Source organism: Flavobacterium sp. 11, from assembly GCF_002754315.1.
In the GTDB taxonomy this organism is placed as follows: domain Bacteria; phylum Bacteroidota; class Bacteroidia; order Flavobacteriales; family Flavobacteriaceae; genus Flavobacterium; species Flavobacterium algoritolerans.
This window is the reverse complement of sequence record NZ_PEFE01000001.1, coordinates 2364530-2479872: the sequence shown is the minus strand read 5'-3', so window position 1 is coordinate 2479872 and position 115343 is coordinate 2364530. Positions and strand designations below refer to the sequence as shown.

93 protein-coding genes and 1 tRNA gene (2 of these 94 running past the window's edge) are annotated in these 115343 nt (G+C 34.2%); 64 read left to right on the top strand and 30 right to left on the bottom strand.

Features of this window, described 5'->3' with window-relative positions; genetic code table 11:
* The 7 genes from CLV00_RS10700 to CLV00_RS10670 all read right to left on the bottom strand — a co-directional run.
* A protein-coding gene (locus CLV00_RS10700) for a carbohydrate kinase family protein (protein WP_099715194.1) crosses the window boundary here: on the bottom strand, positions 1-569 show its 5' portion. Its footprint begins 349 nt before the window's first position; only the first 569 of its 918 coding nucleotides appear in the window; the start codon lies at positions 567-569; its stop codon lies beyond the left edge, outside the window.
* A gap of 129 nt (positions 570-698) precedes the next feature.
* Positions 699-2438 carry a RagB/SusD family nutrient uptake outer membrane protein gene (locus CLV00_RS10695; protein WP_099715193.1) on the bottom strand — a complete coding sequence of 580 codons (1740 nt, stop codon included), beginning with the start codon at positions 2436-2438 and terminating at the stop codon, positions 699-701.
* Between the two features lie 9 nt (positions 2439-2447).
* Positions 2448-5597: a TonB-dependent receptor gene (locus tag CLV00_RS10690; RefSeq protein WP_099715192.1), complete on the bottom strand. Its 3150-nt coding sequence runs from the start codon at positions 5595-5597 to the stop codon at positions 2448-2450.
* 12 nt (positions 5598-5609) lie between these two features.
* Complete coding sequence (locus CLV00_RS10685) at positions 5610-7208, bottom strand: glycoside hydrolase family 32 protein (RefSeq protein WP_099715191.1); 1599 nt, start codon at positions 7206-7208, stop codon at positions 5610-5612.
* A 5-nt stretch (positions 7209-7213) separates the two neighbouring features.
* Positions 7214-8530 (bottom strand): sugar porter family MFS transporter, encoded by a 1317-nt coding sequence (locus CLV00_RS10680; protein WP_099715190.1) that lies wholly within the window; start codon positions 8528-8530, stop codon positions 7214-7216.
* Between the two features lie 747 nt (positions 8531-9277).
* Entirely contained in the window at positions 9278-10816 is a 1539-nt protein-coding gene (locus CLV00_RS10675; RefSeq protein WP_099715189.1) for a glycoside hydrolase family 32 protein, read from the bottom strand.
* 395 nt (positions 10817-11211) lie between these two features.
* Positions 11212-13926: a substrate-binding domain-containing protein gene (locus CLV00_RS10670; RefSeq protein ID WP_099715188.1), complete on the bottom strand. Its 2715-nt coding sequence runs from the start codon at positions 13924-13926 to the stop codon at positions 11212-11214.
* Between the two features lie 721 nt (positions 13927-14647).
* Between CLV00_RS10670 and CLV00_RS10665 the strand changes: the two genes are divergently transcribed.
* Positions 14648-15499 (top strand): EamA family transporter, encoded by an 852-nt coding sequence (locus CLV00_RS10665; RefSeq protein WP_099715187.1) that lies wholly within the window; start codon positions 14648-14650, stop codon positions 15497-15499.
* A gap of 125 nt (positions 15500-15624) precedes the next feature.
* Here CLV00_RS10665 and CLV00_RS10660 read toward each other — a convergent pair whose 3' ends face one another.
* A complete protein-coding gene (locus CLV00_RS10660) occupies positions 15625-17556 on the bottom strand; it encodes an amino acid permease (RefSeq protein WP_099715186.1) in 1932 nt (643 codons plus the stop codon).
* 273 nt (positions 17557-17829) lie between these two features.
* On the bottom strand, positions 17830-20745 hold the full coding sequence (locus CLV00_RS10655) for an FAD-binding and (Fe-S)-binding domain-containing protein (protein ID WP_099715185.1): 2916 nt from the start codon (positions 20743-20745) through the stop codon (positions 17830-17832).
* A gap of 246 nt (positions 20746-20991) precedes the next feature.
* Between CLV00_RS10655 and CLV00_RS10650 the strand changes: the two genes are divergently transcribed.
* The 13 genes from CLV00_RS10650 (at position 20992) to CLV00_RS10590 (ending at position 34093) form a co-directional block, all read left to right on the top strand.
* Entirely contained in the window at positions 20992-22524 is a 1533-nt protein-coding gene (locus tag CLV00_RS10650) for a glycoside hydrolase family 10 protein (protein WP_099715184.1), read from the top strand.
* A 27-nt stretch (positions 22525-22551) separates the two neighbouring features.
* Positions 22552-23823 (top strand): MFS transporter, encoded by a 1272-nt coding sequence (locus CLV00_RS10645; protein ID WP_099715183.1) that lies wholly within the window; start codon positions 22552-22554, stop codon positions 23821-23823.
* Positions 23824-23848: 25 nt separating this feature from the next.
* Complete coding sequence (locus tag CLV00_RS10640) at positions 23849-25459, top strand: glycoside hydrolase family 3 protein (RefSeq protein WP_099715182.1); 1611 nt, start codon at positions 23849-23851, stop codon at positions 25457-25459.
* A 141-nt stretch (positions 25460-25600) separates the two neighbouring features.
* Positions 25601-26239: a peroxiredoxin gene (locus CLV00_RS10635; protein ID WP_099715181.1), complete on the top strand. Its 639-nt coding sequence runs from the start codon at positions 25601-25603 to the stop codon at positions 26237-26239.
* A gap of 86 nt (positions 26240-26325) precedes the next feature.
* Positions 26326-26634 carry a co-chaperone YbbN gene (locus tag CLV00_RS10630; RefSeq protein ID WP_099715180.1) on the top strand — a complete coding sequence of 103 codons (309 nt, stop codon included), beginning with the start codon at positions 26326-26328 and terminating at the stop codon, positions 26632-26634.
* A gap of 142 nt (positions 26635-26776) precedes the next feature.
* The gene (locus tag CLV00_RS10625) at positions 26777-27034 is read left to right on the top strand and encodes a hypothetical protein (protein ID WP_091172168.1); all 258 of its coding nucleotides are present in this window, start codon (positions 26777-26779) and stop codon (positions 27032-27034) included.
* 177 nt (positions 27035-27211) lie between these two features.
* Entirely contained in the window at positions 27212-27709 is a 498-nt protein-coding gene (gene tpx, locus CLV00_RS10620; RefSeq protein ID WP_099715179.1) for a thiol peroxidase, read from the top strand.
* Between the two features lie 10 nt (positions 27710-27719).
* A complete protein-coding gene (locus tag CLV00_RS10615; protein WP_099715178.1) occupies positions 27720-28094 on the top strand; it encodes a diacylglycerol kinase family protein in 375 nt (124 codons plus the stop codon).
* Between the two features lie 18 nt (positions 28095-28112).
* A complete protein-coding gene (locus CLV00_RS10610) occupies positions 28113-30560 on the top strand; it encodes a DNA translocase FtsK (protein ID WP_099715177.1) in 2448 nt (815 codons plus the stop codon).
* A 4-nt stretch (positions 30561-30564) separates the two neighbouring features.
* Positions 30565-31254 (top strand): outer membrane lipoprotein carrier protein LolA, encoded by a 690-nt coding sequence (locus CLV00_RS10605; RefSeq protein WP_099716312.1) that lies wholly within the window; start codon positions 30565-30567, stop codon positions 31252-31254.
* Between the two features lie 8 nt (positions 31255-31262).
* Positions 31263-32696 carry an LptF/LptG family permease gene (locus CLV00_RS10600; RefSeq protein WP_099715176.1) on the top strand — a complete coding sequence of 478 codons (1434 nt, stop codon included), beginning with the start codon at positions 31263-31265 and terminating at the stop codon, positions 32694-32696.
* A gap of 8 nt (positions 32697-32704) precedes the next feature.
* Positions 32705-33838 carry a 3,4-dihydroxy-2-butanone-4-phosphate synthase gene (gene ribB / locus CLV00_RS10595; RefSeq protein WP_099715175.1) on the top strand — a complete coding sequence of 378 codons (1134 nt, stop codon included), beginning with the start codon at positions 32705-32707 and terminating at the stop codon, positions 33836-33838.
* Between the two features lie 167 nt (positions 33839-34005).
* Positions 34006-34093: transfer RNA gene (locus CLV00_RS10590), tRNA-Ser, on the top strand.
* Between the two features lie 321 nt (positions 34094-34414).
* On the opposite strand, the gene CLV00_RS10585 is transcribed toward CLV00_RS10590, so the two are convergent.
* Complete coding sequence (locus CLV00_RS10585) at positions 34415-35326, bottom strand: AraC family transcriptional regulator (protein ID WP_099715174.1); 912 nt, start codon at positions 35324-35326, stop codon at positions 34415-34417.
* Between the two features lie 196 nt (positions 35327-35522).
* Between CLV00_RS10585 and CLV00_RS10580 the strand changes: the two genes are divergently transcribed.
* From CLV00_RS10580 to CLV00_RS10510, 15 genes are all read left to right on the top strand, one after another.
* The gene (locus CLV00_RS10580; RefSeq protein WP_099715173.1) at positions 35523-36374 is read left to right on the top strand and encodes an aldo/keto reductase; all 852 of its coding nucleotides are present in this window, start codon (positions 35523-35525) and stop codon (positions 36372-36374) included.
* A gap of 10 nt (positions 36375-36384) precedes the next feature.
* On the top strand, positions 36385-37536 hold the full coding sequence (locus CLV00_RS10575; protein WP_099715172.1) for an aldo/keto reductase: 1152 nt from the start codon (positions 36385-36387) through the stop codon (positions 37534-37536).
* A 40-nt stretch (positions 37537-37576) separates the two neighbouring features.
* Positions 37577-38056 carry a nuclear transport factor 2 family protein gene (locus tag CLV00_RS10570; RefSeq protein WP_099715171.1) on the top strand — a complete coding sequence of 160 codons (480 nt, stop codon included), beginning with the start codon at positions 37577-37579 and terminating at the stop codon, positions 38054-38056.
* Positions 38057-38096: 40 nt separating this feature from the next.
* A complete protein-coding gene (locus tag CLV00_RS10565) occupies positions 38097-38543 on the top strand; it encodes a nuclear transport factor 2 family protein (protein ID WP_099715170.1) in 447 nt (148 codons plus the stop codon).
* 10 nt (positions 38544-38553) lie between these two features.
* Complete coding sequence (locus tag CLV00_RS10560; RefSeq protein ID WP_099715169.1) at positions 38554-40161, top strand: carboxylesterase/lipase family protein; 1608 nt, start codon at positions 38554-38556, stop codon at positions 40159-40161.
* A 34-nt stretch (positions 40162-40195) separates the two neighbouring features.
* Entirely contained in the window at positions 40196-41278 is a 1083-nt protein-coding gene (locus CLV00_RS10555; RefSeq protein WP_233206884.1) for an alpha/beta fold hydrolase, read from the top strand.
* Between the two features lie 69 nt (positions 41279-41347).
* A complete protein-coding gene (locus tag CLV00_RS10550; protein ID WP_099715168.1) occupies positions 41348-41950 on the top strand; it encodes a flavodoxin in 603 nt (200 codons plus the stop codon).
* Between the two features lie 31 nt (positions 41951-41981).
* On the top strand, positions 41982-42728 hold the full coding sequence (locus CLV00_RS10545) for a carboxymuconolactone decarboxylase family protein (RefSeq protein WP_099715167.1): 747 nt from the start codon (positions 41982-41984) through the stop codon (positions 42726-42728).
* Between the two features lie 12 nt (positions 42729-42740).
* On the top strand, positions 42741-43802 hold the full coding sequence (locus CLV00_RS10540) for an alpha/beta hydrolase (protein ID WP_099715166.1): 1062 nt from the start codon (positions 42741-42743) through the stop codon (positions 43800-43802).
* Positions 43803-43813: 11 nt separating this feature from the next.
* The gene (locus CLV00_RS10535) at positions 43814-44296 is read left to right on the top strand and encodes a cupin domain-containing protein (protein WP_099715165.1); all 483 of its coding nucleotides are present in this window, start codon (positions 43814-43816) and stop codon (positions 44294-44296) included.
* 232 nt (positions 44297-44528) lie between these two features.
* Positions 44529-45107, top strand: a complete 579-nt coding sequence (locus CLV00_RS10530; protein WP_099715164.1) for a TetR/AcrR family transcriptional regulator — start codon at positions 44529-44531, stop codon at positions 45105-45107.
* 216 nt (positions 45108-45323) lie between these two features.
* Positions 45324-46463, top strand: coding sequence for an efflux RND transporter periplasmic adaptor subunit (locus tag CLV00_RS10525; RefSeq protein ID WP_099716310.1), 1140 nt, complete (start codon positions 45324-45326; stop codon positions 46461-46463).
* Between the two features lie 12 nt (positions 46464-46475).
* On the top strand, positions 46476-49640 hold the full coding sequence (locus CLV00_RS10520; RefSeq protein ID WP_099715163.1) for an efflux RND transporter permease subunit: 3165 nt from the start codon (positions 46476-46478) through the stop codon (positions 49638-49640).
* 130 nt (positions 49641-49770) lie between these two features.
* Positions 49771-51189, top strand: a complete 1419-nt coding sequence (locus tag CLV00_RS10515; RefSeq protein ID WP_099715162.1) for a TolC family protein — start codon at positions 49771-49773, stop codon at positions 51187-51189.
* Positions 51190-51543: 354 nt separating this feature from the next.
* Positions 51544-53463, top strand: a complete 1920-nt coding sequence (locus tag CLV00_RS10510) for a metallophosphoesterase (protein ID WP_099715161.1) — start codon at positions 51544-51546, stop codon at positions 53461-53463.
* 92 nt (positions 53464-53555) lie between these two features.
* On the opposite strand, the gene CLV00_RS10505 is transcribed toward CLV00_RS10510, so the two are convergent.
* The 3 genes from CLV00_RS10505 to CLV00_RS10495 all read right to left on the bottom strand — a co-directional run bounded on the left by CLV00_RS10505 (position 53556) and on the right by CLV00_RS10495 (position 60195).
* Positions 53556-55355 (bottom strand): alkaline phosphatase, encoded by a 1800-nt coding sequence (locus CLV00_RS10505; RefSeq protein ID WP_099715160.1) that lies wholly within the window; start codon positions 55353-55355, stop codon positions 53556-53558.
* A 178-nt stretch (positions 55356-55533) separates the two neighbouring features.
* Positions 55534-57228, bottom strand: coding sequence for a RagB/SusD family nutrient uptake outer membrane protein (locus CLV00_RS10500; RefSeq protein ID WP_099715159.1), 1695 nt, complete (start codon positions 57226-57228; stop codon positions 55534-55536).
* A 15-nt stretch (positions 57229-57243) separates the two neighbouring features.
* Complete coding sequence (locus tag CLV00_RS10495; protein ID WP_099715158.1) at positions 57244-60195, bottom strand: TonB-dependent receptor; 2952 nt, start codon at positions 60193-60195, stop codon at positions 57244-57246.
* Positions 60196-60856: 661 nt separating this feature from the next.
* On the opposite strand from CLV00_RS10495, the gene CLV00_RS10490 reads away from it, so the two are divergent.
* The 4 genes from CLV00_RS10490 to CLV00_RS10475 all read left to right on the top strand — a co-directional run bounded on the left by CLV00_RS10490 (position 60857) and on the right by CLV00_RS10475 (position 66293).
* Entirely contained in the window at positions 60857-62641 is a 1785-nt protein-coding gene (locus CLV00_RS10490; protein WP_099715157.1) for a DUF885 family protein, read from the top strand.
* 166 nt (positions 62642-62807) lie between these two features.
* Entirely contained in the window at positions 62808-64967 is a 2160-nt protein-coding gene (locus tag CLV00_RS10485; protein ID WP_099715156.1) for a S9 family peptidase, read from the top strand.
* Between the two features lie 222 nt (positions 64968-65189).
* A complete protein-coding gene (locus CLV00_RS10480; RefSeq protein WP_099715155.1) occupies positions 65190-65624 on the top strand; it encodes a DUF6526 family protein in 435 nt (144 codons plus the stop codon).
* Positions 65625-65723: 99 nt separating this feature from the next.
* Entirely contained in the window at positions 65724-66293 is a 570-nt protein-coding gene (locus CLV00_RS10475; protein WP_099715154.1) for a pentapeptide repeat-containing protein, read from the top strand.
* A 2-nt stretch (positions 66294-66295) separates the two neighbouring features.
* On the opposite strand, the gene CLV00_RS10470 is transcribed toward CLV00_RS10475, so the two are convergent.
* From CLV00_RS10470 to glyA, 9 genes are all read right to left on the bottom strand, one after another.
* Positions 66296-66976, bottom strand: coding sequence for an ABC transporter ATP-binding protein (locus CLV00_RS10470; RefSeq protein ID WP_099715153.1), 681 nt, complete (start codon positions 66974-66976; stop codon positions 66296-66298).
* Positions 66977-66978: 2 nt separating this feature from the next.
* On the bottom strand, positions 66979-68235 hold the full coding sequence (locus tag CLV00_RS10465) for an FtsX-like permease family protein (protein ID WP_099715152.1): 1257 nt from the start codon (positions 68233-68235) through the stop codon (positions 66979-66981).
* On the bottom strand, positions 68235-69329 hold the full coding sequence (locus CLV00_RS10460; RefSeq protein WP_099715151.1) for an efflux RND transporter periplasmic adaptor subunit: 1095 nt from the start codon (positions 69327-69329) through the stop codon (positions 68235-68237). The genes CLV00_RS10465 and CLV00_RS10460 overlap by 1 nt, the downstream gene beginning before the upstream one ends.
* A gap of 135 nt (positions 69330-69464) precedes the next feature.
* Positions 69465-69962 carry a GNAT family N-acetyltransferase gene (locus tag CLV00_RS10455; RefSeq protein WP_099715150.1) on the bottom strand — a complete coding sequence of 166 codons (498 nt, stop codon included), beginning with the start codon at positions 69960-69962 and terminating at the stop codon, positions 69465-69467.
* Between the two features lie 18 nt (positions 69963-69980).
* Entirely contained in the window at positions 69981-71777 is a 1797-nt protein-coding gene (locus tag CLV00_RS10450; protein WP_099715149.1) for an ATP-binding protein, read from the bottom strand.
* A 10-nt stretch (positions 71778-71787) separates the two neighbouring features.
* Positions 71788-72240 carry a response regulator gene (locus tag CLV00_RS10445; protein WP_233206883.1) on the bottom strand — a complete coding sequence of 151 codons (453 nt, stop codon included), beginning with the start codon at positions 72238-72240 and terminating at the stop codon, positions 71788-71790.
* Between the two features lie 29 nt (positions 72241-72269).
* Entirely contained in the window at positions 72270-72830 is a 561-nt protein-coding gene (locus CLV00_RS10440; RefSeq protein WP_099715147.1) for an AraC family transcriptional regulator, read from the bottom strand.
* A gap of 198 nt (positions 72831-73028) precedes the next feature.
* On the bottom strand, positions 73029-73622 hold the full coding sequence (locus CLV00_RS10435; protein ID WP_099715146.1) for a tRNA-(ms[2]io[6]A)-hydroxylase: 594 nt from the start codon (positions 73620-73622) through the stop codon (positions 73029-73031).
* A gap of 124 nt (positions 73623-73746) precedes the next feature.
* Positions 73747-75021 carry a serine hydroxymethyltransferase gene (gene glyA, locus CLV00_RS10430; protein WP_099715145.1) on the bottom strand — a complete coding sequence of 425 codons (1275 nt, stop codon included), beginning with the start codon at positions 75019-75021 and terminating at the stop codon, positions 73747-73749.
* A gap of 108 nt (positions 75022-75129) precedes the next feature.
* Here glyA and fahA point away from each other — a divergent pair, with 108 nt between their 5' ends.
* From fahA to argH, 12 genes are all read left to right on the top strand, one after another.
* Positions 75130-76413, top strand: a complete 1284-nt coding sequence (fahA, locus tag CLV00_RS10425; protein ID WP_099715144.1) for a fumarylacetoacetase — start codon at positions 75130-75132, stop codon at positions 76411-76413.
* A 155-nt stretch (positions 76414-76568) separates the two neighbouring features.
* Entirely contained in the window at positions 76569-77753 is a 1185-nt protein-coding gene (locus tag CLV00_RS10420; RefSeq protein WP_099715143.1) for a hypothetical protein, read from the top strand.
* A 470-nt stretch (positions 77754-78223) separates the two neighbouring features.
* A complete protein-coding gene (locus CLV00_RS10415) occupies positions 78224-78841 on the top strand; it encodes a GNAT family N-acetyltransferase (RefSeq protein WP_099715142.1) in 618 nt (205 codons plus the stop codon).
* 4 nt (positions 78842-78845) lie between these two features.
* Positions 78846-80039, top strand: coding sequence for an argininosuccinate synthase (locus CLV00_RS10410; RefSeq protein WP_039110645.1), 1194 nt, complete (start codon positions 78846-78848; stop codon positions 80037-80039).
* Positions 80032-81009, top strand: coding sequence for an N-acetyl-gamma-glutamyl-phosphate reductase (argC, locus tag CLV00_RS10405; RefSeq protein ID WP_099715141.1), 978 nt, complete (start codon positions 80032-80034; stop codon positions 81007-81009). The genes CLV00_RS10410 and argC overlap by 8 nt, the downstream gene beginning before the upstream one ends.
* 82 nt (positions 81010-81091) lie before the next feature.
* Entirely contained in the window at positions 81092-82228 is a 1137-nt protein-coding gene (locus CLV00_RS10400) for an aspartate aminotransferase family protein (RefSeq protein WP_099715140.1), read from the top strand.
* Positions 82229-82316: 88 nt separating this feature from the next.
* Complete coding sequence (locus CLV00_RS10395) at positions 82317-83513, top strand: glutamate-5-semialdehyde dehydrogenase (RefSeq protein ID WP_099715139.1); 1197 nt, start codon at positions 82317-82319, stop codon at positions 83511-83513.
* A gap of 143 nt (positions 83514-83656) precedes the next feature.
* A complete protein-coding gene (gene proB / locus CLV00_RS10390; protein WP_099715138.1) occupies positions 83657-84418 on the top strand; it encodes a glutamate 5-kinase in 762 nt (253 codons plus the stop codon).
* 69 nt (positions 84419-84487) lie between these two features.
* Positions 84488-85435, top strand: coding sequence for an N-acetylornithine carbamoyltransferase (locus CLV00_RS10385; protein ID WP_099715137.1), 948 nt, complete (start codon positions 84488-84490; stop codon positions 85433-85435).
* Positions 85425-86210 (top strand): acetylglutamate kinase, encoded by a 786-nt coding sequence (gene argB, locus CLV00_RS10380; RefSeq protein ID WP_099715136.1) that lies wholly within the window; start codon positions 85425-85427, stop codon positions 86208-86210. Before CLV00_RS10385 ends, argB begins: the two co-directional genes overlap by 11 nt.
* The gene (locus CLV00_RS10375) at positions 86207-87277 is read left to right on the top strand and encodes a M20 family metallo-hydrolase (RefSeq protein WP_099715135.1); all 1071 of its coding nucleotides are present in this window, start codon (positions 86207-86209) and stop codon (positions 87275-87277) included. The genes argB and CLV00_RS10375 overlap by 4 nt, the downstream gene beginning before the upstream one ends.
* 51 nt (positions 87278-87328) lie before the next feature.
* Complete coding sequence (gene argH, locus CLV00_RS10370) at positions 87329-88609, top strand: argininosuccinate lyase (protein ID WP_099715134.1); 1281 nt, start codon at positions 87329-87331, stop codon at positions 88607-88609.
* A gap of 86 nt (positions 88610-88695) precedes the next feature.
* On the opposite strand, the gene ytxJ is transcribed toward argH, so the two are convergent.
* The gene (ytxJ, locus tag CLV00_RS10365; RefSeq protein WP_099715133.1) at positions 88696-89085 is read right to left on the bottom strand and encodes a bacillithiol system redox-active protein YtxJ; all 390 of its coding nucleotides are present in this window, start codon (positions 89083-89085) and stop codon (positions 88696-88698) included.
* A 144-nt stretch (positions 89086-89229) separates the two neighbouring features.
* On the opposite strand from ytxJ, the gene clpB reads away from it, so the two are divergent.
* Positions 89230-91833 (top strand): ATP-dependent chaperone ClpB, encoded by a 2604-nt coding sequence (gene clpB, locus CLV00_RS10360; RefSeq protein ID WP_099715132.1) that lies wholly within the window; start codon positions 89230-89232, stop codon positions 91831-91833.
* Between the two features lie 149 nt (positions 91834-91982).
* On the opposite strand, the gene CLV00_RS10355 is transcribed toward clpB, so the two are convergent.
* The gene (locus CLV00_RS10355) at positions 91983-92450 is read right to left on the bottom strand and encodes an OsmC family protein (RefSeq protein WP_099715131.1); all 468 of its coding nucleotides are present in this window, start codon (positions 92448-92450) and stop codon (positions 91983-91985) included.
* A 203-nt stretch (positions 92451-92653) separates the two neighbouring features.
* Here CLV00_RS10355 and CLV00_RS10350 point away from each other — a divergent pair, with 203 nt between their 5' ends.
* From CLV00_RS10350 to CLV00_RS10340, 3 genes are all read left to right on the top strand, one after another.
* Entirely contained in the window at positions 92654-93523 is an 870-nt protein-coding gene (locus tag CLV00_RS10350) for a DUF808 domain-containing protein (protein ID WP_099715130.1), read from the top strand.
* A 434-nt stretch (positions 93524-93957) separates the two neighbouring features.
* A complete protein-coding gene (locus CLV00_RS10345; RefSeq protein WP_099715129.1) occupies positions 93958-94878 on the top strand; it encodes a DUF6438 domain-containing protein in 921 nt (306 codons plus the stop codon).
* Between the two features lie 169 nt (positions 94879-95047).
* Positions 95048-95908 carry a hypothetical protein gene (locus CLV00_RS10340; RefSeq protein ID WP_099715128.1) on the top strand — a complete coding sequence of 287 codons (861 nt, stop codon included), beginning with the start codon at positions 95048-95050 and terminating at the stop codon, positions 95906-95908.
* A 95-nt stretch (positions 95909-96003) separates the two neighbouring features.
* Here CLV00_RS10340 and CLV00_RS10335 read toward each other — a convergent pair whose 3' ends face one another.
* Positions 96004-97005 carry a transposase gene (locus CLV00_RS10335; RefSeq protein ID WP_099714043.1) on the bottom strand — a complete coding sequence of 334 codons (1002 nt, stop codon included), beginning with the start codon at positions 97003-97005 and terminating at the stop codon, positions 96004-96006.
* A 296-nt stretch (positions 97006-97301) separates the two neighbouring features.
* On the opposite strand from CLV00_RS10335, the gene CLV00_RS10330 reads away from it, so the two are divergent.
* Positions 97302-97826: a hypothetical protein gene (locus CLV00_RS10330; RefSeq protein WP_099715127.1), complete on the top strand. Its 525-nt coding sequence runs from the start codon at positions 97302-97304 to the stop codon at positions 97824-97826.
* Positions 97827-97954: 128 nt separating this feature from the next.
* Complete coding sequence (locus CLV00_RS10325; protein WP_099715126.1) at positions 97955-98359, top strand: putative quinol monooxygenase; 405 nt, start codon at positions 97955-97957, stop codon at positions 98357-98359.
* A 72-nt stretch (positions 98360-98431) separates the two neighbouring features.
* Here the strand turns inward: CLV00_RS10325 and CLV00_RS10320 are convergent, their stop codons facing one another.
* A complete protein-coding gene (locus CLV00_RS10320) occupies positions 98432-98713 on the bottom strand; it encodes a hypothetical protein (protein WP_099715125.1) in 282 nt (93 codons plus the stop codon).
* Positions 98714-98973: 260 nt separating this feature from the next.
* On the opposite strand from CLV00_RS10320, the gene CLV00_RS10315 reads away from it, so the two are divergent.
* Positions 98974-99861: a carbon-nitrogen hydrolase gene (locus tag CLV00_RS10315; RefSeq protein ID WP_091170395.1), complete on the top strand. Its 888-nt coding sequence runs from the start codon at positions 98974-98976 to the stop codon at positions 99859-99861.
* A gap of 74 nt (positions 99862-99935) precedes the next feature.
* On the opposite strand, the gene CLV00_RS10310 is transcribed toward CLV00_RS10315, so the two are convergent.
* Positions 99936-101462, bottom strand: coding sequence for a choice-of-anchor I family protein (locus tag CLV00_RS10310; protein ID WP_099715124.1), 1527 nt, complete (start codon positions 101460-101462; stop codon positions 99936-99938).
* Positions 101463-101648: 186 nt separating this feature from the next.
* Between CLV00_RS10310 and CLV00_RS10305 the strand changes: the two genes are divergently transcribed.
* Positions 101649-102689, top strand: coding sequence for an agmatine/peptidylarginine deiminase (locus CLV00_RS10305; RefSeq protein ID WP_099715123.1), 1041 nt, complete (start codon positions 101649-101651; stop codon positions 102687-102689).
* An 85-nt stretch (positions 102690-102774) separates the two neighbouring features.
* Here CLV00_RS10305 and CLV00_RS10300 read toward each other — a convergent pair whose 3' ends face one another.
* Positions 102775-105042, bottom strand: coding sequence for a M1 family metallopeptidase (locus CLV00_RS10300; protein WP_099715122.1), 2268 nt, complete (start codon positions 105040-105042; stop codon positions 102775-102777).
* Positions 105043-105214: 172 nt separating this feature from the next.
* On the opposite strand from CLV00_RS10300, the gene CLV00_RS10295 reads away from it, so the two are divergent.
* The 3 genes from CLV00_RS10295 (at position 105215) to CLV00_RS10285 (ending at position 107329) form a co-directional block, all read left to right on the top strand.
* Entirely contained in the window at positions 105215-106066 is an 852-nt protein-coding gene (locus CLV00_RS10295; protein WP_099715121.1) for an aldose 1-epimerase family protein, read from the top strand.
* 15 nt (positions 106067-106081) lie between these two features.
* The gene (locus CLV00_RS10290; RefSeq protein ID WP_099715120.1) at positions 106082-106630 is read left to right on the top strand and encodes a GNAT family N-acetyltransferase; all 549 of its coding nucleotides are present in this window, start codon (positions 106082-106084) and stop codon (positions 106628-106630) included.
* Between the two features lie 147 nt (positions 106631-106777).
* Positions 106778-107329 (top strand): DUF3575 domain-containing protein, encoded by a 552-nt coding sequence (locus CLV00_RS10285; protein ID WP_099715119.1) that lies wholly within the window; start codon positions 106778-106780, stop codon positions 107327-107329.
* Between the two features lie 2 nt (positions 107330-107331).
* Here CLV00_RS10285 and CLV00_RS10280 read toward each other — a convergent pair whose 3' ends face one another.
* Entirely contained in the window at positions 107332-107562 is a 231-nt protein-coding gene (locus CLV00_RS10280; protein ID WP_099715118.1) for a VF530 family DNA-binding protein, read from the bottom strand.
* Between the two features lie 47 nt (positions 107563-107609).
* Between CLV00_RS10280 and CLV00_RS10275 the strand changes: the two genes are divergently transcribed.
* The 3 genes from CLV00_RS10275 to CLV00_RS10265 all read left to right on the top strand — a co-directional run bounded on the left by CLV00_RS10275 (position 107610) and on the right by CLV00_RS10265 (position 109717).
* Complete coding sequence (locus CLV00_RS10275; RefSeq protein ID WP_099715117.1) at positions 107610-108095, top strand: phosphoglycerate mutase family protein; 486 nt, start codon at positions 107610-107612, stop codon at positions 108093-108095.
* Positions 108096-108133: 38 nt separating this feature from the next.
* Positions 108134-108586 (top strand): SsrA-binding protein SmpB, encoded by a 453-nt coding sequence (smpB, locus tag CLV00_RS10270; protein ID WP_099715116.1) that lies wholly within the window; start codon positions 108134-108136, stop codon positions 108584-108586.
* Positions 108587-108667: 81 nt separating this feature from the next.
* Positions 108668-109717 (top strand): Fic family protein, encoded by a 1050-nt coding sequence (locus CLV00_RS10265; protein WP_099715115.1) that lies wholly within the window; start codon positions 108668-108670, stop codon positions 109715-109717.
* A gap of 39 nt (positions 109718-109756) precedes the next feature.
* On the opposite strand, the gene CLV00_RS10260 is transcribed toward CLV00_RS10265, so the two are convergent.
* The gene (locus CLV00_RS10260; RefSeq protein ID WP_099715114.1) at positions 109757-110398 is read right to left on the bottom strand and encodes a protein-L-isoaspartate(D-aspartate) O-methyltransferase; all 642 of its coding nucleotides are present in this window, start codon (positions 110396-110398) and stop codon (positions 109757-109759) included.
* Positions 110399-110542: 144 nt separating this feature from the next.
* On the opposite strand from CLV00_RS10260, the gene CLV00_RS10255 reads away from it, so the two are divergent.
* The 5 genes from CLV00_RS10255 to CLV00_RS10235 form a co-directional block, all read left to right on the top strand.
* Positions 110543-111508 carry a Gfo/Idh/MocA family protein gene (locus CLV00_RS10255; RefSeq protein WP_099715113.1) on the top strand — a complete coding sequence of 322 codons (966 nt, stop codon included), beginning with the start codon at positions 110543-110545 and terminating at the stop codon, positions 111506-111508.
* An 82-nt stretch (positions 111509-111590) separates the two neighbouring features.
* Positions 111591-112478, top strand: coding sequence for a 3-hydroxyacyl-CoA dehydrogenase family protein (locus CLV00_RS10250; RefSeq protein WP_099715112.1), 888 nt, complete (start codon positions 111591-111593; stop codon positions 112476-112478).
* A 79-nt stretch (positions 112479-112557) separates the two neighbouring features.
* Positions 112558-113778 carry a DUF1015 domain-containing protein gene (locus tag CLV00_RS10245; RefSeq protein WP_099715111.1) on the top strand — a complete coding sequence of 407 codons (1221 nt, stop codon included), beginning with the start codon at positions 112558-112560 and terminating at the stop codon, positions 113776-113778.
* A gap of 33 nt (positions 113779-113811) precedes the next feature.
* Complete coding sequence (locus CLV00_RS10240; protein ID WP_099715110.1) at positions 113812-114462, top strand: YggS family pyridoxal phosphate-dependent enzyme; 651 nt, start codon at positions 113812-113814, stop codon at positions 114460-114462.
* Positions 114463-114541: 79 nt separating this feature from the next.
* On the top strand, positions 114542-115343 hold the 5' portion of the coding sequence (locus CLV00_RS10235) for an exonuclease domain-containing protein (protein ID WP_099715109.1). It continues 560 nt past the right edge of the window; only the first 802 of its 1362 coding nucleotides appear in the window; its start codon is at positions 114542-114544; its stop codon lies beyond the right edge, outside the window.

Sequence of the window (115343 nt, the reverse complement as noted above, 5' to 3'; positions counted from 1 at the left end):
TCCAATTGCTGACTTATCTCATATAATTCTTCATCATTAAGCTTAATAAAATCGGCTTTTAACATCAACTCATTAAGTACGTCTTTGGTGTAATAAGGAGCTCTTAGATTTGCATCCAAAACTTTATATTTAGCTTTTTCCAAAAGGTCATACAAAGTAGATCTGGAAACTTCATCACGACATATTAAACTCCCGAAAACAAAAACATCTGCTTCAGAAATCACTTTATCCATTATTTCAGTTTCTACAATTTTATCCCAAGCAGAAGGATATAATATATCATAGGAAGCATTTCCCTTTTCGTTTATCATTACATGTACCGCACCCGTTTTGTATTCCTTAGTTACTTGAATTAAATCAGTAGTGATTTCTTGACTGCTTAAAAAAGATAAAATATCTTCTCCATTTTCATCCGCACCAACACGACTTATCATAGTTGTTTCTACTCCAAAAGAATTCATTCGTAAAGCCACATTTAATGGAGCTCCTCCAATTTTTTTATGTGTTGGAAAAATATCCCATAAAACTTCCCCAAAACATACAGCACTTAAAGTGTATTTTGCATTCATAATAAAACTTATTAAAAAATTAAGAATAAGTACAAAACCGACCTATTCAATAAAACATTTAAAAGTTAAAGGCAAGAACATATCTTGCCTTTAACACAATTTAAACAAACACCAAAACAAATTTAATCCTTAATATCCAGGATTTTGTTTGTATAACCCTCCTGTAAAATCAATTTCTCTTTGAGGTATCGGATAATACTCATCTCTACCTGCCGTAAACTTTGCATTAGAAAGAAAATCTCTTTTAGTTTTCTCAACATTTAGGTAGGCATTCAAAACGGGCTCAGCAATACCCCATCTTACTAAATCAAAGAATCTTGGTCCTTCCATACCAAACTCCAATCTCCTTTCAAACATTAACGCCTTCATTGCGTAGTCTTTTGATGGGAAAGCAACATAAGGTTGAACTTTATAAACATTTGAAGCTCCAGCCGCCAAAGTCATTGCAGTACTAGCTGCAGCTCTAGCTCTAATTTGATTAATCAAAGGTAACGCTTCTGCATATCTATTCAATTGAATTAATGCTTCTGCTTTGAATAATAAAACATCTGAATATCTAATAAAATCAACGTTTTTAGAAGTACCTATGAATGGTCCGTTTTTCACATAGCAAGAACAGTCTGGAGATTGTTGCTCTTTCATATTTCCAAAGTATCCATAAACCCCTGGATCTCTAGCCCAACTCAATTTATAGACCATATCTCCTGAATTTTTTAGCGTGTTTTTATATTTAAATGGTCTTCCCGGAACACCAACAGTATGGTCAATTCTTGGGTCTAAAGTAACTCCAACTGCTAGTGGAGCATCACCATTGGTTATTGTATTAAAAATATCTGAATTATTGAAAGTGTCTAATAATGGTAAGCCATTAGCATCGGTTCTAAATGCATTCACCATATTTTGGCTTGCCACATGAAAGCCACAACATCCATACAAAGGTGTTCCATGAGGAGAGTTTAATCCTGTAACAAAACTTACTCTTCCTGTATTGGTTCCGTCATTTATAGAGAATTGTACAGCCCAAATAGATTCTGAACCATTATCATGGCCATCTAAAAAATTATTCCCAAAGTCAGGCTCTAAACTTCCTGTCACTTTATCAGCATAATCTATTACTTTTTGTAATTTTGTTGCATCTATACTAGTTACTTGATGCGCATCATTTTGCTTATATGCCTGATATAAACTTAATTTTGCAAGATAAGCAGCTGCAGCATTTTTATCAGCTCTACCAACCTGATCCTGACTTTGTTGTAAATTATCAAATGCAAATTGTAAATCAGCTGCAATTTTGTCCCATAAAGCATCACTTGACAAATCATTTGACGTTTTTAATATGTCTTCTTGAGTAAGCTCTTCTGTGATATAAGGAACTTTATTAAACAACAACTTTAGCATAAAATGAGAATGCGCTCTTAAAAAACGTAATTCTGCTTGTCTTACTTTTTTCAATGGATAATCTGCATCTGGAATTGCATTGATAACTGACAAGGCAAAATTAGCTCTAGAAATCGCTTTATAGTGATTTGTCCAAGTTCTAGGTAACATCCAGTCACCATAATCTGCAATAGTTGTATTGTATTGTTCATAACGGTCAATTGCATCAACATCCCCACGACCTCCACCTCCTTTATAGGCATCATCAGATCGTACACTTCCGTAAACCCATTGGTTTGTTATTGGACCAACCATTTCGTCATTTCCAATTGCAGCATAGGCCGCGTTTACAAGTGCTTCTGCATTTGCAGCTGTTGCCACATTTCCAGAAGACAATACTCCTGTTGGTTCATAATCTAAAAAATCGGAGCTACATGATGTCAAAAATAAAATTGACAAGCAAATGGTAACTATACTATTATATTTCTTCATGATAATTAATTAAAAATTAAAGTTTACACCTAATGAGAATGTAGTTGGTACTGGTATTCTATTAACATCTGTTCGTTCTGGATCGGAACCAATATATCCTTTTGGAGTAAACCAAAATAAATTTTCTCCTTGAGCATAGATTCTACAACTTGTGATGAATCCCGATTTTTGAACTAACTCATCTGAGAATGAATACCCAATTTGTATGTTTCTAACTTTGAAATAAGAATTATTTCTTAAGATATAATCTGACATCTGTGTGTCATTGTTTGCTAATGAAAGAGATGGCACCTCAGTATTTGTATTTGTTGGTGTCCAAGCATTCAATGTTCCAGGGCCAGCATTATCTCTTCCTTGAACAAAATTATTCCAAAAAATATACGGATCAACCCCAACTCTGCCGGCTACACCAGAACCAAAAATGGAGAAATCAATATTTTTATAAGCCAAACTAATATTAATACCGTATTCTAATTTTGGAAGAGTTGTACCAATAAAAGTTCTATCATCTGAATTAATCACATTATCCCCATTGATATCAACAAATTTAATACCTCCCAATCGAGAACCTACTTGAGTAGCATGTGCATCTATTTCAGCTTGATTTTGGAATAAACCCTCTGTTTTATATCCAAAAACTTCGAATTGTGAATGCCCAATTATTGAATTAGCTGCAGTTCCTGGATAAGCTGCTCTTACCTCTGCTGGCAAATCAGTAATTTCATTCTTGGTAGCACCAAAATTTGTGGTAATATTAAAAGACAATCCATTATCTAATTTATCTGCATATCCTACTGTAAGTTCCCAACCTTTATTTGCAGTTGAAGCACCATTTACAAAACGTTGCTGTCCTTCTCCAACAGCAGATGCAACTGGTGGTCTAATCAAAATTCCCTCTGTCTTTCTTGAGAAATAATCAAAGGATCCTGATAATTTATCTCCGAAAAAACCAAAATCCAAACCTACATTAACCTCTTTAGTAGTTTCCCATTTTAACCCTGAATTCGCAGCTTGTATGGATACAAAACCAGAAGGTAAATTTCCTGTGTTAGTTCCATTCAAATCATAAGCAGTTCCAACATTATAATAAATATTGAAAAAATCTGGATTATAAACATTTTGATTTGGTCCGTATCTCGATTCATATAAACCAAAACGAGCATTATCCCCAATAGATTGATTTCCTACTTCGCCATAACCAGCGCGTAACTTCAAGTTAGAAACTACAGTTACATTATTAAAGAACTCCTCATTATTGATTCTCCATCCTGCAGTAACGGCTGGAAAAATACCATATCTATTATCTTCACCAAATCTAGATGATCCATCTCGACGAATAGTGAATGAAGCTAAATATCGGTCAGAGAAAGCGTAGTTAAATTTTCCAAACTGAGAAAGTAGTCTACTTCCAGTTGAAATTCCATTGTTTGTTCTAGCTCCAGTAGCCGCAGATAGTGTAAAATAAGATTCTGATTCAACCGCAAATCCCTCAGCACGAGCATACAAAGTATTCAAATCCGTTTTGGTTGATTCAGTTCCAATAAGGATCCCTAATTTATGTTCAGAAATAGTAAGATTATAATTTAAAGTATTTGAAATTGTTAAACTAGAATACTTATTGGTATCAAAAGTTAAACTATTGTTATTTCGATTGACAAATCCATTTTTCACGATCGGTTCAATGTCTTTTCTGCTGAAATCATTAAAATCCATCCCAATACTATTTCTAAAGGTTAACCCTTTTAAAATGTCAATTTCAGTAAAAACATTACCGTACAAAGCCATTTTTTTGCTATTATCCCATCTGTTCAAATATTGCATTAGTAAAGGGTTGTTTCTATCTGAATAACCAGAACCCAATGGCCCAGCATAATCACCAGATGCCGTGTAAACTGGAATCGTTGGCGCAAGGGTTATTGCTAAACCTGGTGTTGGTGCGTTTCCAACATCATTGGCAGCAGCTCTTTCGCTTGATTGTGTAAATTGAGAATTCACACCAAATCTTACCTTATCGTTAAATAACTTGAAATTGGCATTAAGTCTTGCAGAATATCTCTCATAATTAGTATATTTTAGCATACCAGAATTATCTAAATACCCCATGTTCAATACTGCATTTGCTTTATCAGATCCACCAGATACAGATAAATCATTATTAATAAGAAGCCCTGTTTGGTATACAGTATCTTGCCAATCAGTATCCCCTGCAGGTACATTAGTATCTCCTCCTACATACGGCTTTACACTCACGCTGTTTAATACTGGATTACTGAAGTCATTATTCCAATCAAAATTATAGATTTCACCATATCCACCAGACGGACTTGCTCCATCGTTAACAGATGCTTGCCATAAAACTTTTCCTCTATCTAAAGCATTCAGCATTTTGTATCGTTGTTTTTTCTCTGAAAGAACAGAAACGTTAGTACTGTAAGATACTTTTGTTAATCCACCTTTTGCTGCATTTTTAGTGGTAACAATGATTACCCCATTGGCAGCTCTAGAACCATAAATAGAGGAAGCCGATGCATCTTTTAAGACTTGAATAGATGCAATAGCACTTGGACTCAAACTAGCAAATACCTCTGGTCTTGTTGTAGGAACCCCATCGATAACATACAATGGATCTGTATTACCAAGTGTACTTACCCCTCTGATTAATATTCTACTATTTGCCCCACTTGGATCTCCTGATTTCTCTATATTCAAACCAGCAACCCTTCCTTGCAGAGCTTGCATAGCATTTCCAGAACTCATGGTTTGCCCAGTAATAGGTTTCAGTTCTACTACCGTAACTGCACCGGTTAAATCGGCTTTTTTCTCTTTAGAATAACCAGTAACAACAACCTCTTGCAGTTTCAAAGACTCTGCTTTTAATGCAATTTTTAAAGTGGTTTGTCCATTAAGTTTAACAGACTGAGATTCATATCCAGTAAAACTAAATATTAAAGTTGCATTTTTGTCTACATTGTTTATCGAAAACTGACCGTCGAGATCCGTAGTTGTTCCGACTTTAGTTCCAGAAACCAGTACTGATGCACCAGGAAGAGACATTCCGTCTTCGGAAGAAGTTACCACTCCTTTGATTCCTATATTTTGGGCCGATACAGAAAAAAACGACCCCATCAGGATTAAGTAAAGAATAATTTTGTGTTTCATAATTTAGTTGGTTTAGTTAAAATTTAGTTGGTTAATAATTAAGTTTTCAATGGTATACTCCTTATTAGCTTTAGAAACTGAAAAATATTCCATTGGTTTATCTGGAAAAAATATTTCAGTCATAACTGTTTTTCCATTGTTATAAAAAATTTCTATTGATGTTTTATCAACAATTATTCTTACATCCATTTTATCAAAGTCACCCTTAAAAGGAGCCTTTGAAATATTTTTTGCAAAAAGATCAGAGAAAGTTATTTTTCCAGATTTTGATCTATCGATAAAAAAGTAATTCTCCTTTTTATTGATTCCAAATTGAATTGTATTCTTAGCATCATTTGATAACGAAAAAGTGTAAACATCCTTTTTAAGATTCTTTAAAGAAAAGTGAATATCTAATTTTGATAAATCGACTAATGACTTATCTACCAAAACGGTTTCCTTATCTATTTTAAGAGATTCTTTTTTAATAGTTTTAGCAATATAATTTTGTAATTCTTTTACTGGTTTAGAAGAAACTATATAATGACCGCTATCTTTAACAAGTACTAATTCTCTAGGTATAGTCATACTGCTTCTCCATGTTTCTGTTGGTACTTTTTGTGCATAATCCCAATTTGACATCCACCCAATAAATAATTTTCTACCATCAACCTCAGAAATATTAGACCAAGTAACACCTGCATAATTATCTCTTCCGTAGTCAATCCAAAGCCCTTTTTGTTGCTTTACATCTTTTAAAAAAGTTTCATCGATAATGAATTTTTTCCCGTCAAAATCACCTACAAAGTATTGTGTAGCTGAACCACCATTAGGTCCTCCTGGATTAATACTTGATAACATAACCCATTTGTAATCATCTGTCCCATCAACTAGCATAGGAAAAAAATCTGGGCATTCCCAAACGCCTCCATGAGCTCCTGTCTCTTTCCCAAAATCTGAAAGCAGTGACCAATCTTTCAAATTTTTAGAACCATAAAACATCGTTTTATCTCCTGCTGCCAGTATCATTAACCATTGTTGATGAATCGCGTCCCAAGTCATTTTAGGGTCTCTAAAATCTTTAATGTTTAGATTTTTAATAATTGGATTAGCCTCATATTTTGTCCAAGTCAACCCTTCATTTAAGGAATAGGCAATCCCTTGTGACTGATAATTGATCTCTCCTGCTTTTTCCATTTTCATGTCATGATACGTAAACATCGCAACCATAGGTGGATTTTTTAGACTTCCGAATCCTGAAGTATTTTTCACATCGACAACCGCACTTCCCGAAAAAATATACCCTTTTTCATCTGGGTAAAGGGCAATAGGTTTTTCAGTCCAGGTTATAAGATCAGTACTTATCGCATGTCCCCAATGCATAGGTCCCCATACATTTGAATCTGGATAATATTGATAAAAAAGGTGGTAATATCCATTGTAATAAAACATCCCATTAGGATCATTCATCCAACCTTTTTTGGGAGTAAAATGAAAATTCGGTCTATACAATTCTGATTCTGTATAATTCTTCTTTTCATTAAACAAAGATTGCTTACACCCAAATAAGAGAAACATTCCCATAATACAGCACAAAAATCTGAGAGATTCTTTTTTAATTATTGTCTTCATAACTATTATTTAATTAATTTTTTACTTAATTCTTCCAAAGAAATTCCTTTGGTTTCCGGCATCATAAACGCAACAAACAAGAGCTGAAAAACCATCATCACTGCAAAAAACATAAAAACTACTCCAGGCCCTACTGTAGAAAATAGATACGGAATTAATGATGGAATAATAGCTGCCAGAACCCAATGCGTAGTACTCCCAAAGGATTGCCCTGATGCTCTTAGATGATTTGGGAAAATTTCTGATATGAAAACCCAAATTACAGCACCTTGACCTATCGCATGTGCAGCAATAAATAGAAATAAGAAAACGGGAACAGCTATTCCTTCCCAGTGAAAAAAGAAAGCCATTGCAACAAGTGAAAGTGATATAATATACCCCACAGAACCAATGTACATTAATATTTTACGCCCTAATTTGTCGATTAAGAAAACGCCCAATAGTGTAAAAAGTAAATTCACCACCCCTATTCCAATACTACTTAGTAAAGCGGTACTTTCACCAAGACCCGCCTCTTGAAATATTCTGCTGGAATAATATAAAAAAGCATTAATTCCTGATAATTGATTGAAAAAAGCCATTAAAAAGGCCAATACCAAAGGTGTTCTGTATTTCTTTAAAAATATAGTATCATTAACCTTAGAAGCATCTTTGTTATCTTTATCTATCTCTTCTTTTATTTTTTCATAATCCGCCTCTTGCCCCATTAATTCCAACACTTTTCTAGCTTCGTCATTCTTGAGTTTAGACAATAACCATCTTGGGCTTTCAGGAATCGAAATAATTAATAAAATATAAATTACAGATGGAATTGCTTGTACTCCCATCATCCATCTCCATGAATTTTCGCCCACATCGTTTAAAAGATAATTAGACAAAAAAGCCATCAGAATCCCAAAAACAATATTGAATTGATAAAAAGCAACCAGCTTACCTCTATCTTTTGCAGGAGCAATTTCTGATATATATGCTGGCGCTGCAATTGTTGATGCCCCAACACCCAAACCTCCAATAAATCTAAATGCGGCAAATACAAATGGATTATTTGCAAAAGCAGATCCAATTGCAGAGAACAAGAATAAAATACCTATCCATAATAAAGTATTTTTTCTTCCTACCTTATTAGTCGGAATCCCGCCAAATATTGCCCCAAGTACAGTTCCCCATAATGCCATTCCCATAACAACTGTGCCATGAAATGCATCCGAAGAATTCCAAAGAACTTGAAGTTTTTTATCTGCTCCAGAAATAACAACTGTATCAAAACCAAATAGGAAACCTGCTAATGAAGCAATCAAAGCCCAAACAACAATTTTTTTCATTATCAAAAAATATTAAATTAGATTGCTAAGATATCCGCATAAATTTCGCTTTTATTTTGAGGATGTTACAATTTCATTTAATACTGTTTCACAATATCGAATAAACAATAAAACACTTATTATCAGATAGTTATAATTTAAAATAAACAAATAACTACTTCGTTGTAGTTCGATTATGTTACACGTGTTACAATCATGTTACACGTATTTTTTAAAAAAAATAGATATTCAGGAATAAAAAAAGTCACTTGATGGATTTTATTCGATTAATAAAATTTTAAATTTATTTTTATAGAAAGTTTAAAAAAATCGATAAAAAAAATGAATTTATTAAGAAATTCTATATTATGAAGTATTCTTAAGCTTTTAAGAAAAATTACACTGATGAAATGCAATGTGAGCTCAAGATCCAGGTATGTTTTTATATCTGAGTATTGGAATTGCAACAAGAATAAGAAAACATACATTAAAACAATTCCCAATGTATCTTCTGCTCTGTTTTATTAAGCAAAAGGCACTCGAACCCAGATTCCCAATAGTTACATCCAGTGTGGAAAGCAGCAGAATTATTACATTGAAATAAAGCCATAAAAAAACCATCAAAATTAGATTTTGATGGTTTTGATTTTGACATTACGCAGGTAAAAAAGTAAAAAATGAACAGAATTAATTTTAATTACTAAACCTGAACCTTTATAAAAACTAACGTTATAATAAAGATTAAAGTCATCATTTTTCATACTCCTTTTATTTGAAAATTTTTAAGTCCGAAAAAGTGACTTCACCATTATCCGCAAAAATAGCCCACGGATTTTGATTCATTTTATAGATACGGTTTGTAAAAGCGATTTCGTCATTAATGTATATCACACATACCGAATTTTCAGAAATGATTGTAATATCAAACTCTGTATTAGCCGGTACATTTAGCGGAAGCTGCGTTACATTTAAGGAGGATGCATTTTTTATAACCTTATCTAATCTTAATTGTTTTTTGGCTAAATCGAACACAATGGCAAATACTTCATTTCGTGTTCCACAGGCTCCAAATTCAAAACCAAATTGAGTGGATGATGTCGCTTTTATATGTGTTTTAATTTTAAATGCTCCAGTTTCTCTGTCAAACACTGAAAATGCTTTTTCAGCCGCATTACCCTTCAATGTATAGGCATCTCCTTGCTTTGTAGTTCCAAAGCCTATTTTCGAATTTAAAGCTCTATTAATAATAAACTTGTTGTCTACACCATTAGGTATCGCAATACCTAATATTCCATTTGGATGCTGAACAACTCGATGCGTTACAAGTGATCCAGCCCAATCAAAAATAGCGGCATCACTGCTTTTATTTTTCGTAGGACACCATCCTGCTATATATCGGTTGATGCCATCGGTAACTGTTTTTCCAGCATAGAAAGCAATTCCATCTAACGCAGTATTTGCGGGAGTAATCCAAGTATTGGCTGTCAGTAAACGGTATTTATAGTGCACCATTCGATCATCAATATTGGAGTAAATCAAATACTGATAATCACCCATCGTGAACACATCAGGACATTCTGTTATAAAGGTAGTTGTATCCTCATAAAATGGCTTTTCCAAAGTCCAATCTCTCAAATTCGCAGAACTGTATTGCGCGATAACCGCCCGCCATGGCACAGTGCTGTTAGAAACTAAACCAACCTCAGAACGTGTCGCAATCAACATTTTATACGTTCCTGTACTTTTATCTTCTATGACGATTGGATCTCTAAATTCATTGCGATCATATCCCCAAGAAGCCTGCAATAAAAAGGAAGGATCTTTGGTCCAATTTTTTAAATCCGTAGACGTTGCAAGCATAATTTTTTCTTTAGGATCAAGAATTCCGTTATGTCCTGTATAGAAAGCGTAATAAATTCCATTCCTTTTAAAAACGGATCCGGTTCCCAATGCACCATCCTGCTGATTCGCAGTTCCTGTGGCAATCATTTCACTAGTGTCGGTGAACGTTGCAAAATCAGATGTAGTTACTTTATACCATGGGTGAAAGGTGGGCATTGTATTTCTTGCATCGTACAAATAGAAAAGATGGAAGATACCATTTTCATAAAATGGGATGGGATCACCAACCCAACCCACAGAAGGCTTAAAAAATGTCCGATACGTATTATCCGATTCATTAGGAGTTTGACACGCAGGAGCGTTTGTTTCTACAATAGGGGTTTCAGTTGGTTTATCCTCTTTAGTGCAATTATTAAATAATGCTAAACAAAGTGGAAGACATAAAAACGTGCGATTTATTTTCATATTGAATGGTTTACGAGAATTATAAGTGCGCAAAAAGATTTGATACTCTCAGATTAAATATTTCTATGAGAAAAAGGAAATGATCAAAAAGAAATTAAAAACTTCCAAGATCTTTCGCAGCTGTAATTTAAAATCAAACAAAAAAATTAATTATGTTTAGATCTTAAATTCAATTACTAAGATATTTTTAAAAAATCGGCTTTTATATCAAGAATGGTGTGATTTCATACAATGCTTTACAAAATCATTAAAAACAACTCAAAACTTTAACTATCAACACATTAGACATAAACAAAAAAAAACAACTACTTCGTTGTAGTTGCTCTTGTGTTACATAAAGTACAATTATGTTACGCTATTTTTGTTAGGAAGAAAATGGTTCCATAGAAAATAATCTATTTTTTACTTTTATATTCTTTAGGTGTAACTCCAAATTTATTTTTAAAGGAAGTTGAAAAATAATTTGGTGAAGAGAAACCCACTGCATAGGCAATTTCTGAAATGTTTAATTCTGACTTTTTCAGCAGCTCCTTTGATTTATCTAATCTCATATTATTTATATGGTCACTGACACTAATTCCTAATATAGCTTTCACTTTTCGATACAATTGTACCCGAGAAATAGTTAAACTTCGTGCAAGATCTTCAACAGTGTAAGCCGAATTATCCAAGTTTTTTTCAATCAGATCATTCAACTTTCTTAGAAAATCTTGTTCAGAAACACCAAAATCACCATCCTCAATATTTAAAATATTATTGGTATAATAAAATCGTAGTTTTTCTCTGTTAAAGAGCAATCCTTTAATAGATTGCGCCAATACTTTTAAATTGAAAGGTTTTGTCAAAAAGATATCGGCACCACTTTCTAGAGCCTTCAAATAGGAATCTTGATTATCCGAAGCGGTAAGCATTATAATAGGAATATGTGACGTCCTTAAATCTTTCTTGAGTATTTCACAAATTTGAAAACCATTCAACCCAGGCAGATTCAGATCGCAGATAATAATATCTGGAATCAATTCCAATGCTCTTTCAATTGCATTGGAACCATCAGAAGCAAAAAAAGTATATTCAGCAGAAAATTTATGAGACACAAAATCTAAAAGCTCTTTGTTGTCCTCTATATATAGAATCGAATATTTATCTTCGGTGTTTTTTGGTTCAACAATCTGAATAAACTCTGAATCCAGATAATCCGGTTCATGAACAAAATCCAGAATTGGCTCTTTAATTATATATTTTTCATCAAGATGTTCTTTTCCTAATGGTAATGTAATTATAAATTCCGCTCCATTTTTTGAATTAATCTCTATTTTTCCTTTGTGTAGCTCGACAAAACTTTTTGACAAATGCAACCCTATTCCAGAACTGTTCCTGTAATTATTTGAACCTTGGTAAAAAGCAGTAAAAACCTCCTTCAACTCATTTTCTGGTATTCCTATACCCGAATCTTTAAAATAAATTTTAACTGTCTTGCTGTGTTTATCTTCTTTTATTACAATCGAAATTTTACCTTTTTCTGGGGTGAATTTAAAGGCATTTGACAACAAATTAAAATAGACTTTATCCATTAGATTTCGATCCATATAGACATCCAGTTCCGGATTATTAGTTATCAATGAAAAATCAATATTTCTTTTTTTCGCTTCTCGATCAAAATCACTAATAATACTTTTCGAAAAATTCAAAATATTAGTTTTTGATGCTCGCAGAGTAAATTTTTGATCCTCCGTTTTTCTATAGTCTAATAATTGATTAATTAACCGGAGTAACCTTCTGGAGTTGTTATACATCAAATTAATTTCCTTATTCACGGAAACCCCTTTATTTCTAAACTCATTCCCCAAAGATTCTATAGAACTCAATATCAACGTTAACGGAGTTTTGAATTCATGAGACAAACCTGTAAAAAAATTAAGTCTTGCTTCGTTACTTCGCTTTAAATCTTCAGAAAATTTTTCTATTTCATTTCTTTGGGTAACAATTTTTTTGTTAGTTTCCTCTAATTCTTTCTTCTTACGACGAATTGTAATTCCAGAATAAATACTATATACAGCTAAACTTAGCACAATTATAAATAAAGAAATTAAAAGTTTCAGAAGATTGCTCTGACTAGAGTATTTCTCTTCCTGACTTTTTATAACGCTCTGTTGCTGTTCAATATCAGATTGCTGAATTGTTATTTTATCAAATTGATTGCTCATAATATCTGCATTAAGAGAGTCAATTAATATTGTATTCAACTTGTTATTTTTAGGAACAATCTCTTTGTTAGCTATTTTTAAAGCCAACTTAATAGCTTCGCTACCTCCTGTGGGATATAAAACCGTTGCATCTAAAATCTTATCTTTTACTAATTGAATACCTCCGTTTGGACCATTAATTCCATCGACTCCTATAAATTTTATTTTTTTCTCAAGCTTTTTTTCCTTAGCTACTAACCATGCTTGGTATGCAATTATATCATTATATGCATAGACATAATTAACATCAGAATAAGTGTCCAGAATTTTCACAAACTCTTTTTTAGGTAATTCATCATTTTGCGCATTTAAAGTAATTACTTTAATACCCCGATATTCATTAACTATTTGTCTAAATCCCGAACTTCTTTCTAAACCTGGTGATGTATAATAGGCCCCTTTAATTTCAACGACATTTGCATTCCCCTTCGATAATGAAACAATTTTTTTCCCGGCTATTCGTCCTACCTCAACATTGTCTGCTCCTAAATAAGCCGTGTAATTTGAAGTATTTACTTTTCTATCGACTATAATTACTGGAATCCCTTTTGTATTTGCTTTTTCTATTACCGGAATAATAGAATCTGATTCAAAAGGGGAAACTATTATGACATCAACTTTATCTTCAATAAATTTTTCAATATCACGAATCTGCTTTTTTGCTTGACGATTCGCATTGTAGATTGTCAAATTAACTTCAGGATGAAGCGAGACTTCAACCTCCATCGCATGATCCATCGATTTCCTCCAAATATCATGATCTATACTTTGTGAAAATCCAATTGAAATAGTTTTTTTACTATTATCATTTGAATTACAGGAAAACATTGTAGTTAGTACCAATAATATATATATTCTTCTTGACATAAAATTTGAGGTATTCATAAAATTTATATTGAGTACGCTAAGATTTCAATTTCACTAAGTAAGACTTACTTTTCTTAGAAATTATTTGAAAATAATTTAATCAACAAAAAGTAGTCAATAATATTCAGAAATTATTTTTAATTAGGTGATTTAATAAGCTGAATCAAAAGTGAATCAAAAGTGAAGCGAAAGTAATTATTTTTATAATAAATTAAGAATAAAATATTTATTTCTTTAAATATAATTGCAAAAAACATTTGTTTTAATATTAACTAAATACTTGTATTACAAATGAAATAGTTTTTTTTATAATTTATGGCACATTCATTTTAATCAAAAAATCTTTTAAAAAGAACATTTTAAAATCTTAGAATAGGCTTGCAAATTCAAGTGATATTGATTGGATATACAAAGTTAGTGTGGATATAGAGTTAAGAATAAAATTTAATATTTTCGTTAACTTTATAAAATTGATAATATCTGGCTCAATTTTCTCAAATCATCTAAAAAAAAGGTTCGAAAATTGTCCCGACAGGGTCACAAAACCCCAACATCTGTTGGTTTTTTTTATGGTTATAGCCTAGTATTATTACTACACTCCATTAGTACTGCTAATTTAAAAAAAAGTAACACAAAAAACTAATGCGATTCCTTTTTCATAGGATGGGATATGCAATCCAAACATATAAATAGTAATTTTGCAGCATAAATATATAAATCTATGTTATTTCTAATCTTAAGTATTATTTGCAGTGTTACCGTGGGTGTGATATTTAAAGTCGCCCGAAAATATACCATCAGCCACACCCAAATAGTCGCTTGGAATTATGTGTTTGCTGGAACACTTTGCTACCTGTCATTCAGCCCGGAATTAAATACAGTGGAATCTACTGCGCCTTGGTGGCTTTATATAACCATTGGCGTTTTATTGCCTTCTATATTCCTTTTTTTGGCGGCATCCATCAAACACATGGGAATTGTAAAAACTGATGCAGCCCAAAGACTGTCATTATTCATCCCTATTCTTGCGGCTTGGCTTCTATTCAAAGAAGAATTCAATATGTTGAAAATCTCGGCTTTCGTATTGGCAATCCCGGCACTGTTGCTTATTCTCACTAAAAATACCGAAAACACTAAAAATAAATGGGGTTATCCCGCTGTAGTCTTGATTGGCTTTGGAATTATTGACATTCTCTTCAAACAAATTGCCACTTATACCAGTCTGCCTTACACCACTTCATTATTTGTCATCCTTGGAATAGCAATGTGTATCATGTTTACTGTGGTTGCCTATGAAATGATTTTTAAAAAAGTAACATTAAATATCCATAACATTCTTTTTGGTGGCTTAGTTGGTATTTTTAACTTTGGGAATATTCTTTTCTACCTTAAAGCACATCAGGAATTTTCAAAAAACCCTTCAACCGTTTTTGCTGGTATGAATATGGGAGTGATTATTATTGGCAGTCTTGTAGGCGTTCTAATTTTTAAAGAAAAACTGAGCAAAATGAATTTTATAGGGCTGTTTTTAGCTTTAATAGCGATTGTTTTAATCGTGCTCTCACAACAGTAAAACCAATACATTTCTTAAGTCTAATAAATTAATTTTGGACGCAATACCACTTTAATACTTAACTAAAAAGCACAAAAAAACCGTCTAGTTTTAACGAGACGGTTGTTTATAAAATGTATTTTTTTTTAAATTTCTATACCATTTAACTTACTGTTTTTGCGGCTAAAGCTAAAATAGATTACCAATCCTATTAAAAGCCAAATCCCAAAATAAATCCAGTTCCAAACGCTAAGTTCTGCCATCATATACAAACAACAAATCAAGCCTAATAGTGGAATCAAAGATAAATTTTCTTTGTAAGACCAAACCATCAATCCAACTAAAACAACTAGGAAAATCCACATTGGAATTTTATGTTTGAACAAACCAAAACCACTTTCATATTTAACAGAATCGGCAATTGGCAAACCGGCAATAACTGACGCATATTTTGCATCATCTTGTTGGTACTGACTTAACAAATGTTCTAAATCCGGTGTTTCGGTCGTACTGTTTTTAGCGTCAATCGTTACTAAATAATCGTATACTTTTTGAGTTTCTTCTTTATTTAATGATGTGATTATATCCGCAGCATTATTGATTTGAGTTTCATTCGTAATAAAATCCATAGTCGCTTTCTTATTGTATCCAAAAGCAAATACCAACCCGATAAGAAGCAAAACCGGCATAATAAATTTTGAATTTATATACGGTGTTTTGAACTTTCCTCTTGGAATATCAGTCTTATTTTGCAAGGCCAAAACTCCTGCACAAACCAATACAAAAGCGAATAAAGTCCCAATACTACACAAATCTGTAACCATAGTTAGGTTCAAAAACAAAGCAGGAACCGCAACCACAAAACCGGTTACAATTGTTGCGTAAGATGGCGTTTTGTATTTTGGATGCACTTTTGAGAAACGCTTTGGTAACAATCCATCACGACTCATACTCATCCAGATACGTGGTTGTCCCATTTGGAAAACCAATAAAACACTCGCCATAGCAACTACTGCACTTACTGCTATAATTCCTGACATCCATTTTAAGTCTAATTTTTCAAATACAAAAGCTAAAGGATCACCTACATTTAGTTGATCATAACTAACCATTCCAGTTAACACTAAAGCTATGGCAATATATAAAATAGTACATATAATAATGGCCCACATCATTCCTCTTGGCAAATCACGTTGCGGATCTTTACATTCTTCTGCTGTTGTTGAAATAGCATCAAATCCAATATAAGCAAAAAACACTGCTGAAACTCCTTTTAAAACTCCTGTAACTCCATTAGGTGCAAATGGATCCCAATTAGCGGTATCTACATAGAAAACACCAACAGCAATTACTAAAAGAACTATACACAGTTTTACAACTACCATGATATTACTCGCATTTCGAGACTCTTTCATCCCGCGGTAAATCAACGCTGTGATTAAAACGATAATTAATAATGCCGGAAGATCGGCTACGAAATGAAACGAACCAATAACTGGTGAAGTTGTCCAGGCGACATAAGCATCTTGAATAGCAGGACTTAAGTTTTCGTATGTTTTTCCGCCTTGCATCAATGCTGTAGCTTCATCAAACCCTTTAGAAGCAGATAAATAATCCATTTGGACCCATTGTGGCAAGTGAAGACCTCCACTTTCGAGCAAACCTGTAAAATAATCACTCCACGATATAGCCACTGTTATATTACCTACGGAGTATTCCATAATCAATGCCCAACCAATAATCCAAGCAATAATTTCTCCAAAAGCAACATACGAATACGTATAAGCACTTCCGGAAACGGGAACCATCGAGGCAAATTCAGCATAAGCAAAAGCAGCAAAACTACAGGCTATAGCAGTAAACAAGAATAGAAAGATAACTGCAGGACCTCCATCAGCACTTGCTTTTCCAATGGTACTAAAAATACCGGCTCCTACAATTGCAGCAATTCCAAAAGCAGTCAAATCTCGTGCAGTCAAATGTTTACCTAAAGCATTATGTCCATCAGTATTATTTTTCTCAACTTGTTTTAAAATATCTTGTACTGTCTTTTTTCTGAATAAACCGTTTAATGCCATATTGTAAATTTTATCATTAAAAATTAATATACTGTAAATTATCTGTTTTTATGTTAGATATTATGCAAATAATCTTCAAAAATCAAAAGTATAAAACAAATTGAACTAATGTCGTTTCTCCAACTATTTTTTTTATTATTTTTCAATACATCTAAAATGATTTATTTTTTGAATAAAAAAGTCAAATAAAACAATTTTAACCTTAAAAAAGAAAATCTATTGAAATTGAAAAATAATTTTCTGTTGTCTTTAAAACGTATTCTGATTTGCTGATTATTTCAAACAACTCCTTAAAATAGTCACAGGATGCAATGCTTTTCTACTGGTTCCGTCAAAAATCTGATGGCGACAACTGGTTCCCGCCGCAGCAATAGTTGTTGTTGAGTCTGTTGTTCTAATTTTTGGAAACAATGTATCTTCACCCATTTGCATGCTGATTTCATAATGTTCTTTTTCATATCCGAAAGAACCTGCCATACCACAACATCCCGAATTATAAATAGTAACCGAACTGTTTTTCGGCACATTCAGCATCGCAAAAGTCGCTTCCATCGTACTCAAGGACTTTTGATGGCAATGTCCGTGAATTTTTATAGTTTTTTCCTCCTCAGAAAATTGTTCTGCATGAATTTTACCTTTTGAAATCTCATTTTTGAAAAACTCTTCAATTGTAAAAACATTTTCGGCTAATTTTTCGGCACTTTCTTTATCGTCTGCCAATCGAATGTATTCGTCTCTAAAGGTCAATATCGCTGAAGGTTCAATTCCTATCAAAGGAAAATCTGCAGTAACGTAATCCGAAAAAACAGCCACATTTGTATTCGCAATTGCTTTTGCTTCTTCGAGAAAACCTTTAGAAATAAAAGCTCTTCCGCTTTCTTCATGATCCACCAGAATCACTTCGTAACCTAACGCTGTCAATAATTCATATGCATCGATTCCGACTGAAACATCATAAAAATTAGTAAACTCATCACAAAACAAACATACTTTTCCGTTTACAAAAGAATCACTTGGCGCCTGATTCCAATTTTTCTCATACCATTTTCGAAATGTCTTTGGAGCCAAAAGCGGCACTTCTCTTTTTGGAGCAATTCCCATGCTTTTTTTTACCAAAGGCAAATTCACCATGAAATTCGTAAACTTTGGAGTAATACTTCCCAAACCATTTAGTTTCGCATTAAAAGCAAATATTTTATTGCGCCATGAGAATCCATTCGCTTTTTGATATTGGTACAAAAACTCCGATTTTAAAGCCGCTACATCCACATTACTGGGACATTCGCTGGCGCAAGCTTTACAACTCACACACAATTCAAATACCTTATATAATTCTTCGTGGTCGAACTTATTGTCTTTCTCTGAATGTGTCAGGTATTCTCGCAGCGCATTGGCTCTGGCGCGCGTGGTATCTTTTTCATTTCGGGTGGCACGGTAACTTGGACATAAAGTTCCGCCTGCCGAAGGTAATTTTCTGCAATCACCGGAACCATTGCATTTCTCTGCGGCACGCAAAATCCCCAAACTATCCGAGAAGTCCTGAATTGTTTGTATATCCGGTTCCACTCTGCCTGCTTCCACCCTAAGATTTTCATCCATTTTGAAAGCATTTACAACTTTACCTACATTCAAAATGGTATTAGGATCAAAGGCGTGTTTGATTCTTTTTAGCAATTCATAATTCTTATCTCCAATCATAAAAGGCAAAAACTCACCACGCACTATTCCATCTCCATGTTCTCCACTCAACGAACCTCTGTATTTTTTGACCAAAATAGCGACTTCGGTAGCAATATTTCTAAATTGATGCAGCCCTTCTTTTGTCTTTAAGTTTAAAACCGGTCGCAAATGCAATTCTCCGGCGCCGGCATGTGCATAATAAATGGCACTTTGTGCGTGGCGCTCCATCATGGCGGAAAATTCGGCAATGTAATTAGGTAAATCACTCAATTCAACAGCGGTATCTTCAATAGAATCAGCGGCTTTATTATCACCCACAATACTTCCTAAAAGCCCCAGACCTGCTTTTCGCAACTCATTTATTTTATCAATATCAGCTCCGTAAATTTTTGGCAAAGCATATCCAAAATTGTTTCTTTCCAAATCGGCAATCAAAGCATTGGCTTGCGATTCAGCATCTTCCATACTTATGTGTGAAGCTACTTCGAGCATAATAACCGCTTTTGGTTCGCCTTGAATAAAAAATCGATTTTTGGCTTGCTCTCGATTGTTTTTGGTACAATCCAATATAGTGTCATCCATCATTTCACACGTATACAAATGATGTTTCATTGCTGTAACCACAGCTTCTAAACTTTCTTGAATGGTATGAAAATGCGCCACTACCATTACATTATTCGTTGGTGGTAATTCGTCAGCTTTCAACGTAATTTCGGTAGTAAAAGCCAGTGTTCCTTCGCTTCCGCAAAGGAGTTTCCCTAAATTTATCGTTTTTTCTGTTCCTCCAAAAAGTTCTGATTTCAATAATAAATCAATCGCGTATCCGGTATTTCGTCTGTGAATTTCAGGTTTTGGAAATTCCTTTACAATCTCTTTTTGGTTTTCTGTATTCGAAAGTTCCTCGTAAATGGTTTTATAAATGGAGTTTTCTAGCGTGTTCCCTTTTGTTTTTTCAATGAATTCAGCCGAAGTCATTTCTTTAAATACTACCGAAGTTCCATCACTCAAAACCGCTTTAATTTCCACTATTTTATCTCGGGTAACGCCATAGCGTATCGACGTAGTTCCCGATGAATTATTCCCTACCATTCCTCCAAGCATACAGCGATTGGAGGTTGAAGTATTGGGTCCAAAAAACAATCCGTGTTCTTTTAAATATAAATTCAGTTCATCCCGAATCACTCCCGGCTGTACAGTGATCGTTTTTTTTGCAAAATCAAAAGCGACAATCTTGGTAAAATGTTTCGAAACATCTACAATTATTCCATTACCGACTGTTTGACCTGCCAAGGAAGTTCCAGCAGTTCTGGGCGTAATTGAAATTTTATTTTTTGCTGCAAAGCGAATAATTTTGACAATATCCTCCTCTGATTTTGGAATCGCTACCGCAACTGGCATAATCCGATACGCAGAAGCATCTGTGGCATACAATGTTTTATGGAGATCATCATATAAAAGTGTTCCTTCTAATGATTCGGATAATTGCTGTAATTGAGGCGTGATTGACATTTAGTGGAGTGAATTGCTATTATTTTCACAAATATAAATATATACCTTATTATAAGTTAAAAAATCAAATAAGAAAAATTCAAAATATTCAAATCCTTTTATGGTTTGTCAGAAAGTGCATTCAAACGGATTTAGAAAAATTGGCAAAGAAATTGCGCTGTTAAAATAAGTCAAATTTTAAAACCATTTTAACTGGTAAATTTCACTAAAAAAACTATTTTTGAATACTTTATAAACAAGACTCTAATGAAAAATTACAAGCACACCCTTTTGCTTATTTCGTTCCTTTTACTTTCTTTTTGGAATGGTAACGCACAAGCAATGGCAACAAATCCAAAAAATGAATTTAGAGCCGTTTGGATTGCTACCGTGGTAAATATTGACTGGCCAAAAACCAGTACTGATAATGTTGCCAAACAAAAAGCAGATTATATTGAGATTTTAGACACGTATAAAAAACTAAATTATAATGCCGTAATTGTTCAGATTCGAAGTGTCGGCGATGCTTTTTACCCAACAAAATTAGCGCCTTGGTCCCGTTTTTTGACTGGAAAAGAAGGACAAGCTCCAAAACCCTATTTTGACACATTGGCTTGGATGATTGCTGAAACTCATGCCCGTGGATTTGAATTTCATGCTTGGTTAAATCCATATCGTGCTACAATGGATTACAATACCGCACTATTAAGTCCGGAACATGACTATTTCAAACATCCGGACTGGATGATTAAATACGGTGGGAAATATTATTACAATCCCGCATTACCAGAAGTTCAAAAACATTTATTGACCGTTGTGGAAGAAGTAGTTCAAAATTATGACATTGATGCCATACATTTTGACGACTATTTTTATCCGTACAGAATAAAAGGAGAAGTATTTAATGATACCGATTCTTTCAAAAAATATGGAAACGGAATGAGTATAGAAGATTGGAGACGTTCGAATGTCAATACTTTTGTGAAAGATGTTTCAGTTTCTATTAAAAACATCAAACCTTGGGTACAATTTGGTATCAGTCCGTTTGGAGTTTGGAGAAATAAATCTGTGGATCCAAAAGGTTCCGAAACAGAAGCAGGACAAACTAATTATGACGATTTATTCGCTGATCCGTTGGCTTGGATGGAAAACAAATGGATTGATTACCTTGTTCCGCAATTGTACTGGAGCATGGATCATCCTAAAGCTTCTTATTCGAAATTATTGCGCTGGTGGTCTGAAAATTCAACGAATACCGCAATCTACATTGGTAACGGAACCTATAAAATCAACACGGATTCTGATAAAAGATGGAATAATCCAAATGAAATTCCGAATCAAATAGACATCACCAGATCCTACAAAAACATTCAGGGAAATGCTTTTTTTAGTGCCAAATCATTTTTGAATAAAAATCAAAGTGTGACCAAATTACTAACAGAAAACCAATACAAATATCCAGCTCTTCCTACTGTGGTTCCTAGTTCAGTAAAAAAAATGGCTATCGTACCCACAGCGAATAACATTTTGATAGATCCTATTTCATCAAGATTCAATGTTACGTATCCTTTGTACAGTAAAGTGCGTTATGTTATGGTTTATGGTGCCAAATTCAATTCAAAAATTGATGTAAACGATCCAAGCCAAATTCTTGATAAAATAGCATTCAAAGACAATGTTGATACTGTTGAAGTTGTGATTCCAACATACAAATTAGACAAAAATACAACCTGCGCGATTACATTCATTGATTTTTATGGTAATGAAAGTGACCCAACTTTAGTGAACTTTACGCTATAAAATTTAATCGAATATAATACGCTAAAAATGAAAACAGACAATAGACCTTGGTATTGGATTCCCGTTTTAAACTTTGCTTCCGGATTGCCTTATGCCATTATTATTTCGGTATCGGTGATTATGTATAAAAACCTCGGAATCAATAATGAAGATATTGGAATTTATACTAGTTTACTGTATTTACCTTGGGTAATTAAACCGTTATGGAGTCCGTTTATTGATCTTTATTCTACTAAGAGAAAGTGGTTTTTAAGTATGCAATTGCTCATTTCACTAGCTTTTTTGATTGTGGGTTTAACGATTCCTTTGAGTAATTTTTTCGTTATCAGTTTAGCCGTTTTTTGGGTTGCCGCATTTGCATCTGCCTCTAATGATGTGGCGAGTGATGGATTTTATATGTTGGCTTTAGAAAAAGACCAACAATCCTTTTTCCTTGGTATCAGAAGTACTTTTTACAGACTTTCCATGCTTACCGGAAACGGATTAATCGTAGTTATTGCCGGTTATTTGGAACAAGAGTATGGTGATAAACAAAAAGCTTGGTCGTATACGATGGTAGTTGTAGGATTAATTATGACTGTAATTACCATTTATAATTATTTTTCGACTCCAAAAATTGAAGCAAAAATCTCAGAAACAAAAGCAGAATCAGTTCCAAATAAGAGTTTTGGAGCTGTTTTTGCAACTTTTTTTCAAAAGAAACAAATTGGTTTAGTTTTGGCGTTCATTCTATTATTCAGATTAGGGGAATCCCAATTGTTAAAAATGCTGACTCCTTTTTTAATAGACCCAATAACTGCAGGCGGAATGGGTTTAACCACACAAAATGTTGGTGTGATTTATGGAACTTTTGGTGTGATTTCGCTTACTATTGGAGGAATTTTAGGAGGCATTGTTATTTCTAGAGATGGATTAGGAAAATGGATGTTACCCATGATTTTAGCCATGCACTTACCCATAATTGGATTCATTTTATTGTCACATTTTCACCCTGGCTCTGTTTTCTATATTTATGCAACGGTAATCGCAGAACAATTCGGCTATGGATTTGGTTTTGCCGCTTTCATGATGTATTTAATTTATGTGGCCGATGGAGAATCAAAAACGTCCCACTACTCCATTGCAACCGGATTTATGGCATTAGGAATGATGCTTCCAGGAATGATAAGCGGTTATATTCAAGAATATTTGGGGTATGGAAATTTCTTTATTTGGGTGTTTTTAGCAACCATACCAGGATTAATTTTATCACGATTTTTGATTTTTCCAGCCGATTTTGGAAAGAAATCAGATATTTAATTTTACCATTTAAAGTTGTTTCAGAATGACATTAGAACATAAAATAGGACAATTTTTCTTTCCAGCCGTTTTCATCAATGATACCGAGGAAAATATTCAGGCTACTGAACGATTAATTAGAGATTACAATATAGGCGGATTGACTTTTTTTCATAGCCGAGCCAGTGCCGCAACGAATTATGAAACCAAGAAAAAAGTAGTCCTGAATGATGATAGTTTTCAACGTTTAAAGGAACTCATTATCAGGTACCAGAATTGTGCTACAACTCCGTTATTAATGAGTATTGATGCCGAATGGGGATTAGCCATGCGCGTCGAAAAAACACCTCAATATCCATATGCAATTACTCTTGGCGCTTTGCCTGAAAGTGAAAAACATTTGGTTTACGAAGTGGGGAAACAAATAGGTCTAGACTTAAAATCCGTTGGGATTCATTATAATTTAGCGCCATTGGCGGACATCAATAACAACCCGAATAATCCGGTAATTGGGTACCGTTCTTTTGGTCAAAACAAAGAAAAAGTAGCTGATTTTGCGCTGGAATATCTTAGAGGAATGAATGATGTAGGGATTTTAGGATGCCTCAAACATTTTCCCGGACACGGAAATACCAATGTCGATTCACATTTAGGATTACCGGTTTTAAAAGAAACATTGGACGAATTACTAGCCAATGAATTAGTTCCATTTATAAAAGGAATCGAGAATAATGTCGATTCAATTATGATTGGTCATTTGGCCGTTCCAGCTTTGAACGAAGGAAAAGATACTTCGGCGACGTTATCAAAATCCGTGATCGAAACACTTTTGCGCAAGCAATTGAGATATGATGGATTAGTGATTTCGGATGCGTTGAACATGCACAGCGTTTCTAAATTATACGATCAAAAAGGACAATTGGAATGGGAAGCTTTCAATGCCGGAAATGATGTGTTATGCTTTGCCGAAAATGTTCCCGAAGGAATTCAGGAAATCCTAAAAAACGCAACTCCAGAGCGAATTGAAGCCAGTTTTCAACGCATTTGGAAATGCAAACAAAAAGCAGGAATCACAGACGGAAATCTGAACTTGCCAAACCTTTCAGAAAATGATTTTGATTTTGAAACCACTTCGAAATTAAACCTGAAAATTGCTCAAAACTCCATTACAAAAATAAAAGACAATCACAATACCGTGACCGTTTTTGATGCTAAAAACAGAGAAGATTTCGCCAAAATCAGCATTTATAAAAATACCGATACTGTGTTTTTTAAAAGCTTGACAAACGCTTTGCCTTCCCCAGAATTTAGTTATGAAACTGGAGGTGAATCCGTTTTTAAGGAATTAGAAACAAATTTAAATAGATTTGACACACTAGTTATTTCTTTATTTGTTCCAAAGGCAAAACCTTTAAACAATTTTGACATTGAAGACTCCGTACTTCAATTTTTAGGCAACTTATTCACCACCAAAAAATGTGTTTTGTATGTTTTTGGGAATCCGTATGCATTACAAATAATTCCAAATCTAGAACATGCTTTGGGAATTGTAGAAATGTATCAAGATTTTGCAGAATTTCAAGAAGCCGCCGCCGAACAACTTTTGGAAAACACAAAATGCAAAGGAACTCTTCCTGTGGAGGTTAACTTCCTATAATTAACACCTTAAATCTTTCGAAAATAACAGTATAGTAATTCCCTATTTTGAAATAAATATTTATAATCAACTGCTATTCCTATTTACTTTTAGTATAACTACTTTTGCACCATCAAAAAAATAACTAAAAAAGTAAATAAAATGTCATTAGTAGGTAAAAAATTTCCAAGTATTGCAGTAGACGCTATCTCTGAAATGGGTGATAATTTAAAAATCAACATTTTCGAAGAAGCTGTAAATAACAACAAAAAAGTACTTTTATTTTGGTACCCAAAAGATTTTACATTCGTTTGCCCAACTGAATTACATGCTTTTCAAGCGGCTTTACCAGAATTCGAAAAAAGAAATACAATTGTTATAGGTGCATCTTGCGATACCAATGAAGTGCATTTTGCATGGTTAAATACTGCAAAAAACAATGGTGGAATTGAAGGTGTTACTTATCCAATTCTTGCTGATACAAACAGAAACTTATCTAATATTTTAGGAATCCTTGATGTTGAATCAACTAGCTACAGCGAAGATACTGATTCTATCATTATTGAAGGTTCTAATGTAACATACAGAGCAACTTACCTTATTGATGAAACTGGAAAAATTTTCCACGAAAGTGTAAACGATATGCCATTAGGTCGTAATGTAAATGAATATTTACGTATGGTTGATGCTTATGCACACATTCAAGAAAAAGGAGAAGTTTGTCCTGCAAACTGGGAAGCTGGAAAAGAAGCAATGAGTGCTGACAGAAAAAGTACTGCTGAATACTTAAGTTTAAACTAATTCAATAACAATGTCAATTGCAATACCAAATTTCAATTAAAACATTGAATATTGCTATTGCAATTGCATTTTGAAATTCAATAAATATGTTAATCGAATTAACCGAAGATACGTTACAGGATTTAATTGCAAAAGACGAGAAAGTAGTCGTTCAATTTTCGGCATCATGGTGCGGAAATTGCCGAATTATGAAGCCAAAATTCAAAAAATTAGCTTCAGAAAACGAAGCAATTACTTTTGCTCTTGTTGATGCTGAGAATTTTCCAGAATCCAGAAAATTAGCGAATGTGAGTAATTTACCAACTTTTGCCACTTTTGTAAATGGTAAATTGGTAAACGAAACACAAACCAATAAACAAGAAGTACTAATTGAATTAGTAAACGAAATAGTTTAATCATTTCTTAGTTTAAAGTTTAAAGTTGCCTGACTTTATAAATAAGTTTAATGCTAAACTTACAGAGTATACTGCAACAGCAGCTCAAAAACCTTAAAACTTTAAAAACTTTAAAAACATTAAACTTTAAACTTTTAAAAATATGAAATTACCCGTAATTAAGCATTTAACGCAGTTTATAGAAGAAAATGATGAAGATTACATCATAGAAACAATCGAAGTTCTGGAAGCAATGACTGAAATTTCGTCATTGAAAGATGAAGAATTAGATGTTATAGGGGAATTAATTTCTAATATGTACGGCGCTTTGGAAGTTAACAAACTGGTGAAAACCGGAACTGATAAAAAAGAAGCTTTAAACACTTTCATGAAACGTGTTTTGGGTTCTATCGACAAATAAAGGAATTTTTAATTCAATATTTCTAAAACGCACTCCGCAACGAGTGCGTTTTTTTATTGAACACATTGGAATCTTACGGTTGATAATTTGAACCCAAATGGTAAACTTATCACGACATTTGAGGACAAATTCTTAAATAATTTTCATACTTTTGAACCTCATTAAAAAACAAACACTATGGCTTCAATAACATTAGGGGGAAATCCAGTACAGACTTCAGGGGAATTACCAAAAGTAGGAACAAAAATCGCTGATTTTAAATTAGTTAAAACTGATCTTTCATACACTTCACTAGCTGACTTTGCTGGAAAAAAATTAGTTCTAAATATTTTTCCAAGTGTTGATACTGGAACTTGTGCTGCATCAGTTAGAAGATTTAATGAAAGTGCCAGTACTTTAGAGAATACTACTGTTTTATGTATTTCAAGAGATTTGCCATTTGCTCAAAAACGTTTTTGCGGTGCGGAAGGACTTGAAAATGTAGTTAACTTATCTGATTTTTCAGAAGGAAGTTTTGGTAAAACAAATGGTTTAGAAATTACTGACGGACCTTTGGCTGGATTACATTCAAGAGTTATTATTGTTGTTGATGAAAACGGAACAATTACACATACGGAACAAGTTGCTGAAATTGCAGACGAACCAAACTACGAAGCTGCATTAGCGGTACTTTAACAGCATCCGAATGGAATTTCAAAAAGATAATACTTTCTTTACCGGGAGATTAAAAAGTGTCACTTATGCTTTTAAGGGTGCCTTAAAATTGATTACCACAGAGCACAGTATTATGGTACAATTTTCAATAGGAATATTGATGACCATTGCCGGATTTTATTTTGGCATCTCTAAAACGGAATGGCTTTTTCAAACTTTAGCCATTGGTTTGGTGATGAGTATCGAAGGTTTAAATACAGCAATTGAAAAAGTAGCTGATTTTATTCATCCTAATTATCATGAAAGAATTGGATTTATTAAAGATATTGCGGCAGGAGCAGTATTTTTTGCTGCTTTAACAGCGATAGCAATCGGTTTAATCATATATATCCCAATATTACTTTAGATATTATTATAATCAAGAATGGCAAAAATAAAAAAAACAGCACCTTTAGATAAAAAAAACGATGCTAAAGCTGAGGGGAATAATCGATTAAGAATCACCAAACAACACAAAATTGTTTTTGGATCTCTTTTGGTATTATTTTCAATAGCTTTATTATTTGCGTTTATTTCCTTTTTCATTTACGGACAACAAGATCAAAGCGCTGTTAGAGAACTAACTAACAGAGCTGAAATAGTTCATAATTGGTTGGGGAAATTTGGCGCATTTTTAGCTGATTTACTTATTTACAGAGGTTTTGGAATTGCTGCATTTATATTTGTGCGCTTATTTTTCCTTACCGGAATATACATGGTTCTTGGTATTTCTCTAGGAAAGCTCAAGAATATTTGGTTTTGGGATTTATTCGTGATTATTATCTTATCCGTTTTATTTGGATTTTTTGCCACTTCAGCACCTGAATTAGGAGGAACTGTTGGATATGAATTGAATTTATTCCTGCAGGATTACATCGGAAAAACAGGAACATTATTGATTTTGCTATTCGGACTAATCATTTATATAATTTTCAAAATAAAGCTTTCGCCGGAAAGTATTCAGTCCTTTTTTGATACTACCAAAAAAGAAATGAAGGCGATTCCAATCACTAATCCGCTAAATAATGGCAAAAGTGGTTATAACCTGGAAGAATTTGCTGTTGTTGAAGACGAACTGGATGACATTCATTTAAAAACGAATGGTTCACAATTCGAAATTAACAAAGAAGCCTTGAAACCAACTATCAGCAATTCATCGGATATCAACAGAGATCCCGTTGCAAAACCACTTGCTATGCAAGTTACACCAGTTGCAACTCCAGAAGTTATATCGAATGCTGACGAATCTTTTGTAATAGAATCGGCTCCGGAAGAAGATATTATAGAGGAAAATCTTGCCTCTCGATTGGTTGCTGATTTTGGATTATTTGATCCAACTTTGGATTTATCCAATTACAAATTCCCTACGATTGATTTATTAAAAGAATATTCGACCGGAGGAATTACCATCAACCAAGAAGAATTAGAAGAAAATAAGAACCGAATTGTTGATACGCTTCGCAATTACAAAATAGAAATTGCACAGATAAAAGCGACCGTTGGACCATCGGTTACGTTATATGAAATTGTTCCGGAAGCGGGAATTCGTATTTCAAAAATCAAGAGTCTGGAGGACGATATCGCGTTGTCCCTTTCGGCATTAGGAATTCGTATCATTGCTCCTATTCCTGGAAAAGGAACTATAGGAATCGAGGTTCCTAATAAGAATCCAACGATGGTTTCTATGAAAAGTGTTATTGGCTCTGCCAAATTTCAGGAAGCCGAAATGGAATTACCAATCGCTCTTGGAAAAACAATTTCGAATGAAACATTTGTCGTGGATTTAGCCAAAATGCCTCACTTATTGATGGCGGGAGCTACCGGACAAGGAAAATCTGTTGGTTTGAATGCCGTTCTGACTTCTCTTTTGTACAAAAAACATCCAGCCGAAGTTAAGTTTGTTTTGGTCGATCCTAAAAAAGTAGAGCTGACCCTTTTTAATAAAATTGAAAGACATTATTTAGCCAAGCTTCCTGACATGGATGATGCTATTATTACGGATAATGCAAAAGTGGTCAACACATTAAATTCACTTTGTGTGGAAATGGACAACCGTTATTCTTTGTTGAAAGATGCGATGGTGCGTAACATAAAAGAATACAACGATAAATTTAAAGCTCGAAAACTGAATCCTGAAAACGGACACCGATTTTTGCCATACATCGTTCTTGTAGTGGATGAGTTTGCCGATTTAATTATGACTGCCGGTAAAGAAGTCGAAGTTCCTATTGCACGTTTGGCACAACTGGCGCGAGCTATTGGAATTCACTTAATTATAGCGACACAGAGACCGTCTGTGAATGTAATTACAGGTTTAATAAAAGCCAATTTTCCTGCGAGAATAGCTTTTAGAGTTACCTCAAAAATTGATTCCCGAACCATTCTGGATACTCAAGGTGCCGATCAATTAATAGGACGTGGTGATATGCTTTATACTAACGGAAATGATGTGGTACGGGTACAATGTGCCTTTATCGACACTCCCGAAGTGGAGAAAATCACTGATTTCATTGGTTCACAAAAAGCATATGCAACAGCTTATTTACTTCCTGAGTTCGTTGGGGAGGAAAGTGGCATTAATCTTGATATGGATATCTCCGATAGAGATACTTTGTTTAGAGAAGCTGCCGAAATCATTGTAAATGCACAACAAGGTTCGGCTTCATTGTTACAAAGAAAACTAAAACTAGGCTACAACAGAGCAGGTCGATTGATTGATCAACTCGAAGCTGCAGGAATTGTAGGCCCTTTTGAAGGAAGTAAAGCACGCAGTGTAAACATTCTGGACATGAGTTCTCTTGATCAATTTTTCAACAATGAACAAAACAACTAATACCATGAAATCAAAAATTCAAGAATCTAAAAAAAACAATACAGAAAATATGGGGAAAAAATTTCTTTTAATTGCAGCATTATTATTTTTTAGTTTCTCAATACAAGCACAAGACAAAAAAGCAAAAGAACTTTTAGATCAAGTTACCGCCAAAGTAAAAAGCTACAATACAATCGTAATCGATTTCAAGTATTCTTTGAATAACGCTAAAGAAAACATCAATCAGGACAGTAAAGGAAATGTAACCATGAAGGGAAATCAATATGTCTTGAATTTCATGGGAGTGACTAAAATTTTTGATGGTAAAAAAACATACACTATTGTTCCGGAAGATGAGGAAATTACTATTTCTAAAGTCAACGAAAAAGACGATAATGCTATTACACCTTCAAAAATGTTAACTTTTTTCAATACGGGTTATAAATACAATATGGATATTTTACAGAACGTAAAAGGCCGAAAAATTCAGTATATAAAATTGGTTCCTACCAATTCTAAAGATCAGAGAAAAGAAGTATTACTAGGGATTGATATCCAAACCAAACACATCTATAACTTAATAGAAGTGGGTAAAAAAGGTACAAAAACAACTTTAACGGTTAATTCTTTCAAAACCAACCAACCTTTGTCAAAAAATCAATTTACATTTGCGGAAAGTAAATATCCAAATTACTACATCAACAAATTAGATTAATCTATTCGGTGAAAATTCTTGACAAATACTTATTAAAAACATTCTTGACTACATTTACTACGGTATTTGTAATCCTATTTTTCATTTTTATACTTCAAACCGTCTGGTTATTCATATCAGAATTGGCTGGAAAAGATTTAGATTTATTAATGATTATTAAATTCCTGGCATTTTCCATGCCTAGAATTGTACCATTGGTATTGCCTCTTTCTATACTATTGGCTTCCATAATGACCTTTGGTAATTTAGCTGAGAATTATGAATTCGCAGCGATGAAATCTTCTGGGATTTCGTTGCAAAGAGCCATGAGAAGTCTGACTGTTTTTATCATTTTATTAAGTATTGTAGCTTTCTTTTTTTCGAATAATGTTATTCCCTATGCGGAATACAAATTTATCAATTTCAGAAAAAACATTGCGCAGGTAAAACCGGCATTGGCTATAGCCGAAGGTCAGTTTAATGATGTGGGGTTTTACAACATTAAGGTGAATAAAAAATCCGGTGAACAAGGCAATATTCTTACCGGTGTGACAATTCACAAAAAATCAAACATTGGTGACGGAAGTAAAACCGTAATCAAAGCAAAAGATGGTGAGTTAATCAGCAGTGAACAATCCAGTATTTTACAATTGGTGCTTAACGACGGATACTACTACGAGGATATTGTTCCTAAAAAGTATGAAGATCGCATTAAAATGCCTTTTGCCAAAAGCTCCTTTAAAAAACACATCATAAACATCGATTTATCTGAATTAAACAAGACCGATGTAACCGATGAAAGTGTGGCAAACACGAACACAATGCTGACTGTTAATGAATTAAAATACACTTTGGATTCATTGAACAAAAACATAAAAAATGACATTATTTCATTTTCTGAAAATAGCAACATGCGAGTTGGTATTCCTTTAAATAAAAAACTGGAGAAAGCACCAAAAAGAAAACCGCTTCCTAAAGATATTTTGTCATTGTATACTTTAGAACAAAAATCGGATATTTTAAAAATAGCAGTCAGTAATCTTGCCAGCACAACCTACTCCATCGATACCACTAAAGCAGAACTAGACAACAAACAAAAAAATATCAATAAACATTTATTGGCTTTTTACGATAAATTTGTAATTGTATTTGCCTGTTTTCTAATGTTTTTCATTGGAGCACCATTAGGAGCAATCATCAGAAAAGGTGGTTTAGGACTTCCAATTGTTTTTGCAATTTTAATCTTTATTACATTTCACTTTATAAATACTTTTGGAAAAAGAATAGCACAGGAAAACGGAATGACTCCTTTTATGGGAGCTTGGTTATCCTCATTTATCCTGACTCCATTAGCGGTTTTATTAACATATAGAGCCACAAACGATATTGGATTAATAAATATGGACGTTATTCTGGCTCCATTCCAAAAAATAATTAAAAAAATACTACCATCACAAAATTAACAACACAAATGGTTACAAATAACATACAACTCAACACAATTGAAGAAGCGATAGAAGATATTCGCCAAGGAAAAATAATCATTGTTGTTGACGATGAGGACCGCGAAAATGAAGGAGATTTTTTGGCTGCAGCCGAAAAAGTGACACCAGAAATGATAAATTTCATGGCAACACACGGTAGAGGATTAATTTGCGCTCCACTGACAGAAAGCCGTTGTAAAGAATTGGGATTGCATGTAATGGTAAGCAACAATACGGATCCAATGGAAACCGCTTTTACTGTTTCGGTAGATTTAAGAGGCAATGGAGTAACTACAGGAATCTCTGCTGGAGACAGAGCAAAAACTATTTTATCATTAGTTGATTCTAAAACTAAACCACATGATTTAGCACGTCCGGGACATATATTCCCCCTTATTGCAAAACAAGGTGGTGTATTAAGAAGAACAGGACATACCGAAGCCGCTATAGATTTTGCTCGATTAGCTGGATTTAAATCAGCAGGTGTGATTGTAGAAATCATGAACGAAGATGGTTCGATGGCTCGTTTACCACAATTAGTAGAAGTGGCTAAAAAATTCGATTTGAAATTAGTGTCCATCGAAGCTTTAGTGGCCTATAGAATGCAACACGATAGTTTGATCGTTAAAAAAGAAGATTTTGACATTGAGACTCGTTTTGGTACTTTTAGACTAAGAGCATACCAACAAACGACTAATAAGCAAATACATATTGCTTTAACTAAAGGAACTTGGAATTTGGGTGAATCGATTTTAACCAGAATCAATTCGTCACAGGTGAATAATGATTTGTTAGGCACATTGACCAATAACGCAGACCAACAACTGGATGATATGTTTCAAGTAATAAACGAAGCCGGAAAAGGTGCTGTTATTTTCATCAATCAGGACATGCAATCCGTAAATTTATTGAATCGTATCGCTGAACTTAAATCATTACAAGCGCAAGGTGAAATGAAAGCGCCTAAAATTGTTATTGACAGCAAAGATTTTGGTATCGGAGCGCAAATATTACATGATATTGACATCTCAAAAATTAGATTAGTATCCAATACTGAAGGAACAAAACGGGTAGGAATGATTGGATATGGGCTAGAGATAACCGAATATGTAAAGTATTAACCCCATTCATTACTATTTTATAAAAATAAGTTTCATCTAAAGTAAAGAAAATGAAACCTTTAAAAATTAGCCCTGAAAATAGATGCTTTTTTTCTAAAAATAGATTTGCATAACCAAAAAAGGTTCTTATATTTGCACTCGCAATCAGATAATGAAAGCGACATACTGGAGAAATGGCAGAGCGGTCGAATGCGGCAGTCTTGAAAACTGTTGACTGTAACAGGTCCGGGGGTTCGAATCCCTCTTTCTCCGCCAGTATAACCCGAAACGAAAGTTTCGGGTTTTTTGTTTTTATCATTCTACTATAAAGTCTCAGCGGAGTTATTCTCATTCTACACAGTAAAACACTAAAAAAAACTTCTCCCTTTCCTCTCCTCTTTTTCCAGAAGAATTAATTCTGAAATATGCCAATCACACTTAAAAATACAAGCAAAATAATGGAGTATAAAAAGCGTAACAAGCATATAAAAATAGGATTAAATGCTTGAATAAAAATGTGAGTGAGAAAATGAAAACAGTAAGAAATAATTTTTCTGTTGAAAAGAGTTCCATTGACAAAAAGCCGAAAAAATTTAATTAGTTCAAACTTCTGTATTCATTAGGCGTATACCCTACTCGTTGTTTAAACAATCTGGAAAAATGCTGAGGATATTTAAAGCCCAACTGATAAGCGATTTCGTTTACAGTCAAATGGTCTACCAGAATTTTGTCTTTTGCAACATCAATTATTTTATTTTGGATGTATTCCTGAGCAGATTTACCGGTTTCCTTTTTTATCAAATCACCAAAATAGTTGGCTGATAAATGTAGTTCATCCGCACAATAAGCAACAGATGGCAATCCGATAGTGTTGGGTTTATCAGTTGTGAAATAACTGTTTAACACCTCTTCAAATTTTTCTAAAATTCCTTTATTAACATTTTCTCTAGTTATAAATTGCCTGTCATAAAACCGTTCACAATAATTTAAAAACAATTCAATATTTGAAGCTATAAGTTTCTTACTATGCTTATCTACCCCGAGTTGCAATTCTAACTGAATTTTTGAAAAAGAGTCTAAAACAACTTGTCTTTCGCGTTCTGATAAATGCAAAGCTTCGTTGGCATTATAACTGAAAAAATTATAATCATTTATACTTTTAAAAAGAGAAGTGCCATGTATCAAATCAGGATGAAACACTAAGGCATGTCCTTTTGGTTGATATACTTTACCATCCGTTTCTACTTCCATTACTTGCCCTGGAGCAACAAAAACCAATGTGCCTTCCTGGTAGTCATAGTAATTACAACCATATCGCAAATCACCACATTTTATATCTTTCAAAAAGATGCAATAAAAGCCATAATAAATTCTAACAGTCTTCTCTCCTTCCCAAGATCTTTCGTCGGCTTTTGAAAAATCAATAACACTTATTAATGGATGTAAAGTTTTGTTATTGTTAAATACATTATATTCAGTAATGGTATTAAACTTGACTATTTTATTCATACTAATTTTCATTTTATAATACAAATTTAGGTATTTAGAGATAGCAATTATCATATAGTAAGTCCAATAAGTAATATTGGTAGAACAATCAGTAATCCATATACCAACAACCTCATTTTCAGGTCGGAAATTTGCAGAGTACTATAAGTTATCCTAATTGCCAGGAATATTTATAGTAACTTTAAATTAAAAAATCATGCAAAATATAAAACTAAACAACGGAGTAGAAATGCCAATTTTAGGATTCGGTGTTTTCCAAATTCCGGATGCTACTGAATGTGAAAAAGTAGTATTAGAAGCGATCGATTGTGGTTATCGTTTAATCGATACAGCGGCTTCGTATAGGAATGAAGCTGCCGTAGGTAATGCCATTAAGAAAAGTGGTGTGCTTAGAGAAGAATTGTTTATTACAACAAAAGTATGGGTCCAAGATGCTGGTTATGAAAAAACAAAAGCTGCTTTTCAAAAATCATTAGACCTGTTGCAACTAGACTATCTGGATTTATATCTTATTCATCAACCTTATGGAGATATTTTTGGATCTTGGAGGGCTATGCAAGAATTATATGCTGAAGGTAAAATCAGAGCAATTGGTGTTGCGAATTTTCATCCGGACAGAATGATGGATTTGATTGCTAATAGTGGTTTTACACCTGCTGTTAACCAAATTGAAACACATCCATTTCATCAACAAATTAGTACTCAAGAATTTCTTCAGAATAACAACGTACAAATTCAATCTTGGGGACCATTTGCAGAAGGAAAAAATAACATATTCCATAATGACTTGCTAATTTCAATTGGCAATAAACATGATAAAAGCATTGCGCAAATTATTCTTCGTTGGTTAATCCAAAGAGGCGTGGTTGCTATTCCAAAATCAGTACGAAAAGAAAGAATGAGGGAGAACTTCACCATTTTCGATTTTGAATTATCAGCAGATGATATGCAAATGATTCAGACACTGGACACGAAAGAAAGTTTGTTTTTTGACCACAGAGATCCTGACATGGTAAAATGGTTAAGCGAGTATAAAATAGAATTATAAAAAAATAATTATGAATCGTAGAAGTCTTTTAAAAACCGCAGGATTAGCATTGGCTGGAAGTGCTATACTCCCTTTTGATTCATTAGCTCAATCTATAAAATCAGAAGATAATCATTTAAAAAATGACAATTTTCAACCCTTGTCTAACAAGCGAAAACTTGGCGCTTCACTTGAAGTCTCTAGCATTGGTCTCGGGGTTCAAAACATGAGTCGTACGTATCAGACTACAATTCCCTCTCGACCAGAAATGCTCAACATCATTCGAACAGCCTTTGATAAAGGGGTTACGCTATTTGATGCTGCTGAGGCTTACGGCCCTTTTGAAGTGGAACGAATTCTTGGAGAAGGTGTAGCATCTTTTCGCGACAAAATAGTCATCGAAACGAAGTTTGGTTGGAATATTGACCAAGAAACAGGCAAGCGATTACCTGGCTTAAACAGTCGCCCTGAACACATCAAAATTGTAGTGGAAGGAATGCTGAAACGACTTCGTACAGACCGAATTGATTTATTGTATCAACATCGTGTTGATCCGCAAGTGCCAATTGAAGATGTAGTTGGAGCTATTCAGGACTTAATAAAAGAAGGTAAAATATTGCATTACGGATTGTCCGAACCGGGAACTCAAACCGTAAGGAGAGCACATGCTATTCATCCTATTACTGCGATTCAAAACGAATATTCTTTACTATGGCGTGGCCCAGAAAAAGAAATTATTCCACTTTGTGAGGAACTCGGTATTGGTTTCGTCCCTTGGAGTCCACTTGGTGTGGGTTTTCTTACTGGAGCCATTGATACCGATACACACTTCGCTCAAGGCGATATTCGAGCTAATGAGACTCGTTTCTCACCAGAGAATTTACCTAATAACTTGAAAATAGTACATCTATTAAAAAACTGGGGGACACAAAAACAGGCTACTCCTGCCCAAATTTCATTGGCTTGGTTATTGGCACAGAAACCTTGGATTGTTCCAATACCAGGTACTACACAGATGGCCCACATGCTGGAAAATATAGGTGCAGATAATGTAAAATTTACCACAGATGAATTAAAGGAATTCAATAAACAATTGGATACAATTCCAATTTTGGGTGAACGATTACCTGCCTTTGTTCAAGCTTTTTCTGATGTGGAAGCACCGTCAAAAAAAAATAATTAATTAGAAAATAGAATATTTTAAACCAAATAAATTATTTAAAATGAAAAAGTTATTATTAGGATTATTATTCTTTACTAGCATGCAATGGTCATATGCACAAACAAGTACACCAAACATCAAATCTAAAAGCGTCCAAAAAACGGAACAGGAATTATTGGACTTGTCAAGACAAAAATGGCTATGGATGGCTGATAAAGATGTAGACAAACTTGAATCACTCTTTGACAACAAATCAAAATTTGTTCATATGAGTGGTACGTGGAAAAAAGACGAGGAACTCGACATTATTAAAACGGGTAAAATTTGGTATAAGAATGCTAAGGTTCATGATGCAACAGTAGAAATTTTCGAAAAAACGGCAATCGTTTGGAACAGAATTACCCTTCAGGCTGTTGTACGAGGAAGTGAAGTCACAACTGAGTTTACGGTAACAGAAGTCTATCAAAAACAAGGGAAGAATTGGAAACTTTTAGCCTTAACATTCAGCAGTGTACGAGACACGCATCAAATTCAGAAATAGAAAAAAAGAAAAAATATACTAATTAAAAATTAATCGCATTATGAAAAAGTCAATTTTCGGACTACTGATACTCATTCTATTGGCAAACAAGTCCTTTGCACAAACTGCTACTGCCGCTGAACAGGAAGTGATTCAACTTTCAAAACAAAAATGGGAATGGATGGCCGATAAAAATGTCGATAAACTTACCCCTTTGTTTGATGATAAATCGGTCTTTGTCCATATGGGCGGAAGTTGGGGAAAAACCCAAGAAATCAATGTGATTAAAAGTGGAGGAATTCATTACAAGAAAGCAGATATTCACGAAGTATCAGTAAACATTATTGGTAATACCGCGATACTTTTAAACAGAATTACACTATTGGCAGTAGTTGGAGGAAATGAAGTTACCAATCCATTTATGGTTACGGAAGTATATATAAAAGACAACAATGGTTGGAAACTTGGCTCATTATCGTTCACTAAGCTAATGACACCTGGACAATAAAATTTAAAAAATGAAAAAAATAGTAATCGCAATTGCATTATTTTATTGTACTACTTGCGTAAACGCACAACAACCAGTCTCACAAAGTCTTACAAAGGAAATTCGTACGACTTCAGGAACTGTTCGCGGTCTAACAGAAGGAGATATCTCCATATTCAGAGGTATTCCTTATGCCGCACCACCAGTGGGTGCAAATCGTTGGAGGTCTCCACAGCCAGTGGTTGCTTGGAAGGAAGTGCGGGATGTAAGTAAATTTTGCGCTGATTGTCCGCAGGCGAGTTGGCCTCGTGGTGCCGGCATGTCACCAAATTCAGCTGAAGATTGCTTGTTTCTCAATATCTGGACACCTGCTACAGTAACAAAAAAATCAAAATTGCCAGTTATGGTTTGGATTCACGGAGGCGGATTTGTAGGTGGCAGTGGCGGTGGAAATGACTTTACAGGAGCAGCATTTGCAAAGCAGGATGTCATACTTGTTTCTTTCAATTATCGGTTAGGACGTCTTGGTTTTTTTGCGTTTCCCGCTTTAAGTAAAGAAAACCCAAATGAATATAAAGGCAATTATGGCTACATGGATCAGATTGCTGCATTAGAGTGGGTTAAAAAAAATATCGCTGAGTTTGGAGGTGATTCCAAAAATGTAACCATTTTTGGTGAGTCCGCCGGTGGCGTATCTGTACATTCGCTTTTAACAATACCCGCAGCAAAAGGCTTATTTAAGAAAGCAATTATTGAATCAGGAGGCGGACGAGATGGTGTACTAACTGGGCGTCCAATTGACAAAGAAAATGCAGATATTCATTATCCGGTATCGGCTGAAACCATCGGACTTAACTTTGCCAAAAGATACAATATCGAAGGTGATAATAACGAAGCGCTCAACAAGCTAAGAGCATTAAGTGCTGCTGAAATTGTTGATGGTGGAGAAGAAACTGCCGGACAAGGTGGTCCTACAACTTATCCAGGACCGATACTAGATGGCCGTTTGGTAACGGAGACTGCCGAGAGTGCTTATAAGGCAGGCAGACAACCAAAGGTTCCTATTATTATTGGATCAAATAGTGCAGAGGTTCCTGCAGGGTTTGTCAATGCGAAGTCAAAGGAGGAATTATTATCATTGTTTGGCAACTATAAAAAGAAAGCAACTGAAGCCTACGATGCTGATGGTAATACTGATTTTGCTCAGATGTTAGCCTTTGTGAATACCGATAAAGTTTGGGCGGAGCCTGCCCGATTCACTGCCAGAGCATTTACTTCTAAATCGATACCTGCCTATTTATATCTCTTCTCTTATGTACCTGTCTCGATGAAAGATTGGATGCGATATGGTGCCTCTCATGCCTCTGAGATTGCTTATGTATTTGATAATCTTGTGAAAAGAAATGGCATTACTTTTACTGCAAAAGATAAAGAAGTCGGTAAAATAATGAATGCCTATTGGGTTAACTTTGCTAAAACGGGTAATCCAAATGGAAAAGGACTACCGCTTTGGCCGGAATATGATAGTAATAAAAATGAGGTTTTTGAGTTTAGGCAAGATGGGTCGGTAAGTAATTTTTTCGATCATAGAAAAGCTAGACTAGATGTGATAGAAAAAGCATTTGAGAGTACTAAATAAAAAGAAGTAGATTATAAGCTTAAAAATATAAATTATGATGAAAAAGAAAGTAATTCAATTGTGGAGCATACTTTGTTTGTTATTGATGATCCATTCATCATTTTACGCACAAAAAAGCACAAGACTAAAACCGTTACTAATTGAAGAGCAAGGAAGTTTTGCTGTTGGAGGAACTATCATTACCAATCCTGGCACATTCGATCCGTACAAACCTACTCCTGAAGGACAAACGTTTCGTGGAGATCACGCCTATGTTTTTTATCAAATTCCTGTAAAGGCGCGCAAATATCCCTTGGTGATGTGGCACGGCATAGGTCAGTTTTCTAAAACATGGGAAAGCACGCCCGACGGACGAGAAGGGTATCAAAATATTTTTCTACGCAGAAACTTTCCTGTTTATGTGATTGATCAACCAAGAAGAGGAAATGCGGGTAGAAGTACTGTAGCAGCTACGATTAATCCAACTCCAGATGAACAACAATGGTTTGATGTCTTCCGTGTAGGTGTATGGCCCAATTATTTTGAAGGCGTTCAATTTGCTAAAGATTCCAATACACTCAATCAATATTTTCGCTCGATGGTTCCAAACATTGGTACTATTGATAGTAATGTGAATTCGGATGCGGTTTCAGCGTTATTCAACAAAATTGGTGCTGCAATTTTGGTTACACATTCCCATTCTGGTGGTATGGGATGGATTACAGCTGTAAAAAATCAAAACGTAAAAGCTATAGTGTCTTACGAACCCGGTAGTGGATTCTTATTTCCTGAAGGTGAAGTGCCATCCCCTTTAACGAGTTCGGCAGGTTCACTGGAAGCAAGTTCGATTCCTATGAAAGAATTCATGAAACTTACTAAAATACCGATTGTCATTTATTATGGTGATAATATTCCTGAAAGCCTCTCCAACAATCCTGGGGCAGACGGATGGAGAGTACGACTACAGATGGCGAGATTATGGCGAGATGTAGTAAACAAATACGGTGGTGATGTAACCGTAGTACATCTTCCTGAGGCAGGTCTCAAAGGAAATACACACTTCCCGTTTTCAGATTTAAATAATATACAAGTAGCTGATTTAATGAGTAAATGGTTAAAAAGCAAAAAATTGGATTAATTAAATACAGCCGATATATAATCCTAAATAATAATTCAATTGAAAATAGTAACCACATATTGTTTAATAATGATAATAACAGCTAGTTTATTTTCGAGCTGTTCCAAAGCACAAAGTACTGTTAAGCAAGAAAAAGATGTTTTGAATACAAATAGTATTCTAATTGTCTATCTGACTCGAACAAAGAACACGAAAACAGTTGCCCAAATCATTCATAAACAAACAGGAGGCAAATTAGTTGAACTAGAACTTCAAAATCCCTACCCTGAAAATTACAAAGCAATTGTTGATCAAGTCGCCAAGGAAAATGAAACTGGTTTTTTACCTCCGCTAAAAACCAAAATTGACAGTATTGAAAAGTATGATACTGTCTTTATAGGTTTTCCAACTTGGGGAATGCAATTACCGCCGCCAATGAAAAGTTTTTTAAGTCAATACAATTTAAAAGGTAAAACTATTATTCCGTTTAACACCAATGCTGGTTATGGTATTGGAAGCAGTTTTGATAAGATTAAAGAGCTATGCACTGAATGCAAAATATTGGAAGGATTTTCCATTCAAGGAGGTAAAGAAAGAGATGGAATTTTATTTGTAATGGAAGGTGAAAAGAAAATTGAAGCCGAAAAAGAAATACAAACATGGTTAAAGAAAATAGGGATTCTGAAGAATTGAAATATTTGAAATAACAGTAAATAAAATAAAGATGAAGGATTTTAAAATTTTCAGTTTAATAGTCATGATTGTATGCATTACATTGTCTCCTAATGACGTTAAAGCAAAACAGTTGACAGCTACCGAAAGTAATTTAAGCGCAAAAGAAAAAAGCATTATTACCATTGCGTCACTTACAGCTAAAGGCGATTTAGTCACTCTAAAATCAGAGTTAAACAAAGGTCTTGAAGCGGGACTTACCGTCAATGAAGTAAAAGAAATATTGATTCATACCTATGCCTATTGCGGTTTTCCGAGAAGTATCAGAGGATTGCAAACTTTTATGGAAGTACTTAACGAACGAAAAACAAAAGGGATTAACGATGAATCTGGCAAAGAAGCTTCTCCAATCAAAGAAGATGGCAATAAATACCAACGAGGCAAAACCATTTTAGAACAACTTACCAAAACACAACAACCGAATACGCTTACAGGATATTCAGCTTTTGCACCGGTAATAGATACCTTTTTAAAAGAACATTTGTTTTCCGATATTTTTGAAAGAGATGTTTTAACCTACTCTCAAAGAGAATTGGTTACAATTTCTGTTATAAGTTCAATTGGTGATGCTGAACCCATGCTAAAGGGCCATTTGTCAATTTCTCTCAATGTAGGTATATCACCTGAACAATTGAAAGAATTTATAGGCGTAATCCAACCAATCATTGGAAGAAAGAAAACTAAAGCAGCAAAAGAAACAGTAAACGAAGTGTTGAAAAGTAGACAGAAAAATAATTAATAAAGAAAAAAAATGAAAAAAATAGCATTAATAATCACAATAGCAATTTCAATAGTAACCGTACAGATGTCAAGTGCTCAAATTACCCAAAAGGAAAAAAAGCAAAACCCATACACTCTTGTATATGAGGGAGCAATTACCGAAAATGTAAAGGGAAAAGTAAACATTTATCCTGTTACTTATACAATTAAAGAGATTACAATAGTAGCTAATGTCTACACTCCTGCCAACTACGATGCTTCAAAAAAATATCCTACGGTAGTTATTGCCCATCCTAATGGTGGTGTAAAAGAACAAGTGGCAGGATTATATGCACAACGATTAGCTGAACAGGGCTATATCACTATCACGGCAGATGCTGCATACCAAGGAGGTAGCGGTGGAGAGCCTCGTAATGTGGATAAACCTGCAAACCGAATTGAAGACGTACACGCAATGGCTGATTTTATTTCACAATATAAAGGAGTTGATACTTCAAGACTTGGATTATTAGGAATTTGTGGTGGAGGCGGTTATTCTTTAAAGGCAGCCCAATCAGACAAAAGATTTAAAGCAATAGCGACAGTAAGCATGTTCAATTCAGGAGTAGTAAGGCGTAACGGTTTTATGAACTCACAATTTTCAACAATTCAGCAACGATTAAAAGAAGCTTCTGATGCCCGTGCCCAAGAAGCAGCAGGCGGTACAATTATGTATGTAGGCGACACGCAACTCACTGATAAACAAATAGCAGCACTACCGTTTGATTTATATCGTGAAGGATTTGAGTATTACGGTAAAACACATGCTCATCCAAATTCTACATTTAAATACACAAAGAGTAGTCTGATGGATTTAATGACGTTTGATGCCAGTACCAATATGGACTTGATAAACCAACCATTATTAATGATAGCGGGTAGTAAAGCCGATACTTTTTATATGACTGATGATGCTTTTAACAAAGCTACCAATGCAAAAAACAAAGAACTATTTCTTATTAATGGCGCTACTCATATAGAAACCTATTGGAAACCCGATTATGTATTGCAAGCGGTAAATAAATTGGGTAATTTTTATCAAACCAATCTTTAAAATTTAAAAGGATGAAACTTAAAAATATTGCAGGACTACTTCTTTTTGGAGTATTCGCTTTTTCTTGTAAAGCACAAAAAAAAGCAATACTTTCAACAGAAACAGCATCACAAAAATCAATCCTTTTCGGCAAAGGAGAAAAAATTACCAATACTAATTTTACAGGTACAGCTTATTTACAAATGCTGATAGCTGCTGATAGTCTTAATCCAACCTCAGTAGGAAATGTGACCTTTGAACCTGGAGCAAGAACAAAATGGCATCTTCATCCTGGCGGACAAATTTTGCTGGTAATTGATGGAGTTGGATATTATCAGGAAAAAGGGCAACCTAAAAAAATACTTCGTAAAGGAGATGTAATCAAATGTCCACCTAATATTCAACATTGGCACGGTGCCAGTGTTGACACTTATTTTGTTCAAGTCGCAATAACAAATACTCAAAACGGCGTGCCTGTTTGGTTAGAGGCTGTAACTGATGAAGAGTACAAATAAATTTAAATAAATAGAAACAGAAAAGAAATTTTTTTTCGAAATATGCTTTTCAATGCTATATTACGCGCGGTTTCAGCCGACTGATAAGCTAAATAATAATCCCATAAACCTATAGTAAATAAATATTTTTACGCTTTATAAAACTAAATAGAACTGAAATTAAAAATAAAATTGCATTCTGAAACGCTTGTTCCAAAAAAAATTATATATTTGCACTTTAAATTAAAACTTAATGGCTCGCTGCGTAGAATTTAACGAAGTTGAAAAAATTGAAAAAGCAATGAATGTCTTTTGGGAAAAAGGATATAATGCTACTTCAATGCAAGACCTCGTGGATGCAATGCAGATCAATAGAAGTAGTTTATATAATACAATTGGTGACAAGCATCAATTATTTATGAAATGCATCAGCAATTATTTTGATACAGCAATGTGTGAAGTAAAGCAAAAAGTGGCCAAAGAAAAATCTGCAAAGCAAGCTCTTATCAACATTATTAATGATAAAGCATCCTGGATAGTAGATTGTGAAAAAGGTTGTCTTGGTATTAAAACTATTTTTGAATTAGCACCTGAAGACCTTGAAGTTCGCAACCTTATGAGTAAAAACAATGATATTTTTATTGATTTTTTAGCTGAAACGGTTCAAAAAGCGATGGACAATAAGGAAATGGATGATACTGAAGATGCTGATTTAATGGCTGAGTATATTATGACATCATTTACAGGTTGGAAACAATCTTACATTCTCCATAGAAATCCTATAAAAATTAAAAAAATGTCAGAATACCTGATTAAAAATATATTCAAATAATTTTTTTTTACACTAATTCTGAAACGTTTATTTCAGATAACATTATTTATTAAGCATACGCATTTTTTTAAACTACAGCATTGATTCTGAAACGATTGTTCCAGAATTATCGCTACACTAAAACCATAATCTTTAAATAAAAACAGCATGAATTCTGAAACGTTTATTCCAAAAACAATTGCAATACCTAAGACCCAATTAAATCCAATTTCAATCATGAAAAAAATTACATTATTAAGCATAATGGCTGTGTTTATAATCAGCTGTGCAGATAAATCACAAACGCCTGCTGCTGCAGCTCCTACTCTTCCTGTAATGAGTATTAGCTATCAGGCAGCCTCAACAGAAACCGAATATCCAGCTGCTCTACAAGGTGCTGTAGATGTAGAAATTCGCCCGCAAGTATCCGGAAACCTAGAAAGAATATATGTAGACGAAGGTACTTATGTTAACAAAGGTCAGACACTTTTTAAAATAAACGAACGCCCTTTTCGTGAGCAATTAAACAATGCTTTGGCTAATCTTCACGCGGCAGAAGCGGCTTATTTAAACGCTCAATTAGAAGTCGATAAATTGATGCCTTTGGTTCAGAACAAAGTAGTTTCGGACTATCAGTTGAAAACGGCTAAAGCTTCGCAAAAAATAGCAGCTGCCAATATCGAACAAGCAAAAGCAATGGTAGGTTCCGCTAGAATTAATTTAGGATATACAAATGTTACAGCTCCTGTTAGCGGTTATATTGGAAGATTGCCTAAAAAACAAGGAAGTTTAGTTGCCTCAACTGATGTTGAGCCGTTAACCAGCTTATCAGATGTGCATGAAGTGTATGCTTATTTCTCATTAGGTGAAACCGATTTTATCAAATTCAAATCGCTTTATACAGGAAATACCCTTGGCGATAAAATCAAAAAAATTCCTCCGGTTACTTTAATTCTTGCTGATAATTCGGATTACCCGCAATTAGGTAAAATCGATATGGTCGACGGACAATTTGATAAAAACACAGGGGCAATCACACTTAGAGCAACTTTTCCCAATGCAGGCGGAACGCTACGTTCAGGAAATACAGGGAAAATTCGTTTGGGAATCCAACACAATGATGCCATTTTGGTTCCACAATCGGCCACAGTAGAAATGCAGGATAAAATATTCGTTTTTACACTAAACAAAGCAAACAAGGTTAACAAAATGCCTATCACAATTATTGGTAAAAGTGGTACTGACTATCTTATCAAAGACGGTGTAAAATCTGGAGACCAAATTGTATTAAGCGGTATCGACAAACTTCAGGAAGGACAGGTAATTCAACCAGAAAAAACAACGGCTAAAGTTGCCCAAATAATTAACAAAAAATAATTTATATAAAAAATGTTCAAAATATTTATACAAAGACCCGTACTGGCAACTGTTATTTCCATTTTATTGGTGATATTAGGTATACTTGGTCTGACGAAGTTGCCTTTACAACAGTTTCCAGATATTGCACCACCATCGGTTTTAGTGACGGCAGTTTATCCTGGAGCTAATGCAGAAACAGTTTTGCGTTCTGTTGCCCCTTCTCTGGAAGAATCTATAAACGGTGTTGAAAACATGACGTACATGAGCTCAACAGCCAGTAATGATGGTACTCTTGCTATTACTGTTTTCTTTAAACTTGGTACTGATGCTGATCAGGCAGCTGTAAACGTTCAAAACAGGGTGGCACAAGCTACAAGTCAGTTGCCGGCAGAAGTTGTTCAGCAAGGTGTAACCACTGCAAAACAACAAAACAGTTTCATCATGGCGATTGGTATGTATACCGATGATGAGTCAAAATACGATCAGACTTTTGTTGCCAATTATGCTCAAATTAATATTATTCCTGAAATCAAACGTATTCCGGGTGTAGGATCTGCCAGTATTTTTGGTGGAGTCAAAGATTATTCGATGAGAGTTTGGTTAAATCCAACTCAAATGTCAACCTATCAGGTTACACCAAATGAAGTAATGGCAGCTATTCAGGACAAAAGTTTAGAAGCTGCTCCAGGTAAATTTGGTGAAAGAAGTAAAGAGGTTTTTGAATATGTAATTAAATATAAAGGGAAACTTACTAAACCAGAAGATTATCAAAATATTGCCATTCGTTCGAATGCAGATGGTTCTGTCCTGCGCTTAAAAGATGTTGCCAGAGTAGAACTTGGTTCCTATTCTTATAACAGCTTAACGCGTTTAAACGGAAAAAAGGGAATTGTAATTGGTGTTATTCAGTTGGCGGGTTCTAACTCAAATGACATTCAAGTTGCAATTAATAAGCTAATTGTGAAAGCCTCAAAAGATTTTCCTCCAGGCATAAAACACAATATTTTCTATAGCACAAAGGTTTCGTTAGATCAATCTATCGATCAGGTAAAACAAACTTTGATAGAAGCGTTTATATTAGTATTTATCGTTGTATTTATCTTCTTGCAGGATTTCAGATCGACTTTAATTCCGGCAATTGCAGTTCCTGTGGCCATTCTAGGTACGTTCTTCTTCATGCAGTTATTCGGATTTTCGATTAACTTATTGACATTATTCGCTTTAATCTTAGCGATTGGTATTGTCGTCGATGATGCGATTGTGGTGGTCGAAGCCGTGCATGCTAAAATGGAACATAAACATTTGTCTCCAAAAATTGCAACACATGAAGCTATGCACGAAATTACCGGTGCGATTATTTCGATTACATTGGTAATGGCGGCGGTATTCTTGCCGGTTGGTTTTATGGAAGGATCAACAGGGGTTTTCTATCGACAGTTTGCTTTTACGATGGCGATTGCAATTGTAATTTCGGCAGTAAACGCTTTAACGTTAAGTCCTGCTCTTGCGGCTTTATTCTTAAAAGATAATCATACAGGTGAAGAAGGAAATAAGCCATATGCTAAACAAGGTTTTAAAGAGAAATTTTTTATCGGATTCAACAATAGTTTCAACTCTCTTACCAACCGTTATGTTGGTGGATTGAAATTCTTGATTCGTAACAAATGGGTAAGCTTAGGCGGATTGGCTTTAATTACTTTTGCTACAATTGTTATGGTAAAAACGACTCCTTCAGGATTTATCCCAACAGAAGATCAAGGCTTTATTGCCATTGCGGTAAATACTCCTTCTGGAACCTCTTTAGACGGAACCCAAAAAGTAATGACTGAAGCTGAAAATATACTAAGCAAATTAGATGCATCAAGAGACGTTACTGCGATTTCAGGTTTCAACTTATTGACAAATTCTACAAGTCCATCTTCTGCAGTTGTTTTTGTATTGCTTAAACCAAATGACGAACGTGGCGATGTTAAAAATATTGATGAAATAATGAATCAGGTTCGTGGCAAATTAGGTGCGATTTCAGGAGGTAGTTTCTTCGTATTTAGTTTCCCAACCGTTCCGGGATTTAGTAACGTAGAAGCTTTAGACTTAGTGTTGCAGGATAAAACCGGTGGTAAACTGGATAAGTTTAGTGGTATCTCTCAAAACTTCATTGGAGAATTGATGAAACGCCCTGAAATTGCTGTAGCATTTACGAGTTTCAAAGCAGATTATCCTCAATTACAATTGGATATTAATGATGCAAAAGCAGATCAATTAGGTGTAAAAGTCAAAGATATTTTGCAAACGATGCAAGCGTATTTCGGTTCAGCACAAGCATCTGACTTTAACCGATTTGGTAAATATTACAGAGTGGTTGTTCAGGCTGATGTTGATGACAGAGCAGATCCTTCTGCCATAGACCGAGTTTTTGTGAAAAACAAAAATGGAGAAATGGTGCCAATAAATACTTTAGTAAAACTGACTCGTATTTATGGTTCTGAAACTGCCTCGAGATACAATTTATTCAACTCCATTTCGATTAATGCAATTCCGAAACCTGGATTTAGTTCCGGAGACGCCATAAAAGCCATTGAAGAAGTGGCAGCACAGCAATTGCCAGCAGGTTACAGCTATGAATTCTCAGGACAAACCCGTGAGGAAATTTCTTCCGGAGGTCAATCAGCAACTATTTTCTTACTGTGTCTGATATTCATTTATTTCCTACTTGCTGCACAGTACGAAAGTTACATTTTGCCATTGGCCGTAATCTTATCCATACCCGCAGGTATATTTGGAGTATTTGTAGCCATTGGATTAACAGGAATCGAAAACAACATTTATGTACAAGTTGCATTGGTAATGTTAATTGGGCTTCTCGCCAAAAATGCCATCTTGATTGTAGAGTTTGCCGTCCAAAAACGAAAATCCGGGCAGGCATTAGTCAAAGCGTCAATCGATGCAGCAAAACTACGTTTACGACCAATTATCATGACATCACTGGCTTTTGTTGTGGGATTAATCCCGATGATGAGTGCCAAAGGGCCATCTGCACAAGGTAATCACTCCATCAGTATTGGTGCCGCCGGAGGTATGATTTCAGGAGTAATTCTGGGGTTGTTAATCATCCCGGTTTTATTCATCGTATTCCAACATTTACAAGAAAAGGTTTCTGGGAAACCAGTAGCCGTAATTCATAACGAAGAAAAATAAAAATGGAAAATTATATAACGACAATTCTGGTGACCGTTCTCATTGGCATCGGATACATATCCTACAAAGTTTCGAAAGATCTCGAAACCAGAAAAGATACTTGTACAGAAATTTAATGACAACATATAAAATGAAAAAATATATAACCAAAATCGTGATGGTCGTTATTATGATCACCACAATAATATCCTGTAACGTTTCGAAGAATATAGAAACCCCAAAAGATGCATTTCCTGAGAATTTCAGGAATGTATCGGTTTCAACTGATACTACAAGTATTGGTGACTTGGAGTGGAAAAATTTCTTCACAGAAAAAGATATTATCCAATTGATTGACAGCGCTATTACCAGAAACAACAATTTGCAAATCGCGACTAAAAATATTGAAATTGCACAATTCAGGTTCACACAATCGAAATGGGGAAATGTCCCTCAGGCCAATTTATTTGTGAATGCAAGTACCAGCAATCCATCAGACAATAGTTTTACCGGAAAGAATTTAAGTCAGGCTTTAGGTCAAAACCATATCGATGATTATTCTGCGGGAATTTCTCTTTCATGGGAAGCAGACATCTGGGGTAAAATTCGCAATCAGAAAAAAGGCGCTTTTGCGGAATACCTTCAATCAGAAGAAGTAAAAAAAGCGTTGCAAACTACTATTGTAGCCAATGTTTCAAGCGGCTATTATAATCTTCTGATGTTGGATGCGCAACTGCAAATTGCCAGACAAAACCTGAAACTTAATGATAGTACAACCAAGATTATTAAATTAAAATATGACGCAGGTCAGGTAACTTCATTGGCGATTCAACAATCTGAGGCACAGAAATTAAACGCTGCGCAATTGATTCCTTTATTGGAACAAAATATTGCCATTCAGGAAAATGCGTTGAGTGTTTTGACAGGCTCATTTCCAAATTCAAAACAAAGAAGCATTCTTTTGAGTTCAATTGAAGTAAAAAATAATGCGTCTATTGGAATTCCGTCTTCACTAGTAAGCAGAAGACCTGATGTAAGAAGCGCGGAATTAGCCTTAAAAGTAGCTAATGCAAATGTTGGAATCACAAAAGCCGACTTGTATCCTTCTCTTAAAATTACAGCGCAAGGTGGTCTAAATTCATTCGAAACCAGCAATTGGTTCAATATTCCGGCTTCTTTGTTCGGAACTATTGCCGGAGGTTTAACGCAACCTTTACTGAACAATAAAAAAGTGAGAACACAGTACAATATTGCGGTCGCCGAAAGAGAAAAAGCTGTTTTGAGTTTCAGACAAGCTGTTTTAGTGGCTGTTAGTGAAGTCTCAAATGCTTTGGTAAAAGTCGAGAAATTAGCGTTGCAAGAAGCTTTTTTACAAGAACGCGTAAAAACGTTGCAACAAGCCACTAAAAATTCTAATTTATTATTCAAAAACGGAATGGCAGAATACCTTGAAGTACTTTCTGCTCAGGCTAATATATTGCAAAGTGAATTGGAATTGGCTAATATGAAGCGAGAACAATTAATCGCAAATATTGAATTGTACCGATCATTAGGCGGAGGTTGGAAATAAGAGTATTATAAAAACAGCATCATTTCTTATATTTGAAATGATGCTGTTTTAAAATAACACCATAAGATTCCAGATTACTATTTTGAGTACTCACTAATCAAAAATTTATTCCTTACTATTCAGGTGGATTGCGTTTTGACACTATTATTGGAAAACAGCATAACAACCTCATCTGAATATATTGATAAAATAAACAAATCATCAGTGTTTCCTATTATTGCTGCCTAAAAACGAAATCAATAAAAAAAGAGCCCTTAAAAAAACACATAACATTCCCTTAAATGAATTGTATTCTTTTTTTTCTATCCTTGTACCCTTTGAAAAACATAAAATACAACTAATTTAAAATTTGCAATGAATCGAATACTTGTTTATTTCTCCCTTTTTCTATGCTTTTTTACATCAATATCAAAAGGACAATCTCCTCCTGACGAATTAAAAATTGCTTTTCTGGCAGATGTTCATTTTCAGGATTTATATGGAACCTTACAAGACAGCGACTACAAAGGAATCATTAATCCTAAGAACGGAAAGCATACTTTATTAAGAACGATGGAATCGCAGTTACATTCTACACGGATTTTTAATGAAAACTATTTTGCTTTTCTCGCAGCTCTGGACGATATTGTACAACGTGGTATAAAAATCGTGGCTCTTCCCGGTGATTATAGTGATGACGGGCAACCGCTTCACATTCGGGGATTAAAGCAAATCCTTACTGATTATACTAAAAAACACGGTATCCAGTTCTTTATCACCACAGGAAATCACGATCCTGCCGGACCTTTTGCTCAGGAATCCGGTAAAAATGATTTTTTGGGCAGTGGAGGAAAACGCCAACCTATTTTCAGTAAAAAGGGATTATACCAACCCAAAAGCAACGATGAAAACACGATAGTAGTAACCCAAGATATTGCCAAAATGGGATATCTCGGTATTACCACAGAACTGAAAGATTTTGGTTTTTTTCCAAAAGAAAACAATGCATTCTGGTCCACTCCTTTCAGTTCGTATTCATTTGATACTTATAATTATACAACAGCAACAGAAGCCGCTTCATTAACTAATAGGATGTATTCCGTAGCACCAGGATATTCAGTGCCTGATGTGAGTTATGTGGTAGAACCCGTTCCCGGGCTTTGGTTACTTGCCATTGATGGAAATGTTTATATTCCAAAAAAAGAGGCTACTGAAAATTCAAAAGATTCTAAAGAATATTCTGATGCCAGTTTAGGTTACAATACTGTTCTTTCCCATAAAAAACACCTGATAAAGTGGGTTGGGAAAATAAGTGCTGAGGCAAAAAAAAGAGGTAAAACCCTAATCGCATTCAGCCACTTTCCAATGGTGGAATTTAATGATGATGCTTCCCCAGAAATTGAAAAATTAATGGGTAAAGGAAAATGGCAATTAGACCGTGTTCCCAAAGAAGAAGTGGCACAAACCTTTGCTGATGCCGGATTGAAAATCCATTTTGGAGGACACATGCACATCAATGATACTGGAGTTCGAAAAACCAATAACGGAAACACATTGGTAAACATTCAGACCCCATCACTGGCAGCATATATTCCTGCTTACAAACTTCTCACTATCAAAGAAAATGAGGTAATGGAAATAGAAACCATAGCAATCAATGAAGTTCCTCGATTTAATGAATTGTTTGATCTTTATAAAATGGAATATGATTTTTTGAAAAGTCAGAACACAGCAGACATTTGGAATACCGCAATTTTAGAAACAAAAAACTACCATGATTTTACCGATTTTCATTTGAAAGAATTAGTTCGGTTACGCTTTTTACCGGAAGACTGGCCTGAATTATTTAAGAATTTTATGTTGAATGTTTCCGGCGAAGACTTACTGATACTCGCTAATATGGAGTCTAAAGTTGATGATAATACCATCATAAATCACAAAAACGATTTTGAAAAAGAGTGGAAAAAGGCAGAAAAGAAAGTAAAGCAACAATTAAAAAAGAATCAGTTCAATCAAAGTGATTTTGATTGGTCTGGTTTGGAGCTTATCACCGACTTTTATCGCATTCGAAGTGCCGATGAACTGGCTATTGCCGACATTAGAAAAGAAAGAATAAAACAATATCAATTTATTATCGCTTCGTATCTTGACCATCAAAAGGAAAGAAATTTAAATCCCGAAAATCAAACAGCAAAAAATACAATTCTTCTTCTGACCATTCTGAATAAGTTCTTAAACGGAGCTCCGGCAGATCATTTTTTTATTGATTTAAAATCAGGTGCTATTCAAAATTAAAAGAAAATAGTTCTTCATAAAAAAAGAGGTCTCCTTAATAAGGAAACCTCTTTTTTTCTTTTAATTTAATTTTTATAGCAGTACTAAATCAATTATTTAAGCTGCAATACTTGCTTAATTTTATGAAAAACTTCATTGTTTTCATACACTCCCGAAAAAATATCTGATTGAGGTCCATAACTAAATATAGGTACCATAATTCCAGTATGATCGTAAGTTGTAAAATCGCCTTCAATCATTTTTTCTTTTACATTTCCTTGCGGTAGCGTAAACCCCGAAGTCTCATGATCTGCGGTAACAATGACCAAAGTGTTGCCCGTTTTATCTGCAAATTTAATCGCTTCGGTTATGGCTCTATCAAAATCAATTCCTTCCGAAACAATTCCGGGTACATTATTCGCATGACCGTAGGAATCAATCTGAGCACCTTCAACCATAAGGAAGAACGGTTTATTCTTGGCATTCAAAAATTCCAATCCATTTTTTGTGGCTTCCGCCAATAGATTGCCTCGTCCTTTTAAAACACTGGGAACCGTATTTTCAGAGAAAAAAAGACCCACTTGATCCTTATTGCTTTTGGCAACATCTGCAATGGAGTTCAAAATTGAAAAATCAGTTTTAGAAAAACCATCAGCAAAATTTCGGCTTCCGCCACCCATAAAAAGAGATAATTTACTATTCATAAGATCATTAGCGATTGCTGCAGTCAAATCTCGTTCTTTTTGATGCGCATAAAACGAAGCTGGTGTCGCTCCTGTAATGTGGTCTGTAGTGATGCAAGCCGTACTAAATCCCTTTTTGGTAAGAAGTTCCATAATGCTCTCAATAGGTTTCCCGAAAGAATCCACCCCAATAGCTCTGTTATATGTTTTTTGACCAGTGGCGAGAGCTGTTCCTCCCGCAGCTGAATCGGTAGTGAAATCATCTGAAGACTGCGTTTTTAAAAACCCAATAGCTTTTAATTGTGTCAGTGTCAGTTGACCGCCATTAGCCAAAACAGCACTGGAAATCTGAGCAAGTCCATTCCCGTCGCCTATAAGCAAAATAACATTTTGTATGGGACTGTTTTTCTTGTCAGACAAATAAGTTGGGGTGTAAACCGGCGAATCAATTGTATTGTAAAAAACTCTACTGTCTAATGTGTTCAAGTAGCGGGAACTCTCGTAAGGCATGTCGGTGTTTATAAAATCGACTCCAAGATCCTTGAAGGTTTTCCATGCGGTTTTAGAATCTGGACAACCCCAAAAACGGAATGGCTTTCCAAAACTGTGCGCCTTATTGATCGCTTCGGATACCTTTTTGTAATCTTCGGCAGTAAGTCGTCCTTTTCCGTTCCAAGATGAAAATTCACTGAAACTTTTACTGATTAGTGCCACCTTTTCCCATTGTTCTTTTTCGGGAATACCCGCTAAACTTTGATAATCAAATTGAATGTAATTTGGGTATTGCGTATATGTTTTTACTTCTGGTCGGTTTCCCGATATGACAATGGAGAAATTTTTATTGTTTATTACGTTCGGATAGTTTTCTAAAACAGCAATCAGTTTTTTTAGCGTTGCAACAGACTCCGTTTTAATATCAATTAGTAATTGTATGGATTGCTGATTGCCCAGTTGAAGCGCCATTACTTGTTGCAAAGGATCTAAGTACAGCTTTTCAAGAGTACGTTCTTTTTTGATGTCGCCCTCAGTGTGGCTTACATACAAGTTGTTATCCTTTAAAAAAATATCCGCTTCAATAGAATTTAAACCATTGGCGTAAGCACTCCAAAACGGAATATTTTGCTCATAATCATTATGAGAATGTATTTTATATTTTTGAACGTCTTGCGCCTGAATGAACTGCAAAGAAAATAACAAGACAAGAACTGAAATTTTAAATGATTGGGACATACTATAAATTGTAAAAAAAAGTAATGTTAATAAACGTATTTAATTATGTAGACCTTTCGGGTATCATAACAATACACCGAAAGGTCTTTAATAAAATTATATTTTAGGAAGTGAATTCATGTGATACTGTTTGGTTTTTTATTTTAAAACTGTACCAATAATCCTCTTTTTAATCCAATTAATATCCTGCGTTTTGAACCAAATACCCAGGCTTGTCTGAAGCTCCGTCAATAGCAGATTGTGGAATTGGAAAAAGACGTTTCTGAACATTACTGTCTGTTTTTTCAGTCCACGTTCCTTCGTATTTTCCAAAACGAATCATATCCGTACGTCTAAGCGTTTCCCAGTAAAATTCAAATCCACGTTCTCTATATAAAATATCAAGTGTCATAGATGTTAATGCTGGTGCAGCAATTCTAGCAGTTCTTGAAGCTCTTACTACATTCACATCTGCAAGTGCACCACCCATATCGTTTGATTTACGCAATTTTGCCTCGGCACGCATCATGTAAATATCAGCTAAACGCATGATAACAATATCCGCATCTCCTTTGTTTCTTCCGGTATCCGATTTTTTACTGAACTCATATTTCAAAACTCTATACCCAGTACTGTATCCACTTCCTGCAGCGGTAAAATCGATAAACTGCGTATGGTTTACTAACTTGGTTTTATCCGATCTTGTAATGTTGCGAAGCTTACTTATTTTATAACCAACACCATCCGCACAACGCGCAAATGGTTGTCCGTTTGCAGTGGTAATTAATCCGTATTGTTGTCCTCTTAATATACCTCGATTCACTTCAAAGTCTTTTGCAGCGATACAAGAATCAGCAGGTATTCTAAGATTCTCTTTAAAAAATCGAGGATCGGCAGTTGCAGGATCTTTAGCTCCATACGCCGAAACCCATGTCTGATAAAAATCAGGGGTAATCGCTGGACCGTCAGTTCCGTTTGCTCTAGGAAATGCAGGACTAGGGAACATATCACCAGACAAAGAGAAATAAGCCAAACGATTGTGTCCGTTCAATTCGGCACGTTGATCAACAGCAAAAATTAATTCTTTATTGGTATGATTTTCATCGTCAAAGATTTCAAAATATTCCGAAGAAAGATTGTACTGACCAGATGCTATAATTTTATCGGTATACGAAATAACCTTATCCATATCGTCTGATTTAAAATCAAAATTAGTGGCATACGGATCACGGTAAACCGCAGCATTCAAATACAAACGAGACAAAAGTCCCCATACGGCACCTTTAGTAATACGGCCAGGTCCAGCTGTTGTACTCACTTCATTCTCAATTGCTACTAATTCTTTTGCAATGTATTCTACCGCATCATTACCACGGACAATAGTGGAAACTTCCGCTGGATTTTCTTTTACAAAAATCAATCCGAATAAGTCCAAACTCAACATCGAATAGTAAGCTCTCAATCCACGGGCTTCCGCTAAATAGATTTTAGCTGTTGGATTTGTTTCTGCCAATGGAGCCAGCGCATTTATTGCCGTTACTGATCGGGAGATGCCTTGAGTAATAGATCCCCAAGTATCTTTTATACGAATATGAGAGCTAGAATAGGTATGACGGTGCATATCAATAAAGATTCCGTTGTCACCCCAATCTGTTCCGCCTCTATACGGTAAAATAGCTTCATCTGTTGATATTTCCTGAAGTGTAAAATAACTGGTATGCAAAAACAAGTTGGGTAAAACTGCATAAGCCGGAGAAATACTTCCATCTGCAATTGCATCCATTTTTGCTCCTCCAGTCAAGGATTCATCCAATACCTCTTCCTCTAGATCAGAACACCCAAATTGCATAAAAGTGGATAATACTGTAAGTGCTATTAAAAATTTATTTTTCATGTGAATTGTCTTTTATTAAAATGAAACATTGAATCCGAATAGAAATGTTCTTGCTTTTGGATAACTCAAATAATCAATACCATAAGAAGTAACACCATCTACTGATCTATCTGTATTAACCTCTGGATCGTACCCGTCATAATCCGTAATAACAAATAAATTTTGTCCTGTTAAAGAAAACCTCATCGAACTAACCCAGTCTTGAATACCTATCATTTTAGGATTTAAATTATATCCTAATGAAAGGTTGTTCAAGCGAAGAAAAGCACCATTTTTCAAGTATCGTGTTGAAATCGAGGCCGGATTAGTTATTGATTCTGATGGATATTGAGCTGCTGCAGCAGTTGTATTCAATGATTTTGCTAATCTAGCTTTGTAAAAATTTGAATTGGCAGTATTATCATAGATTTTATTCCCTGAAACCCCATTGAAATTAAAGTTCAAATCAAATCCTTTGTATGCGATGTTACCATAAAAACTGTATAATTTGTCTGGTAATGCACTACCGGCAACTACTCTGTCTGCATCAGTATCTAAACCATCACCGTTAACATCTCTAAACATGCTCATTCCTTGATCATTAACACCAACGAATTCTTTCATGTAAAAGGTACCAATAGGTTGTCCGTTCACATATCCATTAATAGTAGCTGACGAAAGACCTGAACCTGAAGCACTTCCTGTTGTTAAAACAGTAAAAGGAGAATTTTCGATTTTGTTGTCTATGAACGATACATTACCGCCTAAACCAAATGAAACACCATTTTCATTTTTGTATTCGTAAGCAAGCGCTAATTCTAAACCTTTATTAGTGATGGTCATATCCTTCACATTGGTCCAATACGTTGAAGCGGCTTGAATAGGATCTGACGGTACCACTTCAAGTAAAATATTATCAGAAACTTTGTTAAAATAATCTACCGTTCCCGATAAAGCGCCATTAAACAATCCGAAATCTAAACCAACATTGGTCTGTGTAGATACTTCCCACTGGATATCTGGATTAGCTAGACGCGCATAAGTAGTTCCTCCAGAAAAAATATCTGTTGGATAAAGCGGATAACTGGTACTTCCTGTCACTGATGTTGTAGACGAAGCTTGTGTAATTTTGGATGGAATTTCCTGATTTCCTGTTCGTCCCCAACCAGCTCTAAGTTTTAGGTTGCTAAATGGTAATGATTTCATAAATTCTTCTTCTGAAATTCTCCAACCGGCAGCAAATGAAGGAAAGTTTCCGTACTTATTGTTGCTTCCAAATTTTGAAGAACCATCTCTACGGAACGTAGCAGTCAATAAGTAGCGGTCTTTAAGGCTATACCCTACTCTTCCAAAAAAGGATTGCAGTTCATTTTTAATAGCAGATCCTGATGGTAAATTATCTATTAAATCCAATTCTTGTCCCAAACCAGGATTGTATTTTGGGTCGATACCATTATCTTTAAATTTATCAATACTCCAATGTCTGTATTGCACAAATGTCTTTTGGTACGAATGACCTGCCAAAAGAGAAAAATTATGCTCTTTTAAATCAAAGTTGTAAGTGATATAGTTTTCAATCAGATTGTTTTTATTACTGATATAATACGAATCCAGTCTTCCATCTTGTTGCGGTAATGTACTTGGACGATTTTGTATGTCTCGGTCAGAATTAGAGTTATCAACACCTAAATTTAACTTATAATCCAATCCTTTGATAATTTCAAATGAAGGAGAAATATTAGCAATAATTCGGTTTGTATTGGTCAAATCTTCATACAAATCAAGACGTATCAACGGATTAAAAACATCTGCAAATATGGAAGGAGCACCATTTTCATCATATGCAGGATACGTTGGATTCAAACTCAATGCAGTACCTATCAAACTTTCTATAGCCGGCCTCTCACTTTTAGTATTGGTAGCATTCAAGTTCAAATCAATCTTAAGCCTGTTGTTTAACAGTTTTTGGGTTAGATTAATTCTACCGGAAATCTTTTTCAGTTCGCTATTTTTTAAAATACCTTGTTGATCTTGGTGACCAATAGAAGCAAAATACGTTAGATTATCAGCACCACCACTTAAATTTAAGTTATGGTTTTGAGAGAATGCTGTTCTTGTTATTTCTTTTTGCCAATTAGTAGATCCACCCAAATCAATTAGCTGCCCACCGATTTCAACTACTTTTGCTCTAAAAGCATCTGCACTATAAACAGGGATTTCTTTGGCCATATTTGAGGTTCCAAGACTTGTTGAATACGTTACTTTAGATTGTCCTTTTTTACCTCTTTTTGTGGTAATCAAGATAACTCCATTAGCTCCTCTTGAACCATAAATAGCTGTAGCAGAAGCATCTTTCAACACGTCGATAGATTCTATATCGTCAGCATTAATAAAACTAAGCGGATTTGTTGCTCCGCCTGTACTTGAATTATCAAGAGCAAATCCATCAATAACAAATAAAGGCGTACTTCCAGTACGAACTCCACCTTGACCACGTATGCTTATGGCTTGGTTACTACCTGGTTCTCCACTTGCAGAAGTGATGTTTACCCCAGAAACCTTACCTTGTATTAATTGCTCCGGTGAAGTAACTATACCTCGGTTAAACGCATCACTTTTAACTGAAGTTACTGCACCTGTAACATCTCTTTTTCGTTTTGAACCATATCCCACTACTACCAAATCTTCAAGTTGCATGGCGCTTGCTTGCAATTTTATATCTAATTTGTTGTAGTTTTTAATCGTTACTTCTTGTGTTTCTAATCCTATATAAGAAAACTCTATAACATCACCAACAGATGCTTTAATACTAAAACGACCATCAAGATCTGTAACTATTCCTTTTTTATTTCCCTTTACTAACACATTAACTCCTGGTAACGGAAAATTGGCATCATCTAATACTACTCCTGTCACTTCTGTTTGAGCCCAAGCAGCAACAGAGAAAACGGTTAAAAAGAATAGCATCAAAAATCTAATTTTTTTCATCTTTTATCAATTTATTTATAATGGACAAATAGAATCGATATTTGCTAAACTTATGTTAATTGCGAAATAACAAAAAGTAAATTTTTCAAAAACAAAAAAGTGTATGACAGTAAAAAAAAGAAAAAATAAAAGAGGCAAAATCACAACTAAACCAGATAGAAATTAAGTATTTAAAAAGCATACTAACCGTGATTTTTTTATGATATAAAGTAGTTGCTACCGCTATTCCCGATTACGAACTCAACGAACGTAAAATCAAATTACATTCACCAATAAACAACTGAAATAAAGGATGTTTGTCATGAATTTCGTTATCATTTTTTAGGTATTGAAGAAGTCTTCAAAAGCTGCTTTTATTCTATTATTTGCATCTAAAAAAAATGTTCAAACAAAGTACGTCACTAATAATTCTTAGGCACAATTTGCTAAAATCAAATTTAAAACAACAGTAAGACCAAACCTTTTTTAAATAACAGATAGTTAACATTTGTATAATATACCATCCATTTTTGAAGGAAAAAATTGTTATAGTTCATAAAATAAAGCATAAATTAGCGCATACTAAGAACGTTTTTTTTAAGCATACTCACCACACTATCAGATTTTTATAAAAATTAAAATCTAATACACATCATTTAATCATTTTTTAAACAATTCTTACATGAATCTAGTAAAAAGCCTTTTTAGAAAAACGACAGTAATCCTGTTCGTTTTATGCAGTACTTTTCTATTGGCCCAAAAACCAGCCAACAATGCTATATTCAATAAATTTCTGGATGATTATTACGAAGAAGGATTACTATTTGACCCTATTTCTGCCACGTCTAGAGGCGACAACAGATACAACGATTTATTACCAAACGATATCGCAGAACCGTATCTGAAAAAGAAACACGACTTCACCATAAAATATCAAAAACGGTTAGAAACTTTTGATAGAAAAAGCCTCAATTCCTTTGATAAAATTGCTTTCGATATCGCGAGCCTTCAATTAAAACAAGCCCTGGAAAGAGAAAAATTTCATTTTGAATACATGCCCTTTAGCCATTATAGGTCACTACCAAATTCATTACCATCTCTTGGTTCAGGAAAAAGTGCTCAACCTTTTAAAACAGTAAAAGATTACGAAAACTGGATTAAACGAATAGAAAGTTTTACAATATGGGCTGATACTGCTATAGCCAATTTTGACAAAGGTGTTGCAATAGGAATGGTACTTCCCAAAGCATTAGTTGTTAAAATGATTCCACAACTGGAAGCGCAAACTGCAACAGATACCCTAAAGAATATTTTTTATGAACCAGTCCTAAATATACCAACCTCCTTTTCTGCAAAAGAAAAAAAAGCGATACAACTGGCCTATCAAAATGCTATCACCACTAAAATAATCCCTACTTACCGAAAACTGGCTGATTATTTAAAAAATGTTTATTTGCTAAAAGCCAGAACTACAGCAGGCTATAATGATTTACCCAATGGGAAAGCAATGTATGAATATTTAGTTAGCGTAGGTACCACTACTAATAAAACACCGGATGAAATTTACCAAACGGGACTTCGAGAAGTGGAACGAATTACCAAAGAAATTGATGACCTCCAGATAAAAATTGGCTTTCAGGGAGACAGAACCGCATTTTTCAATCATGCCTTAACCGATCCTTCCTTTTTTCCTTTTACCACTGACGAACAAATATTAGAAAGTTACAGGGCCATCTTGCCAATAATAGAACCCAACCTGAAAAAATTATTCAATATTGTACCCAAAACAGCATTCGAGGTAAGAGCAATTGAAAAGTTTAAAGCGGCTACTTCTGCAGCCAATTATGAAAGAGGTACAACGGACGGCAGCAGACCCGGTTATTTTAATGTTCCCATCGTTGATGCTACAAAATTCAATAAATTAGGTATGGACAATCTTTTTATGCATGAAGCCATTCCTGGACACCATTTTCAATTGTCCCTCCAACAAGAGAATCAATCGATGCCTAAAATTAGAAAATTTGCTGGCTATTCCGTTTTTTCTGAAGGATGGGCTTTATATACGGAATCATTGGGTGAAGAATTAGGATTATACACTGATCCTTATCAAAAATTGGCAGCATACAAATCAGAACTATTTAGAGCGATACGATTAGTAACAGACGTTGGATTGCATACCGGAATCATGACAAGGGAAGAATCAATCCAATACATGATGGAAAAAGGAGGAAGAGAGAAAAATGCTTCTGTTTCTGAAACAGAAAGATATATGGCACAACCGGGACAGGCACTTTCCTATAAAACAGGAGAATTGAAAATAACGGAATTGAAAAACAAATATATTAAAAGCTTGGGTCCAAAGTTTGAAATCAAAAAATTTCATGATGCCATTTTACAGGTTGGTTCAGTACCTTTAAGCGTGTTTGAAACGTATATGGATAATTGGGCAAATGAACAAATTAAATAATAACTTGTCCATTTACCTATAAATACTGTTGAGTAGAAATTATACAGATAACCGATTTTTATTTTATATTTTTACTAAATAGTTAACCTATCAAACCATTATATAAAACACATTAGGCTCAATTGGGGTTAAATGAAAATAAACCAATACTTATAAAATCCTATCTATGAGAAAATTTTCAATCGTACTATTTTTTTTAATACAATTACAATCTTCAATCGCTCAAAATGGAACAGAAGCTGTTGCCATTACTGATATGTTAAAAATTAAAACTGTTGGTAACATAACGCTTACAAAAGATGGAAAACGAGCTGCTTTTACGGTGACTTCTATTGAAGCCGATGAAAATAATAAATTAGATTACAAATACCGCACACAGATTTTCACTACCAATACTTTAAACAATTCCGTACCTGTACAACTGACCACAAATAAAGATGGAGCGACAAGACCGGCATGGAGCCCAGACGGTAAACAGATTGCTTTTACCCGTTCTGTAGAGGACAAAACACAAATTTTTATATTATCTATGGAAGGTGGTGAACCCATGCAATTGACAAAACATAAATACGGCGCATCCAATCCAAAGTGGTCACCAGACGGTAAAAGAATACTTTTTTCATCAAGCATCCCGTTACGAGAGTTACTTCAGGATTCTATTTTAAACAAATCGAATGCAATTCCTACTTGGAAAATGGAAAAGCCCGGTTTTGACAAAAATGAACATTTACTAACGAACAAAGAGAAACCGAATCCTAACGGAAGTTTATCTGAAATAAGAGCTTATTTAGATAAAAACGCAGTAGACAAAAAAGCAATTGTCTTGAATAAATTAAACTTCCAAAGTGAATCGAATGTCTCTTCAGAAATGAATTTCAATCACTTTTTTGAAATAAATGTCTCCAAAGATGCTGAACCGCGTTTGCTCACTAAAGGATTTTATAGTTTTAACAATGCAGACTACACGCCAAACGGAAAACAAATAATTGTATCAGGAGATGTAGACACTGAAGAAAATCAAGACCGATCATTAGAAGGTGAGATTTTTATAATGGATACCAATGGCGAGAATTTTAAAATGCTATTAGGGGAAAACGGAAAAAGATACAATGGCGCCACAATATCGTCTTCAGGGAAATGGCTCGCATTCTTGTCCGGCAACACATCTTTTATTAGTGTTCCTTCAGTATCAATAATGCCATTGAACGGCACGGAGAAAGATATTGTAACAATCCCTTTTGATCGTAATAAAACAAATTTTATCTGGAGTAAAGATGATAAATACCTGTACTTTACCTCTCAAATGAACGGTGGCAATGTTTTGCACAGAATTAACAGATTAACAAAAAAAATAGAGGCTTTGTCAAGCGTTGATACTGGTATTTCAAGTTTCGACATTGTAAACAATACGATTGTATTTTCAAAAACTCAAGTATCAAATCCTTCCGAATTATATTTTGCTGATGCTAATCTAAAAAATGAAAAAAAAGTAAGTAATTTTAATGATTGGGTTATCAATAAAAAACTATCCTTTCCAGAAAAGAAAACATTCATCAACGATTTAGGAATGACTGTAGAATATTGGATCATGAAACCCTCCAACTACACGCAAGGAGAAAAATATCCATTATTGCTAGAAATTCATGGGGGTCCATCAGCAATGTGGGGTCCCGGCGAAGAAAGTATGTGGCATGAGTACCAATATTTTTGCAGTAAAGGATATGGCGTTGTTTATAGTAATCCAAGAGGTTCTGGCGGATATGGATTAGATTTTTTAAGAGGTAATATCAACGATTGGGGCAAAGGTCCGGCTAGTGATGTACTGACAGCACTAGATAAAACCGTTGAAGAAGGCTGGGCAGACAAATCCAAGTTACTCATTACGGGAGGTTCGTATGCAGGTTACCTGACAGCTTGGATCATAAGTCATGATAACCGTTTTAAAGCGGCTTGCGCCCAACGCGGTGTCTATGATCTTACAACCTTTTTTGGAGAAGGAAATGCATGGAGATTAGTTCCAAATTATTTTGGTGGGTATCCTTGGGAACCAAAGGTGAAGGAAATTCTAACTCGTGAATCACCAATAAGCTATGTTCAAAATATCACAACACCTTTCATTATTTTTCATGGTGGCAACGACCGTCGCACCGGTTTTATTCAGGCAGAAATGATGTTTCGCAGTTTAAAAGTATTGAATCGTCCAGTAGAATTTGTAGTACATCCCGGTGCAACTCATGAAATTACCAGAAATGGTGACAACCGTCAACGAATGGATCAAATGCTGCGAACGTATGAGTTTTTTGAAAGATCGATTGAAAAAAAATAAAGCAACTAATGTGTATCTATTACAGTATTAGGATTTAAATCCTAAAAATATAAAGCCCTGTACATTGTAAAATGACAGGGCTTTTTTGTAAAAATCAAGTCTTATTTTTTATTATTAGCCGCTGCCAAAACATATATAATTTTGGAATTTTCATAATTAAAAAACCTGATGCCTTCAAAATAAGCTGTTTTGACTATCTTTAAAAAACTTTAAAATAAAATCATGGAAACACAATCCTATAAAAATCATATTCGGTATTACCCACCCCATCATTTTGTTTATTATCCTATAATAATGACATTTCTAGCATTCAGCATATATTTTAGTTGCACCACCGAAGATTCATTAATTTGGTCATTTATAAGTGGAATTTTCGTTGTTCTGTTTTGTCTGGCTTTCATGCTACGCCAACATTATGCCTTGACTTTGCAAAACCGAATCGTGCGTCTGGAACTTCGATACCGCTATTTTTCAATTACAGGAAAAAGATTGGAGGATTTTGAGCATCGATTAAATGACGACCAATTATTTGCGTTACGTTTTGCCTCAGACGATGAATTTCCTGAGCTTACGCAAAAAGCGATGAATGAAAATCTTTCGAAAAAGGAAATTAAAAAAGTGATTCAGCACTGGAAAGGCGACTACGAAAGAGTTTAAATACAAAAAATAATACTCCAATTTATCCAATATAACGATTCAGAATTTTGTTTCTTTGTTCCGAAAAACAGCACTAAAAGCTGAATTTAAAACCCATAAATGGCAGAATATTTTCTAGATATTGAGTATAATGATATCACGTACCAAGAGGAAGAAGTCAATTTCAAGGAATTTGAGTGCTGTACGTTTACCAATTGTAATTTCTCTCAATGTGCTTTTGTAGCGGTTACTTTCATTGATTGCATCTTCAATGATTGTACTTTCAGTAACGCCAAAATAAATTATGTAGCCTTTAGAACTGTGACTTTCAATCGATGTGAAATCAAAGATGTCAATTTTGCTATGTGCGATAAATTAATTTTCGAAATTACTTTTAATAATTGTATTTTGGATTTCTCCAAATTTTACACTCTAAAGATCAAAGGGACTTCATTTACCAATTGTAGTATTATTGCAGTTGATTTTATGAGCACTGATTTAACCGAAGTTATTTTTGACAATTGCGATTTATATCGTTCAGAATTTGCGAAAGCAATTGCTAACAAGGCTGATTTCAAAACAAGCTATAACTATACGATTGATCCAAAAACAACAAAGTTAAAAAAAGCAGTCTTTGCTTTAGAAGGATTAAAAGGATTGCTTTACAAACATGAAATTATAGTGCAATAATATTACGAAATTATTTTCCCATCTTCCATAGTAATAATTCTATTCGTTTTTTGAGCAAAATCAGTATCGTGGGTAACTACCAACAAAGTCTGATTTTTCTCCTGAGTCAATTTATTAAAAATATCAAAAACCAAGTCACTGTTTTTCTTGTCTAAATTCCCTGTAGGCTCATCCCCCATTATAATCAATGGATCGTTTATCAAAGCACGCGCAATTGCCACGCGCTGTTTTTGCCCACCGCTCAATTGATTTGGCATTTTCAGTGCCTGATCTTCCATATCGAGTGTTTTCAAATGTTCCATGGCGCGATGCTCTAATTCTTTATCCGAATATTTAGCTAATTTCATCCCCGGAAGCATCACATTTTTCAGCACATTATATTCTGCGAGTAAGTAATGAAACTGAAACACAAAACCTATTTTTTCATTTCTGATTAATGCTAATTCTTTATCGGTTTTCCCCGTAACAAGTTCGTTATGTATCAATATCTCTCCGTCATAATTCGTATCCATCGTAGAAAGTAAATACAACAACGTCGATTTTCCACAGCCTGATTTGCCCACTATCGAAACAAATTCACCATGATTAACACGCATGCTAATTTCCTTTAAAACTTGAAATTTTACAGGGTCGTAAAAATATTTACTTAGTCCAATTGTCTCTAAAACAGTATTGTTTTCCATCGTTATTTTCCTCTGATAATTTCTACCGGATCTACTTTACTGGCTTTTAAAGCGGGGAAAAGTCCGGCAATGGTCGTTGTAAATAATGCAAAAGTAATCCCGATTCCATAATATATGGGATTGTAATTAATAGGGTAAGTTTTTACCGTAGGTAACGAAGCCGTTTCAAACGGTATAACATCTATAATAGATGAGAAAACGTAACCAAACAGCAAACCAAACAATCCTCCGGCAAGTCCAATAATTATAGAAAGCGAAACAAAAATCCATTTCACATCATTCCCAGAAAATCCAGTGGCTTTCAAAATTGCAATACTGTCCATTTTTTCATAAATCATCATGTTCAGAATATTATAAATTCCAAAACCGGCAACAATCAGCAACACTACTCCAACGGAATACGAAATAATACTTCGTACCGTACTTCCGGTTTCAAACTGAGAATTTGCAGTTTGGTAATCAATCGTATCCAAATTAAAAGTATTCTGAAACTCTTTTGCAACAGCAGGTGCTGAAGCCATATCATATAAATTTATCTGTATATCCGTGATGTAATTTGTAGGTTCGCCTTGCAATTTTTGGGCTGTAGCCAAAGAAGTATAACTCGTTATATTGTCGATTTCAGCAATTCCAATTTCAGAAATACCCACAATTTTGAGCGAAGCTAAATTCCCTTTAGAAGTGGTAATCTTGATGATATCTCCTTTGGTAAGCAACATTTTATCTGACAAGCCTTTCCCGATAATAATACTGTTATTCTGAAGCAAATCAGCTACTTTTCCCTCTGTAATATAATCGCTGATTTTAAATAACTTATCTTCGGGCAAAACATCAATTCCATTAATTATCCCTGAGATTTCAATAGTTCCTGAATTAAAAAAAACCGGTGAAGTCACCTTTGGAGCAACATCAATGACACGTGGATCTTTTTTTAAAACATCCAAAATTGTTTTACTGTTGTAAATGGATTTCCCACGATCTTTCGGTTTAATCGAACGAACAAAATTGGTCTTCTTTTGGAATTTTTTAGATAAATAGACAGGTTGATTTTCTGAAGGTTTAATTTCGTTGTACAGCAACACATGGGGAGTTCTGTTTAGCATTAAGCCATCCAATAAATCATTCAAACCATTCATAAAACTAACCAAAGCAATAAACATAGCTATACTGAACGTTACTCCAATAGCAGCGACAATCGTTTGTTTTAATCGCGCCCGAAGCAAATGTAGTGCAATGTTTAATATGAGTTTAAAGTTCATTATTTGGGTTTATAAATCATTTCTTCCGCGGTTAATCCCGATACTATTTCCACTTTCTGATAATCGCTTAAGCCCGTTTTTATTTCGCGTTTTTCGTCTTTATTTACTAAAACATATTTGCCTTCTATTAAATATGTTTTTGGAATCGTAATGGTATTTTGCTTAATCTGAATGATAATATTGGCTTCGGCGGTAAGATTTGGATAGAGTTTCTCGGGTGGTTTTATAAAATGCGCTTCGATTTTAAAAGTACGGGAACGTTCGTTCATTATCGGGTAAATTTTATCAATGACGGCATCAAAAACTTGTCCTTTATAACTGTCCATTGTCACCAATACTTTTTGTCCCGTTCTCACGCGAACCATGTCATTTTCGTCCACTTCCAGTTCCAACAAAAATGAATTTTCCTGACCAATTATTGCCAAAGGGGTTTGTGGTGTAACTAATGTTCCTTCTTTTACCAAGACATCAAATAGCTTTCCAGAGAAGACGCTTTTAACGATAAAATCACTTTGGGATTTCTGATTGATTTTTAGGTTGATACTATTTCTGCTTTGATCATTCTTCAATTGGGCTTTGAGTTGTGCCAATTGATTTTTAGCCGATTCGTAATTAATCTTGGAACTTTTATAAGCTAATTCGACTCTTTCAAAATCAACTTCCGAAATTCCTCCTTGATTTATTATATTTTTATTTCGGTTATAAATAGATTCGTCCAAAGACAATTTGTCTCTGCTTGATTGGACTTTCATTTCCATTTCGGCAATTTTATCTTGAATATAACGACTACTTTCCAGACTCAATTGATACGCTAATCGAGCATTTTCCGTATTAAGTTCCGCTTTACCACTCTCCAATTCAAATAGTGATTGGCCTTTAGTAATGGATTGACCGGCGATAACATTTACTTTTTGTAATGTGCCGTTTACGGTTGCATAAACCGTGTACTGCCCATCTGCTTTTATAACTCCGGAAGCATAAACACTTTCCGTAACTTCTCCTACTGTTGGCTTAATTCCATCTGTTTCCTTTTTAGAACAAGAAAATAAACTAAGAACTAATAAACAAAATAGGGATCGTAATTTCAAACTCATTTCGCTTCTTATTTAACGGTATAGGTTGTTGTAAATTCTTTCTATAAATATACGACAATATCCATTTTGAAGTTAAAATTCATTGTTGTAAAATTATGAGATAAAAAGCGTTGGGTAATGAGGACAATAGGATAATTAAAGTTTCTTTTCCATTTTGTAATCTTCCATTTTGTAGCCATGCTCCAATAGAATCTCTTCTTCTGAAACTACTTCAAATCCTATTTTTTTATAAAACGAAATGGCTTTATTGAATTTATTTACATTTAATGAAACTACAACCGAATGATTTTCCTTGGCAAAATTTTCTACAGCTTCAATAAGCAACTTACCCGCTCCTTTTCCCTGTGCCTCAGGCAACATATAGATTTTATGAAGGCGAGTGCATTTTTCGTTTAAATAATTGTGTTCATACGAAGCAAAACCAAGACAAACTTCTCCCTCATTTACCAAGAGAAAACGATGTCCTTTTTCGTTTAAATTTTTAAGTAAGGTTTTCTCTGAATAGAACAAATCGAGCATATAATCAATTTGTTCTTTCGATAAAATAGAACCGTAAGCGATTGGCCAGGATTTATAGGCAATTTCTCGGATAGTTTTAAAGTCGTGTATGGCGGCGTCAGCTATTAGTAACATTGTGATTTATTATTGAAATTAAAGCAAATCTCCTTTTGGAATAAAAACATAAAATTTAGCACCTACATTTGGTTTTGCTTTTACTTTTATAAATCCTTTGTGATTATCTACAATTCTACTGCAAATAGCCAGACCAAGTCCAGTTCCAGAATATTTAGGATCCGTTTCCAATCGCTTGAACAATAGGAATATTTTATCTGAATACTCTTGTTTGAAACCAATTCCGTTATCAGAAATGACAATTTTATGGTAATCTTTTTTATTGGCGATTTTATAATCAAGCATTTCTTTTTCTGTAATTTTTTTAGAAGCAATACTGATTTCTGGAGCAATATCTTCTTTACTGTATTTAAGGGAATTTGAAATTAAATTTATAAAAAGCTGCTTCACCTGAAAAGGTATCGCTTTAATTGTAGGCAAATTTCCAATTGTGATAATGGCTTTTTTATCTTCAATATTAGACGATAAATCTTGAAGTATTTCTTCAATAATTTTATTGACATCCGTTTTTACAAAAACCTTATCCCCTTTTATTGTTCTGGAATAATTCACTAAATCAATTAATAAGGTCTGCATTCTATTTGCAGTTACGCGAATTTTTGAGAAATATTCTTTCCCTTGAGAGGTAAGCAAGTCCGATTCCTTTCCTTCTAATCTGGAGATAAACATTTGAATCTTGCGAAGTGGCTCCTGCAAATCATGACTTACAATATTGTTAAAAGCCTCGAGTTCCGTATTTATATATTTTAGTTCTTTATTATTATTTTCAAGCTCGAGTGTTTTATTATACTGGCTTGTAATATCATAATTAACGCCTATTTTAATCAAATCTCCATTACCGTTTTTAGTAAAACTACCAACGCCCATAATATATTTTATATCACCGTTTGGAGTCAAAAATCGGAAAATCGTTGAGGTAGATTGATGATTAACCAAAGAATCAGTATGTACTTTAGTCACATATTCTAAATCATCCGGATGAATATATTTAATTGAATTTTCTAAATTTGGTTCAAAAGAATTAGGTTCAACTCCCATCAATCGAAATAAATTATCTGAAAAAGTATAGGTATTAGTTTCTAAATTAGTCATCCAATGCCCGAAACTGGCTGTCATTTCAGCAGAATTATAGGACTCATTCAGCAGTTTTAGTTGATCATTCGCCTTTTTGAGTTCATCAATATCAACATTCATTTTTTGGAACGAAAGTAATAATATCATTAGCGAAAGAATAACTAATAAAAAAGCGGTAATGATTGAATCTTGTAATTCAAACTGATGATTATTGTTTTCAAATTCCGTTTTTGCACTTTCAGAAAATATAATTTTAGTGACAAAGGATTTCATCATTTCAGTAACATTACTGTTCTCCAATAACATTGCATTTATCGCTACAGGACCCGAATTTTTACTTTGTGCAAGAAGTAAGGTCTTCCTGAATATTTTGAATCTAAGATCAATAAGTCTTTTTAATCGGTCTATATCATTATATCTGGCAGTGTCATTTGCAGTTAACAACCTAAGCTTTGTAATGCTTTCTTCAATTTTACCCCTGCTCAAAAAACGATCTTGTATATAAGCAGCATCTTTTGTGATAATATAACTTCGCAGGCTCGTTTCGTAATTACTCATTACGGATAACAGTTTTTCTAATTCGAGTTGCGTTTCATTTGAATTTGCAATTAATTCAACCGTTGAATCAAGCTTTTTCATTTGGGAATAAAACATCGAGGCTATATAACAAACAACAACAATTGCAATAGCTAAAGCTATTTTAAACACTTGTGAGTTTTTATATAGTCCAAGAATTTTCATTTATTCCTTATTATATGCTAAAGAAAAAAGTCTCGATATTTAAACCTGAGGTATGAAATTGCCAATTCATATTTACAACCTCCTTGATTACTTTTTTTAGTTTAGAAAAATCATTGGGTTTTTTAATGTAGATATTTGCTCCTTCAATAAAGGTGTCTTCAATATCTTTTTCTGATGAAGAGGTAGAATATATGGCAATCGAAACATCTTTAAAACGAGTGTTTGATCTAATTTCTTTCAGACAGTCAATTCCTGTTTTTCCTGGCATATTCAAATCTAGAAATAAAACATGAGGCAACTTAATTTCAGGATGCACTAAATAATCCATTAGATCATTACCATCTTTAAATAGAGTCAACTTATTATTCATTTTAAGCTCTTGTATAGCTTCACTAAAAAAAGTGCGATCATCTTCGTCATCGTCAGCTAAAAGAATATGCATTGAATCTTGGTGTGTAATCATAAAATATAGGGTATATTTTTAATTTTTATTTAATCATTATTAGATAACTCTCTCTTTTTACCTACTATCCTTTTAAACATTGAGGGTGTTAGTCCTGTTACTTTTTTAAATTGAGTTGATAAGTAAGCTACGCTACTATAGTTTAACTCATGAGAAATTTCGGTTAACGTAAGTTTCTCTTCAATTATAAGTTTTTTGGCTCTTTCAATCTTTTGAATAATAATAAAATTCTCAATAGATGTAAATGTATATTCCGAAAAAACATTAGTAATGTAACCGTACCTAAAGTTCAGTTTATCCGATAAATATTGAGAAATCGTTATGTTTGGAAATTTCTCTTTTTCATATACAATCTCAATTATAGCGTCTTTAATTTTTTGGATTAATTGTCCTTTTGGATTATCAATAATCTGAATGCCATACTTTGTTAAACCTACTTGAAGTTCTGCCAAAACATCTTCAGAAACACTATCTCCAATTTCAATTTGTCCTAAATCCAACAGTTGATATTTAATATCGAATTTTTCTAATTGATCTTGTAATATTGCCTTACAAGCAATATTTCCATCATAATTAAAATTGAGTTTCATATCAATAAACAAGTGTTAAGGTTAAAATTAAATCATAAATGTAAATCAAAAAATATTAATCTGGTAACAAATAATTTATTTTAAATACAAAACATTGTCTTCTTTTAAACGCAATAAATATAAATAACTGATTATTAAGGTTCTTAAATCGTTCATTATTTACTAAAAATTAGAACTAAAATCGGCTATAATAAAAAACTACCCATGAATTGTTTCATTTTTACCGTAATTTGTTATAATATTTTCTTCAAATTCGAGCCATTCTCTCCAACGCTTTTCAACGTCAATTCCTACTCCATATTTTCTTGCATAAGTAATAAAAGTAGTGTAATGTCCTGCTTCACTCTCCATCAAATCCCTGTAAAAAACAGATAATTCTTCGTCTTGAATGTTTTCCGAAAGTACTTTGAAACGCTCACAACTTCTGGCTTCTATCATTGCTGAAAACAATAACCGTTCCACTAAACTGGAAACTCTGCTTCCATCGCTGCTTTTTTTCATGTACAAATACAATTCATTCACATATTCATCTTTGCGTTCACGCCCCAATTTCAAGCCACGCTTAATAATGATATTGTGAACTTGCTCAAAATGATCGATTTCTTCTTTGGCCAAAGCCAATAAATCCTTCACTAAATCTTGATGCTCTGAATTGTTTGTGATAATCGTAATGGCATTTGTAGCAGCTTTTTGTTCACACCAAGCGTGATCTGTCAAGATTTCCTCAATGTTCTTTTCTACAATATTGACCCATCTTGGATCCGTTGGTAATTTTAATCTTAGTACAGACATTTATACAATTTGTTTAAAGTTTAAAGTTACATTAAAATAAAAAAAGTTTAAAGTTTAAAAAATTGCGATCACTTTCCGTAAACACAAAACCTTAAACCTTAAACTTTAAACTTTTTTGAACTTTTTAGTATACGAAAATAGCTCTTTCGCTCATCATTTCGTTTACTTCATTAGCTACAGCTTCGATAACATCTTCGTTAGTGTAGTCTACCAATACTCTGTCAATTAGAGCAACAATAGTTTCCATATCTTCTTCAACTAGACCACGAGTGGTAATAGCAGCAGTTCCTACACGAATACCTGAAGTTACAAATGGTGATTTATCATCAAATGGAACCATGTTTTTATTTACGGTAATTTCTGCTTTTACCAATGCATTTTCAGCATCTTTTCCAGAAATATTCTTGTTTCTTAAATCAATCAACATCATGTGATTGTCTGTTCCGCCAGAAATGATTTCATATCCTCTTTTTACAAAAGCATCCGCCATAGCGTTAGCATTTTTTTGTAATTGTAAAGCATATGTAAAAAATTCATCTTTCAAAGCTTCACCAAAAGCTACTGCTTTTGCAGCAATGATGTGCATTAACGGACCACCTTGATTTCCAGGAAAAACAGCCAAATCTAATAAAGAAGACATCATTCTGATTTCTCCTTTTGGTGTAGTTAAACCAAATGGATTTTCGAAATCTTTACCCATCATAATCAAACCACCACGAGGACCACGTAACGTTTTGTGTGTTGTAGTAGTTACAATATGGCAATGAGGCAATGGATCATTCATCAATCCTTTTGCAATAAGTCCGGCAGGATGAGAAATATCAGCTAGTAAAATAGCACCAACACTGTCAGCAATTACTCTGAAACGCTCAAAATCCATATCACGAGAATAAGCCGAAGCTCCTGCAATGATTAATTTTGGTTGTTCTTTAGTTGCAATTTCTTGAATTTTATCATAATCTAATCTTCCTGTTTCCTTATCTACACCATAAAATGAAGGTGTGTATAAACGTCCCGAAAAATTAACTGGTGAACCGTGGGTTAAGTGTCCTCCATGAGACAAATCAAAACCTAAAATTTTATCACCTGGTTTGATACAAGCGTGATAAACCGCTGTATTAGCTTGTGAACCAGAGTGCGGCTGTACATTTGCATATTCAGCTCCAAATAATTCTTTGGCTCTGTCAATAGCAATTTGTTCAACAACATCAACTACTTCACAACCGCCGTAGTATCTTTTGCCAGGATATCCTTCAGCATATTTGTTAGTTAAAACAGAACCAGCTGCTTCCATTACTTCGTCACTTACGAAGTTTTCCGAAGCAATAAGTTCTAATCCGTGAATTTGTCTTTCTTGTTCTTCTAGAATAAGGTCAAAAATTTGTTCGTCGCGTTGCATTTTTTTGATTTTCGTTAATTTGATGCAAAAATACAAAAAAACGTTTGGTTAATAGTTAGATTATAATATATTTGATGAGTAATTTTTTAACAAAATAATTAACAAAATATGCCAATAACAGCTAACGATACCAATAGAAAATCATGGCTAGAAGTACCTGTCAACAGTGATTTCCCTATTCAAAATATTCCTTTTGGAGTTTTCCTTACCAAAGAAAACATTGTAACCGTAGGAACAAGAATTGGAGATTTCGCAATCGATTTGGGAGCTTTACAACAATTAAATTATTTTGAAGGTATTGAACTGACGGATGATATGTTCATGCAGGATACTTTGAATGATTTTATTTCTGATGGTCAAAAAACATGGCGTTTGGTTCGAAACCGAATTGCGGAGCTTTTTGATGTGACAAATTCGAAACTACAAGATAATGCAAAAGACAGAGATATAATAATTTTCAAAATGGAAGATGTTGAAATGCAATTACCGGTACTTATTGGTGATTACACTGACTTCTATTCCAGTAAAGAGCACGCAACTAATGTAGGAAAAATGTTCCGTGACCCTGAAAATGCATTATTACCAAACTGGCTTCATATTCCTGTGGGCTATCATGGCAGAAGTTCTACCATCGTTCCATCAGGAATTCCGGTTCACAGACCAATGGGACAAACGTTACCAAACGGAGAAACCACGCCAGTTTTTGGACCTTCACGTTCAGTAGATTTTGAACTTGAAACTGCTTTTATTACTACGGATGTAAATATAATGGGAGAAAACATTGCTGTAACTGAAGCTGAAGATTATATTTTCGGGATGGTTTTATTGAATGACTGGAGTGCCCGCGACATTCAAAAATGGGAATATGTACCATTAGGACCATTCTTGGCGAAAAACTTTGCAACTTCAATTTCCCCTTGGATAGTTACTATGGATGCTTTGGAACCTTTTAGAACCAAAGGACCAAAACAAGAGCCTACTCCACTTCCCTATTTGCAACAAAAAGGAAAACATTCATTTGACATCAATTTAGAGGTGGCAATTCAGCCTGAAAATGCAAAACCAACAGTAGTTTCGCACTCTAATTTTAAATATTTATACTGGTCAATGTGCCAACAATTAGCACATCATACTTCTAATGGATGTCGTGTAAATTCTGGTGACATGATGGGTTCAGGAACTATTTCCGGCCCAACTGAAGACAGTTTTGGTTCCATGTTAGAATTAACTTGGGGCGGAAAAAATCCAATAAAAATGGGCGACGGAACAGAGCGTAAATTTATCAATGACAATGACACCGTAATCATGAAAGGTTTTTGCCAAAATGGTCAGGTCCGAATTGGTTTTGGTGAAGTTTCCAGCAAATTACTGCCTCCTTTTGTGAGACAATAAAAAATTAGAAATACACTTTTTAAAACCTAACATTTATTCTATTTTTGTTAGGTTTTTTTATGGCATTATTTTTGGATTTTAAAATTCAAAACCCGTAAAACTGCTTAAAAACAGTAGAAACAATTTCGAAAAATCATTTACTTAACTGTAAGCTTATGAAAAAAATTACTCTTTTATTATCCCTGTTTCTCCTTGTTTCCTCTTGTGGCGTGAAACAAACCCAAAATTTATTAAGCTCTGGAAATTACGACCAAGCAATTGATAATGCCGTTTCAAATTTGCGAACCAATAAAGATAAAAAAGGCAAACAAGATTATGTTTACTTGCTGGAAGAGGCTTTCGCCAAAGCAAAAGAACGTGATTTAAATGCCATTAATTTATTAGCAAAAGATGCTAATCCTGCTCAATTGGAAAAAATGTACAACACGTATTTACAATTGAATTCCCGTCAGGAAAAAATTAAACCGTTACTTCCTTTGAAACTACTTAAAGAAGGACGAAATGCTATTTTTCCATTTGATAATTATAACGACCAAATCATTGACAGCAAAAATGCCTTATCAGCGTACTTGTATGCTAATGCAAAAAAATTAATGGGAACTTCAGACAAAATGAATTACCGAAAAGCGTATGATGATATGGAATATTTAAACCAAATAACTCCAAATTATAAAAACGTTTTACAACTCATGGATGAAGCTAAATTTAAAGGTTCTGATTATGTATCGGTTTACACCAAAAACGAAACGAATATGATTATCCCGGTTCGTCTTCAAAATGACTTATTGGATTTTAGCACCTATGGATTGAACGACAAATGGACAGTCTACCACAGCAACAAACAAAAAGGAATTGATTATGATTATGGAATGGTAATTAACTTTAGACATATTTATATTTCGCCTGAGCAAATAAAAGAAAGAGAGTTTGTAAAAGACCGCATTATAAAAGATGGTGTCAAAAAACTGATTGACGCCAACGGAAAAGAAGTTTTGGACGAAAAAGGCAAAGTGGTGATGGTGGATGATATGAGAAATGCAACAGTACGTATTTATGAATTCAGACAGTTTAAATCCTGTCAAATTACTGCCAAAGTAGATTACATCAACTTTAAAAGCAATCAATTATTACAATCTTTCCCAATAGCCAGTGAGTTTATTTTCGAAAATATTTATGCAACATATAAAGGTGATCGACGCGCTTCTGACGATAATTATTACTCTTATTTTGACAAAAGAGCGGTAGCTTTTCCTAGCAATGAACAAATGGTTTATGATACCGGAGAAGATTTAAAAGCCAAAATAAAAGATGTAATCAGCAGAAACAGGTTTAGAAACTAATATTTTAAATTAATACTATTACATAAAACTCCTTGATAATTAAGCCTATCAAGGAGTTTTTCAATTTAAAAAATCAACAATACATTAAAATTTTGTTACAAAACACAAAATTAGTGTTGTGTTTTAAAAATATGTGTACTTTTGCACCAATGAATAAAATAAGTTTACATATAACTTCTTTGTCACGGACAAACAGACCTACTACTTCTCCCGAAGTACGGATACTATCCCTATAGTACCCAAAAGCTGTTTCGTATCTTTATTCATTTTTCATTTTTTCCGTTTTGAAATTACCGCTATTTTCCATTGGATTAATATATCCAAAAATTAATACTTATTTATCACTATCGTATTGTAGTTCAATTTATTGCACAACAATCGACTGTTTTAGTATTATATTTGAATTTGGCGAAAATGCATTTCAAAAACAAATACACGAATCATTTTTTAACTCAAAATAATCGCTTGAAATGAAAATTTCTATCATTGTAACTCAGGAAGAACATTATAAGTATTCGCAAGAAATATGCGATACTATTGAATCGTCCGCCTTATTGAGAGGTACTGGGATTGCAAAAAGAACTCCTGAATACATCCAAAAAAAGATGGAAAGTAAAGATGCCGTTATCGCATTAGATAATGGGAAATTTGCCGGTTTTTGCTATATCGAAAGTTGGCAACACGGAAAATTTGTAGCACATTCTGGATTGATTGTACATCCTGATTACAGAAATTTAGGTTTAGCAAAAAAAATCAAATCATTTGTTTTTGACTATTCATTAGAGAAATATCCAGACGCTAAGGTTTTTGGAATCACTACTGGTTTAGCGGTAATGAAAATAAATTCCGATTTGGGGTACAAACCTGTTCCTTTTTCAGAATTGACCAGCGACCCAAGTTTTTGGAAAGGATGTCAAACGTGCACCAATTATGAAATCCTAAAAAGTAAAGACAACAAAATGTGTTTGTGTACCGGAATGCTTTATGACCCAAAAGAAAAGCCTAAAGATCCGCCTAAACACCCATTTAATGTCAGAGTATTAAACCGATTAAAATCAATTAAAGAAGCCTTGTTCTTAAAAAAATAATATCATGAAAAAAGTTGTATTAGCTTATAGTGGAGGATTAGATACCTCATATTGCCTGAAATATTTAAAAAACGAAAAAGGATATGAAGTTCATACCGTTCTTATAAATACTGGAGGATTTGACGAAGCTGAACTAGCCGCTATTGAAGAAAGAGCCTACGAATTAGGAAGTGCGCAACATGCAAATCTTACAATTGTAGATAAATATTATGATAAAGCCATTAAATATTTGATTTATGGAAATGTATTAAAAAATAATACTTATCCATTATCCGTAAGTGCAGAACGTGTTTTTCAAGCTATCGAAGCGATTAAATATGCAAAATCTGTTGGTGCAGAAGCAATCGCCCACGGAAGTACCGGTGCAGGAAATGACCAAATTCGTTTTGATTTAATTTTTCAAACCATTGCTCCCGAAATTGAAATCATCACTCCTATTCGTGATTTAAAATTATCAAGACAGGAAGAAGTTGATTATTTATCTAAAAACGGAGTTCATTATTCTTGGGAAAAAGCACAATATTCCATTAATAAAGGATTGTGGGGAACAAGCGTAGGCGGAAAAGAAACATTGACCTCAAATCAAACTTTACCAAGTGAAGCATATCCTTCTCAATTGCAAAAAACTGGTGAAGAGAAAGTAACACTACAATTTGAAAAAGGACAATTAGTAGGCATCAACGGGACATTGGACACACCAACAAAAAATATTGTTGCTCTTGAAAAATTAGCCAGCGCGTATGCAATTGGTAGAGATATTCACGTTGGCGACACTATAATCGGAATTAAAGGAAGAGTTGGTTTTGAAGCCGCTGCGCCTTTAATCATCATCAAAGCACACCATTTATTAGAGAAACATACGCTGGGTAAATGGCAACAATACTGGAAAGAACAACTAGGAAACTGGTACGGAATGTTGTTTCATGAAGGACAATTTCTAGATCCTGTAATGAGAAACATCGAGGCTTTCCTAGAAGATACTCAAACGACTGTAAACGGAACGGTTATCGTTTCGCTAAAACCATATCACTTTACATTGGACGGAATTGAATCTGAAAATGATTTAATGAATACCGGTTTTGGACAATATGGAGAAATGAACAACGCTTGGACATCTGACGATGCTAAAGGATTTATCAAAATTCTTGGGAATGCCCAAAACATATTTTCATCTGTAAACAAACTGACACATGATTAATATCGGAATAATTGGCGGTTCAGGTTACACTGCGGGAGAACTCATCAGAATATTGATGTTTCATCCCAATGCTACACTTGATTTTGTTTACAGCACGACAAACGCTGGAAAACCACTTTCGGTGGCGCATCATGATTTGATGGGCGATATCGAAATGAATTTTACCGATACTGTAAATCCAAATGTGAATGTTGTTTTCTTGTGTTTAGGTCATGGTAAATCAAAATCATTTTTAGAGCAAAATCAATTTGCAAGCCATACCAAAATCATCGATTTAGGAAATGATTTTAGATTGACAAAAGACAAAGAGTTTGACAGTAAAACTTTCGTTTACGGCTTGCCTGAATTGAATAAAGCAGTTATCAAAAACGCTCAGTTTATCGCAAATCCAGGTTGTTTTGCAACAGCGATTCAATTAGCATTATTGCCATTGGCCAAAAACGAAATGCTTACGACTGACGTTCATATCAATGCCACAACGGGAAGTACAGGAGCCGGAGTTACACCTTCGGAAACGACGCATTTTAGCTGGAGATCGAACAATATGTCGCATTACAAAGCTTTTGAACACCAACATTTGGGAGAAATAAACCAAAGTGTCAACCAATTGCAAGCGGATTATACAAACGAATTGATTTTTGTACCCAACAGAGGGGATTTTGCAAGAGGGATTTTTGCAACATTATACACAACAATCGAAGAAAACTTGGAAGATGTAGTAGCTAAATATGAGGCTTTTTACAAAGACCAACCTTTCGTAACGGTTACGACAACCGGAATCAATATGAAGCAAGTGGTACAAACTAACAAGTGTATTATTAGTTTAATGAAAAAAGGAAACCGGCTATTGATTACTTCAGTAATTGATAATTTAACAAAAGGAGCCTCAGGACAAGCCATTCAAAACATGAATTTAATGTTTGGATTGGATGAAACCACGGGATTGCATTTGAAACCATCTGGATTCTAAAAATTTGTTTCAAGTTTAAAGTTTAAGGTTGCACACGTAACTTGAAACTTGAAACCTTAAACCATTTAAACAAAAAAAGAAAATGAACTTATTTGACGTTTACCCATTATACAACATCACTCCTGTAAAAGCACTGGATTGTACTATTACAGATGAAAAAGGAGTAGAATATTTAGATTTATATGGTGGTCATGGAGTAATTTCCATTGGACATACCCAACCGGATTATGTAGCCAAACTAAAAAATCAATTGGATAATATTGGTTTTTATTCGAATGCGATTCAGAATCCATTACAAGTAGAACTGGCAGAAAAATTAGGAAAACTTTCCGGATTGGAAGACTATACTTTATTCTTGTGCAGTTCTGGAGCTGAAGCCAATGAAAACGCTTTGAAACTAGCCTCTTTTCACAACAATAAATCTCGTGTAATTGCTTTTGATAATTCCTTTCACGGAAGAACTTCGGCGGCAGTTGCGGTTACTGATAACAAAAAAATTGTTGCGCCAATCAATGCGCAACAAATCGTTACTTTTTTACCATTGAATAATATCGAGTTGGTAGAAAACGAACTAAAAAAAGGAGATGTTTCTTCTGTTATTATTGAAGGAATTCAAGGAGTTGGCGGTTTAGACCAAGGTACAACTGAATTTTTTCAGGCATTAGAAAAAATATGCGCGGCATACGATGCCGTTTTGATTTTGGACGAAGTGCAATCCGGATACGGAAGAAGCGGAAAGTTTTTTGCACACCAACATCATGACATCAAAGCCGATATTATTTGTTTGGCGAAAGGAATGGGTAACGGATTTCCTATTGGCGGAATCTTGATTTCGCCAAAGTTCACAGCGAGTTATGGATTATTGGGAACTACTTTTGGAGGAAACCATTTAGCTTGTGCAGCTGGAATAGCTGTTTTGGACGTAATTGAAAGCCAAAAATTAATGGATAACGTAAATGACGTTTACGCCTATTTTTTAGAAGCAATCAAACAAGTTCCTGAAGTTCTCCAAGTAAAAGGCAGAGGATTAATGCTAGGTGTAGAATTTGATTTTGACGTAAGTACACTTCGTAAAAAAATGATTATCGACAAACATATTTTTACAGGAAATGCTAATAATAAAAACTTATTAAGAATCCTTCCTCCATTGACAATCAAGAAGGAAGCAATCGACACCTTTATTATAGCTTTAAAAGAAACATTGGCAGAATTGAAATGATTTTTTAAACATATAAGTCATATAAGCACTTAAACTTGTGACTTATCTGTTTAGATTTTTTTTTCTAAAATAGTAAAACCAAAAACTAATGAACCACTTATTACCAATAGAAAAGCGAAACGCAGTTTTAAGTCGCATGGCCGAACTTCTTGAAGAAGAAAGAGCTAACCTTAAAACGGTTAATCAACAGGATATCAATAATTATTCTGGGGATGACTTGGCCATGGAAAAGCGTTTATTGGTTGATGATACCAAAATTGACGGCATGATTTTGTCCATGCAACAATTAGCCAGTCAAGAAGATCCTATTGGTGTGGAGCGTTTTAATTTCGACCATGAAAACGGAATGAAGATCATCAATAAAACAGCAGCTTTTGGAACCATAATGATTATTTATGAATCCAGACCTGATGTTACTGTTGAAGCAGGCGGAATCGCCTTTAAATCCGGAAATAAAATTCTATTGAAAGGCGGAAAAGAATCGATACTATCCAACTTAAAAATTGTGGAATTGTGGCATCAAGCCTTAAAAGAAAACAATGTTGCTACAGAATGGGTGGAATACTTGAATTACAATCGAGAAGAAACTCAGGAATTTTTAGAGAAACCAACACAAAAAGTGGACTTAATCGTTCCTCGTGGTGGTGAGAAATTGATTGCTTTTGTAAAAAAACACGCCACTTGCCCAGTGATTATAAGTGGCCGAGGAAATAATTTTGTATATGTAAATAAGGAAGCTAATTTAGATCAAGCACTTGCTATTATTATTAACGGAAAGACCTCAAATATATCTGTTTGCAATGCTTTAGATAAAGTTTTAATTGATACAAATCTTGACAATTGGAAAGCTTTTGCAAAGAAAATAATTACCGAATTACAACAAAGAAACGTAACCGTTTTAGGAGATGAAACAATTTCCAGAGCAACAAATGTTCCTCAGATTGAATCTGATTTAATTTGGTACGAAGAGTTTTTAGATTATAAAATTGTTATTGGAACAACCAACTCGGATCAAGAAGCGATTGACAAAATAAATAAATATTGTGGCGGACATTCCGCTTCGATAATCACAAAGAATGATGCAATTGCTCAGGAATTCATGGAAAACGTGGATACGGCAGCTGTTTATCAAAACGCCTCTACCCGATTCACTGATGGAGGACAATTTGGTTTAGGTGGCGAATTGGCGATAAGCACAGACAAATTACACCAACGTGGGCCAATTGGGCTGCAACATTTAGTTACTAATAAGTGGTATATTTACGGAAATGGACAAATCCGATAAAAAGATTTTTGATTGAAGATTATCGATTTATGATTGCAGATTGAAAAAGTAAGAATTCAGAATATTAACACAACAATTTGCGAACTTTGCGTTTGTCAACGTTTAGTTTAAAAATTAACTTTGCGCACTTTGCGGTTAAAAAAATGGCTAAAAAAAGAATTTTATTAAAGTTAGGAAGCAATACGTTAACCAAAGAAACCAATCACATTTCGAGAGGAAAGATTGAAGATATTGGGATGCAAATAGCCGCTTTACAAGACGATTACGAGTTCATCATTGTAAGCTCTGGTGCGATTGCTGCGGCCAAACAATTTGTAAAACTGGAAAATCAAGACAAAGATGTTTTTGTAAAACAAGCATTGGCTTCTATTGGCCAGCCTCATTTAATGCGGATTTATCATGAAAACTTCAGCGATTTAGGATTGCTGATTTCGCAGTGTTTGCTTTCTTATTCTGATTTCGAAAAAGAACAATCCAAAGTAAATATCGTGAACACCATCAATGTGTTGGTCAAAAATAATTACATTCCGATTATCAATGAAAATGATACGGTGGCTACGGATGAGATTCGGTTTGGCGATAATGATAAATTAGCCGCTTTAACGGCCGTTCTATTAAATGTTGACATTCTAATTATCGCCACCAATACGAACGGGATTTACACCAAAGCATCCATTAATGATGCCGTTCCTGAAACGATTTCTCTAGTAACCGATTTGAAAGTATTGGAAAAAGAGATTGGTGATTCTAAATCCTCGCACGGAACCGGCGGAATGCAATCTAAAATAGAAGCCTCGGCAATTGCCAAAGACGCCACTATCGAAACTTGGATTGTCAATGGATTAGAAGACAATTTTATTTTGAAAGCTTTAAAAAACGAAATACCTTTTACTAAAATTCTATAAAATGTTGATACGGTTAATCGTTAATTCGGTTAATCGATTAAACAAATAACCGATTAAACAAATAAGACAATGAACTACATCTCCATACAAAACATAGATTCACTCGAAAAATGGGTGAAACAAGCCTTGAAAATCAAGAAAAAACCACTTAAAAACAAAAAACTGGGTAAAAATAAAACCCTGGGAATGTTGTTTTTTAATTCCAGTTTGAGAACCCGCTTGAGTACACAAAAAGCCGCTCTTAATTTAGGTATGAACGTCATGGTAATGAATTTCACCAGTGAAGGCTGGACGCTTGAATTTGAAGACGGAGCCATCATGAACTCTGGTGCTTCGGAACATATTAAAGAAGCTGCTGCGGTAGTTTCTCAATATTGCGATATTGTTGCTATCAGAGCTTTTGCCGGATTGGTAGACAAAGAAAAAGACAATGCCGAAATCGTACTTTCCGGGTTCCTAAAATATGCCACAGTGCCTGTTGTCAATATGGAAAGCGCTACGGGACATCCGTTACAATCGCTCGCAGATGCGATAACTATGGCGGAATACAAAACAGAACACAAGCCAAAAGTAGTTTTGACTTGGGCGCCACACCCTAAAGCGTTACCTCAAGCAGTTGCCAATTCTTTCGTGCAAATGATGCAGTTACAAGATGCAGACTTTGTAATTACACACCCTGAAGGCTACGAATTGAATCCTGAAATCACGAAAGATTCCAAGATTGAATACGACCAAGACAAAGCTTTTGAAAATGCCGATTTTATCTATGCAAAAAACTGGAGCAATTATAACGAGTATGGTCAGATTACAAATTCCGACCCAAATTGGACAGTAACTGCCGATAAAATGAAACTAACCAACAATGCTAAATTCATGCACTGTTTGCCGGTAAGACGTAACGTAATTGTTACTGATGAAGTGATTGACAGCGAAAATTCAATTGTTATTGAGCAAGCCAACAATAGAACCTACGCCGCACAATTAGTGTTGCAAAAAATATTGGAAAATGGAAAATAAAAAACCGGTAACGCTAATAAAAATTGGTGGAAACATTATTGATGATCCAACGGAATTAAAACAATTTTTGTCTGATTTTTCTAAGATCGAAGGCTATAAAATACTTGTTCATGGCGGTGGAAAATCAGCTACCAAAATGGCCGAAAGTATTGGCTTGGTTCCTCAAATGATTGATGGAAGACGCGTCACCGATGCCGCTATGCTTGATGTAGTTGTGATGATTTATGCAGGTCAAATAAACAAAAATATTGTGGCTCAATTACAAGCAAATTCGACCAATGCAATGGGTTTTTCCGGGACTGATGGAAATTTAATTCAATCCGATAAAAGAAACCACCCAACAATCAATTATGGTTTTGTTGGCGATGTCAAAAAAGTGAACACACAATTATTGGAAACATTGCTTTCAAACGGTATCGTTCCTGTATTTTGTGCGATTACGCACGATGGAAAAGGACAATTATTAAACACGAATGCGGACACTATCGCCAGCGAATTAGCGATTGCTTTATCGGAAGTTTTTGATGTCACTCTGAATTATTGTTTCGAAAAACCAGGCGTTTTATATGATGCCGAAGACGATTCTTCTGTAATTGAAAACATCAATCAAGAATTATATTCCAAATTAAAAGTCGAAAAAGCCATACATTCCGGTATGATTCCTAAATTGGACAACTGTTTCAACAGTTTATCTAAAGGAGTTCAAAAAATAAAAATTGGTCATCACCGCATGTTACAAGATAAAACGGCGTTGTACACTACAATTACACTATGAAGAGTATAGAAATCCTTACACAAGAAGCCATTGTGCTATTAAAGTCGCTGATTGAAACGCCTTCCTTTTCAAGTGAAGAAGACCAAACAGCACTTTTAATCGAAAATTGGTTTACACAAAATAACATCCCTTTCGAAAGAGAGAATAATAATATTTGGGCTTTCAATAAACATTTTGATAAAGCCAAACCAACACTTTTACTGAATTCGCACCACGATACCGTAAAACCCAATCAAGGCTATACCAACAATCCATTTGAAGCCATCGTCAAAGACGGTAAATTATTTGGACTAGGAAGCAATGATGCGGGAGGTTGTTTGGTTTCGCTTTTAGCCACTTTTGTCTATTTTTATTCGAATGAAAATCTACCTTACAATATTGTGATGGTCGCTTCAGCCGAAGAAGAAAGCAGCGGAAAAAATGGATTAAACAGCGTATTGAAACATTTACCGGAATTGGAATGTGCCATTGTTGGAGAACCTACTTTGATGCAATTGGCTGTGGCCGAAAAAGGTTTATTGGTACTTGATGTCATCGTAAAAGGTACCGCCAGTCACGCCGCCCACAACAATCCGGACAATCCTATTTACAATGCGATACCCGTTATTGAATGGTTTAAAACCTATCAATTCGATAAAATATCGGAGGTTTTAGGTCCCGTAAAAATGACGGTAACACAAATCTCAGCCGGAAAACAACACAATGTAGTTCCTGCGGAATGTCATTTGGTTGTCGATATCAGGGTGAATGATTGTTACAGTAATCAAGAAATTTTAGATACCGTGAGAAAGCATTTAACTGCAGAAGTCAATCCGCGTTCGATGCATTTAAACGCATCTTCAATTCCTGTTGCACACGGATTAGTGCAAGCCGGAATTGCCCTGGGAAGAACCACGTATGGCTCGCCTACCCTTTCGGACCAATCGGTTTTGAGCTGTCAATCCTTGAAATTAGGACCTGGAGAAACCCTGCGGTCACACTCTGCAGACGAATTTATATTTATAAACGAAATAGAAGAAGGAATTCAATTGTATATCAAAATACTTTCAGACTTCTTAGATTTTTAGACTCCTTAGAAGTCTAAAAATCTAATTGTCTAAAAATCTAAAAATCTAATTATGAAACTTTGGGAAAAAGGAATACCAACCGATAAGCAAATCGAACATTTCACCGTTGGAAACGACAGAGAACTGGACTTAGTTCTGGCCAAATATGATGCTTTAGGTTCTATCGCACATGCAAAAATGCTGGAACAAATCGGGCTTTTAACGGACTCCGAAACCGTTTCATTGGTTTTGGCTTTAGAAGAAATAATAAAAGATGCTGAAAACGGAAAATTCGAAATCGAAGACAGTTTTGAAGACGTACATTCCAAAATCGAATATTTACTGACCGTAAAACTGGGAGACGCCGGAAAAAAAATTCATACCGCCCGTTCTCGTAACGACCAAGTTTTGGTAGACGTTAATTTATATCTGAAAGATGTCGTTAAAGAACTGAAAGAACAAGTAAAAAGCCTTTTTGATTTGCTAATGGAATCAGCTGAAAAACACCAAAATGTATTGTTGCCAGGATATACGCACCTTCAAATTGCTATGCCTTCTTCTTTTGGGATGTGGTTTTCCGCTTACGCTGAAACATTAATCGATGATATTACAATGTTGAATGCTGCTTTGAAAATTGTAGACCAAAACCCATTAGGCTCAGCTGCAGGTTACGGAAGTTCATTTCCTATCAACAGAACATTCACGACACAGGAATTAGGTTTTGAAACTTTAAAATTCAATTCGGTTGCCGCACAAATGAGCCGTGGAAAATCAGAAAAAACAGTGGCTTTTGCAATGAGCAGTGTGGCTGCAACTTTGGCTAAATTCTCGATGGATGTTTGTTTGTACATGAGCCAGAATTTTGATTTCATCACTTTGCCTTCGCATCTTACAACAGGTTCGAGCATTATGCCACATAAGAAAAACCCAGATGTTTTTGAATTAATTCGTGGAAAATGCAACAAAATTCAAGCGTTACCGTACGAAATCACTTTAATTACAAATAATCTTCCAAGTGGCTATCACAGGGATTTGCAATTATTAAAAGAAGGATTGTTTCCAGCGATTCAAAACCTAAAAGCCTGTTTGGATATCGCAATTTTTGCTATCAAGGACATTAAAGTAAAAGAACATATCTTAGACGATAAAAAATACGACTATTTGTTTACGGTAGATTCCTTAAACGAAATGGTGGTTGCAGGAATGCCTTTTAGAGATGCCTATAAAGCCGTTGCTGAGCAATTAGAAAATGGCACTTTTCAATCTCCAAAAGAAACCAAGCATACGCATGAAGGAAGTATCAACAACCTTTGTTTGGATGCCATAAAAAAGAAAATGGACGATTCTTATTAATTCAGGACCAAAATAATTGTTACAAAAAAAATCCATCAGCCGCGGCTGATGGATTTTTTTATATTCCAAATTTAAACCGTTGGTTCTTATACCTTTTTACTTAATTCTTCCGCATCAATATCACTATGCGAAACATTATAAATGGCTTTTCCTTCTTTAATTAAAATCAATTGCGGGGATTGATGCGTTACTCCAAATTGATCCGCAATGGCATTAGAAATAGCTCTATATGCTATTAAATCTAAAAAATAAGGCGTAACTTTATCTGAGCTATCAAACTCATTTTCAAACTGTTTCAGTGCCATCCTACTTACACTGCATCGTGTACTGTGTTTAAAAATTGCTACTGGTTTTTCATTCGAAATAGCAATAATCTCATTCAGTTGCCCTAAATCGGTTAGTTCATTCCAATTGATTTTATTTTCATTTAAATCCTTGTCGTCTGAACTATTGAACATATTTTTAAAAAAACTCATAATTGTCTTATTTTAAGACATTTTGACTTTAAAATATGATAAAAATCATGAAATTTCTGTCAATTTGTCGGTAATATTGTATTGGAATATAAATTGAATATTGATTCGCAAAGTTAGTCAAATAACCACAAAACAAATAACATCATGAACATAAATAAATTTACAATCAAATCCCAGGAAGCCATCCAGCTTTCCCAACAATTGGCGCAAAGCCATGGGCAACAACAAATAGAAAACGAACATATTTTTAAGGCGATTTTTGAAGTAGATGAAAATGTGGCTCCTTTTCTGCTTAAAAAACTCAACGTAAATGTGAGTTTATTGGAACAAATAATAGACAGCACGATACAAAGCTTCCCGAAAGTTTCCGGTGGTGAAATTATGCTTTCCAGAACTGCAAATTCAACGCTGAACGAAGCCGAGATTATTGCAAAAAAAATGAATGATGAATTCGTTTCTGTGGAGCATTTAATTTTAGCCATATTTGGTTCTAAAAGTAAAGTCGCCCAAATCCTAAAAGACCAAGGCGTTACCGAAAAAGGACTAAAAGCAGCAATTGATGAATTGAGAAAAGGAGAACGTGTAACTTCGGCATCTGCTGAGGAAACCTATAATTCTTTAAATAAATACGCCAAAAACCTCAACGAATTAGCCCGTACCGGGAAACTCGATCCTGTTATTGGACGTGATGAGGAAATTCGTCGTGTGTTACAAATTCTAACCCGTAGAACCAAAAACAACCCCATGTTGGTTGGTGAACCCGGAGTGGGAAAAACTGCTATTGCGGAAGGATTAGCACACCGAATTGTTGACGGAGACGTTCCTGAAAATCTGAAAGATAAAATCGTGTATTCCCTTGATATGGGAGCGCTTATTGCCGGTGCCAAATACAAAGGCGAATTTGAAGAACGATTAAAATCAGTAGTTAAAGAAGTGACTTCTGCCGAAGGTGATATTGTTTTATTCATTGACGAAATCCATACGCTTGTGGGAGCTGGCGGTGGTGAAGGCGCAATGGATGCAGCAAATATTCTAAAACCGGCGTTGGCTCGTGGCGAACTTCGCGCTATCGGGGCAACCACATTGGACGAATACCAAAAATATTTTGAAAAGGATAAAGCACTAGAAAGACGTTTCCAAAAAATAATGGTCGAAGAACCGGATACCGAAAGTGCTATTTCGATTTTGCGTGGAATCAAGGAGAAATACGAGACACACCATAAAGTCCAAATCAAAGACGACGCTATTATTGCCGCTGTCGAATTATCGCAACGCTATATTACGAATCGTTTTCTTCCGGATAAAGCGATTGATTTAATGGATGAAGCCGCTTCCAAACTACGTATGGAAATCAATTCAAAACCCGAAGAACTGGATGTTTTGGATCGAAAAATAATGCAGTTGGAAATTGAAATTGAAGCCATTAAACGAGAAAAAGACGAAAGCAAACTTAAAATTCTGGGAATGGATTTGGCTAATCTCAAAGAAGATCGCAACGAAATTTACGCCAAATGGAAATCAGAGAAAGATGTAGTCGATAACATTCAAACGGTAAAAACGGAGATTGAAGACTTCAAATACGAAGCAGAACGTGCCGAACGTGATGGTGATTATGGAAAAGTAGCCGAAATTCGTTACGGTAAAATTAAGGAAGCCCAAGAACGTTTAGCTATTTTACTGAAGGAATTACAAGAAAACCAATCGGGAACTTCGTTGATAAAAGAAGAAGTTACCCGCGAAGATATTGCCGAAGTCGTGGCCAAATGGACTGGAATTCCAGTGATGAAAATGCTTCAGGGCGAACGAGAAAAATTATTGAAATTGGAAGATGAATTGCATCACAGAGTGGTAGGACAAGAAGAAGCGATTCAAGCGGTGAGTGATGCCGTTCGTAGAAGCCGTGCCGGATTGCAGGATATGAAAAAACCGGTGGGAACCTTTCTTTTCCTTGGTACAACGGGAGTTGGAAAAACGGAATTGGCGAAAGCCTTAGCGGAATACCTGTTTGACGATGAAAATGCAATGACTCGTATTGACATGAGCGAATACCAAGAACGCCACAGCGTAAGCCGTTTGGTGGGTGCGCCTCCAGGATATGTGGGTTATGATGAAGGCGGACAATTGACCGAAGCCGTTCGTAGAAAACCGTATTCCGTAATCTTATTGGATGAGATTGAAAAAGCGCATCCGGACACGTTTAATATCTTGCTACAAGTTTTGGACGAAGGACGTTTGACAGATAACAAAGGACGTTTGGCTGATTTTAAAAACACGATTATCATCATGACTTCTAATATGGGAAGCCAGATTATTCAAGAGAAATTCGAAAACCTGAAAGGAAGCGTGGAAGCTGCAACTGAATTGGCTAAAGTCGAAGTTCTTGGGCTGTTAAAACAAACGGTGCGTCCGGAATTCATCAATCGTATTGACGAAATCGTAATGTTCACGCCATTAACCAATGAAAATATTGCTCAAATCGTAGGGTTACAACTGAAAAGTGTTACTAAAATGCTGGCACAACAAGGCATCACTATGGACGCTACTCCGGAAGCTATTGCCTATTTATCTGAGAAAGGATACGATCCGCAATTTGGAGCGAGACCAGTTAAAAGAGTGATTCAACGAGACGTTCTCAATGAATTATCCAAAGAAATTCTATCCGGAAAAATAACAACAGACAGCATTGTTTTGATCGATGCTTTTGATGGAAAACTGGTTTTTAGAAATCAAACCGAGTTAGTTTCCTAAGAATCTAGAACATTTAAACTTATGAAAACATCAGTCGAAAGGCTGGTGTTTTTTTATGTCAGCCTGTTTTTTTTTAGGAGTAACTGGCTTATTTAATTGCTGTTTTATAATTAGTATCACCAAAAAAAAAGTAAAAATGCGAAACCACTTTAATCTATAGCTTCAATTTCACAAGTTGGAAAGTGCAGAATTGGAAAATTACACGAATTGGCTATAAAACAGAGTTGGTTTGCTTTTTTATGCAAACTAAGTGCCTCCTCTATTTTTTCTATGTTAGTAATCCGAACTTTCGGATTAAGTTTAATCGCAATAAAACGGCCGCTACCGTCAGCCGAAACCTCCAGAGTTGCCTCCGCTTCGTCTGTATAAGACACCACATCGATATCATTTTGTTTACAAACATACAAGTAAGACATCATGTGACAGGAAACCACACTACTCAATAACAGGTCTTCAGGATTGTACAAAGCTGGATCTCCTTTGAAAGCTTTAGCAGCCGAAACATGAAGAACAGCCTTACCGTCAATGGATATGGAATGACTTTTAGTATACGTTGCCGCTTCCTTTTTGGAAAAAAACCAATCTAATTTAGCTTTAAATACATGTTTGAATCCCATAATTATTTTTATTTCAAAAGTAATTAAAAACAGTATCGTTACTACAGAAAGGTTTTGGGTGAATATTAACTAAAAATTCACCCGTTTTATAAATAGAGTAAATAAAAAAAGTTTTAGATTAGCATCAATAAACAATCAAAACGCGCAGATTAGATTTTGGCAAAGCAAATACCAAAATCAACGCAGTTTCTAAAACAATCAAAATGGCATCAGGTTTTTTCGCACTATTAGATGATATCGCAGCAATTATGGATGATGTTGCAGTAATGAGTAAATTTGCAGCCAAAAAAACGGCTGGTATTTTAGGCGATGATTTAGCCGTAAATGCCGAAAAAGCTTCCGGATTTATCTCCTCAAGAGAGCTTCCCGTATTATGGGCAATTGCAAAAGGTTCTTTCATTAATAAAGTAATCATTTTACCCATCGCCTTTCTGCTGAGTGCTTTTTTACCGGTGGCTGTTATCATAATCTTAGTGCTTGGCGGACTTTATTTAGCCTACGAAGGTGCCGAAAAAATATACGAATACTTCTTTCCGCACGAACATGCAAAGCACGAAATTTCGTTGGAACCGATGACCGAAGAACAAATTTTAGCCTTTGAAAAAGAAAAAATAAAATCAGCCATCGTAACCGATTTTATTTTATCCGTAGAAATCGTGATTATTGCGCTGGGCACCGTTATTGGAAAACCTATTTTATCGCAAATTATGGTTGTTTCCATCATTGCAATAATTGCAACCGTGGGTGTTTACGGGATTGTAGCCCTAATTGTAAGAATGGATGAAGCAGGTTTAAAACTGATCCAACTGAGTTCCAAAGAAAAAAGCTTTACAAAAACAATCGGTACTATTCTGGTACAAGCACTGCCAAAGGTCATCAAAAGTTTATCCGTAATAGGTACTATCGCTTTATTATTAGTGGCTGGTGGGATATTTGTACATGAAATTCCGTTCCTACACGATATACTACCACAAATACCATCCATTATAACTGAATTTATAATCGGCCTTGTATTCGGGGGAATTGTTTTGGGAATTGTAACCCTGTTCAAAAAGATCATTGGCAAAAAGTAAGCAGCAATTGAATACATTTTAGCCGTACACATATTTAAAAACTAGGAGAACATCAGTCGAAAGGCTGGTGTTTTTTTTATGTCTTTTTTTAGGAGCAGACGACTTTGTTTTTTCATCACCAGTTGTCCCGCTGTCCGCAGTATCTTTTTATAAACGCAACCCTATCGGGTTACATCAATAAAAAGGATACTTGCTCCCATCGGGGCTAATTTACAATGCGTTTTTTCCAGAATAAAGTTTCCAACAAAAGTGTTTTGTAAAAGTTTAGAATCTGTTATAAATCATATCAGAATAAAAAAATTCATCGATAATTTGTAAGAAAATTTTAATATATTTGAGAAAATATAAGGCGAACCAAAACTTCGATAATCTACTCATTTTTAGGTGTATAAACGAAGGTCTATTTCGTCTATATGTAATTTGTAGGCAAAATTATGACAAAATTCACAATCATATTAACATTTTTATTTTCAAATATAGTTTTTGGAAATAAAATTGACAATCTTAAAACAACAAACGATGTTATTGAGTTTGTAAAAACTGTTTATCCCGAATATGGAATAATAAGACATAAAGACTTTAAATATGGAATATTTGATATTGAATCTATAGACTCGATTTATAATCAATTAAAATGTAAAGGAATATTCAAAATAGATGAAATCAAAAATTGGCAAAAAATTGATATTGACAATGACGGATTAACAGATTTGATTTTCATTTCACACTTTTATGGATACACGCAAAATGTAATAATTGATAAAGGAAAAAACGGATTCAAATTAATTAGAAACATTATTAATTTTGATGAATGCGAATACATTAAACCAATAAAAGTTCAAGATAAAAATGAATTACGAATTCGAAAAGTAAATTTGCCCTTTGACTTTGATGACAATATTGAAAAATATATCAAGATAGACACCTTAACATACAAGTATGATTCTTTTATTGAACTTAACGACAAAGCAATCATTGATAATAAAATTAAATTTATAGAATTTAAAACAAATTTATGCTTTGGAATTTGTCCTGCTTATAAACTTACTATTAACAAAAATGGTCAAGCAGAATTTCTTGGTATTGAACTGACTAATTTTAAAGGAAAATCTATAAAACAATTAATTCAAAAAAGTGTTGACGAAATTTTTAATATGTTAAATTACATAGAAGTCAAGAAATTGAATGATTACTATGAAGTAAATTATACTGATGCTCCGACAGTGACTCTTGACATTTTTTTTGAAAATGGTACAGTCAAGAAAATAAAAGATTACGGATTAAGCGGTACTTATGGATTAAGTGCTGTGTATTCAAAATTAACCAAATTAGGAACAGAAACTGAATGGGAATAAAATACTGCTGGTAACAGACACTAAAATGGATTTGGACAATTGGCTTAATGGAAAGTTGGATTTGTATTTGGGATGATTTGTCAAATTCGAATAATGAGATTGATTTAACCCCAAACCCGCTATAGTACCAGAACGTTACATGTAATTATATCACAACTAAATATTAAATATGACACCAGAATATAGAATTGAAGCCGAAAATCATATTAAAGAATATTTCAAGTCATTTGAAGATATAAAAGAAATTTTAAACATTAAGTGTGAAGAAACTTTTACTGACTTAGGAGTTATCGTAAATGTCTGGAACGTTAAAACTAAAAACGAAGCTTTTTGGGTGGTTGAAGGAGAAGAAACACCTATGAATTTGTATACTCATAACGCAAATTACTTTTCGGCTGATGAAGCATACTCATTTCATATGGGATTAATGCAACGATTAGAAAAGAGACAGAAAAATGAATTTAAGCATATTATTGAGGAAATTCCATTAAATATAGGTCATTTGAAATCAATTAACAGAAAGCTAAACATGGCTTCTGAAAAGTTATCAATAGATTTAGAGCCAGAAGAATTTCAATCTATAGGGTTATTATGTAGAGAAAGTCTGATCGACTTGGCTAAAGAACTTTGTAAAAGAAATCCTGAACTTGTAAAGGAAAAAGGTTTGAAAAAGTCAGACTTCAAAGGTGTTGCTAACGCTTTCATAGATTATTACATTCCTGGAAGTGAAAATTCAGACTTGAGAAATTATTCAAGAAAAATAGTTGATAGTACATGGAGTTATAATTCAATGATTCTTCATTCACAAAACAAAAAGTATCCTGATGCTAAAATTGCATTATTATTTACTTGTACAACCGTAAGTTTAATTGAGAATCTTTTCTTTAAACACCTTGGATTTGATCAAGAATTAGCTTGTTCAGAATGTGGAAGTTTACAATTCGAATTGATAGAATACGAGAAAGACAAAATAAAACAGGTTTGCAAAAAATGTGACAATGAAGATTTAATAACTTTTGCAGAAGAATAACTGCCCATAACAGCTCCTACAACGGATTTGGGATGATTTGCTTCGCCTGTTCGATATCGCATTCTATGATGAAAAACAAGTAAAAATTGTTAAAACTACGATGCAAATTTATACGTGTTTATATATGAAGTTTCTCTGTTAATGACAGCAAAAACCCTGCTTATAAGTTTGCATCTAATATTGTTTAAAACAAGCATAGAATTTTTTCCTTCAGCCTTTTTCTTATTGTAATATTCTTTTAATTGAGGATCATACTTCAATGTGGTCATAGCGCACATTTGCAGCAAGGATTTTATTTTTTTATCAGCCATATGATTTACTTTAGTCCTGCCTTTTATACTAGAGCCGGAGCTGCATTCAAATGGGGCAACTCCAGAATAACAGGCAAATTGTCTCCAATTTTTAAAAGCCGTAAATCCTTTTGTGGCAATGATTAAATATATGCTGGTTTGTTCCCCTATTCCAGGAATGGTTCTGATGAGTTGAGTCTGTTTGTTCAACTGAGCATTTGCTTTGATGATTTCTTTCATCTTGGTTTCTATTTTGCGGATAGCATTTCTAATGGTTTTGGTTAAACTTTGATTGATTGATGATACTTCCTTGAAAACTTCTTTACTTGCAAAACCCTTATTTTCCTTAGTTGTTTCTAAAAGCAATAATGATTTAAGCATTTTTTCTCTTTCGGTATACAGAATTTTTAGTTTTTGAATGTCTATAGCTGTCAAAGTAAAAAGTTTGAGTTTGTCAATATTTCTATAGCTGTAATAGGCAATATCTTTAGCGTCTGATTTATCGGTTTTTCCTCTTGAAATCCCCTTTGATCTTTTTATTTCAACGGCTGGGACAATCCATAAATCTAACTTTAAATCCATTGAAGCAGACGAAAGATGATTGGTATAAACCCCTGTGTTTTCACAACAAAAAAGAGTTTGATTTATGTCAATCTTCTTGCTTAGATTTTTGACAAACAGACTAATGCTTTTTATGTTGTTTTCAACAACAAAATGTTCCGATTTCAAAGAAGAAACATCAAGAATAGTGATATCTAATTTTAGTTTTGAAATATCAATACCCACATAAAATAAATAGTTTTTCATAACTTTGGATTTAGGATAAACAAAAATGTTGAACTTCTTTAGAGCCTTTATTAGACCTTGATGTCTATCATTCTATTTGAAGCAATTCAACGGGTTCAAGGAGAAGGCAGAGGACTAATGCGATAGTTAAGTCTTAAGCTTAGCTCGGGTGAAAGTTCACCTCTGCTTTCCTTTGAATAAATTTAATGTTTTTTACTCTAACACAAAGTAAAGGCTCGGGTGGCAAATACAAAAATAGGGCTTTAGTAGCAGAACGTTATACGTAAGCTTTCCACAAGAATAACTAATCGTTGCATATGAACTCAGAATTAAAGAGAATCGTTGAATTAGAAGAAAAAAAAGAGTTTGATTTAGCTTTCAAATCTTACGAAAATTTATACGCTACAAATAGCGATAATTTTGATGTTTGGAAGCACTTTTACTTTTTTCTTTGGATTATAATCGAAGATATGCCGAATGAGTTTATTGAAAAAATAAATAGAGAAAACCGTTTGCAGAAAATGTTTGTTGAAGGAAAAGTAAATTTTGACGGTAATGCCGAATTTAATTTTATTGTTGGATATACAATGTCAATCTTTCCATATGAATTTGGAAATAATGAAGTTTATGAAAAACTAAGTAAAGAATTAATAACTAATGCCATTAACATCGATTCAGAAAATCCAATATATAAAATGGCTTATTTTGGTGATTTACAAGATAAGCCTTCAGAATATGAAGAATTGAAATTAAAATCTTTAGCAATAATTTTGAAAAAATATAATGGAATCGGATTATTAAATAAATATTTTAGACAAGTATTAAACAGAGTGAAAAAATAAGTCTGGAACCGTCATAAAGAAACCCAAATAAGAAATATCCGCAGATTATTTAAAACCTAAAAACCGCTAGTGAACGAACAAAAGCAAGCAACTTTTTGACTTATAATTTAAACTTCAACGCAACAAATATGAAAACATTTAAACCAACCCATACATTATTGACTGTTTTAGTCACTTTGTTTATACTTTCCTTTAGTACAAATATTGTGGCTCAGGAAAAAATTCAAATGGTACGATTGGCAAAAATTAAAGTTGATCCATTGCAATTGGACAAGTACAATAGTGCGCTAAAAGAACAAATGACTACTGCTGTTCGTCTTGAACCAGGAGTGTTAACTTATTACGCCGTTGCGGACAAAACCGAACCATCACACATCACAATACTTGAAATATATGCTGATACAACGGCATACAAATCACACATAGAAACTACTCATTTTAAGAAATATAAGGAGACTGTTAAAGACATGGTTAAATCTTTGGAACTTGTAGATGTTACCTTAATTGGCTCGGCAAATAAAATGGATAAATAATCCGTAAAAAAAAAAACTTAGCGATACAGCTAATTGTAAAAAAACCGCTCCAAATAAGTATAGAATACGATACTAAAACAACTTGTATATTCGGTGAATTGGAATCATCACACCTTGCTTTAGCATCACATTTTTATCTGTAACACCCCAAACCGTAGTATCTACTATTTTTTTGGATTCGCTATCTTCAAAGAAAATTTTAATTTTTGAATGTTCTAAATTACCCAATGACAAAGCCCTATTGATATCGCTTATCCGAGTTTTTATTTCCTCCACATCGTCAAGAACATCTGTTGTCGGAAATTTAAGAAGAGCGATGTCTTCTTTATCGATGATTTTGAATTCTTCTGTCATAATTGTAAAATTTAATGAATTATAAATTACACTATTGTAGCAGAGCAAAAACTGAACCTGTTTTGTTAACTATAATACAATATACAAAAATAAAACCTCCTGATTTTGTTAATGCCAATTTTATATTAATTTTTTCTCTGGCTTAATTCCTAAAAATCCAATACAATAAACCTACAGACAATTTAAAACCTAAAAAACACAGTACCCCTATTTTCTACTCTTTATAAAATTCACTATTTTTGCAGTCTAAAATTTTAGTCATGCCAAACAAGAAATACAAAATAGCGGTCATTCAATTGAATCTTAATGATATTGCCGAAAACAACTTGAAAAAATGTATCAGTTGGGTTCGTGATGCCGCCAACCTTGGTGCCGAAGTTATTTCGTTACCGGAATTATACAGCAGTCATTATTTTTGTCAAAGTGAAGATGTAGATAATTTTGCTTTGGCAGAACCATTGTACAGTACTTCGTTTATTGCTTTTAGCGCTTTGGCAAAAGAATTAGGCGTAGTGATTATTGTTCCTTTCTTCGAAAAAAGAATGGCTGGAATCTACCATAATAGTGCTTATATCATAGACACGGACGGTTCAGAAGCAGGATTGTATCGCAAAATGCACATTCCGGACGATCCTCATTTTTATGAAAAATTCTATTTCACGCCTGGTGATTTGGGTTTTAAAACTATTCCAACCAAAAAAGGAAAAATAGGAACACTAATTTGTTGGGATCAATGGTATCCTGAAGCAGCTCGTTTGACGGCTTTACAAGGTGCTGAAGTGTTGTTTTACCCAACAGCAATTGGATGGCATCCACAAGAAAAAGAGCAATACGGTGAAAACCAACATGGCGCTTGGATGAGTGTAATGAAAGGACACGCAGTTGCAAATGGCGTGTATGTTGCAGCAGCAAACCGAATTGGTTTAGAACAATACTTGCCTGATACGGCAGGAATTCAGTTTTGGGGATCTTCATTTATTGCGGGACCACAAGGCGAAATTTTGGCGCAAGCCTCACACGACAAAGAAGAAATCCTGATTGCCGAAGTAGACTTAGACTTACAGGAAAATGTGCGTCAGAACTGGCCATTTTTCAGAGACAGAAGAATAGACGCTTTTGGTGATATTACAAAAAGAGCGATTGACTAAATTGTCTTTAGATAATTAAAAAATCCCTGCTGAGAAATAATTCTTAGCAGGGATTTTTATTTAACACTAAACTTCTAATTCAAATCTGGTTGGAATATTTTAACGACACCATCCCCTTCACTGCTTACTACCACTAAACTTCTTTTAGTCGGACTTTTTGAAGCTGGAATAAAAAGCAATCCTTCTGGAGCATCACCGGTTTTAAAAGTCTGTAAAAATTTTGGAGCAGCTGGATTGGTAACATCATATACCATAACGGCATCCACTCTCTCCAATCCAACAAAAAGAATCGTTTTATCGGCCATTTTAGTAACCACAACTGATTCTGGTTCCACTGATTTATCATCACTTCTCGCATCATCATACACACCAAATTCTTGTGCTTTCTTGTCTAATTCATTTTTACTGTCGAATACCAATTCTCCTGTGTTTCCATTCCAAATGGAGAAAGAGCGGGCTCCAAAAGAAACTAATTCGTCAAAATCACCATCACCATCTGTATCACCCATTTTGGTATTGATATTCAATCTTCCCATGCTTGCCTCAGCTTTTAAAGCAGCCGCGTTTGGAAATGCTATTGGATCCAAAATAACAGACGAACTGCTGATTCTTTTTACATCTACAAAAGCAGAATATTCTCTGGCGTCTCCTTCATTTGCGGTAACGAAATAAGGAATTTTATTGATCTCAAAACTACTGATAGCATCCGGTTGAAACATTCCTTTCGCTTTCCATGTATTAGCCAAAACACCACCATCTTTATCGCTGATATCTATAGCATTTTCGGCAAGATTATAATCTTTGTAGCCTAATGGAAATACATTCGTGATTGTTTTAGTTGCCAAATCAATTTTAGCCACTCCGTTATTCTCCTGTAAAGTAACCCAAGCCGTTTTTGAATCAGCAGAAATCGTGATGTATTCCGGTTCAATATCAGAAGTGAAATTATTTGTTGGACTTGCAATTCGGAATCCTTTTGTTTTCAGTGTACTCAATTGATTGCTAAAACTTCCAAAATTTAAAGTCGTCACCGCATAATTATTGTTGACCGCAATAATAGAAACAGAACCATCCGGATCTATAGAATACGTATCATTTGGCTCTCCTTCATTAGCGGTCATGATGTAATTCCCATCAGGAGAAAATGTAATCATGTCGGGCAAAGCACCAACCGTAATTTCTTTGATTACACTGTAATTAGCGGTATCAAAAACAACCACTTTTCCTGCATCTTGTTTATTTGGTTTTGCTTCTAATGCCACTGCTAACTTTCCATTATAGGTAGCAACACTGTTTGAAGCTCCATTAAATGGGGTTAAATCGATACTTGTTAGAAAAACTGGACTGGATGGATTAGACAAATCAATAACATCAATCCTATTCGTATTACTGTTGTTTACGGTAAATAATTTTTTAGAAACTTCATCATACGCACTTATTTCAGCAGCTCCGGCACCACCAATCGTAATGGAACCAATTTCTTTGAAAGTTGCTGCATTTTCATTTACAACTAACTCTGGAGAATCCTCCTTATTAGAGTCATTTTCGCAACTTGACAATATCATAATTGCCGCGAGTAGTGTAATACCATATTTTTTCATAACTGTAATTTTTAAATTTTTTCAAAAATAACTAGCTGAAACCCGACTAGAATTAACTAAATATTATATAATCATTACCAAAACTATTCTTATAAATTTATGAGTTGCCCAAAATGAATGGTTACTAACTATTTTAAAATCCTACTGAATGTTTATATTTGCAGTCTTTAAAATTAGAAACGCTGTATGACTACAAATAATAGAAGATTTCCTGCCGAATGGGAAAAACAACAAGGGATTTTACTGTGTTTTCCTCACAACGGTAAGGATTGGCCAGGGAAATACGAAGCAGTTCAATGGGCTTTTGTGGAATTCATTAAAAAAGTGGCTACTTTCGAGCAAGTCTTTTTAGTTGTTGCCGATGATAACCAAAAAGAAAAAGTAAATATGATGCTGGAAACAGCACATGTTACGCTAACAAATGTTTCCTACATCATTCATAAAACCAATAGAAGTTGGATGCGTGATTCGGGTCCGATAATCGTTAAAAACGGAACCGAAAGAGAAGCGTTAAATTTTAATTTTAATGGTTGGGCCAAATATAAAAACATTCAGTTGGACAAATTCGTTCCTGCGAAAGTGGGCGAATTTCTAAATATTCCTGTGACTCAGGTCCTATATAAAGGAAAACCGGTAATTGTAGAAGGTGGCGCCATTGATACCAATGGACGTGGTACTTTATTGACTTCGGAAGAATGTTTGATGCATCCTGATATTCAGGTTCGAAATCCAAATTTCACCAAAGCAGATTACGAAGCCGTTTTCAAGGAATACCTTGGAATTACGAATGTGATTTGGTTAGGCGATGGAATTGAAGGTGATGATACACACGGACACATTGATGATTTATGCCGATTTGTAAACGAAGATACGATTGTGACTATTGTGGAAACGGACCCAACGGATAATAACTACAAACCATTACAAGACAATTTAAAACGCTTGCAAAACGCCAAACTGGAAAATGGTAAATCTCCAGTAATTGTAGTTCTACCAATGCCAAAACGCTTGGAATTTGACGGCTTGCGATTGCCAGCGAGTTATGCTAATTTCCTGATTTTGAACAATTGTGTTTTGGTCCCTACTTTTAACGACAGTAATGACAGAGTAGCTTTAAACATACTTTCAGAATGTTTTCCAGATAGAGAAATCATTGGGATTAGCGCTACTGATTTTATTTGGGGTTTTGGAACATTACATTGCCTAAGTCAGCAAATTCCAGAATAAATTTAGAATAGAAAAATAGAGTAAATAAAAAAAGACTTGTAGCTTTAATTGCTACAAGTCTTTTTTATTTTATTAAACCAAAATACTATTTGTCTTTGGTAAATGGTATTTTTTGTCCTTCAGGTATCAACATATCAAATCCGTTTAGGCTGTCATTAAATTCAAATTTAAGTCCTGCTTGTTTCGATTCGAAACTGTTTTTCCCAATTGGTTCCACCGTAAAACTTGGATAATTAGTTATCAAAACATTTAGTACCCCGTTTTTCTCTGAAAAAGTAATTTTTAGCGGCGCCATTTTAGTTGAATACGTTCCTAAATAACCATCCAGAATAACATCTTTTTCAATCAAACCTTTGCTTGCTGTCCAAGAGTTGTTTGCTGTATTTGTATCTGGTAAAACATGATCCGGATCCAGTGTGATGCTTTCAATTTCTTCTGTCGAATTGTGTTTGAATGACCACGCTTTGTTTCTTTGCCAAACTTCAACCGGCAATTTAACACGTGTTGTTTTTCCGCTTTTCGTTTTTACTTCTAAACTTACCGGCATAGCCATTTTTTCGAAGTTTTCAATCGAAATCACAACTCCTTGTTTAGGATCGTTTTTCACATATTTTATCGAATTAATTCCTTGGTCTAATCGCCAATTGTATTGGAACCAACCTCTCCAAAACCAACTCAAATCTTCCCCTGCAACATTTTCGATTGTTCTAAAGAAATCGTCCGGTTGCGGATGTTTGTATGCCCAACGCTCTACATAAGTTTTCAAAGCTAAATCGAAACGCTCCGGTCCAAGAACTTGTTCACGCAAAATCACTAATCCTGAACTTGGTTTTGAATACGCTAAAAGACCAATATTAGCTTCTTTCATGTTATCCGGAGAACTCATTATGGTTTCAAGATTCGGACTTGTATACACTTCAGCTCTTTGATGCATATCAACCGGCTTATCTTTGTACTCGCCATTATTAAAATCTACTGAACTCAATGAATTAATAAAAGTATTAAAACCTTCATCCATCCAAGCAAACATTCTTTCGTTTGAACCAACAATCATAGGAAACCAAATGTGTCCAAATTCATGATCTGTAACGCCCCATAAATCTTCACCTTTTGACTCCCAGCTACAAAAAACAATTCCTGGATATTCCATTCCGCCTTCGTTTCCTGCAACATTTGTAGCCGCTGGATACGGATATTCTAACCATCTTTTAGAATAATTTTCAATAGAAGCTTTCGTATATTCTGTGGAACGTCCCCAAGCTGCATCACCGGCACTTTCTACAGGATAAACTGAGATAGCCAATGATTTCTTTCCGCTTGGTAAATTGATTTTTGCTGCGTCTAAAATAAATGCCGCTGATGATGACCAAGAAAAATCTCGGGCATTTTTGATTTTATAATTCCAAGTTTTAGTAGCTGTAGCAACTGTTTTTGATGAATTTTCAACTTCGGCAGCAGTACGGATAAAAACCGTTTTATCACTTTGTTTAGCTTGGACCAATCTGGTTTGTTCGAGAGTAGAATAAACCGCTGTAGGATTTAGTAATTCACCGGAAGCTACCACAATATGATTAGATGGCGCTGTAATACTCACATCAAAATCACCATATTCTAAGTAAAATTCCGAAGCTCCTAAATACGGATTAGTATTCCAACCTCGTACATCATCATACACACACATACGTGGATACCACTGCGCTATGGTGAAAATTTTTCCGTTTTTAGTTTCCAATACTCCCATTCTGTCCGAACCTTCAAAAGGAGCTATAAAAGAAAAGTCCATTTTAATTTTAACGGAACCACCTTTACCATTTAATTCCTGCGGAAGAAAAACCTGCATTCTGGTATCAGTAATTACATATTTTGCTTCTTTTTCAGTAGCAACACCTTTTACAGTAGTGATAACTTTCACCGATTTTATTTTATGACCGCCATCAAAAATTTGGCCTTGAGCCCCATTTCGACTGCCAGTCAAAGGCACAACTGCATTTCCGCGGGAATCTGCTTTGAATAAATTCTGGTCTAAGTTCATCCAAACAAAAGCCAATTTATCAGGACTGTTGTTCGTATACGTGATGATTCCTATTCCGGAAATTTCATTGTTTTTCTCATCCAATTTAGCTGTTAATTGATAATCAGCTCTGTTTTGCCAATATTCAGCTCCTGGCTGACCACTTGCTGAACGCGTACTTGTTCCATTTTTAGAGTAAAAATGTGGAGCAAAAGCATCATGATAATCATACTTTGAGATTGGGTTACTTGATACATTTACAGGGGTTTGTTGCGCCCAAGTAGACGTAACTCCTAATAATAAAGCCAAATGTAGCATGACTCTGAAGCGACTGTTTTTCATTTTTCTTATAGTTTATATCACAAATTAATGAAAAAAAAGAGGATTTTAAACTATTTTAAAAGGATAGATTCCATTTTAAATAAATAAAATCCAGCTTAAACGTCATCAGAATTAAAAATTATAAAATATATTTACCATACAAAATCAATTTTTAAATTAACGAAGAACAATTTTGACAACTATAATAAAAAACTCCGTTCTAACCGCTGAAATCAAACATTTCGGTGCCGAATTAATTTCCTTAAAAACAAATCTGAATAAAGAATACATTTGGGAAGGAAATCCTGATTTTTGGGGCAAGCACTCTCCTATTTTGTTTCCAATTGTTGGAACATTAAAAAACAATTCCTTTCATCATAATGGAATGGAATATCATTTATCGCGACATGGATTTGCCAGAGACATGGAGTTTGAATTAACTGATGCAACAGAAAATAGTGCTACTTTCTCCATACAATCTTCTGACGAGACCTTAAGAGTATATCCTTTTGAATTTGAATTACAACTGATTTACACATTAGACAAAAACAATTTATTCATTGCATATAAAGTAATTAACAAAGGGAAATCTACGATGCCATTTGCTATTGGAGCACATCCTGCTTTTGCTTTACCAAATCAATTCGAAAATTATGCTATTGCTTTTAAAAAAGTAGAACCGCTGGAATATTATCTTTTGGAGGATGATTTAATTTCAAATAAAACGAAGCAATTAGAAGTACATAATAAACAGATTCCGCTAACGTATGACTTATTCGAAAACGACGCTTTAATTTTCAAAACATTACAATCTGATTCATTGACGATTTTAGAAAATGAAAATCCAATTTTGAGAGTACATTTTAAAGATTTTCCAAGTTTAGGAATTTGGACCAAAATGAACGCGCCTTTTCTTTGTATCGAACCTTGGTTTGGTTATTCGGATACCAATGAGAATTCCGGAAATCTATTGGAGAAAGAAGGTATTCTAATTTTAGAATCAAATGAAACTTTTTATTCAAAATTCAGTATCGAAATCCTTTAATTAAAAAAATAAAATATGTTAACTATAAATTTCAGTCCATTCCCAAATTTAGAAACTGAACGTTTGCTTTTAAGAAGAGTGGATTCTAATGATGTAAAGGAGATTTTCGCATTGCGATCTAATCCCGAAACGATGAAATATATTCCAAGACCTTTAGTGAAAACGGATGAAGATGCTTTGGAACATATTGCAATGATTGATACTAAAATAGAAACTAATGAAGGTATAAATTGGGCGATTACGTTGAAAGACAATCCAAAATTAATTGGAATAATTGGTCATTACAGAATAAAACCAGAACATTATCGAGCCGAAATTGGATATATGTTACTTCCAGAATACAATGGAAAAGGAATTATTTCAGAAGCGGTGAGCGAAGCTGTAAATTATGGTTTTAAAATAATGAAATTGCATTCTATTGAAGCAATTATAGCTCCTGAAAATCATGGGTCTGCAAAAGTTTTAGAAAAAAATGGCTTTGTTAAAGAAGCACATTTAAAAGAAAATGAATTTTTTGAAGGACGATTTTTGGATACCGTTATTTATTCTATTTTAAACAAATAGTCTTTAATGATATCTTATTTTATAACGTTAAAATACGTTTAAACTGACAATATTTACTTTAAACATAAAAGACAATCAAACATTAATAGCTATATTTGCCGCTGTTTTTAGTCAATTTTTGACCAAAAAAAGTAGAATCCACTCTTTATGAAAAAATTATTTATTGCCACATTTCTGTTCTTTTCGTTTTTATCACAAAGTCAAACTTATATAAAAGCTAATGCTTTTACTACTTTATTGACAGTTCCAAATGTTGGTATTGAAACCAGTATTGGAGAAAAATCAACTTTACAATTTGATGTTTTAGCATCTTTTTGGAAATCAGTAAATGGCAATCCTAGAGAATTTTATACCTTCACACCAGAATACAGATATCATTTTAAAGAGAAATACAATGGTTTTTATGCAGGTGTGCATATTGGTGCTAGTATTTTTAATTTTCAAAAATGGAATTATATAAACACTGACAACTATGAAAAAGGTTTTGGATATTTCATAGGTTCAACTATTGGATATCAAGTAAAAATCAATGATAAATTTATGATTGATTGTTATCTAGGTGGCGGTTGGCATCAAGGTTTTTACAAAGGCTACTTAATAAGTACAGGTGAACGTTATGATGGGGCAAAAGACTACAATAAAAGTGGTGAATGGTTGCCTTATAGAGGTGGAATTATGGTTTCTTATAAGCTCAACTAGATTTATTTGGGGAATTTAGCTACTGATTTTATATACAAATCTTCCACTTGTTTTCTTGCCCAATCCGTTTTTCTCAAAAAAGTCAAACTGGATTTTACACTTGGATTATCTGTAAAACATTTAATTTTCACTAATTCTCCAAGAGTATCGAAACCATAATAATCAACTAATTGTTCAACGATTTTTTGAAGCGTAATTCCGTGAAGCGGATCTTTAGATTTTGAGTTTTCCATTTTGCAAATATATAAAATCGTAAATACTAATTTTTAAATTTATTCAAATGAAAAAGTATCTATTAATAATCGCTTTATTTATTTTACAAATTAGTTTTGGACAACAAAGCACAACTACATATTACTTCATACGTCACGCTGAAAAAGTAGATAATTCTCAAAATCCTGATTTATCAGAAATTGGTCTTGAAAGAGCCAATCTATGGAATAAAATATTCTCAGAAGTTGGTTTTGATGAAATCTACTCAACGGATTATAAAAGAACAATACAAACTGCAAGTCCTACTGCTACAGCTAAGAATATCCAAATTAAACTGTACAATCCTAAAACTACAGCCATAGATTCATTCAAAAAAGAAACGCTAGGTAAAAAAGTTTTGATTGTAGGTCATAGTAACACCACACCTAATTTTGTTAATCAAATTATTAATCAAAAGATATATGCAGATATAGAAGATACACGTTTTGGTAATCTTTATATAGTAACTGTAAATGGTGATACAATTACTCACCAACTTCTGAAATTGCCATAAGTTATTGCTAAACCTTTAATTTTTGCTACATTTGCACTATGCTAAAAACAATAAACATATTAAACAAAAGAGCTCGATTTGACTATGAAATAATCGAAACTTTCACTGCTGGAATTGTTTTAGCCGGAACTGAAATCAAATCCATTCGATTAGGAAAAGCAAATATTACTGAGAGTTTTTGTGAATTTAGCAATAATGAACTTTTTGCGATAAATACTTACATTGAAGAGTATACTTTTGGTAATCAGTTTAACCACAAAGCCAGAAGCGAACGTAAATTACTTTTAAATAAAAGAGAGCTAAAAAGCTTAGCAAGAAGCGTTCAAGCGAAAGGATTAACAATAATTCCTTTGAAATTGTTTACCAATGAAAAAGGAATGGCTAAACTACAAATCGGTCTTTGTAAAGGAAAAAAAACTTATGATAAGCGTGAATCTCTTAAAGAACAAGATACCAAACGCGATCTGGACAGAATCAAAAAATCATTTTAAAATAAAAAAATATTGAAATAAAATATTTTTTCTTTTAAAAATGACTAAATTTGTCAAGACAATAAAAAACATTTTAAAAAAATGAAAACACTACTCAAAAACGCAAGAGAACAAAAAGGACTCAAAACCAGAGAAGTGGCTCAACTTTTAGGAATTGACCAAGCCTTAATTAGTAAATTTGAAAGCGGGACCAGAAAACCTACCAGAGAACAAGTTATAAAACTAGCATCATTGCTGGAGATAGATTTAGAAACAATAATGGTCATTTGGCTTAAAGAAAAAATTCTTTATGAAATTGGCGAAGACGAATTTGCATTAAAAGCATTATTGGTTGCAGAAGAAGAAATTAGATATCAAAGCAAATCTTCCAAGAAAAAATTATCTACTACACTTCAGAAAATTTTAGATGAAATAGATACTCTGAAGATAAAACTAGATGGATTTCGTCAATTTGACAGCTATCGCATTGCACAAGCTTTAGAGCTAGAATATACTTTTGAAAGTAACCGTATCGAAGGAAATACCATGACTTTGCGTGAAACAGATTTGGTTATCAATGAAGGTTTAACTATTTCTGGGAAAAGTATGCGGGAACACCTTGAAGTAATAAATCATCAAGAAGCGATTGCCTACATCAAAGATTTAATGCAAAGAAATAGTTCCATAAATGAACGTGAAATATTATCCATTCATAATCTTATTTTGAGAGGGATTCACCCTGAAGATGCAGGTCGGTATAGAAAAGTGCAGGTGATGATTCAAGGAAGCAGCCATATGCCACCGCAACCGTTTCTGGTTGCCAAAGAAATGGAAGATTTTTTTATTTGGTATGAAAGCAATAAATCTATCCTTCATCCTATTGTATTGGCTGCTGAAATACACGAACGATTAGTCACGATCCATCCATTTATTGATGGAAATGGCAGAACTTCGCGTTTGGTTATGAACTTGGTTTTATTACAGCATGGCTACATTATTGCTAATATAAAAGGTGATTATGATAGTAGAATGCAATATTACCAAGCATTGGAAACAGCTCAAACTAAAAATAATAAAGAAGATTTTTTATTGTTCATTGCGCAAATGGAAAAAGAAAGCTTAGAACGCTATTTGAATATTATTGGTCAATAAAAAACCCGTCTCGTTATTTAAGCGAGACAGGTTTCTATTTTAATTTTTATCTTCTAATAAAGGAACGAATCGAAATTCACCAAACTCATGTTTTTCAAATTGTGTTTCATTTTTTCTGATTAGCAAAGTCATAATTTGCACCTCTTCCCCTAATGGAATAACGAGCCTTCCTCCTATTTTTAACTGTGCCATCAAAGGCTGGGGAATAAACGGAGCACCGGCAGTAACAATAATACTATCAAAAGGTGCATAACCTGGTAATCCTTTATAACCATCTCCAAAAGAGAGATGTTTAGGACGTATACTCAATTTTGGAAATAATACAGAAGTTTGCTTGAACAATTCTTTCTGTCTTTCAACACTAAAAACCTTGGCTCCTAACATGCATAAAACTGCTGTTTGATATCCTGAACCTGTTCCTATTTCTAAAATTTTATGTTCTTTTTTAACTTCTAATAATTGGGATTGAAAAGCTACAGTGTAGGGTTGTGATATCGTTTGACCAGCTCCAATGGGAAATGCTTTATCTTGATAAGCATAATCTTCAAAACTGGAATTTAAAAATAAATGTCTTGGAATCTTTTTTATCGCATCCAAAACACTTTTATCAGTAATCCCTTTTTGCTCTAAAACGCTTACTAATTGATTCCGAAGTCCTTGATGCTTGGCTGTGTCTTTCAAAATTTACTATTTTATTTTGGTAAAAATAGAAAAGAATTTCTGAATTCAAATGTTGGATTTTAAATTTTAAATTAACTGAATAATTGTCCCACATCAATAATAGATTAATCATTTTATTGCTATTTTTGTAAAAATTACATCGTTATGCTGAAAATTGGAGTATTAGGTGCTGGTCATCTAGGAAAAATACATTTGCGTTTATTACAACAATCTGATAAATATGAATTAGTTGGTTTTTATGACCCAAATCAAGAGAATGCCGAGAAGGTTTCTAAAGAATTTGGATATAAACATTTTAGCACAATTGCAACTCTTATTCATGCAGTTGATGTAATTGACATTGTAACACCAACTCTTTCTCACTACAAATGTGCTAAAGTAGCCATCAAATCCGGCAAGCATGTTTTTATTGAAAAACCCATTTCAAATACGGTTGAAGAAGCCGAAGAAATTATCGCTTTGGCAAAAGAGTACAATGTAAAAGGTCAAGTTGGACATGTGGAGCGTTTCAATCCAGCGTTCATTGCTACCAAAAACATGATTGAAAACCCTATGTTTATTGAAACCCATCGTCTTGCTGAATTCAATCCTCGTGGAACCGATGTTCCTGTAGTATTGGATTTGATGATTCATGATATTGATGCTATTTTGAGCGTTGTAAAATCAAAAGTAAAAAACATCAATGCCAGTGGCGTTTCTGTTATCAGTGATACACCGGATATTGCCAATGCAAGAATAGAATTCGAAAACGGTTGTGTTGCCAATTTAACGGCGAGCCGAATTTCGATGAAAAATATGCGTAAATCTCGTTTTTTCCAGAAAGACGCTTACATTTCAGTGGATTTCTTGGAAAAGAAATGTGAAGTGGTAAAAATGAAAGATGCACCTGAAGTTCCCGGCGATTTCGATATGATTTTACAAAATGCCGAAGGTGTAAAAAAACAAATCTATTTCTCTAATCCAGAGGTAGAACAAAACAACGCAATTCTTGATGAATTAGAATCATTTGCAGATGCTATAATCAATGATACAGAACCTGTTGTAACATTGGAACAGGCTACAGAGGCGCTAAGAGTGGCGTATCAAATTATAAATTGTTTTAAAAAGTAAATAAAATTTGTTTAAAGTTTAAGGTTTAAAGTTGCTCGAGAGAACTTTAAACTTTAAACTTTTAAACTTTAAAATAAAAAATATGAAAACAATAGCCGTAATCGGAGCAGGAACAATGGGGAATGGAATCGCCCACACCTTTGCACAAAGTGGTTTTACCGTAAAATTAATAGATGTTTCAGAGAAATCTTTGGATAAAGGAATGGCAACTATCGCTGCAAATTTAGACCGAATGATTGCAAAAGGGAGCATTACCCAAGAAGATAAAGCAAAAACGATTACTAATATTATAACGTATACGGATATCAAAGATGGTGTTGTAGGTGTAGATTTAGTGGTTGAAGCTGCAACTGAAAATGTTGAATTGAAATTAAATATCTTCAAACAATTAAACGAGGCTTGTTCTCATAATACGATTTTAGCAACCAATACTTCTTCGATTTCAATTACTCAAATTGGAGCAGTTGTGGCGCATCCGGAACGCGTTATCGGTATGCATTTTATGAATCCGGTGCCAATTATGAAATTGGTGGAAATCATCCGCGGTTATAATACTTCTGACGAAGTAACAAAAATCATCATGAATCTTTCTGAGAAATTAGGAAAAACTCCTGTTGAAGTAAACGATTATCCTGGTTTTGTTGCCAATAGAATTTTGATGCCAATGATTAACGAAGCTATCGAAACATTATACAATAAAGTGGCCGGTGTTTATGAAATTGACACAGTTATGAAACTTGGAATGGGTCACCCAATGGGACCTTTGCAATTAGCAGATTTTATTGGTCTTGACGTATGTTTAGCCATTTTAAATGTAATGTACGACGGTTTCAAAAATCCAAAATATGCTCCTTGCCCATTATTGGTAAATATGGTTCGTGCAGGAAAAATGGGTGTAAAATCCGGTGAAGGTTTCTACGATTATTCTGAAAGCAAAAAAGCAGAGAAAATTTCTAAACAATTTATATAGTCTCTATGTTTAAAAGTCGAGAGTCTGAAGTTAATTACTTTAAACTCTCGACTTTTGGCTTTTGACTTTTGACATAATTATGGCTAAAATAGTTCCTTTCAAAGCAGTTCGTCCTACTCGTGATAAGGTTTGCCTTGTTACTTGCCGTTCTTATGAAGAATATGTAAATGCTGAATTAGCGGCGCAATTGGATTTCAATCCGTTATCTTTTTTGCATATTCTAAAACCCGCTTATACCAATCAGGAAAGCGTTTCTTTTGAAAAAAGATACCGACAAGTACATCAAAAATACGAGGATTTCAAAAATGAAATCATTTTAGTAAAAGATAAAAAACCTGCTATTTATATTCATAAGATTGTTACCAAAACACATTCATTCACAGGGATTATTGCGGGGACAAGTGTAGCAGATTATTGTAATAATATCATCAAAAAACATGAAGATATTATTGCTTTCAGAGTTCGATTACTCAAAGACTACATGAAATATTCAGAGTTTAATACGGAACCGGTTTTAATGACCTATCCTGATAATAAAACAATTGAAAACTGGATTTTTAATTGTACCCAAAAATTAGCTGATTTTGAATTTTCAACCACAAAAAAAGAGATTCATTATTTGTGGAAAATTGAAGATGCATTAGAAATTAATTGGTTGCAAAATATATTTGAAAAAACAAATAATCTTTACATTGCTGACGGTCATCATCGTACTGAAGCACTGAAATTATTATCAGAGGAAAATGATGACCCAGAAAACACTGCTAAAAATCACATTCTGAGCTATTTGATTTCCGAAAATAATGTCAAAATATATGAATTCAATCGTTTAGTAAAAGATTTAAACGGTTTCTCAAAAGAAGATTTCATAAAAGAGTTAGAAAAGGATTTTATTCTTGAAAATAAATTTCAGCAACCTTTTCAGCCTTCGAAAAAGCATCAATTCGGAATGTATCTGGACAATGAGTTCTATAGCTTAATTTTACGAAAAGAAAATGAAGTTTTCCAGACAGCTTTGGATAGTCTAGATACACAAATTTTATACAAAAAAGTATTGTTGCCTATTCTAGCCATCGAGGATTTACGCAATGATGAGCGAATAGAATACCTTTCAGGAAAACAATCTGTATTGGAAGTAAAGAACAAAATTGATCAAGGAGAATTTGAAATCGGTTTTATACTATTCCCCTCAAACATTGGAGAAATAAAAGCCTTGGCAGATGCCAATTTAATAATGCCTCCAAAAAGTACATATATTGAGCCAAAATTTAGAAGCGGATTAGTCGTTTATGAACTTTAGGTTTTAGTAACGCTTTAAAATCAAAATATTAAAATGTCAATAAAAAATAATTTACTCCAAATAAAATCCACTTTACCGGAACAAGTAACATTAGTTGCGGTTTCAAAAACTAAACCTATTTCCGATTTAATGGAAGCGTATGAAGCCGGTCAACGCATTTTTGGAGAAAACAAAATCCAGGAAATGTCCGAAAAATGGGAACAAATGCCCAAAGACATTCAATGGCACATGATAGGTCACGTTCAAACAAATAAAGTCAAATTTATGGCACAATTTGTGAGCTTGATTCATGGCGTAGATAGTTTAAAATTACTACAGGAAATCAACAAACAAGCACTAAAACACAACAGAATTATTGATTGTTTATTACAAATGCATATTGCCGAAGAAGAAACTAAATTTGGTCTTGACGAGCAAGAACTGGCTTCACTCCTATCATCAAACGAATTCCAGGAAATGAAAAACATTAGAATTGTTGGACTAATGGGAATGGCTACTTTTACAGATAATAAAGATCAAATCAAAAAAGAATTCTCTCATTTGAAATCGATTTTTGATCAACTAACAATTCATAATTCACAATTTACCATTCTTTCTATGGGAATGTCCGGCGATTATCAACTTGCAATTGAATGCGGAAGCACCATGGTTCGAATTGGAAGTAGTATCTTTGGAGGAAGATAATTTGATTTTTGATTTCAGATTAACGATTTTTAATTTCAGATGTTTCGTAACTTGAGACATTAAACATTAAACAAAAAATTTGTACGCAATACTAGACATAGAAACCACTGGAGGACAATTCAACGAAGAAGGAATCACTGAAATCGCCATCTATAAATTTGATGGTCATGAGGTGGTGGATCAATTTATCAGTTTGGTAAATCCTGAAATTCCAATTCAGCCCTTTGTAGTTAAACTTACTGGTATTAATAACGCCATGCTGCAATCGGCACCCAAGTTTTTTGAAGTTGCGAAACGCATCATTGAAATGACAAATGACTGTGTTATTGTAGCCCATAATGCCTCTTTTGATTACAGAATACTACGAACTGAATTCAGACGATTAGGATACGATTTTGAGGCACGAACGCTTTGTACGGTTGAATTATCAAAAAAACTATTGCCTGAGCAACCTTCCCATAGTTTAGGGAAATTGGTCCGTGCTCTTGGAATCCCAATGGCAGATAGGCACAGAGCCAGTGGTGATGCTTTGGCTACAGTGAAATTATTTAAAATTCTTTTAGAAAAAGATTTAGAAAAAGAAATTGTAAAAGATTTTATAAAGCTTGAAATCGAAAAAGGAATAGCTCCAAAATTACTGGATATTGTTTCTAGTTTACCCGCTAAAACAGGCATCTATTACATTCACAATGAAAAAGGAAATCTGATCTATATTGGCAAAAGCCGAAACATAAAAAAACGTGTCAACCAGCATTTTACGGGAACTTCCACAAAATGCAAGAAAATACAAGCCCAAGTTTTCACGGTAACCTATGATGAAACCGGAAGTGAATTGATCGCTTTATTGAAAGAAAGTGAAGAAATAAAAATCAACAAACCCA

Bases quoted from the DNA above. Each gene is read 5' to 3' on its own strand.
- CLV00_RS10695 (WP_099715193.1), bottom strand. From the start codon at position 2,438: ATGAAGAAATATAATAGTATAGTTACCATTTGCTTGTCAATTTTATTT.
- CLV00_RS10690 (WP_099715192.1), bottom strand. From the start codon at position 5,597: ATGAAACACAAAATTATTCTTTACTTAATCCTGATGGGGTCGTTTTTT.
- CLV00_RS10685 (WP_099715191.1), bottom strand. From the start codon at position 7,208: ATGAAGACAATAATTAAAAAAGAATCTCTCAGATTTTTGTGCTGTATT.
- CLV00_RS10680 (WP_099715190.1), bottom strand. From the start codon at position 8,530: ATGAAAAAAATTGTTGTTTGGGCTTTGATTGCTTCATTAGCAGGTTTC.
- CLV00_RS10675 (WP_099715189.1), bottom strand. From the start codon at position 10,816: ATGAAAATAAATCGCACGTTTTTATGTCTTCCACTTTGTTTAGCATTA.
- CLV00_RS10670 (WP_099715188.1), bottom strand. From the start codon at position 13,926: ATGTCAAGAAGAATATATATATTATTGGTACTAACTACAATGTTTTCC.
- CLV00_RS10665 (WP_099715187.1), top strand. From the start codon at position 14,648: ATGTTATTTCTAATCTTAAGTATTATTTGCAGTGTTACCGTGGGTGTG.
- CLV00_RS10660 (WP_099715186.1), bottom strand. From the start codon at position 17,556: ATGGCATTAAACGGTTTATTCAGAAAAAAGACAGTACAAGATATTTTA.
- CLV00_RS10655 (WP_099715185.1), bottom strand. From the start codon at position 20,745: ATGTCAATCACGCCTCAATTACAGCAATTATCCGAATCATTAGAAGGA.
- CLV00_RS10650 (WP_099715184.1), top strand. From the start codon at position 20,992: ATGAAAAATTACAAGCACACCCTTTTGCTTATTTCGTTCCTTTTACTT.
- CLV00_RS10645 (WP_099715183.1), top strand. From the start codon at position 22,552: ATGAAAACAGACAATAGACCTTGGTATTGGATTCCCGTTTTAAACTTT.
- CLV00_RS10640 (WP_099715182.1), top strand. From the start codon at position 23,849: ATGACATTAGAACATAAAATAGGACAATTTTTCTTTCCAGCCGTTTTC.
- CLV00_RS10635 (WP_099715181.1), top strand. From the start codon at position 25,601: ATGTCATTAGTAGGTAAAAAATTTCCAAGTATTGCAGTAGACGCTATC.
- CLV00_RS10630 (WP_099715180.1), top strand. From the start codon at position 26,326: ATGTTAATCGAATTAACCGAAGATACGTTACAGGATTTAATTGCAAAA.
- CLV00_RS10625 (WP_091172168.1), top strand. From the start codon at position 26,777: ATGAAATTACCCGTAATTAAGCATTTAACGCAGTTTATAGAAGAAAAT.
- tpx (WP_099715179.1), top strand. From the start codon at position 27,212: ATGGCTTCAATAACATTAGGGGGAAATCCAGTACAGACTTCAGGGGAA.
- CLV00_RS10615 (WP_099715178.1), top strand. From the start codon at position 27,720: ATGGAATTTCAAAAAGATAATACTTTCTTTACCGGGAGATTAAAAAGT.
- CLV00_RS10610 (WP_099715177.1), top strand. From the start codon at position 28,113: ATGGCAAAAATAAAAAAAACAGCACCTTTAGATAAAAAAAACGATGCT.
- CLV00_RS10605 (WP_099716312.1), top strand. From the start codon at position 30,565: ATGAAATCAAAAATTCAAGAATCTAAAAAAAACAATACAGAAAATATG.
- ribB (WP_099715175.1), top strand. From the start codon at position 32,705: ATGGTTACAAATAACATACAACTCAACACAATTGAAGAAGCGATAGAA.
- CLV00_RS10585 (WP_099715174.1), bottom strand. From the start codon at position 35,326: ATGAATAAAATAGTCAAGTTTAATACCATTACTGAATATAATGTATTT.
- CLV00_RS10580 (WP_099715173.1), top strand. From the start codon at position 35,523: ATGCAAAATATAAAACTAAACAACGGAGTAGAAATGCCAATTTTAGGA.
- CLV00_RS10575 (WP_099715172.1), top strand. From the start codon at position 36,385: ATGAATCGTAGAAGTCTTTTAAAAACCGCAGGATTAGCATTGGCTGGA.
- CLV00_RS10570 (WP_099715171.1), top strand. From the start codon at position 37,577: ATGAAAAAGTTATTATTAGGATTATTATTCTTTACTAGCATGCAATGG.
- CLV00_RS10565 (WP_099715170.1), top strand. From the start codon at position 38,097: ATGAAAAAGTCAATTTTCGGACTACTGATACTCATTCTATTGGCAAAC.
- CLV00_RS10560 (WP_099715169.1), top strand. From the start codon at position 38,554: ATGAAAAAAATAGTAATCGCAATTGCATTATTTTATTGTACTACTTGC.
- CLV00_RS10555 (WP_233206884.1), top strand. From the start codon at position 40,196: ATGATGAAAAAGAAAGTAATTCAATTGTGGAGCATACTTTGTTTGTTA.
- CLV00_RS10550 (WP_099715168.1), top strand. From the start codon at position 41,348: ATGATAATAACAGCTAGTTTATTTTCGAGCTGTTCCAAAGCACAAAGT.
- CLV00_RS10545 (WP_099715167.1), top strand. From the start codon at position 41,982: ATGAAGGATTTTAAAATTTTCAGTTTAATAGTCATGATTGTATGCATT.
- CLV00_RS10540 (WP_099715166.1), top strand. From the start codon at position 42,741: ATGAAAAAAATAGCATTAATAATCACAATAGCAATTTCAATAGTAACC.
- CLV00_RS10535 (WP_099715165.1), top strand. From the start codon at position 43,814: ATGAAACTTAAAAATATTGCAGGACTACTTCTTTTTGGAGTATTCGCT.
- CLV00_RS10530 (WP_099715164.1), top strand. From the start codon at position 44,529: ATGGCTCGCTGCGTAGAATTTAACGAAGTTGAAAAAATTGAAAAAGCA.
- CLV00_RS10525 (WP_099716310.1), top strand. From the start codon at position 45,324: ATGAAAAAAATTACATTATTAAGCATAATGGCTGTGTTTATAATCAGC.
- CLV00_RS10520 (WP_099715163.1), top strand. From the start codon at position 46,476: ATGTTCAAAATATTTATACAAAGACCCGTACTGGCAACTGTTATTTCC.
- CLV00_RS10515 (WP_099715162.1), top strand. From the start codon at position 49,771: ATGAAAAAATATATAACCAAAATCGTGATGGTCGTTATTATGATCACC.
- CLV00_RS10510 (WP_099715161.1), top strand. From the start codon at position 51,544: ATGAATCGAATACTTGTTTATTTCTCCCTTTTTCTATGCTTTTTTACA.
- CLV00_RS10505 (WP_099715160.1), bottom strand. From the start codon at position 55,355: ATGTCCCAATCATTTAAAATTTCAGTTCTTGTCTTGTTATTTTCTTTG.
- CLV00_RS10500 (WP_099715159.1), bottom strand. From the start codon at position 57,228: ATGAAAAATAAATTTTTAATAGCACTTACAGTATTATCCACTTTTATG.
- CLV00_RS10495 (WP_099715158.1), bottom strand. From the start codon at position 60,195: ATGAAAAAAATTAGATTTTTGATGCTATTCTTTTTAACCGTTTTCTCT.
- CLV00_RS10490 (WP_099715157.1), top strand. From the start codon at position 60,857: ATGAATCTAGTAAAAAGCCTTTTTAGAAAAACGACAGTAATCCTGTTC.
- CLV00_RS10485 (WP_099715156.1), top strand. From the start codon at position 62,808: ATGAGAAAATTTTCAATCGTACTATTTTTTTTAATACAATTACAATCT.
- CLV00_RS10480 (WP_099715155.1), top strand. From the start codon at position 65,190: ATGGAAACACAATCCTATAAAAATCATATTCGGTATTACCCACCCCAT.
- CLV00_RS10475 (WP_099715154.1), top strand. From the start codon at position 65,724: ATGGCAGAATATTTTCTAGATATTGAGTATAATGATATCACGTACCAA.
- CLV00_RS10470 (WP_099715153.1), bottom strand. From the start codon at position 66,976: ATGGAAAACAATACTGTTTTAGAGACAATTGGACTAAGTAAATATTTT.
- CLV00_RS10465 (WP_099715152.1), bottom strand. From the start codon at position 68,235: ATGAACTTTAAACTCATATTAAACATTGCACTACATTTGCTTCGGGCG.
- CLV00_RS10460 (WP_099715151.1), bottom strand. From the start codon at position 69,329: ATGAGTTTGAAATTACGATCCCTATTTTGTTTATTAGTTCTTAGTTTA.
- CLV00_RS10455 (WP_099715150.1), bottom strand. From the start codon at position 69,962: ATGTTACTAATAGCTGACGCCGCCATACACGACTTTAAAACTATCCGA.
- CLV00_RS10450 (WP_099715149.1), bottom strand. From the start codon at position 71,777: ATGAAAATTCTTGGACTATATAAAAACTCACAAGTGTTTAAAATAGCT.
- CLV00_RS10445 (WP_233206883.1), bottom strand. From the start codon at position 72,240: ATGATTACACACCAAGATTCAATGCATATTCTTTTAGCTGACGATGAC.
- CLV00_RS10440 (WP_099715147.1), bottom strand. From the start codon at position 72,830: ATGAAACTCAATTTTAATTATGATGGAAATATTGCTTGTAAGGCAATA.
- CLV00_RS10435 (WP_099715146.1), bottom strand. From the start codon at position 73,622: ATGTCTGTACTAAGATTAAAATTACCAACGGATCCAAGATGGGTCAAT.
- glyA (WP_099715145.1), bottom strand. From the start codon at position 75,021: ATGCAACGCGACGAACAAATTTTTGACCTTATTCTAGAAGAACAAGAA.
- fahA (WP_099715144.1), top strand. From the start codon at position 75,130: ATGCCAATAACAGCTAACGATACCAATAGAAAATCATGGCTAGAAGTA.
- CLV00_RS10420 (WP_099715143.1), top strand. From the start codon at position 76,569: ATGAAAAAAATTACTCTTTTATTATCCCTGTTTCTCCTTGTTTCCTCT.
- CLV00_RS10415 (WP_099715142.1), top strand. From the start codon at position 78,224: ATGAAAATTTCTATCATTGTAACTCAGGAAGAACATTATAAGTATTCG.
- CLV00_RS10410 (WP_039110645.1), top strand. From the start codon at position 78,846: ATGAAAAAAGTTGTATTAGCTTATAGTGGAGGATTAGATACCTCATAT.
- argC (WP_099715141.1), top strand. From the start codon at position 80,032: ATGATTAATATCGGAATAATTGGCGGTTCAGGTTACACTGCGGGAGAA.
- CLV00_RS10400 (WP_099715140.1), top strand. From the start codon at position 81,092: ATGAACTTATTTGACGTTTACCCATTATACAACATCACTCCTGTAAAA.
- CLV00_RS10395 (WP_099715139.1), top strand. From the start codon at position 82,317: ATGAACCACTTATTACCAATAGAAAAGCGAAACGCAGTTTTAAGTCGC.
- proB (WP_099715138.1), top strand. From the start codon at position 83,657: ATGGCTAAAAAAAGAATTTTATTAAAGTTAGGAAGCAATACGTTAACC.
- CLV00_RS10385 (WP_099715137.1), top strand. From the start codon at position 84,488: ATGAACTACATCTCCATACAAAACATAGATTCACTCGAAAAATGGGTG.
- argB (WP_099715136.1), top strand. From the start codon at position 85,425: ATGGAAAATAAAAAACCGGTAACGCTAATAAAAATTGGTGGAAACATT.
- CLV00_RS10375 (WP_099715135.1), top strand. From the start codon at position 86,207: ATGAAGAGTATAGAAATCCTTACACAAGAAGCCATTGTGCTATTAAAG.
- argH (WP_099715134.1), top strand. From the start codon at position 87,329: ATGAAACTTTGGGAAAAAGGAATACCAACCGATAAGCAAATCGAACAT.
- ytxJ (WP_099715133.1), bottom strand. From the start codon at position 89,085: ATGAGTTTTTTTAAAAATATGTTCAATAGTTCAGACGACAAGGATTTA.
- clpB (WP_099715132.1), top strand. From the start codon at position 89,230: ATGAACATAAATAAATTTACAATCAAATCCCAGGAAGCCATCCAGCTT.
- CLV00_RS10355 (WP_099715131.1), bottom strand. From the start codon at position 92,450: ATGGGATTCAAACATGTATTTAAAGCTAAATTAGATTGGTTTTTTTCC.
- CLV00_RS10350 (WP_099715130.1), top strand. From the start codon at position 92,654: ATGGCATCAGGTTTTTTCGCACTATTAGATGATATCGCAGCAATTATG.
- CLV00_RS10345 (WP_099715129.1), top strand. From the start codon at position 93,958: ATGACAAAATTCACAATCATATTAACATTTTTATTTTCAAATATAGTT.
- CLV00_RS10340 (WP_099715128.1), top strand. From the start codon at position 95,048: ATGACACCAGAATATAGAATTGAAGCCGAAAATCATATTAAAGAATAT.
- CLV00_RS10335 (WP_099714043.1), bottom strand. From the start codon at position 97,005: ATGAAAAACTATTTATTTTATGTGGGTATTGATATTTCAAAACTAAAA.
- CLV00_RS10330 (WP_099715127.1), top strand. From the start codon at position 97,302: ATGAACTCAGAATTAAAGAGAATCGTTGAATTAGAAGAAAAAAAAGAG.
- CLV00_RS10325 (WP_099715126.1), top strand. From the start codon at position 97,955: ATGAAAACATTTAAACCAACCCATACATTATTGACTGTTTTAGTCACT.
- CLV00_RS10320 (WP_099715125.1), bottom strand. From the start codon at position 98,713: ATGACAGAAGAATTCAAAATCATCGATAAAGAAGACATCGCTCTTCTT.
- CLV00_RS10315 (WP_091170395.1), top strand. From the start codon at position 98,974: ATGCCAAACAAGAAATACAAAATAGCGGTCATTCAATTGAATCTTAAT.
- CLV00_RS10310 (WP_099715124.1), bottom strand. From the start codon at position 101,462: ATGAAAAAATATGGTATTACACTACTCGCGGCAATTATGATATTGTCA.
- CLV00_RS10305 (WP_099715123.1), top strand. From the start codon at position 101,649: ATGACTACAAATAATAGAAGATTTCCTGCCGAATGGGAAAAACAACAA.
- CLV00_RS10300 (WP_099715122.1), bottom strand. From the start codon at position 105,042: ATGAAAAACAGTCGCTTCAGAGTCATGCTACATTTGGCTTTATTATTA.
- CLV00_RS10290 (WP_099715120.1), top strand. From the start codon at position 106,082: ATGTTAACTATAAATTTCAGTCCATTCCCAAATTTAGAAACTGAACGT.
- CLV00_RS10285 (WP_099715119.1), top strand. From the start codon at position 106,778: ATGAAAAAATTATTTATTGCCACATTTCTGTTCTTTTCGTTTTTATCA.
- CLV00_RS10280 (WP_099715118.1), bottom strand. From the start codon at position 107,562: ATGGAAAACTCAAAATCTAAAGATCCGCTTCACGGAATTACGCTTCAA.
- CLV00_RS10275 (WP_099715117.1), top strand. From the start codon at position 107,610: ATGAAAAAGTATCTATTAATAATCGCTTTATTTATTTTACAAATTAGT.
- smpB (WP_099715116.1), top strand. From the start codon at position 108,134: ATGCTAAAAACAATAAACATATTAAACAAAAGAGCTCGATTTGACTAT.
- CLV00_RS10265 (WP_099715115.1), top strand. From the start codon at position 108,668: ATGAAAACACTACTCAAAAACGCAAGAGAACAAAAAGGACTCAAAACC.
- CLV00_RS10255 (WP_099715113.1), top strand. From the start codon at position 110,543: ATGCTGAAAATTGGAGTATTAGGTGCTGGTCATCTAGGAAAAATACAT.
- CLV00_RS10250 (WP_099715112.1), top strand. From the start codon at position 111,591: ATGAAAACAATAGCCGTAATCGGAGCAGGAACAATGGGGAATGGAATC.
- CLV00_RS10245 (WP_099715111.1), top strand. From the start codon at position 112,558: ATGGCTAAAATAGTTCCTTTCAAAGCAGTTCGTCCTACTCGTGATAAG.
- CLV00_RS10240 (WP_099715110.1), top strand. From the start codon at position 113,812: ATGTCAATAAAAAATAATTTACTCCAAATAAAATCCACTTTACCGGAA.